We start from the raw sequence: 99470 nt of genomic DNA, 5'->3' as shown, positions 1-99470 counted from the left end.
GTGTTAAGCACGCCGCCAGCGTTCGTCCTGAGCCAGGATCAAACTCTCCAAACAATGTCTGGAAACAATCCCGGCAAACCACCCCAAGGAAAATCCGGGGTGTTCACCAAAGGAATCCCACCCGACCGCACGCACCCCCGAAGGGATGCCGGGCCAGGACAGGGGTTCAATACATCACAAATGCACTGGCTTTTAGCACACTGTTGAGTTCTCAAGGAACGCACGCACACCGCTCGGTCTCCACCGGAGTCTCGACCGCCCGGAGCGTCTTCCGTTCTGTTGTGACTTCAAGTTTACCATTTTCCCACCTGCCAGTCAAACCGGCTTCCGGTGGGCGAACGATCAACTTTACGCCTCTGCCCCTCTCGGGGCAACCCCTCTAAGGTACTCACTTCACTTCGGCGGGTCAAACCAGCCTCGGTTTGGGCGTGTCCATCGGGGGGTACGCGAACAGCCTAACAGTCCTGGAACCTTGCTGGCCCCAGGACCTCCCAACTCTCTGGAACGAGTTGGTTTAGCCGGACTGCGTAAAGCAACTGTAGCACCGGTTTTCACACGAGTTCTCCTTAACGTTCCAGCCGGACGGAAGCCCTGGACCCCGAGCTCCAGAGCGCCTCAAGTGGGTTGCAAGGCGTCTTCAGTCGATCCGTAACCGCTGTGCGCTATCAATGGGTTGAAGGAGATGGTGACCATGACCCGTTCCGAGCTCGACGACATCCGAGAGAGCATCCGTCACGCCACAGAGACCTCGACCGACACCCTGCTGGAGATCGCCCAGCTGCTCCTGATGGAGCTGGAGCGCGCCCGCATGCGCGAGGCCACCCTTCGTTCGCACTACGTCGGCCTGCTCTCGGCCGCCCGGGCGAGCGTCGCCGCCCAGCGGGGCGAGGCAGCCGACCCGCTCACCTTCCTCACCCACGAGCTCGCCCGGCACGGCCAGCTCCCGCCCGACGGCCCTCCGCACCGGATCCTCGCCGACGCCCGGGCCAACCTCGCGCTGGTCGACGGCACCTGCGTGTCAGCCGCCTGACCGGCCCAAGGGTCCCTTGCGCGTACCGGTTCCCTGCGGCACCCTTCATAGGGCGTAAGGCGATGTCAGCGACCGAGATAGGCGCCTGCCTTGGACGATGAGAGCCGCTACGGCTACCGGGTGAACCTGACCGAGTTCTCCGACACATGGACGTCGCGGTTCCACGAGATCTCCACGCGCATCGCCGAGGAGCTCGGTGACGCCGTCCACCGGATAGAACCGATGGGCAGCCGGCTTGTCCCGGCAATGGTGGCGAAGCCCATTTTGGACGTCATGGTGACGGTCTCCCCGGAGAACCGCCCCCGGGCGAAGGCCGTGTTCGAGGCGATGGGCCTGCGGGAGCTGACCCTCGACGAGGCGGACGGGCGGACCTTCTTCCGGCGCCGGGACGCGGACGGCAACCCCGATCTCCACATCCATCTGGTCGGCGAGGACGACTGGGAGCTCTGCCCGGAGCTGATCTTCTACCGGCGGCTGCGACGCCACGAGGATCTGGCCCGCTCCTACTCGCACTTCAAACTGCTGCTGGCCGAACTCACCCAGGGGGACGTCCGCCGGTACGGCGAGGCCAAGGATCGCTTCATCTCCTGTGTCACCGAGGTCCTCGACGAGCTGGAGGGCCCGCCCCCTCCCGGGTGAGGTCTACCCCCGGAGCTCCCAGAGCGCGACGACGCTCCTGTCGTCACGGTTGGCCTGGTCAGGCTGATTGATCTGCCAGAGGAACCGGGTGAGGTGCGGCGGTGCCTGCAGCCACTCCTCGGTCATGGACGCACGGGCCCGTTCCAGGAACAGCGCGGTACTCGCCGTACTCACGAAGACGACGCCTCCCGGTGCGACCGCGAAGCTCCCCCAGCGGGTCGTGGGGGATTCGGCGGGAAGTACCACGGCGTTGTCCGTACGCGGTGAGAAGACCGTCGTCCACTCCCCGTCCGGTTGAAGCACGGCAACCGGCCCCGAACCCACCCCGAACGCCAGGTGCCGGCGGCTCGGCCCGTCACCCAGACGGGTGAGTACGCAGGTCAGCTCGGTGGCGAGCGCGTCGCTGGGCAGGTCCCTGCGCCGGGCCGCCTCCGCCAGCGGGTCGTAGAGCGAGGCGCACGCGGACGCGAACAGCTCGGCCAGCCGCGCCTCGGCTCCCCGATCGCCCGACTCCAGGTCCTTCCACGCCGCGTCGATCTCATACGCCCGATCGGTGAGCTTGTGCTGGATGCTGCGGCAGGCCTGGGCCGCTCCGACCTGCGTATGACGCCCGGTGGGCCGTCCCGCGGCGACGGCGGAGAGCAGGACCGGAGGCTGGAACCGGTCGAGTACGGCCAGCGCGACGGTCTGCCGGCGTACCTTGGCGGCGACCCTGGCGGCGTGTCCGCGAACGGAGACGGCCCGGGCGGCCAGCGCGCCGAGCCGGGCCGCGTCGGCGACGCTGTCGGGAACCGAGTCCGGCACGTCGGGCAGGACCTGCGGGTCGAGGAGATGCTCGGCCTCACCTGGATGCCCGATCGGGATCTCCGGTTCCGCGGCCTCCTGGTAGACGACCCGGTCCTCCGTCTGGACGGGAATCTCCACGCGGACCGGCCGGTCGATGTAGACCGGCTCCTTGACCACCTGCGGGAGGCGTTTGAGCTGGGCGCGCATCTGCATCGACCACACGCCGAGCACGGAACTGATGATCGCCAGAATTACCACGAGAGCAATCTCCACCGGCACTCGGTCCTCTCCGTTCGGCGCCGTTCCCCACACCGTACGTCCGGTGCGGCGGATGCGTCGGTCCCGATATCGCGTCGTATGACGAAGTCGGTTGCGCGAAATCGCCGTACTTTCGCCAGTCTGGTGAGTAACGCTGGTGCGGTGGGAGGAAAAACGGTGGTCGACCAGAGTCCGGACAACACCCTGCAGGAGATCGCCGAGCTGCGGGAGCGGGCGGAGCGGGTGCTCGCCGCGCTGAACGCCGAGTCGTTCTCCGACGATCCCGGGGTGCGGAGCGTCCGGGAGCGGGTGGAGCAGCACGCTCTGGACCTGCTGCGGCTCGCCCGCGAACCCATCACCATCGGGGTGGTCGGCAAGTTCAGCGTGGGCAAGTCGCTGATGCTCGGCACACTCCTCGGACGCCCGGATCTCCTCCCCACCGAGCAGCGCCCGACCACGGGGAACGTGACCGCGATCTATCTCTCCCCCGGGGAGCCCGGCGAGCGGACCCGGGTCGACGGACCCGTCATCCTGCACTACCTGACCAGGCCCCAGCTCAGCGACTGCGTCCGGTACATGCTCGACGAGCTGGCCCGGGCGGCGGTGCTCATCCCGGCGATCGGCGACGTCGAGTCGCTCCGGGACTACGACCCGGTGGAGCAGGGCTGGAGCCGGCTGGAGACCTGGTGCCGGAAGCAGCTGTGGGAGGGGGCCGTCGAGAACCTGGAGCTCCGCAAGATCGGGACCGAGCTCCTGACCCTGCGCGACGCGCACCTGTCGGCGGGCGACATCCTCGGCGGCAACGTCCCGGTTTCGCAGGAACACATCGTCGGGGCGCTCGACCTCGGCAGCAGCACCGGAGTCCCCGATCGGTTCCCGGAACGGCGGCTCCGGCACGGCGTCACCGCCCGCGACGTCGCGGACGACGTGGACGCCCTCCGGGACACCTTCCCGCTGATCCGCCGGGCCGACTACCGGGTCAGCGTCGATCCGCGCGTCTGGTCCCTGACCGGCCTGCGCGACCGCAACGAGGTGGTTCTCCTGGACTTTCCCGGGCTCACCGCCCGGCGCTCGGCCAAACGCGACGAGTTCCTCAGCCAGAGCGAGCTGCGCGACATCCACACGATCATCACGGTCTTCGACGCGAACGAGCCGGAGACCAACGTCCCCGACACGTTCTACACGATGCTGGAACGGCACGGCCGGGACCGGGCCGAGCTGCGCGAGTCCATCCTCGCGGTCGGCAACCGGTTCGACCTGATCAAGCCGCCGTCGGTCCCGGAATCCGGGCCGCTCACCATGGCCGACCTCACCGGCGGCTCGCAAAAGCTCCTCGGGTTGTACAACGGCGCATGCGATCTGGTGCGCAAGCAGGAGGAGCGGGTCCGTTTCGTCTCCTCGATCGTCGCGATGAACAACTCCGACCTGCCCGCGGTGTTCCACGGGGAGGAGGGCGAGCAGATCCTGGCGGCCAAGGAGAAGGCCGGTGAGCGCGCCGACCTGTGGAAGCAGCTGGCCACCCGGCTGGTCCAGACCGAACCGGGCAGCCCGTGGGGGCACACCCTGGCGGCGTTCGCCGAGGACGGCGGCTTCGCCGCGCTCCGCCGGCTGATCGAGGACCACGCCCGGACCCACGGCCTGGCCAACAAGCTGCGCGGGATGCGCCGCCAGAACCAGCGGATGAGCGAGTCGCTGCCCAAGCTCGGCCGGTTGCTGCAGCCCGTCCGCATCGCCGCGGGTGAGAACGCCTCGGCGCGGCTCCGCCTGGGATCGCTCTTCGACGAGCTGCGGGTCCAGCACCAGCGGCTGATCAGCGCGAGCCGGGTCTTCCGCGATCCGGCGGGGCTGCGGGCCGCCGACGGGGAAGCGGTGCTGGGCAGGGTACGGGACGAGGCGGTCACCGAGGCGATGCGCTGGTCCCTCTGGCAGGAGATCCTGCAGCGCGCCGAGGACGGTCTGATCCGCAAGACCGAGGCCAAGCGCGGGCGGACCCGGGTGGAACGGATGATCGGCGGCGGGAGCACCCCCGGCGACGACACGACGGGCAAGTTCCTCGGGCCTTATGTGAGCACCTACCGGGAAGCGCTCAGGATGGGCCGCGAGGAGATCAACGCCGCCCTGGTGGACTGGACCGACGTACAGAACAGCCAGCTGACCTCGGTCCGGCGGCAGCTCTTCGACGACGACGTGCAGCGGCTGCTCCAGGTCGGTCTGCCACAGCTCCGGGCGAAGTTCGGCGACCGGGACGTGCTGGCCGCCCTGGATCTGCTCACCGACCTGTCGTGGCTGGCGGAGCCGGAGGAGGACGAGCCGGAAGGCTCCACGGACGCGGAGATCCAGCAGAGTTTTCCCGCCTATGTGGACCGGGCGATGCCGTGGCACTCCCGTTTCCCGCTGCCCGACGACGATGTGATGCAGCGGCTGGTACGGCATCAGAGCTACCTTTTCCGGCTCCGGCGGGAACTCGCCAACGGGGTGGCCGACGCCGTGTCGTCCGCGGTGAGCCGGGAGATCGAGAAGGTCTACGAGTCGCTCCGGGACGAGCTGCAGGAGCTCCACCAGTACATCCTGGGGCCCGCCGATCTCCGTCTGATGTTTCCGCCGGAGCCGCCTTCGGCGGAGGGCGGTGAGGACGAACCACCCGGTGACTCCCCACCCGACCAGTCCCCCCTCCGCGATCTGCTCCGGGAATGGAGTGCCACCTGATGCTCAGACTGATCTTCGAGTCCTCGGACGACCACGTTCGCGAGATCTCTCCGTACATGTTCCATCTCTACGAGCAGAACGGGTTCTACCGGCTGCCGGACGCGGTCCTGCAGACCGATCCCGGCATCCACACCGTGGAGCTTCAGGAGATCCGGGTGCTCCCGGCCGAGCACAGCCGCCTGGTCCACGAGCTGGCCGGCTCCTGGAACCACGCCGCAGGCCGTACCCGGACCTGGGTCGTGGCCCGCATGGTGCTCGCCAAGGAGCTGGAGCTGCCGACGGCCAAGGTCGGCTGGTCGTGGCCGTCGGGGGATTCGATCCAGACCGCGGTCATCTGGCATTACGTCTTCACCGACAGCTCCGGCGCCCCCGCCACCCGGGAGGCCCGAGTACGGCTGATCTTCGCACCGCCCGGCGCGAAGCCGGCGCCGCACCAGGGCGCGACCCCGACGGCGCAACCCGCCGCTCAGGAGACCCGGGCGCAGCCGTATCGCGAATTTACGGAAACGGTTCCCGGCGGACCCACGCAAGTGCCGGTTCAGCCCCGTACCCCTCCGCCCGCCGAGGAGCCGCGGGCCGGGGCGAACGTGTTCCACCGCCTGGTCGATAGGCTCGGAGAACCAGAGAGGGTACGGGCGCAGCCCTCTACCGCGCCGTCCGCTGAGACGCCCCCGATCGGCGCGGACGTTTCCCTCGGCGGAGCCGACAGGAACACGAAACCGGAGAAAGCCCGGGTACGGTCTCGGACCGGGTCGCTCTACAACGGATTCGCCTCCGTGGACTTCGGCACCTCCTCCTCGACCGTGGCGCTGCTGGACACGCGGTACTCCACCAAACTCGCCCTCGATCCCGCGCAGCTGACCCGGCTGCGAAGCGAGTTCGCGGAGCTGCTGCGGCGGCGCCCACCCGCCCATCTGGCCGCCGAGTGGCAGGATCACCTGGGCAAACTGGTCGACGCGGTCAAGCTGCGGGCCGTCGAGTTCACCGGAGGCGGCGCGGCCGAGCTCGCGGACCGGCTGGAGAAGACGGCCGCGATCGACCGGGACACCGAGTCGCCCCGGGATCCGCTGCTGGACGGGGTGTGCGTGGCGTTCGACGAGCGGGTCGCCGAGTGCGGCCCGGAGCTGGCCCGCTGGCTGGCGCCGCAGCTCCTGAACTGCTATGACAAGGCGTTCGCGGTCCCGAACCTCTTCGAGCTCTCCATCTTCCAGGTGATCCTCGACACCAACCGCAAGCAGTACGCGGTCCCCAGCACCGTCGAGATCGTCGAGGAGAACCCCATCGAGATCAGGCTGGGCAACGACGGCCCGGACATCCGCCGGGGTCTCAAGGCCGCGCTGCTCAAGCCGGAGCGGCTCCCGGGGATGACCTGGATCGACGGGCGGGAGGCCACCACCAACGATCTGATCGTCCACGTCTACAAGCAGCTGATCGACCGTACGGAACGGTTCGCCCGGCGCGATCCGGAGACGCCGCTCGAATCCATCGTCCAACTTGTCGTGACATATCCGACGACGACCCCGCCGCCGGCCCGGGCCGAACTGGAGCGGATGCTCGGGGAATCGCTGGACCTCGACCGGGTCGTGGTGGAGTACGACGAAGGGGTGGCCGCGGGGCTCTTCTTCCTGATGCGGGACTTCGGCAGCGACCGCGGCGAGTTCGGGGCGGAGGCGTTGATCGCCCGATCCCGCCGGGTCTCCGACAACCCGCCCAGCTGGCGGCAGAACATGCTCGTCATCGACATCGGCGCGGGCACCACGGACATCGCGCTGATCAGGCTCACCCTGACCGACGTCACCCCCGCGCCGCGCGACCCCGCGGGCGACCCGCTGGTCCGGGGCAGGTTCTACGTGATCAGGCCGGAGGTGCTCAACTCCACCGGCCACCCCCAGCTCGGCGGGGACTACCTGACCCTGCGGATCTTCTACTGGCTCAAGGCCGCCGTCCTCGACGCGATGGTGCGCGGGGAGGATCTCGGCGATCGGCGGAACACCCTGGCCCATCGGATCGATCAGTTGATGGGGGTGTCCGGGGCACACGAAGAGCCCCTCGCCCCGCAGGTCGCCGAGTCGGGGATGACCGAGCCCGTCCCGGCCAAGCTGGGGACGCTCATGCGCCTGCTGCTGCCGACGCATTGGGAGGACGACGCGTCGTCGGCCGACAAGCAGGCGTTCCACCTGCTCTGGAAGCTGGCCGAGGCCGCCAAGATCGAGCTCGGCAAGGCCGTGGACGACTACCACGTCATCCCGCTCGCCGATCTCCAGCCGGTGATCGCCGCGGTCGACCAGCACAACCGGGGCCGGGAGCCGTCCCTGCTCGACCTGCTGCCCAAGGAGGGCGTCCGGCTCAGCCGAGCCGAATTCGACACCCTCGCGTACAAGGTGCTCAACCGGGCGGTGGGGATCGGCGGCTGGCTGGTCAGAACCAGTTTCCGGGACGATCCGACCGAGCGCCTGGACCGGGTCATGCTGTCGGGGCAGACCAGCAAGATGGCGTTGATGCGGCAGGTGGTCGCCGACGAACTGGGCGGCGACGACGAGTCCGGGGCGAGTCTGCTGTGGAATCCGAGCGCGGTGACGATCGAGGCCGCCTACGCCAAGCAGGCCGCCTCCCTCGGCGCCTGCTGGGCGCAGTCGATCCGGGAACGCGGCATGGGGGTGGAGGACGCCGAGTCGGAGCTGGCCAAGGGGAAGACCCAGGTGCGGATCGCCGTGGACAACCTTTTCCACACGCTCCCCTGCGGTTTCGAGCTGAAGCAGCACGGCAGCAGCCAGAACATCCCGCTGCTGAAGGCGGGCACCCCCATGGTCGAGGTGGACGACGCGGGCACGATCGCCGTCCGGAGCTCGTGGCGGTCGCTCCTGCCCACCCACGAGGTGCACCGGCCGGCCGACAAGCTCCGGACCATCCAATGGGGCGTGTTCCGATATTTCACGAGAAAGGAGGAGGGCTTCGCCCCGGATCCGCAGATCTGGATGCCGAGCGCGGACGGATCGAGCGACTCCAAGATCAAGGCACAGCTGGAGGTCGATCCGGCGCTCGTCCCCTACCTCCGCCTCTGCCACGGCTCCCCGCACTACCACGTGAACCTCACCGAGGCCGAGGTCATCGATCTCAAGCAGGAGCTGGAACCGCAGCACTGGGATGAGAACTCCTCCCGGCTCAGAGACCTCCCCGCGCAGATCTGGGTCGCCACGCACGCCGACGACGGTTCGGAGATCGCCCGCGAGCAGGTCTTTCCCGCCTGGTCACCGGAGCGGGAGCGGGAGGGCCGGTACTTCCCCGAGTTCTTCCACGAGAGCGCGGCGCTGGACAGCGCCCACATCGTCGGCCGGATCTCCGGGGCGCTGCCCCATCCCGCCAAGAACGGCGAGTACACGTTCTTCCTGGCCTGGAAGGATCGCGAGCAGCGGATCGGCACCCTCCGCACCACCGGCCACAGCGGACCCCGAGCCCGATACACGGCCACCCTCGACTGCGCCGGGCGACTGCGGATCCACCGCGGCGAACCGCCGTACTGGGCGGCGAAATCGCTGCGCGACGTCGAACGGTACATCGGATCGGTACACAAGGTCCCGATGGACGAGGGTGTGCCCGACCTCAACCCCCACTGGAACCCTTTCACCGGAAAGCACTGACCATGTCGCGCGACGAACAGTCCCTGGGCAGCGCGATGGCGCGGGTGCTCATCGAACTCCCCGAACACCTGGCGCGAGCCGTACAGGCCGATCTGGAGGAGCTGGTCGGCAAGCTCACCACCACCGGGCTGCGGGTCGAGGACCCCACGGTGAAGGAGGTGTGCCGACAGGCCCGCCAGGCGCTGGAAACCGTGATCGACAACGCCGATCTGGCGCGCCGCCGACGCTCGCAACCCCCTCCTCCCCCACCGGAACCCGCGGTGGAGACCGCGGCCCTCCCGGAACCGGTGCCGGCTCCGGATCCCGTTCCGGAGCCGCCGGACCTCCGGGATCTGATCACGACCTCGCTGGGGCGGCTCTGGGAGGCGATGACCGCCGACGAGACGACCCGGCACTTCACCGCGGCCTATCCCGGGACCCACACCGGCGACCCGGCCCGGCTGTGGGAGCGAATCCACGTCCTGTGCCTGCGGCTCTCCGCGGACACCGCCCAGACGTGGCGGCGACACGCGTTCGCCGCGGTGTCGGCCGCGGCGGAGGAGTACGTGCGACGCGGGGGAACCGCGGCTCCGCCACCGGAGTTCCGGGCGGACGGCGACCCGCTGCCCGGGCTCGCGTCCGTCGGCTACCCCGGTGGTTTTCTCTCCGACGGGGTCCCGCTCCCGGGTGAGCTCGCGGAGTACGCCAAGACGCTGGAGCCGCGCGGCCAGGCAGACCTGCTGAGGATGGCCGCGCACTCCCTCTGGCTCGCACGCCACGACTCGGGCGTACGGCAGGGGCTTGAAGCCGTCTGCGCGACCGCGCTCGGCAGAAGCGACGATCCGGGCAACTTCCAGCTCTATCTCGGGGCGTTGAAGCGGGCCTTCGACGGCCTCGCCGCCACCCGGCCCGGCTCCAAGGACGAACTCGTCGCCCTGCACCAAGTCGACGAGACGCTCCGAGCCCTGGTCCCGCTCCCGTTACGGGAACCCGGAAGCTGGTGGGACGAGCGGACCAGGACCCTCAACGAGCGGCTCGGCAAAACCGGCGGAACCGCCTACTTCATCCCCGCGGAACGCGTCGACTGGTCGTCTCAGGACACCAAGGGGGACGACCCGAAGGTCACCCGGCGGGAGGCCGGCCCCGCCGCCAGGCCCTACGGCGGGAAGGTGATCTGGATCCTCCGGGTGGCCTACCCCGCCAAGTCGATCAAGGCCCGGGTCGTCTACGTGGACGGCGAATCCTGACATCACGCCGACGCGCCCGGCTCCTTGCGTGCGGAGCCGGGCGCGTCGGCAGGTGACGATCAGTAGGCGAGCGCGTAGGAGTTGAACCGCGGCGCCATGAAAGACTCCTTGAACTTGGGATACGCCACGCTGGTGGCGTCGCCGTCCGAGGTGAACCGCTTGTCGGGGTTGGCCTTGAGCCAGTCCAGCCAGGCGATCGAGCAGAACCGCTTACAGTCGCCCTTCTTCTCCCCCGAGCGGATGCGCGGGATGGCGAGCGGGTTGAAGTCCTTGGCGAACGGCGAGGCGGCCGGGGTGTAACCGGCGAGGAACACACCGCCGTAGTTGTAGGTCTGGCCGCCGACCGTGCCCTTGCGTGCCCATTCCGGCTGGTTCGGCTGGTTTCCGTACGGCAGGGCAAGAGTGACCGGCGGAGCCTCCTTCACCAGGTCGGTGATGAGCTTGTGGCCGGCCATGACCTCCGCGAAGACGGCCTTCTTGTCCCGGCCCCGGAGATTGAGGTGGTCACGGGTGTGGTTACCGATGTCGAACCCGTTGCCGTGCAGCCAGTTGAGCACCTGGGCGTGCTCCTCCGGGGTGGCCAGTCCGAACATGTCCTTGGTCACGTAGAAGGTGCCCACCGGCCGGAACCCGGGGTGGCGACGCGCCACGTCGAGCAGGATGGCGAGCGCGGTGCCGGCCTTGGGCGTGCCCGTACCATCCAAGGTCACCTGGGACGGGGACGAATCATCGAAGGTCAGCACGACCGGGTGCTTCCCGGCCGGGATCCCGATGCGTCCGGTGACGTACTCGGCCGCGGTGATCGGCACGTAGTTCTCCTTCGCGAGCAGCTCCAGCTCGGCGCGGAACTGCTGCGGAGTGAGGTCGTCGACGGTGGTCGGGCGGTCCACGATGCGGTGGTACATGAGCACCGGGATCTGGCCCAGCTCGTTGGCCCCCGCCTTCTTCGCCGCGGCGAGCCTGACCGCCTTCGTCGCCTCGGCGTCCGCGGCGACCCGTTTCGCGGGCGGGGCCGCCTTCTTCGCCTCATCGCCTGCCCATGGCATACATCCCGACACGGCCACGGCACAGACCGCCGCCAAACCAATGCGAACTAACCCAAAGTGCACCATGGCCCCCCCAGCCAATGACGGCAGACAACCCCCTCCTACCCCACTGACCTGCAAGTTTCACCCAGGTGCCGATAGCGCATCGGCATGGATTGCCCCAGGAGGCACGTCTCCCTCCGGCCGTCGCCGCCCGGCTCCCGCAGCCCGTCCACGCGCATCGACCGGGGTACATCCCCGGCCCTGAACGGGCTCGCGGGTCGGGGCCGCAATCTCCGCACGCTTTGCCGTACCTCAACGCGGCCGACCTGGTGATGCCCGAGGCCGGTCCCTCGTCCCAGAGCGGGTGATGTTCGCGGGCCGCCGCCCGCCAACTTGATCACCAGATTGGAGGGCTGACCATTTCCAGACTTATCCGTTTATTTGGGGTGGACCGGGTTGAATGAAAGCGTGGTCGGCCGGAAACGGCCACGGAGAACTGTCCGAGCCTGGCGATACGGTGCCGCCAATCGAGAGGAGCGGGCGTGGATCTGATGCAGGTGGAACGGGCAGCCTATGCGGCCTGGCGGCGGGACGACTGGCCGAACGCCGCCGCGCGCCTGGCGGAGCTGGTCACCGCCGAGCCCGACGGCCCCAAGAGCCCGGCGTGGTGGTTCGACCTCGCCCTCGCCCACAAATTCCTCGGCGACTGGCCCAAGGCGTACCAGATCGGTAAGCAAGCCGCCGCCCGCGCGAACCGCGGCGAAGAGGACCCCGCGTTCTGGAACCTCGGCATCGCCGCCACCGTGATGCGAGACTGGCCCACGGCCAGAGACGCCTGGACCGGCTACGGGATCACGCTCAAGCCGGGCGACGGGGAGATCGTCGAGAACTTCGGCCACGCCTGCGTCCGCCTCCAGCAGGACGACGGCTCGGAGGTCGTCTGGGTCGAACGGATCTGCCCCACCCGCGCCCGGGTGATCAGCGTCCCGGTCCTCTCCGGCCGCCGCTTCGGCGACATCGTCCTCCACGACGGGGAGCCCAAAGGCGAACGGGTCGTCGACGACACCCACTACCCGGTCTTCAACGAGCTCATGATCTGGGCGGCCTCATCCCTGCCGACGCTGGTGGTCACGATCGGCGCCGACGACTCCGGCGACCTGGTGAAGCTGCTCACCCTCTTCCACGACAACGGGCTGGGCGCCGAGCCGCACACGGGCCTGCAGCCGATCTGCACCTGCTGCGACGAGGGCGGCGTCGAGCAGAAGCGTCATATCGAGAGCGGAAGCCAGACCGTCCTGCTCGCCGGACCGATCGAACAGGCGGCGGCCCTGCTCCGGGAATGGAGCTCGGCCGACCCCGACCGGCGCCGATGGCAGGACCTCACCCTCGTCGAGGAGTTCTGAGCCGTCGCGAGGACCTGTTCCCACACCGCGGTGGGCTCCTGACCGGAAGCCTGTCCGATCAGCAGAAATCGAAAGATGCCGCCGACTCGCGCGGCCGGCCGGTGCCGGGGTCCAGGACGAGCACGCGGTTGTTTAGTCGCGGGCGCGCGGGATCGGTCCAGGTCACTTTGGGAATGTCGGACCAACGCTCCGCACTGCACCCCACGTCCCACTCGCGCGTCCACAATCCGGCGTCCTTGCGGACCACGAGAATCCACTCCGAGTACCAGTCCCAGTACCCAACCTCGATCCTCATCGTCAAACCTGAGCCGGCCGGGCCGCGAATCACCTCACTGACTTCGCGGGAGTTCAGTTCAGCGCCCACCCACACGAACACCCAGACCATCGCGAGCCCGACGGTGAGCGCGAGAGAATCCCTGCCGTATCGGAGCCACCCGGCCCGGGCGATCAGGAGCGCCCCCACCCCGATCACAACCGGCTGAGCGAGGAACACGTAGTTCTCAACGGCACCCACCAGGGCGAGCACAACGGCCATCACGCCCAAGCGGAAATGGACACCAGCCGGTGTCGCCCGCGAATTCGAGATCATGGCGGCACGCTAGGGGCCGCGACTTGGGGCCCACTGGGAGGAGACGCCGTACCCGGCGCTCCATCTGAAAGGCGACGGGTTCCGGCGTGGTGGAGACGTCACCACGGCTGCGCGTTCAAGCACAACCGATCCAGGCCGTGATCCTGCGCAAGCCGGTCCGGGGATCACGACCGATCCCCGGACCGGCGTTCTTCACGGTCGGACCCGAAGCCCCCGCGACTCGGGGCCGACGACCGGAACGGGCTCCGCGCTCTCCTCCGGAAGGCCGTACCGCCGCCACCAGCGGGCAAGCGGGGCAGGAGACCACCAGGCCCGGTGACCGAGCAACCGCATCGTGGCCGGGACCAGCAGACCGCGGACGATCGTGGCGTCGACCACCAGGGCCACCACGACGCCCACCCCGACCATCTTCAGCACGGTCACGTCGATGGTGACGAACGCCCCGACGACCACGCCCAGAAGGAGCGCCGCAGCGGTGACGATCCTGGCGGTGTGCTGGACGCCGACCGCCACCGACTCCACCGGGTCGCCGCTGCGCAGGTAGTGCTCCCGCATTCTGGCCAGCATGAACACCTCGTAGTCCATGGCGAGCCCGAACGTGATTGCCGCGATCATCAGCGGCATGTTGGCGTCCAGGAAACCCGGGGCGGTGAAGCCGAGCAGCCCGGAGAGGAAACCGTCCTGGAAGATCAACACCATCGCCCCGAAGGCGGCCGACAGCGACAGCAGGTTGGTGAGCACGGTCTTGATCGGCAGCATCACCGAGCCGAAGGCCAGGAAGAGCACCGCGAACGTCACCACCGCGATGATCAGCAACATCCACGGCAGCCCCGCGGCGAACATGTCGAGCATGTCCACGATCGCCGCCGGCCGGTTGGCGAACAGGGCCTCGGCCCCCGGCGGCGGAGGCTCGGCCCGGAGCTTCGCCACCACCTCCCTGATCTCGGCGCCGTACGGGCTGAGCGAGTAGCCCAGCGTGATCCGGGTCAGATCGTCCTTCGTCCCGGTCACCGCGGCGCGGTCCACCCCCTCGATCCGGTCGAGCCGCCGGGCGAAATCCTCCACGGCGGCCCGGTCCCGCTCGGCGGGGCCGGAGGTCCGGACCACCGCGGTGATCACCTTGGTGGGGTCGTACCGGAACTCCTCGGCAAGTGTCTCGGTCACCACCACGCTCTCGGTGTCCGACGGCAACGCCCACTCGGCGGGACGCGACCAGACGGCGCCCAGCAGCGGCAACCCCAGCGCGAGCAGCAGCGCACCGATCGTCAGGGTGACCGCGATCGGGCGGCGCATGACCGCGTGCGCGGTGCGGTACCAGCGGGTTCCGATTCCCCGCCGACCCCACGGCACCGGGATGGGCAGCGCGTCGATCCGATGTCCGACCTGGCGCAGCAGCGCGGGCAGCACGGTCAGCGAACTGAGTACCGCGAACAGCACGACACTGACCCCGGCGTAGGCCAGTGAGGTCAGGAACCTGGACGGGAACACCAGCAATCCGCCCAAGGTGACCGCGACGGTGATCCCGGAGACCACCACGGTGCGCCCCGCGGTGGCGGTGGAGCGGACCACGGCCTCCTCGACCAGGCGCCCGGAGGCGAGTTCCTCCCGGAATCGGCTCACGATCAGCAGTGCGTAGTCGGTGGCGAGACCCAGCCCGAGGATCACCACCACGTTGATCGCCGCGGTGGACAGATCGACCAGACCCCCGACCACCCGCAGCACCCCGAGCGAACCGACCGCCACCAGAATCGCGATGGCCAGCGGCACGGCCGCCGCGACGACGCTGCGGAACACCAGCAGCAACAGGATCAGCAGGAGCGGGAAGGAAATGATCTCCGCTCGGACGAGGTCCCGGTTGCTGATCTGGTTGAACTGGACCCCCACCGCGGTCAGCCCGCCGAACCGCTCGGTCAGGTTCGGCGCGTCCAGCAGCGGCACGATCTGCTGATAAATGCCGACCTGCTCTTCCTCGATCGCGCCGGGGAGCTGGATGGTGACGTAGGTCTTACGCCGGTCCTCGGACACGAAGTCGGCGGATCCGGTGGACCAGCGGGTCTCCAGCCAGGTGTAACTGTCCTTGGGCAGCTTGGCGACCACCTCTTCGACTTCCTGCCGGAATTCGGGGTCGTCCACCGTTTTGTCGGCGCTCTCATAGATGACGACCACATCGGCGACGTGCCGGCCGAGCGTGCCCGCCAGCAACCGGTTCGCCTCCGCGGACTCCCCGTGCGGGTTGTCCAGACCGGCGCCGCCCCCGAGAATCCCACCCGCCCCCGAACCCCACACCCCGCCGAGCACGACGAACAGCACCGCCCCGACGAACACCCAGATTCTGCGTCTCGCGCAGAACCGCCCAAGCGCAGCGAACATCCCCGTTCTCCCTCCGTTCAGGATTGATAGTAGAGATGTCCACTATCTATATTCAACCCATGCCGTACGGGCCTGCGGCCGACCCCGAGCGCTTAGGTCGCGGCGGGGCGCATGTCGAGAACGCACGATCGGCTCCGTCTAACCCGTGAGCACACCGCAGGGGTGTGCCAACCGACCAGGGGGATGGACATGGATGCCAGAGACGTCGCCGAGGTGCTGGCCCGGCCGATCTCGCGGAGGCTGCTGGGATCCTCGATCCCGGCGCGGCTGGCCTACGTCGGCCTCGACGGCGCGCCGCGGGTGGTCCCGATGGGGTTCCGGTGGTCCGGGGAGCACGTGCTGATGGCGACCGTGCCGGGGGCGGCGAAGGTGCAGGCGTTGCGGGTGCGCCCGCGGGTGGCGCTGACCGTGGACACCCAGGACGAGTGGCCGCCTCGGGTGCTGCAGATCCGGGGGGCGGCGCGGGTGGAGCAGGTCGAGGGGATACCGGACTCCTACGTCGAGGGGTCGCGGAAGGTGATCCCGCCCGCGTACTTCGAGGACTGGGAGCGGGGGGTGCGGGCCCTGTACGAGCGGATGGTCGTGATCACGGTGGAGCCGGACTGGGCAAAGCTGCTGGACTTCGATACCACCCTGCCCAAGGCCGTGGAGGACCTGCTGGCGGCACGCCGGTGAGCGGCCTTGCGGGCGGATGACCGGCGACCGCCGATCAGGACCGGCACGGCGGACAGCCCACGGCCGACGACCACAGCGGGCAGAGGAGAGAAAGGAGCGGGCGGCGGCCGAGTACATCCTGCTGACCAGGTACGGCGACGATGCCGGTGCGAGGCTGATGTCGGGATGAGACCCGGCGACGTGGCCGCAGGGCGACCTGTGACCGTGGCCGCACGGATCAGGGACCTGCTGCGTGAACCGGCGCCGCAGGTCCTCAGCACGGTCCACGCAGACACCGACCTGCGCTGTGCTGATCAGCCTTACAGTGCCGCACACGGCACCCGTACCGCCAATTGGCCAGGTGACGAGCATTCTTGGCGATAATGGATAGTAGAACTATCTGTTATCGCATTGTTAGACTGATCCGATCGCGAGGGAGGGTTCATGCGGATCGCAGAACTGAGTCGGCGCAGCGAGGTACCGGTGCCGACGATCAAGTTCTATCTGCGGACGGAACTCCTCTTCCCCGGCGAACGCACCAGCCACAACCAGGCGCAGTACACCGAGGCCCACGTCCGCCGGCTCAAGGTGATCAGAGCACTGATCGAGGTGGGCGGACTCAGCATCGCCGCCACCCGTGAAGTCCTGGAAAAGATGTACGCGCCCGGCATGAGCGCCGTCGACTCGGCGGGCAAAGCCCAGTTCGCCATGGTCACCCAGCGCCCCGTCATCGAAGACGAAACCTGGGAACGAGCCGTCAAAGAGACCGACGCCCTCCTCGACCGCCTCGGCTGGCAGGTCCGCGCCACCAACCCCGCCCGGCAGAGCCTCGCCTCCGCCATCGCCACCCTGTATCGCCTCGGCCAGACCCCCCAGCTCAAACTCCTCGACGACTACGCCAAAGTCGCCCGCCAAGCCGCCGAAGCCGAACTCGCCCACCTCGCCGGCGAAACCGACCCCGACGCCTTCGTAGAAAGCGCCGTCATCTGGACCGCCCTCGGCGACGTCATCTTCAGCGCCCTCCGCCGCGCCGCCCAAGAAGACATCGTCACCCGCTTCACCAGTCCCCAGGAGTGACTAACTCCCAGGGGACCGATTGGGCACTCATGATTCACCAGATGTGGTCCGGCGAAATGGAGCTGCTATCCCTCCAGGGATATCTGTGACCCCTCTTCGGAGGCGTGGTGTAGCACTACGGGCTGCAATCCCTCCAGGGATGATCTGTGACCGGACCCACATCAAACTATGTGGGATTTCCAGGCCAGTTGCGATCCCTCAAGGGCTGATCTGTGACTCTGCTGGCATCCTCGTAATGACAATCCCGATCATGTTTCTATCCCTCCAGGGATCTGCGACCCGAGGGTAAAGTCGCAGAACAGCGGGGAGTTCGCAGGTCAGGCCTTGATCAAATAAATCATCAGGGTGCTGCTGGGACTGGGTCAATGGTCTCAAGCTGCGTGGTAGATCGTGGGGAACTCAGTGGATTCCAGTGCTTCGTTTGCTAAGCACGAAACAGCGGGGTCAGGGTTTGCGGCGGTCTGGGGCGGGGGTGCCGGTGATTAGGCGGCGGGCGGTGTCCCAGAGGTGGTTCAGGGTGGCGGTGGCCTCGGGGGATTCGGGGGCGAGGAGGCGCGCCCAGGCGCCAACGTCGCCGGGGAGGGTGCTGGCTCCGGCTGGGAGGCCGCTGACCTGCGCGGTTTCGTGGAGTGCGTCGGCCAGGTCGGCTGCGGGGACAGCGGAGGTGAGCACATACAAGGTAGCCATGGCGCCGTAGTCGCTGAAGACGGCTGGGCCGGTGACTGGGGATTTGGCCGGGATGAGGCGGATCGGATCGGCCATGAGCAGGGTGCCGTCGGGGGCGTGGACCTCCAGGTCGGTGCAGTACGCGGTGTAGGCGTGCCGTTCGCCGCGGGCCAGTCGTCCGGCGAGGACGGTCTCGCCGAGGATCGCGGTGGCGGTGGGATCGAGGCTTACCCGGGTTCGCTGGTAGAAACGGGACTCCGCGAACGGGATGACCGGGTCGGGCAGATACTCGAGGTAGCCGCCGGGGCCGACGGTGATGGACACCAGCTGGGTGGCGTAGTCCTGTTCCATCCGATAGATCTTGGTTGCGGCCTGCGTGGTGAGATGGACGGAAGCGCCGGCGGCACAGGTGAAGTCAAGACGGTGGCGATCTCCCTGGAGGATGCCTCCGCCGGTGGACATGAGGATGACGTACGGCAGGTCGGGGCGTGCCGGGTCGTAGTAGAGCGGCCGCGTGATCTGCAGCGGCGTCTTCTGGTAGTGGCCGACCAACTCCGTACGATCACTGCGTCTCTCGAAGGTCAGGTCGAGGAGGCCGACCTTGCCGGGGCTGCCGACCGGGAGCATGTCCGGGATATGGGCGAACCGGGCCACATCCTCGGGAATGTCGTCGACCGTGTAGTGGCCCGGGGCCAGCCGGTCCCCTACGCAGGCGACCATGCGAGCGGCCTGCGGCTGTTGATGAAGTCGGCGACCTCGGACACGCCGTCACCGGTCAGGGAGTTGGTGAGGATCACCGGCCGCCCCTCCCGGACTCGGTGGGCGTCGCTCTCCATCACGCCGATGTCGGTACGGACGTACTTGGCGATGTCCACCTTGTTGATGACAAGCAGGTCGGAGTCGGTGACACCGGGGCCGCGCTTACGCGGCATCTTCTCCCCTTCCGCGGTGTCCAGCACGAAGATGTAGACGTCGGCGAGCAGCGGGCTGAAGGTGAGGGTGAGGTTGTCGCCGCCGCTTTCGTACAGCAGGGTGTCGATGTCGGCGAAGCGTTCCACCATTTCCGCCCCGGCCGCGAGGTTCATGCTGGGATCGTCCCGAACCGCGGTGTGCGGGCAGGAGCCGGTCTCGATGCCGACGATGCGCTCGGGGGCGATCACCCCTTTCAGGGTGCGTTTGATGTGGTCGGCGTCTTCCTTGGTGTAGATGTCGTTGGTGATGATGCCGAGGCTGTGACCCCGTTCGATCAGGATGGGGGCGAGGGCCTCGATGAGGGCGGTCTTGCCGGAGCCGACCGGACCGCCGATACCGATTTTGAGGATGTTCTCCATGGGTCCGCCTTTCAAGTGGTGAAGAGCCGGGCTTCCGCCCGTTCGTGGGCGGCGCTCATGGTGTCCGCGATCGGGGTCGAGGCGTGCAGGTCCCGCGGGGTCCGCGCGGCCAGAGCGCCGCCGGCCGCCTTCTTGATCGCCGCCGCAGCGCCGTACAGGACGATCTGTGCTTGTCGGAAGTCGAGCCTGCGCAGGCGTACGGCTGCGCCGACCCAGCTCGTGGCGTACGCGAACAGGTCGCTCGTGACCGCGGCGGACACCGGCACACCGAGTCCGGCGTAAGCGGTGCCGAGGACCACGGCGTGGTTGCCTGGCGTGGCCCGAGCTGCGACAAGGTCTGCCAGCGTGGACAGTTCGGGCGTGGCGAAGACCTGGCTCGCGGTCTGCAGGACCTGTCTGCCGGTCCTGACGGCGGCGGCGCGGATCTCGCGATTGAGTTTGACGGCGTGGAGCCTGCGGTCCACCTCCACCACGGTGTCCCAGTCGTCCGCCGCCACGGCCCGATGGGTGAGGGCCAGGGCGGCGGCGTCGCCCGGCCCGGCCGAGTTCAGCAGCGTGTCCTCCAGCAGCGCTGCCACGTCGACGGGCCCGGCCTGGGCATAGCCCTCCAAACCATGGGAGAGCGTGTACAGGCCGCTCGGGAAAGCCGAATCGGTCAGCTGAAGCTGCGCGAGCAGGTTCACGCGAGGAAGAACAGATGGTTCAGCGGCAGTTCCTCGGCCGGTTTGATGGTGGCGTGCTCGCCGTCCACGGTGACCTTGAACGTCTCCGGATCCACCGTGATCTTGGGTAGTGCGGAGTTGCGGATCATGTGGCGTTTGTCCACAGTACGGGCGTGGCGGGTCCTGGCGATCAGCCGCTGCAAACCGAGTTTCTCCGGCACCCCGGCCGCGATGGCCGCGTCCGGCAGGAACGTCACGTGCGTCTTGCGCTGGGCCATCCCCATCGACCCGTACATCGGCCGGTAGTAGACCGGCTGCGGGGTGGGCAGCGAGGCGTTCGGGTCACCCATCTGCGCCCAGTTGATCATTCCGCCTTTGACGACCACGGCCGGTTTGGCGGCGAACGAGGTGAACGGCCACAGCACGATGTCGGCCAGTTTGCCGTCCTCCAGCGAACCAACGGTCTCGGCGATGCCCGTGGTCCGCGCCGGGTTGATGGTGAGTTTGGCCAGGTAGCGCAGGACCCGCGCGTTGTCGTTGCGCGCGGAGTCCTCCGGTAGTTTGCCCCGCTGGTCCTTGCAGTGGTGCGCGGTCTGGAACGCCCGGGTGAAGGTCTCCCCGATCCGCCCCATGGCCTGGGAGTCGGAGGAGAACATGCTGATCACACCCATGTCCTGAAGCACGGTCTCGGCGGCGATGGTCTCCGCCCGGACCCGGCTGTCGGCGAACGAGACATCCTCTGGAATGTCATGGCTGAGGTGGTGGCAGACCATCACCATGTCCAGCAATTCGTCCACCGAGTTGATCGTGTACGGCAGGGTGGGGTTGGTGGACGAGGGCAGGGCGTTCGGCTCCCCGGCGATGCGGATCATGTCGGGCGCGTGCCCGCCGCCCGCGCCCTCGGTGTGGAAGGTGTGGATCGCGCGGCCGTTGATCGCGCTGATCGTGTCCTCCAGGTAGGAGGCCTCGTTGAGGCTGTCGGCGTGCAAGGCCACCTGGATGTCGTACTCGTCGGCCACCCGAAGTGCGCAGTCCACCACCGACGGGGTCGAACCCCAGTCCTCATGGACCTTCAGGACGCACGCCCCGGCTTCGATCTGCTCGGCTAGCGCGGCCGGCATGCTGCAGTTCCCCTTGGCCATGAGGCCGATGTTGACCGGCAGCGCTTCCACCGCCTGCAGCATCCTGCCGATGTTCCACGGGCCCGGGGTGCAGGTGGTGCCACGCGTGCCGTCCGTGGGGCCCGTTCCGCCGCCGATCAGCGTGGTGATTCCGTTGCTCAGCGCGTTCCTGGCCTGCTGCGGGGAGATCAGGTGGACGTGCGGGTCGATGGCGCCCGGGGTGGCGATCATGTTCTCACCGGCCAGCACCTCGGTCCCGACCCCGATGACCAACCGGCGGTCCACCCCGCTCTGGGTGTGCGGGTTCCCCGCCTTGCCGATCCCCACGATCCTGCCGTCCTTGATACCGATGTCGCCCTTGACGACACCGAGCACCGGGTCGAGCACAACCGCATTGGTGATGACCAGATCGAGGGCGATCGTGGCGTTCTGCGAGCCGGGGTCGGCCGCCATGCCGTCCCGGGCGGTCTTCCCGCCGCCGTAGACGGCCTCCTCGCCGTAATGACCTTCCGTGTGGTCCTTCTCGATCTCGATCACCAGGTTGGTGTCCGCCAGCCGGACCCGGTCCCCCACGGTGGGGCCGAACATGTCCACATACTGTTTGCGGGTCATGGTGCCCATCGGCGATCAGCCTTTCTTCTTCGCGGGAACGCGTTTGGCCGCGGCCTTCCGGGTGGCGGGTGCCGCGCCGGGCTGCTTGGCCTTCGCCGGGGCCTTCCGCGTGGCGGGTGCCGTGGTGGCCGGCCTGACCTTGGCCGTGTCCTTCTTCGGCGCGGCCTTCTTGGTCACTGTCGCGGCCTTCGCCGGCGCAGCCGCCGTGACCTTCCCCGGCGCAGTGGCGGCGGCCTTCTTCGGCGCAGCCGTTGCCTTCCTTGTGACGGTCGCGGCCTTCTTCGGCGCAACTGTGGCCTTCGCCTGGACGGTCTTCTTCGGCGCTGTCGTGGCCTTCGCCGCGGCAGCCGCCGTGACCTTCCTTGGTGCAGTGGCGGCGGCCTTCTTCGGTGCAGCCTTCTTCGGCGCTGTCGTGGCCTTCGCCGTGGCAGCCGCGACCTTCTTCGGAGCAGCCGGAGCGGCCTTCACCGGAGCCGCCGTCGCGACTTTCCTTGACGCAGCCGCAGCGACCTTCTTCGCCGCGGTCGCTGCTTTCTTCGGTGCGGCCTTCTTGGGCGCTGTCGCTGCCTTCGCCGGGGCGGCGGCGACTTTCCTTGGCGCGGCGGCGGCCTTCCTCGGGGCTGCCGCGGCCTTCTTCGCCGCGGGGGCCATACCGGGCTGGATCACCTTGGCCGCAGGTTCCGGTTTGTCGGCGTACCCCAGTTCGGCCAGCTTCCTGAGGGCGTGGGCTTTGGCGTCCCGGGCCCGGATTCCGCCGTTCAGCAGGCCTGCGAAGCCGACGACGCGCATGCCGCCGCCGTACTCGACGAGGGTGACTCTGCGCGTGTCACCCGGCTCGATGCGTACGGCGGTGCCCGCGGGGATGTCCAGGCGCATGCCGTACGCCTTGGCCCGGTCGAAGCGGAGCGCCCGGTTCGCTTCGAAGAAGTGGAAATGCGAGCCGACCTGGATGGCCCGGTCCCCGGTGTTGCGCACGGTCAAGGTGACCGTGGCCCGGCCGGCGTTGATCTCGATCGGTTGGCTGGCGTAGATGATCCTGTCGGTGTGCTTCATGACGGTCGACTCCTTTCGTGCCGGGCTTCAGACGCCGATCGGGTCATGGCAGGAGACCAGCTTGGAACCGTCCTTGAACGACGCCTCGACCTGCATCAGCTTGAGCATCTCCCGCACGCCGGGCATCACGTCGTCCCCGTTGAGGACCTGTTTGCCCAGTTCCATGCAGTCGGCCACGGTCTTGCCCTCCCGGGCGGCCTCCAGGATCGCGACACTGATCATCGCCACGGCTTCGCTGTAGTTGAGCTTGAGACCGCGATACATCCGTTTGGTCGCGATATCCGCGACCACATAGACCATCAGCTTGTCGATTTCCCGCGGTGCGAGATTCATGAGTTCTCCTTAGGGTCGCTCCGGCGAACACCGGAAAGCACCGGGACGGCCGCCAAGAAGATCCAGGTCACCAGGACGAACGGCCAGGTCAGGGTGTGGCCCCCGACCGGAGCGAAGAGGTTGCCGACGAAAGCGGTCAACACGGTCGCCGCGATCACCCCGAAGGCGGCGAACAGCACACCGAGCGGGGTCAACGCCACGAACGTGCCGCACAGCGCGATTCCGATCAGCACCGCGTTGTAGCCGTACAGGCCGGCGCCGATGTCCGCCGCGGCCGCGCCGAGGATCCACGCCACCGCGATGCCGATCGCGCTGGAGACCACGGCGGCCAGTGCGACGATCCGGTCGGCGAACAGCAGGCCGATCAGGAAGATCAGCCCGACGTACCAGCGGTTCTGGAAGAACACCTGGCCGATCCCGTTGAGCAGCCCCTGCCAGAGATCGGTGAAGGTCAGCGCGGTACCGGGACGCGCCGCCGACGGCGGTGTGGCCAGGGTCCGGCCTCGCCAGACCCGGCCGAACGTCGGCGCGCCGATCACGATGAACGTGGTGATCGCGCAGAACGGCGCGGTGAAGGTCGGTACCCGGTACGGCGTGAGCATGGCGTGCAGCGCCGAGGTCAGCACACTGCCCATGACCGCCCCGACGATCACCAACAGCACGGTGATCCAGTGAACGCCGAGGTACAGCACGAGCGCGACGCCGATCAGGGTGCCGTTGAACCCTTCGAGCCCGCCCAGGATGCGATCCCGGGAAGCACCGAGAATCCACGCGGTCAGCGTGGCCACAGCCGTCCCGAGCAGCCCGAAGACGCCGAACTGCCAACCCCCGACGAACAGCGCGACGACAAAGCACACCGCGGTGCCGAAACTGCTCTGGAAATCGACCTGACCGACCCCGCGCAGGATCGCGAGCGGTAGGTCGGGGGCGGTGGCACGCACGTGTGCCGACTCCTTCAGTCGATACGGCCGATCGGCGAGAACCTTCCCTGGGAGCTACCTATCCAGACGAAAACCGCCATTTACAGGAAAAGCCTTTAAACACGGCCTCCGAACGAGAACTTCAGCCCTATGTGTGAAATATCCGGCTAAAGCTCTGGCATCTCGGGTTTTGCCACCCGCCCGGACGACCAATCTGCAAGGAGCAGCGAAACGAGGTCGAATGATGCCGCCAGGGCTGAACACCGGAGACTCCGCCTGGGTTCTCGTCAGCACCGCCATGGTGCTGCTCATGACCCCCGGCCTGGCCTTCTTCTACGGCGGCATGGTCCGGGCGCAGAACGTGCTCAGCATGCTCTTCATGAGCTTCGTCTCAATCGCCCTGGTGACGATCCTCTGGTTCGCGTACGGCTACGGCCTGGTCTTCGGGCGCGACCTCGGCGGTGCCGGGCTGATCGGCTTCGGCGATTTCCGCTTCGCCGACATCCTGCCGAGCACGCTCCACGGCCAAGTCCCCGTCTACGCGTTCGCCCTGTTCCAGCTCACCTTCGCCATCATCACCGTGGCGCTCATCAGCGGATCGGTCGCCGGACGCACCCGGCTCGTCCCGTGGATCGTCTTCTCCGTCGTCTGGGTGACACTGGTGTACTTCCCGATCGCGCACTGGGTCTTCTCCCCCGGCGGCTGGATCCACAAATGGGGCGTCCTCGACTTCGCCGGCGGCCTCGTCGTCGAACTCAACTCCGGAATGGCCGGTCTCGCCCTCGCCATCGCGCTCGGGCCCGGCATCAGATACCGCAAGAAAGAGCCCCCTCAGCCCAGCAACATTCCCTTCGTCATGCTCGGCCTCGGCCTCCTCTGGTTCGGCTGGTTCGGGTTCAACGGCGGCTCCGCCTTGGCCGACGGCAGAATCGCCGTCAACGCCTTCCTCAGCACGATGATCGCCGGCGCCGCCGGAATGCTCACCTGGCTCGTCATCGAATGGCTCCGGTACCGGCATTTCACCAAACTGGGCTCCGCCACCGGCGCACTCGCCGGACTGGTCGCCATCACCCCGTCCTGCGCCTACGTCAACGCCGAAGGCGCCCTCATCGTCGGCATCGTCGCCGCGATCGTCGTCTCCTACGCCGTGACCTGGAAACTCGTCCTCGGCTACGACGACACCCTCGACGTCGTCGGCGTCCACGGCGCCGGCGGCATCGTCGGCGTGGTCCTCATCGGCCTGCTCTCCACCGGCATCACCGCGACCACGACCAAAGGACTCCTGTACGGCGGATCGCCGGCTCTCCTCGGCAAGCAGATAGCAGCCATCATCGTCGTCGGCGTCTATTCCTTCGTCGTCACCTACGTCATCGGCAAAATCATCGACCGGCTCCTCCAGATGAAAGAAACCGCCACCGAGCAAATCGCCGGCTCCGACCTCCAATTCGGCCCCGGGGAATGAAGCCCTCACCGGCGCCCGTAGGTGAGGGATCCGGTGAACGGGGCGGGATCGGGGTCGCAGGCTGTGCCCGTACGGCATCCGGGGTCAGGGTCGTGTCGAGGACCTGTGATCAAGGGGACGGCGTGGAGGTTGGGAAGAGGGCGCGGAGGAGGTCGCCGACGGTGGTGTGGTGTTCCAGGTGGTGGCGGAGGGGGCGGGAGTGGTCGAGGGTGTAGTGGTTGCGGCGGCCTTTCCGCTCCACTTGCAAGTAGCCCTCGGCGACAAGGTGGGCGACGATGGTCTGCACCGCACGGAGGGTGATGCCGACCTGGTCGGCGACCTCCTTCATGGTGACGTCCGGGTTGCGATCGAGGCAGACCAGGACGTGGGCATGGTTGCTGAGGAACGTCCACAGATGCCGCTCAGGTGTGGCGGTGCTCACAGATTCGCCCACTCTCCTCTATTTCCAGACATAGGGGGATGCCGTCTGGCTTGACATACGAAGTCTACTTCGTACATAGTGGAAGTGCGGAGGGGAGTACCCATCCTGATCAGGATCGACAGTACGGTGCGCTCAGCAGCCACCCGGTCCTGGCCCGCCTTCGGCCATGTATGAGGTCGACGGCGGCGGGGAGACCTCCGGTCACTTCACAGACCGGAGGAGACAACTCCCATGAACGTTCCCATGTGGGCATGGTTCGCCGTTCTCGGCGTGATCGTCGCCATGCTCGCCGTCGACTTGTTCAGTCACCGCAAGGCCCACGTGGTCACCATGCGCGAGGCCGCCCTGTGGTCCGGGATCTGGATCGCCCTTGGCGTCGCGTTCGGCGCGGTGATCTGGTGGACGTCCGGCGCCGAATTCGCCGGTCAGTACTTCGCCGGCTATGTGATCGAGAAGTCGCTCGCGGTCGACAACGTCTTCATCTTCGCGATCATTTTCAGCTACTTCGCGGTGCCTCCGCAGTACCAGCACCGGGTGCTGTTCTACGGCGTGCTCGGCGCCCTGGTCTTCCGCGGCGCGTTCATCGCCGCCGGATCGCTGCTGATCGCGAGCTTCGCCTGGATCCTGTACGTGTTCGGCGCGTTCCTGGTGCTCACCGGTATCCGGATGGCCATGCAGCGCAACGAGCACATGGACCCCGCCAAGAGTCGTTCCCTCCGGCTGCTCCGGAAAGTGATCCCGGTCACCGAGGAGTACCACGGGAACAAGTTCCTCATCCGGCAGGCCGGCCGCTGGGTCGCCACCCCGCTCCTGGCGGTGCTGGTCCTCGTCGAGGTCACCGACGTCATCTTCGCCGTCGACTCGATCCCGGCCATCTTCGCCGTCACCTCCGAGCCGTTCCTGGTCTTCACCTCCAACGCCTTCGCCATCCTGGGTCTGCGCGCGATGTACTTCATGCTCGCCGGGCTCATGCACCGCTTCGTCTACCTCAAGCTGGGCCTGGCACTGGTGCTGGTCTGGGTGGGTGTCAAGATGCTCCTGCTGGACGTCTACCACATCCCGACCGGGATCTCCCTGGCGGTCGTCGCCGCGATCCTCGCCGTCTCCATCGGCGCCAGCTGGTACAGCACCCGGAACTCCGGCGCCGCGACCGAGACGGAGAAGTCCGAGCCGGAGGCGGTGGACTCCGCCCGATAACCCCCGCCCCCACGAGGCCGCACGCACCCCGCGTGCGGCCTCGTCGTCTTTGAGCAACCGGGCCTTAACCGAGCCCGGCTACGTTCACGGCGATTTTCGGGATTGCCAAGCGGTGCGCCTTCTCGGAGACCGCGCGGCACACCCGATCGGCGTTCAAGAACGATTTCAGGGAGGCGGGCAGCCATGCTGACAAAGCCGGCCGCGCCGGAGTTGACCACCGAGGTTCCTCGTCAAGGCTTCAAAGCCACCGCTTCATCCGCGATCGGCTTCGCACTCGATTTCTACGACCTTTACGTCATCGTGTTCATCGCCCCGGTGATCGCCTCGGTGTTCTTCCCGTCCGCGGAGCGGACCCTTTCCCTCGCGGGCGCCTACGTCACCCTGGCGGCCACCCTGATCATGCGGCCGGTGGGGGCGGTTCTGCTCGGGGGCGTCGCTGACCGCCACGGACGTAAGCGCTCCATGGTCGTGGCGTTGGCCGGTGTCGGTACGGTGACGGCGTTGATGGGCCTTCTGCCCACCACACACCAGATCGGGGTGCTCGCGCCGATCCTCCTCCTGCTGCTCCGGCTCGTGCAGGGTCTCTTCGTGGGCGGGGTGTTCGCCTCGACACTCACGCTGGCGACCGAGTCGGTGTCCCCGCGCCGACGGGGCCTGGCGTCCGGCCTGGTCGGCGGAGGCGGTACGGCGGCGGGCAGCGTGCTCGCCTCCCTGGCGCTGTTCGCCGCGCTGCGCGTGTTCCCTGGCCCCGGCTTCGACGACTGGGGATGGCGGGCGATGTTCCTCGCCGGCGGGCTGCCCATCGTGCTGAGCTTCTTCGTGATGCGCTACGTCGAGGAGTCCCCCGTCTGGAAGGCTCCGGCGGCGGGCGCACGCCGTCCGCTGCGCGCGCTTCTCGCTCCGGGCCGTCGGCGGGTGCTGGCGGTAAACGTCGCCGTCGTGTTCGGCATCGGCACCAGCTTCCTGCTCACCCTGGGCTTCCTGCCCACCTACCTGCAGGTGGTGGTCGGCCTGCCGAGCGATGTGGTGAGCACGATCCTGATCTGGGTGAACCTCGCCGCCTTCGTCTTCGCCCCCCTCAGCGGCCACCTGAGCGAGCGGTACGGCCGGCGGCGGGTGATGTTCGCGCTCTCCTCGATCAACGTGTTCGCGCTGCCGCTCCTGTATCTGTGGCTGGCCGGGCTGCGGGGCGACGGTCCGTCCCCGTTGGTCATCGGGATCACCCTGCTGGCGTCCTGCCTGACCGTCGCCGCCTTCGGGCCGCTGCCGATCTTCTTGAACGAGCGCTTCGCGACGGGCGTCCGCGCGTCGGGCACCGCGCTGTCGGTCAACATCGGGTTCGCGCTCGCCGGTCTGGTGCCGACCCTGGTGAACGCGACCAGTGGCGGAACCGGGCGGTTGCCGGTGTTCGCCGCGGCCGGGCTGTTCCTCGCCGGTGCCGTCACCCTGGCCTGCCTCAGCCGGACCCCCGAACCCGGGCGCGGGCTCGACTGACCGGTGGCGGACGCCGCCGTCCGATGGCCGTACGGGCGGATCGCCCGCCGCCCGGTCACGGCGCGAGGGCGTCGAGGTCGGCCTTGGCTCGATCGATCGTGAAGCGAAGCTCGGCCGCCAGGGCGACGATGCGGTCCTTGGCGAACCGCGGAGTGGGCACCGCGATGGACAGCGCTCCGACGACCTGGCCCGACCGATCCGCCACGCACATGCCGACGGCGCAGATCCCCGCCTCGGTGGCCTCCAGGTTGAGCGCGTACCCACGCCGGCGCACCGCGCGCAGTGAGTCGCGGAACCGCTGGAAGTCGGCCGCCGGCATCTTGGGCGAGGCATCCGTTTTCGCGGAGGCCAACCTGCCGGCCGGCGGCTCGGCCTCGTCGGCCAGGTACAGCTCGGCCAGTTCCGCGTCGCTCAGCTCGGCCAGCAGCGCGAGCCCGCCGGAGGACAGGCTGGCGGGCAGGATGGTGCCCTGCCGATCCCCCACGTGGAGGACCTGGGGGGATTCCACCGTGGCCAGAAACCTGGTCTGAGTGCCGACGCGAACCATGAAGTTCACGGTTTCGCCCACCCGGTCGCACAGGGCGTCCATGTGCGGGAGCAGCGCCCGGCGCAACCGCCGCAGCGGTGGCGCGGCGGGGATGCGCGGCGCGGAGAGGGCGGGGCCCGGGAGGTAGCCGCGGCTCTCGTCCTGAACCGCGAAGCCGCGGTAGACCAGCATCGCCAGCAGCCGGTGGGCGGTCGACCGGGCGGTTCCGAGCTCCTCCGCGGCCTCACTCACCCGCAGGCTTTCCTGGTCTCGCAGCATCTGGAGGAGTCGCAGGGCGTTGTCGACGGAGTTGAGGGGGTAGGGAGGTCGATTCTCCATAGCAGAATAGTGTACGCCTATCTGGAATCCGCAGCTTACCGTGTTCCCATGTCACGTAAATCTCCACAAGCGGGCATCCCGTTGGACAATGTGGATGAAGAGTGGGAATCTCCGGAACGGCGCAGATTGCTGGCCGACTTCCACGCACGTCATATGGCGCCGTTGTGGACTCAGCGCGACGATCTGATGCCCATGCGGCCGAGCCCCAAGGCCGTACCGTACGTCTGGACGTGGGCGGAGCTGTATCCGCTGGCCCGGCGGGCCGGCGACCTGGTCGCAATCGGCAGGGGCGGCGAACGGCGCGCGATCGCGCTGGCGAATCCGGGGCTCGGCGGGCGGCCGTACGCCACCGCGACCCTGTGGGCGGCGATCCAGTACCTCGGCCCACGTGAGGACGCCCCCGAACACCGGCACACCCAGAACGCCTTCCGGTTCGTCCTGGAGGGCGAAGGCGTCTGGACCGTCGTCGACGGAGATCCGGTCGCCATGCGCCGCGGCGACTTCCTCCTCACCCCCGGCTGGCGCTTCCACGGCCACCACAACGCGTCGGACGCGCCGATGGTCTGGCTCGACGGCCTGGACATCCCCTTCGCCCACCACAACGACACCGGGTTCTTCGAATTCGGCCCGGATGAGATCACCCGCCGGGAGACCCCGCGGATCTCCCGGTCCGAACGGTTGTGGGCGCACCCGGGTCTGCGGCCGGTCTCCGCGCTCGGACGGCACCCGCACTCCCCCGTCGCCGCCTACCGCTGGGAGCACACCGACCGCGCCCTGTCCGAGCAGCTGGCGCTGGAGGACGAGGGACACCCGGCGACGGTCGCGCCCGGCCACGCCGCGGTGCGCTACATCAACCCCGCCACCGGGGGCGACGTCCTTCCGACGATCCGGGCGGAGTTCCACCGCGTTCGCGCCGGCGCCGGGACCGTACCGCGCCGCGAGGTCGGCTCCGCGGTCTGGCAGGTCTTCGACGGAGACGGACGGGTGACCCTCGACGGTGCCGAGCGGCGGGTGAGCCGCGGCGACGTGCTGGTCGTCCCCTCATGGACCGGCTTCTCGGTGTCGGCGGACACCGAGCTGGACCTGTTCCGGTTCAGCGACACACCGATCTTCGAGCGGCTGAGCCTCCATCGGGTCGAGGTGGACGCATGAGACTCGCGACGTTGCGCCTCGACGGCCGTACCGCCGCCGTCCGGGTGGACGGCGACAGCGGCGTGGATCTGGGTGTGCCCGATGTGGGAGCCCTGCTGGCCCGGCCCGGCTGGCGTGCACGGGCCGCCGCCGCGAGCGGCGATCGCCATCCGCTGGCCGGCGCCGTGTACGCGCCCGTGATCCCGTGGCCGGGCAAGATCCTTTGCATCGGGCTCAACTACCGGGCGCACATCGGGGAGATGGGCCGGGAGCCGCCGCGGTACCCCACCGTCTTCACCAAGTACCCCGAATCGCTGCTCGGCGCCGGCGACGACATCACGCTTCCCCCGCAATCCGCCGCCATGGACTGGGAAGCCGAGCTGGCCGTGGTGATCGGCGACCATGTGCGGCACGCCGACGCCGACGAGGCCGCCGCGGCGATCGCCGGATACTCGGTGCTCAACGACGTCACCGCCAGGGACTGGCAGTTCCGTACGACGCAGTGGCTCCAAGGCAAGACCTTCGAGGGCACCACGCCGTTCGGCCCGGTGCTGGTCACCCCGGACGAGCTCGACCTGGAGCAGGGCCTGGAGCTGGTGGCGGAGCTGGACGGCGAGATCGTTCAGCGGGCCAACACCGCCGATCTGCTTTTCGACCCCGTCGACCTGGTGCGCTACATCTCGGGAATTCTGACCTTGCGTCCCGGCGACGTCATCGCCACCGGCACTCCGGGCGGGGTGGGGCACGCCCGCACGCCTCCCCGCTACCTCGGCGACGGCGCTAGGCTGACGACGCGGATATCCGGTATCGGCGAGACGACCAACGTGGCACGGTCTTCGCCATGACATTCATGGATGACCGATACACCGGGTGGCTGGAATGGACGAACCAGGGCACCGCCGTCTTCGACGAGCACCTGACCTCGCTGGCCGACGAGGAGCTGGACGTCCCCAGCCTCCTGCCCGGGTGGACCCGGGCCCACGTGGCGGCCCATGTGGCCGGCAACGCGCAGGCCCTCGTGCGGCTCCTCTCCTGGGCGCGGACGGGGAGGGAACGGCGGATGTACCCGGATGCGGCCACCCGGGAGCGCGACATCGAGGACGGAGCGCGACTCGCACCGGCCGCGCTGCGGGACCTGGTGGCACGTACCGGGGCGGAGCTGGCGGATGCCGTACGGGCCCTGCCGCACGAGCGGTGGACCGCCGAGGTCGTCACGTCGGGGGGACGGACGGTACCGGCGGTGGAGGTTCTCTGGATGCGCGTACGGGAGGTGTGGATACACGCGGTCGATCTCGACAACGGGATGTCCTTCCACCGGTTCCCCGCGCCTCTGCTGGACGCCCTCCTGTCCGACATGGTGGAAAGCCGGCGTCGCGGCCGGCAGGAACCACCGCTCCTCCTGACGCCGACCGACCGGGCCGCCACCTGGGACGTTCCCCTCGACGGACGGCCGCCGACGCGTCTGATCGGTTCGACGGCGGGGATCGTGGCCGGGCTTTCCGGCCGGAACCTCGGCGAGATCACATTCGACGGCGATTCCCCGCCGGATCTGGGCCGGTGGCTTTGATGGCGACAAGGAGAGTGGCGCGATGAGCCACATGGAATCGAACGAGGTCCCGCACCACGAGGTGCTGGTCGTCGGAGGGGGTATCGGTGGGCTGACCACCGCCTTCGCGCTCGCCCGCAAAGGGCACCGGGTCCACGTCCTGGAACGGGCCCCCGAATTCGGTGAGGTGGGGGCGGGGTTGCAGCTCGCCCCGAACGCCACCCGGCTGCTGGACCGGTGGGGGCTGCTTGAGCATGTCGTCGCGGCAGGGGTTCTGCCCAGCCGCATCATCCTGAAGGACGCCCTCACCGGAGTCGAGCTGACCCGCCTGGAACTGGGCGAGGGGTTCCGCGAGCGCTACCGGGCCCCCTATGTCGTGGTGCACCGCAGCGACCTGCACCGCATCCTGGTCGAGGCCTGCCGGGCGGCCGGCGTTTCGCTGGAGACGGACCGCGAGGTCGAACGGGTGGACGCCGTCGGCGACACGGCGTTCACCTACTGTACGGACGGCGTCGTCTACGAAAGCTCGGTCGTGCTCGGCTTGGACGGGCTGATGTCCGGGCTGCGGGCCGAACTCGTCGGCGACGAGCCCGTGGACTCCGGCTACGTCGCCTACCGCGGCGTCGTGCCGGTGGGCTCCGCCACGTCGGTCGACTTGGACGCGGTCGTCGCCTGGATCGGTCCGGGCTGCCATATGGTGCAGTATCCGCTACGCCAGCGCGAACTGGTCAACCTGGTCGCGGTCGTTCAGACCGCTTCAGCCGAGGGCGACGGCCTTTCCGAACTGGAAAGAGGATTCGCGCAGTGCTGCGACCACGTTCGCGGGGCGCTGCCCCATCTGTGGCGCGACCGTCAATGGCTGATGTACGACCGGCCACCGGTCGGCCGCTGGGCGGACGGACGGCTCGGCCTGCTGGGCGACGCGGCGCATCCCATGCTCCAGTATCTGGCCCAGGGCGCGTGCCAGGCGATCGAGGACGCCCATGTCCTCGCCGAACTGGCCGACCGGCACCCCGGCACCGAGACCGGCGCCCGGCGGGTGGACTGGCCGGTGACGCTCCTGGCCGCCCAGCACGTCCGCGCCCCGCGTACCGCGCGCCTGCAGCGGGCGGCCCGGGTCTGGGGCGAGACCTGGCACGCCTCCGGGCTCACCCGGCTGCTCCGTAACGAACTCCTCATGACACGGTCCCCGGACGACTACCGGCACATCGACTGGATTTACGGCGAAGCTCTGGGGGCGGAATCGTGACCGGCATGGATCCATTCGCTTCCGCGACACAGCTCGCACACGCCATTCGCGCACGGGACGTGAGCCCCGTCGAGGTCGCCACCGTCTACCTGGCCCGGACGGACAGGTTCGACGGCGAGATCAACGCCATCGTCTGGCGTGACGACGACGCGGTCATGGCCGCGGCCAGGGCCGCCGAGCGGGCGGTGACGTCGGGCCGCCGACTCGGCCCCTTCCACGGGGTGCCGCTGCCGATCAAGGATCTGACCTCCGTCGCCGGGCAGCCCAACACGATGGGCTCGCTCGCCGTCTCCGACACGCCGAGGGCCGGGAACGATCCGGTCGTCGACCGGTTCCTCAACGCCGGCTTCATCCTCATGGGGAGGTCCAACACCCCGGAGATGGGCACGATGACCGTGACGGAGAACTCCCGGTACGGGCGGACCGCCAACCCGTGGGACCTCAGCCGTTCCCCCGGGGGCTCCAGCGGCGGGGCCGCCGCCGCGGTGGCCGCGGGGATGGCCCCCGTGGCGCACGGCAACGACGGCGGCGGTTCGCTGCGGATGCCCGCGTCCGCCTGCGGCCTGGTCGGCCTGAAGCCGAGTCGCGCGCGGGTTCCGCAGCCCGTCCAGTCGTGGTGGGAGCACTGCACCACCGAAGGTGTGATCACCCGGTACGTCGAGGACGCCGCCGCCATCCTGGACGTCATGTCGGAGCCCGACCCGCATGTCTGGTTCCAGGCGCCTTCCCCCGAACGGCCCTTCGCCGCGGAGCTCGGGCGGGAAACCGGCCGCCTGCGGGTCGGCCTCCTGCTCGAAACACCCATGGGCCTGCCGGTCGACCCGGAGTGCGCCGACGGCGCGCTGGCCGCGGCCGCTCTCCTGGAGGAGCTGGGGCACGACGTCTTCCCCGTGTCTCCGGTACTGCTGAGCCCGGAAGGCGCGCGGGCCTATGTGGACATCGTCATCCCCGCGTCCCTCTACACCTACCCGTTCGAGTTCCCGCACCTCGCCGAGCCGTACAACCGGCATCGGTGGGAGCGCGCCCAGCAGACCCATTCCGGTGAGTACGTGCAGGCGTCGGCGCTGCTGCAGACCGAATCGCGGCGGATCGTCGCGCAGTGGCGACGCGACTTCGACGTGCTGCTCACCCCCACGATGGCGTGCCGGCCACCCCTTCTCGGCACCGTCGTCGAAGACGCCAACCGGCATCCCGAGAGCGCTCAGCCGAGCGCGCTGCTGATGGTCGCCTTCACCTCGATCGCCAGCGTCACCGGCCTACCGGCCGTCAGCCTCCCCGTCCACACCTCTGAGACCGGCCTTCCCATCGGCGCGCAGCTCATCGGCGCCCCGTTCGGCGAGGCCACCCTGATCCGCCTGGCGAGTGCGATGGAGTCCCTGGCCGGCTGGCCCGGCGTCATCCCCGCCCGCTACCGCTCATAACCGGTTCCCACCGGTGCTCAACCGGCTCTCGCACGAGGGTATGACCAGATCAAGGAAATCATCGATGATGGTCGCCAAGCCCAGAACCTCCCCCATCTCATTCGTCGGCACACTCCTGATCGCCGCCTGCCTCGCGTTGACGGCGTGTACGTCCTCCGGACCGGCGAACGGCTCGAAACCGGCATCCGGTACGTCCGCCGAGGCACTGGCGGCGGCCGTGAAGGCCGTCGACGGCGGCTACGCCGGCGACTACTCCGATCCCCCGACGTCCGGCCCGGGGCCCGCCAAGGGCAAGAACATCTGGGTGATCACGGCTTGGCAGCAGGTCCGGGCCCTGGCCTACCAGGCCGAGCAGCTCTCCGAGGCGGCGGCCAAGCTCGGGTGGAAGGCACAGACGTGCGACGGCCTGAACAACGCGAACGGCGGCATGGCCAACTGCGTCCGCCAGGCGACCGCGGCCGGAGCCGACGGGATCGTGCTGGTCTCCGTCGACTGCGCGCCCGTACGGCAGGCGCTCGTGGAGGCCAGGAAGGCGAACGTGAAGATCGCCTCCTTCAGCGGCTTCGACTGCGACGACCCGACGCAGGACGGCAGCTCCCCCCTGTTCGACGCTCCGGCGAGCTACAGCGCGGACATGCCGAAGCTGGCCGACTTCTACACCCGGCTGGGCAGGCTGCGGGCGGATCTAGCCGTCGCGAAGGCGAACGGCAAGGCCAAGGTCCTGCACGTCGCGTTCCACGGCATCGCCTTCGGCGACTACGTCGCCAAGGGCTTCCAGGAGGGGATCGCCGCCTGCGGCGGCTGCGAGATCGTCGGCACGGTGAAGATCGCGCCGGCCGACGTCCCGAACGTCCGGCAGAAGTTTGAGACCGCCCTCGTGCAGGTGCCGCAGGCGAACGTCGTCGCGGTCGACGTCGACCACTTCTTCGTGGCGGGGATCCAGCCGGCGCTGGTGTCGGGTCCCCGCAAGGACCTGATCGTGATCGGCAACGAGTGCCAGATCGACAACCTGGACTACATCCGCAGCGGCAGGGGGCAGCAGTACTGCTTCGGCGCCTCCAACGCCTACCGCGCCTACACGACGATCGACGCGTTGAACCGCGTCTTCAACGGCGAGCGGCCGGTGCCGGCCGGCGTCGGTCTGCAGATCGTGGACAAGGACCACAACCTTCCCGCGCCCGGCGCCGAGTACGTCGGTCCCGTCGACTACACCGGCCTGTACGAGAAGCTGTGGAACGGGTAGCCGTGACGGAGGAGCCCCGCTCCGCGGAACCGCGATCGCCGGCGGCGGCCGTACAGCTGATGAACGTCGGCAAGACCTTCGACGGCGTGCGGGTGCTGCGGAATCTGGACTTCAGCGTGGCGCGGGGGTCGGTGCACGCCCTGCTCGGCGGCAACGGCTCCGGCAAGTCGACCACGCTGAAAATCCTCGCCGGTGTTTACGCCGCGGACCGGGGCGGGACGATCGCCGTGCACGGCAGGCTGCACGCGACGGACTCCTACACGGCGTCGACCGCCCGCAGATCCGGCCTGCGCTTCGTCCACCAGGACCTGGGATTGGTCCCGGACCTGACGGTCAGCGAGAACTTCGCCCTGGAGGGCGGCTACCCCCGGCTGGCCGGACCGGCCGTCTCGTGGCGCAGGCTGCACCGATCGACCCGGCAGCACCTTGACCGGGCGCACGTCGACGTGGATCCGCGGAGCCTGGTTCGCGACCTGCGGCCGAGCGACCGGACGCTGGTGGCCATCGCTAGGGCGCTGCGGGACAGCGACGGGGGCAGCCATATGACGCTTGTGCTGGACGAGCCCACCGCGAGCCTCCCCCGGCACGAGGCCGAGATTCTCCTGGAGGCGATCCGCGGTTGCCAGGCCCGAGGCCAGACCATCGTCTACGTCGGCCACCGCCTGTCGGAGGTGCTCAGCATCGCCGATCGGATCTCCGTGCTGCGCGACGGCGTCCTCGTCGCGGACTCGCCGGCCGCGGATCTGGACGAGGCCGGGATCGTCACGCTGATGGCGGGGCAGACGCCCGCGACCCGCGGCGGTGAAGCGCGCCGGACCGCCGTCGGCGAGACCGTCCTGAAGGTCGACCGGCTCACCGCCGGCCCCGTGCGCGACGTCAGCCTGCACGTACGGCAAGGCGAGATCGTCGGGGTCGCGGGACTGCTGGGGTCGGGCCGCTCCACACTGCTCCGCGCGATCTTCGGGCAGGCGGGCGTCGAAGGCGGCGGCATCCAGGTCGGCGGCGTCCCGGTGGCGCACCGGTCGGCCGCCGCCGCCATGCGATGCGGCATCGCCCTGGTGCCCGAGGACCGCGGCGCGGACGCGGCGTTCCCCGACCTCCCGCTGTGGGAGAACATCTCGGCGACGGTCATCGGGAGGTACTGGGCGGGCTGGCGGATGGCGCGCACGACCGAACGGCGGGACTCCGCGCGCCTCATGCGGACCTTCGACGTCCGCGCCGCCTCCCCCGACGTGCCCTTCGCCACCCTTTCCGGGGGCAACCAGCAGAAGGCCGTGCTGGCGAGGTGGCTACGGCTGGATCCACGCCTGCTTCTCCTGGACGAACCCACGCAGGGCGTCGACGCGATGGCCCGGGCGGACCTCCACGCGGCCATCCGGGAGCACGTGGCGAAGGGGAACGCCGCGCTGGTGGTGTCGTCGGACTTCGAGGAGCTCGAAGCCCTCTGCCACCGCGTGGTCGTCATCCGCGACGGCTCATGCGTCGCCGAACTCGCCGGCGCGGAGCTGACCGAGGCCGCCGTCGCGGGACTGACTCAGATCGATCGCTCGAAAGGACCTCTGACGTGACCGGCACCTCCGTGGACACCGACGTGGCGCCCGAGCGGCTCCCGGCTCCGCCCGGGGAGCGGCGGCGGGGATCGTCCCGCGCCCTTTCCCTCTCCGGAATCGCCGAACGCTACGGCCTCCTGCTCCTCCTGGTGGCCATGACCCTGGTCTTCGCGAGCCTGCCGGCCTCGGGTGAGGCGTTCCGCAGTACGGCGAACATCCAGGCCGTCCTGGCCAGCCAGGCGGTCGGACTCACGGTCGCCTTGGCGCTGCTCTTCCCCATGGCGGCCGGCTCCTTCGACTTCTCGGTGGGGGCCGTCACCGCGACGTCGTCGGTCGTGGCGGCGGCCTCGGTGTCCCACTTCGGCCTGCCGCTCCCGCTGGCCCTGGTGCTCGCCACGGCGTCCGGGGCCCTCGTCGGCTCCGTGCTCGGGATTCTGGTGGCCCGCTACGCGATGAACCCGTTCATCGCCACGCTCGGCATGGCCACCTTGCTGGGCGGCGCCGTCTTCGCGTACACGAACGGGCTGCAGATCAGCAAGGACATCCCCGCGACGCTCACCGACCTGGGGTCGCTCTCCTGGTTCGGCGTCCCGCTGATCGTGCTGGCGGCCGCGCTGATCGCCGTGGTGGTCTGGTTCGTCATGAGCCACACGCCGCTCGGCCGTCATCTGTTCGCGGTGGGCTCCAACGCGAGCGCGGCGCGCCTGGTCGGCCTGGACGTGGCCCGGGTCAGGTTCCTCTCCTTCGCGCTGTCGGGCCTGGTGTCGGGCGTCGCCGGGGTGCTGCTGCTCGCGCGGCAGGGCGCGGCCACGTCGGACAACGGCATGAACATGCTGTTCCCCGCGCTGACGGCGGTCTTCCTCAGCACGATCGTCATCGACGTGGGACGGCCGTCCGTCCTGGGAACCGTCATCGGCGTCCTGTTCGTCGCCGTCAGCATCAGCGGTCTCACCCTGGTCGGCGCGCCCGCCTGGGTGAGCCAGGTCTTCAACGGCGCCGCGCTCCTCGTAGCCGTGGGCGTCGCCGGGATCAGCCGGGCCCGCCGCGGCGCCGGTTCCGCCGGCCTCGCCAGGACGTAGCGTACGGCGGAGGCGCGATGGGAACCCCATCGCGCCTCCGCCGTACCGGCTCGAATTATCAGCCTCTGACCCCGTTGCTCTGCTCGCCGGCCGCCCTGAGGATCTCGGCGGCGTCGTCAAGCGGCGGGTGGATCACTTCCAGGATCTCGTTCTTCAGATCCTTCCCCTCCCTGCCGGTCAGCTCCACCGCACGGTCCCAGCCCGTCGTGAAGACGGCGCCGGCGGCGCCGAGGTCCAGGCAGGTGACGTACGGGTCGGGGGTGAAGTCCACCAGCGGGAGACCGAGCAGGTCGGCGGCGGCGTTGTGCCCGGCGGCCTTCCCCATGGGCGTGGCGAACTGGCAACTCTGCACGACATGGTGGTCCGGGTCGGCCAGGGCCGCGGCGACGTCACCCGCGGCGAACACGTCGCCGAAGACACGCAGGCGCCGATCGACCTTCAGCCGGCCGAGCCGGTCCCGCTCCGCCGGGATCTGCGCGGTGAGCGAACTGGCCTGCATCCCCGCGGTCCAGACGACGACGTCCGAGGTGATCTCGCCGCCGTCGCTGAGGACGACGCCCTTCTCGCCGACCGAGGCCACGGTCACCCCGAGACGTACCTCGACGCCCAGTTCGGCCAGGGCGGCCTCGATCACGGGACGGGGACCGGGCCCGAGGTCGGGCCCGACGACGTCGGCGCGCTCGATCAGGATCACCCGACCGCGCTCGGCCAGCTCGGTGGCGAGCTCCAGACCGGTGAAGCCGGACCCGATGACCACCGCGGTGAAGCCGGAACGATCGTGCAGACGACCGGCGAGCCGGGCCACACCCTCGACGCTGTCGATGTCGAACAGGTGGTCGGCGCCCGGAACGCTGGCGCGGACGAGGTGGCTGCCCGCGGCCAGCACGAGCCGGTCGTAGCCGATCGAACGGTCCCCCAGATCGACCCGTCGCGCGGTCGTGTCGATTCCGGTCACCGCCGCGCGCACATGGGTGACGCCGATCGGCTCCAATACCCGCTTCAACGGGACGCGAGTCCAATCGGGGTCGAGCTTATGCAGACGCGGACGCAGCACCATGTCCTCATTGGGCGAGACCAGCGTGACGCGCAGGTCGCTCTCGCCGCGAACCCGTGCCGCGGCGGCGGCGCTCCACACTCCGGCAAACCCGCCACCAACGATCAAAACGTCCGACATTGTCTTTCCTTTCTGGCGTTTTCGGGCACAGGACGACGACGCGACTCGATCCGGAGGCCGACGGTCACACCGACAAGCCACTGTCCTGTCTGGGAGGAAAAGCCCGTTCCCGCAGCATTTCGCGCTGGATCTTCCCGGATCCGGTTCTGGGGAGGCTGTCCATGAATCGGATTGATTTCGGGATCTTGTACCTCGCCACCTGGCCGTTCAGGAACGCGAGGAGCTCCCGCTCCTCGACGCCGGAACCGGGGCGCAGGCGGACGAAGGCCCGGCCCACCTCGCCCCACCGCTCGTCGGGCACGCCCACGACGGCGCACTCCGCGACGGCCGGATGCCGAAGCAGCGCCGACTCCACCTCGGCGGGATAGACGTTCTCACCGCCGGAGATGTACATGTCCTTCAGGCGGTCGACGATGGAGATGTAGCCGTCCTCGTCGGCTTCGCCCACATCGCCGGAGTGAAACCAGCCGTCCCGGATCGCCTTGGCCGTGGCATCGGGGCGGCCCCAGTAGCCCGCCATGACGTTCGGCCCCTGGATGACGATCTCACCGGGTTCGCCGGCCGCCGCGAGGCTCAGGTCGGGGCGCACGACGCGGACATCGGTGAAGAAGCACGCGACGCCGGCGGAGCCGACCTTGGCCGTGCTCATCTCCGCACTGACGATCAGCGCGCCGGGCGCCGTCTCGGTCAGCCCGTACCCCTGGAGGAACCGCAGCCCGCGCTGCTGACAGGTGTGGATCAACTGCGTCGGCGCGGGCGCCCCACCCGTCAGGAGGGAGCGCACGGAGCTCAGATCGGCGGTCTCCCAGCGTGCGGACCGGGTCAGGTCCGCGAACATCGTGGGGACGCCGAACATCCAGGTGACCTGGTGCCGCTCAACGAGGTCGAGGCACGTCTCGGCGTCCCACTCGGCCATGAGCACGGCGCAGCCGCCCTTGAGCAGCGTCGGCATGAGCGTCATGTTCAGCGCCGCGACATGAAACAGCGGGGCGCTGATCAGGGTGACCTCGTCCCTGGCCAGATCGAGCTCGACGAGGAGGTTCACGCAGTTCCAGATGACGTTCCCGTGCGTCAGGGTCGCCCCCTTGGGCCGCCCCGTGGTTCCGGAGGTGTAGAGGATCAGCGCGGGGTCGTCGTGCGCCACCGGTTCGTCGATCGGATCGGCCGCCGCGGCCCGGAGCAGTTCCTCGTAGTCGAGGGCCTTCCCCGCCGTGTCGCCCACCGCCACCGGGATCGGTTCCGCGCGTACCGCCAGGTCTTCCACCACAGGGGTGTGCGAGGCGGCGTAGACCAGGACGGACGCACCGCAGTCGTCGAGCTGGTACCCCACCTCGGCCGCCGTAAGCCGGGTGTTGAGCGGGACGAACACCGCGCCCAGCAGGTGCGTGGCGAACAGGGTCTCCACGAGCGAGGGCAGATTGGGGCCGAGGTAGGCGACACGGTCACCGCGTGCGACCCCGAGCGCCCGCAGCGCGTGCGCGAGCCGGGTGGTCCGCTCCAGGAGCTCGGCGTACGTGAGCTCGGCTTCGCCGGAAACGAGGGCGCGCCGGTGCGGATGGGTCCGCGCGCTCCGCGCGGGCCATGATCCCAGCCCCTGATTACGCATCCGCGCCTCCTTCCCCGTCCACGCGGTTCCCGCCGGCGTCGGCGAAGACGAGGCGCTGCAGCATGTCGAGCAGGAGTTCCCGCTCATGCGCGGCCAATCCCGACAGGAACACCTCGCGCGCCGCGACGATGTCCGCCTGCCCCTGATCCCGGACGGCGCGCCCTTGGGGCGTCGGTGCCACCTGGCGGGCCCGCCGGTCTCTGGGATCGGGCAACCGCTCCACCAGACCGTCGGCTTCCAGGGAGTCGACGATGGCCACCACCGGGCTGGGATCGAGTTTGAGAAAGTCGGCGATCTCACGCTGTGAGGCGCCTCCGGTGTCGCACACATACGACAGCGCCGAGAAGTGCCTGACTCGCAGACCGAGGTGGGCGAGGTGGGCATTGGTCATCCGCACGATCATCCCGCTGGCACAGGTCAACAGGAATCCGGTGTTGCCGGCAAGCTCCACGTCCTTGCTGTTCACCGCGATCTCTCTTCCGAGCCGACTAGTTGATGGATGCACTCAATAATTGACATTATCAATTATATCGACGTAGTGTCCAGCAACCGAAGCACCGGAAGGGGAAGCAGTGGATCTCAGCGGGAAGGTGGCCGTCGTCACCGGCGCCGGGCGCGGGCTCGGGCTGGCCTACGCCCGCGGTCTCGCCGCAGCGGGGGCACGTGTGGTGGTCAACGACATCGACGCGTCGGCCGCCGGTGACGCCGTGGCGGCGATCCGTGCGGCGGGCGGCAGCGCCGTCTCCGAGGTGGCGCCTGTGGGGAGCGGCGCGGCCGCGCAGGCGCTCGTCGACCGCGCCGTCTCCGAGTTCGGGCGGCTGGACGTCATGGTCGCCAACGCCGGGGTCCTGCGTGACACCGTGCTGTGGAAGATGAGCGACGACGACTTCGACACCGTCGTGCACGTCCACCTCCGCGGCACGTTCACCTGTGCCCGCGCGGCCGCCGTACGGATGCGGGAACAGGGCGAAGGCGGCCGGATCATCTGCGTCGGCTCGCCGACCGGCCAGCGCGGCACCTTCGGCCAGACCAACTACGCCGCCGCCAAGGCCGGCATCGTCGGGATGGTACGCACCTGGGCGATGGAACTCGCCCGGGCACGCGTGACGGTCAACGCCGTCATCCCGGTGGCCGCCACCGAGATGACCAAGACGGTGCCCTTCCTTCGTGATCACGTCGAGACGCTGGAGCGCGGCGGGGAACTGCCCCCGTTCGTACGGCGGTCACTGGCGCTGGGGTCCCCCGAGGACGCCGCCGGCCTGGTGACATTCCTCGCTTCAGACGCGGCCTCGGACATCACCGGCCAAGCCATCGGCATCGGCGGGGACCGGGTCAGCCTCTGGTCTCATCCCACCCAGATCGCCGCCGCGTACGCCGACGGCGGCTGGGGAGCCGACGAACTCGCCGAGACGTGGGCCACCGCTCTCCAGCCGCACGTGCAGACCGTCGGCGAGCCGCTTCCGGAATCCAAGGGGTGACGGCCGTGACACCGGCGATCGACACAGACTCCCTGACGGCCATCGACGTGCATGTGCACGTGGAGGTGGACGACAACGGCCATCCGTCCATGGGCGGCAAGCTGATGGAGGCCTCGGCCGCGTACTTCAAGGCCGGGCACCGCACGCCGACCGTGGACGAAATCGCCCAGACCTACCGCGAGCGGAACATGATGGCGGTCGTCTTCACGGTCGACCACCAGGCGGCGACCGGCCACCCCCCGATCGGCAACGAGTTCGTCGCCCAGGCCGCCGCCCGCCATCCCGATGTGCTCATCCCGTTCGCGAGCGTCGACCCCGCACGCGGCCGGTCCGCGGTCGACGCCGCGGTGCGGCTGGTGAACGAGCACGGGGTCCGCGGCTTCAAGTTCCACCCCAGCCTGCAGGGCTTCAACCCGACCGACCGGGCCGTCTACCCCCTGTACGCGACGATCGCCTCGCTCGGTGTCCCCGCCGTCTTCCACACCGGCCAGACGGGGATCGGCGCGGGGCTGGACGGTGGCGGCGGCATCCGGCTGGGGCTGTCCAACCCGATGCTGCTCGACGAGGTGGCCGCGGACTTCCCCTCCCTGACGATCGTGATGGCGCACCCGTCCTTCCCCTGGCAGGACGAGGCTCTCGCGGTCGCGACGCACAAGGCGAACGTCTGGATCGACCTGTCCGGATGGGCCCCCAAGTACTTCCCTCCCAACCTGGTCCGGTACGCGGGCACCCTCCTGCAGGACAAGGTGCTGTTCGGATCCGACTTCCCGCTGATCACGCCGGATCGGTGGATCGCCGAATTCGACAAGCTCGACATCAAGCCCGAAGTCCGCCCCAAGATCCTCAAGGACAACGCCGTCCGGCTCCTCGGCCTGTCGAAGTGATGGGAGAAACCTCATGACCAGAACGGTGACCCTCGACGACCTCCCCGGCCTCGTCGGTGTGGATTTGGGGAACAGCTCGGAACTCACCGTCGACCAGAAGCGCATCGACGGCTTCGCCGAGACCACCGGCGACCATCAGTGGATCCATGTGGATCCCGTGGCCGCGGCGGACGGACCGTTCGGTACGACCGTCGCGCACGGCTACCTGACCCTGGCGCTGGTCGTCCCGCTCTGGAGCGAGCTGCTCCGGGTCCGGGACGCCCGCGCCATCGTCAACTACGGGCTGAACAAGGTCCGCTTCCCCGCCCCCGTGCCCGTCGGGTCCCGGCTTCGCCTCCAGGCGACGATCGCCGAGGTGACCGGGATCGACGGCGGTTTCCAGCTCGTCATCGACGTGGCCATCCGGTCGGCCGGGTCCGGCAAGCCCGTGTGCGTGGCCCAGCCGGTCTTCCGGTACTACCGCTGACGGCCGGACATGAGCCACTACAAGAGTCATGTACGCGATATCGAGTTCAACCTCTTCGAGGTTCTCGGCACCGACAGCGTGATGGGCCCGGCCGGTCCCTTCACGGACCTGGACCCGGAGACGTGCCGCGACATTCTGTCCGAGGTCGCGCGGCTGGCCGAAGGTCCGCTGGCCGAGTCCTTCGCCGACGCCGACCGGAACCCGCCGGAGTTCGACCCGGAGACCGGCACGGTGACGCTGCCCGCCTCGCTCAAGAAGTCCTACGCCGCGCTGCGCGACGCCGAGTGGTGGCGCTTGGAGATTCCGCCGGAACTGGGCGGCGTGGCCGCGCCGCGCGCGCTGGTCTGGGCGGTGGCGGAGCTCATCCTCGGCGCCAACCCGGTGATGCTCATGTACGGCACCGGCGTGCCCTTCGCCGGCATCATCCATCGCGAAGGCACCGCGGAGCAGCGGAAGATCGCCCGCCACATCGTGCACCGAGGCTGGGGCGCCACCATGGCGCTCACCGAGGACGACGCCGGTTCCGACGTCGGCGCCGGACGGACCGGGGCCATGCGGCAGCAGGACGGCACCTGGCACATCGAGGGGGTCAAGCGCTTCATCACCTCCGGCGAGCACGACCTCACCGAGAACATCGTGCACCTGGTGCTGGCCCGCCCGGCCGGAGCGGCGCCGGGCACCAAGGGCCTGTCGCTGTTCCTCGTGCCGAAGTTCCTGTTCGACCTCGAGACCGGCGAGCCGGGCGGACGGAACGGCGTCCGGGCCACCAACGTCGAGCACAAGATGGGGATCAAGGCGTCCACCACCTGCGAGCTGCGATTCGGCGAGAAGAAGCCCGCGGTCGGCTACCTGCTCGGCGACACCCACAACGGCATCGCCCAGATGTTCCACGTCATCGAGCACGCGCGCATGCTGGTCGGGGTGAAGTCCATCTCGGCGCTGTCGTCGGGCTACCTCCACGCACTCGACTTCGCCCGGACCCGTGTCCAGTCCGCGGACCTCACGCGAACGGCCGCCAAGACCGCGCCACGGGTCACGATCATCAACCATCCCGACGTCCGCCGCAGTCTGATGCTGAACAAGGCCTACGCCGAAGGGCTGCGCTCGCTCGTCCTCTACACCGCGAGCCGGCAGGACCGGATCCTGCTCGGCGAACACCACGGCACCGACGTCTCCCTGGCCAGGGCCGTCAACGACCTGCTGCTCCCGATCGTCAAGGGGGTGGGATCCGAGCGAGCCTACGAACAGCTCGCCCAGGCTCTGCAGACCCTCGGCGGTTCCGGCTACCTGCAGGACTACCCGCTGGAGCAGTACCTCAGGGACACCAAGGTCGACAGCCTGTACGAGGGCACCACCGCGATCCAGGGCCAGGACCTGTTCTTCCGCAAGATCGTCAGGAACGACCGCGTCGCGCTCGACGCCCTGTCGGCGGAGATCGGCGGGTTCCTGGACTCTCTCGCGGGCGACGACCGATTGCGCCGGGAGCGATCCGCCGTACGGGAGGCCTTGGCATCGGTGCACGGCATGGTCGACGCGATGACGCGGCACTGCGCGGGGGACGACCCCCGCGAAATCTACAAGGCGGGTCAGAACACCACCCGCCTGCTGATGTCCGCGGGCGACCTGATGGTTGGCTACCTGCTCCTCCGTCAGGCGTCGGTGAGCAGGACGCGACTGGACACCGGAGGCCTTTCTTCCGCCGATCAGGCTTTCCACGCCGGGAAACTCGCGGTCGCACGGTTCTTCGCCACGACTGTGCTGCCCCGGCTCACCGCCCAACGCCTGATCGTCGAAACCACCGACAACGCACTGATGGACGTGCCCGAAGAGGCTTTCTAAACCTCGGTGTACCGATCCGTCCCGGAAAACACCCCAACCGGGGAAACCTGCATCGCCACGGCGCCGGTCACCCACATGTTCCAGCCATCCGCCCGGCCCCCAACCAAACCCCGGGCGCAGACGGCGTCAGGCCGCCGGAGGAGCCGTCGACCCTCGGACGACGAGGGAGACCGGCAGCAGGACCGACTTACACGGCAACGACGGATCCCGCAACCGATCGATCATCAGTCGTGCCGCCTCCGCGCCGGCGTCGTAGTGCCGGACATGGATCGTGGTCAAGGGTGGCCACACCTTGTCGACGAACGGCATGTCGTTGAAGCCGACCACGCTGATGTCGGCGGGACACGACAGCCCACGTCCGGCCAGTTCCTCGTAGCAGCCGATCGCGAGCAGGTCGTTGGCCGCCATCACCGCCGTGACTCCGGGATGCGCGTCGAGCAGGGTGGCCGTGCACTCGCTCCCGGCCTCCACCCGATAGGCCTCCGCCTCGACCACCGGGCACTGTGCGGGGTTCAAGCCGAACTCGCCGATTTCCAGCCGGAAGGTGCGGCGGCGTGTGACGCCCGTGGACGTGGACGACGGTCCGGCGATGTGGGCGATCCGCCGGTGCCCCAGGTCGTACAGGTGCCGAAAGCCCTGGCGGATGCCGCCGGCATCGTCTCCCGCGACGCTGGAGACCGGATGCTCGGGTTCGACTCGGTTGACGAGGACGGTGGGCACCTCAGCCGCCGACAACGCGGAAACGACAGGGTCGTCGAGTCTTGCCGAGGCGAGGATCAGACCGTCGACCTGGCGGGCGCGCAAGCTCGCGACCTGCTCCTGTTCACGCCGAGGCTCGTCGTCGGTGTTGGCGATGAGCACGTTGTACCCGGCCGCGGCGGCGACGTCCTCGATACCCCTGATGATCGGCGCGAACACCGGGTTGGTGATGTCGGGAACCACCGCGCCGAGGGTCAGGGTGCGGTTCGTCTTCAGACTCCGCGCGATCGGGTTGGGCACATAGCCCAGCCGGTCGGCCGCGTCCCGCACCCGTTTGGCGGTGACGGAGTTGACCATGCCGACCGTCTCGGGGTTCAGAGCACGCGAGGCGGTCCCGACGTGGACGCCCGCCGCCCGAGCGACGTCTCGTAGCGTGGCAGACACGTCTTCAACTCCAGTCGGGACCGTGGTGCGATCCTTGATCGACGTCCCGAGTGCCGGCGGATCCGAGCTCTTCATTCATCGTCGCGCTTGACCGGGACTGCCCGCGACTCGACCTCGATGATACGGCTTGCGACCCGCCACTTGCCGTCCGCGCACCGGGGGAAGGTGTCCGGATGGCTCCTGCCCCCTTGGTGTGATTGGTTCTGTTCTCCCGAAGGTTGCCACCTGGAACGGGCTGCCACGCCAAGGTCCGCTCAGATGAGCAACTGGATCGGATCCTCGATCACCCGCACGAAAGCCGAGAGCCATCTCGCCGCGTCCGCGCCGTCCACGGCACGATGGTCGGCCGAGAGCGTCACCGTCATCACCGAGGCGACCCGCACCGTGCCGTCCTGGGCCACGGGCTCATCCCGGATCGCGCCGACCGCCAGGATGCCGGCCTGCGGCGGATTGAGGATGGCGGCGAACTCCTCGGTGCCGAACATACCGAGGTTGGAGACGCTCATCGTGCCTCCCTCAAGCTCGTGTTGGCGCAGGGCACCCGAGTCGGCTCGCTTGCGCAGGTCCCGTACGGCGGCCGCCACCCCTGCGACGGAGAGACTTTCGACGGATCGGACGACGGGAGTCACCAGGCCTCGCGATGAGGCGATCGCGACGGCGATGTCGACACTCGAGAAGCGCCGGAGCGCGGCGTCGGTCCAGATCACATTCTGCTCCGGAACCAGGATGTGCGCCCGCGCCGCCGCCTTGATCACGAGGTCGTTGACCGACACCCGCGTGGAGGCGTGCCGATTGATGTCGGCGCGGAGCGCGAGGAGTCGGTCGACGCGGCATGAGGCACGCAGGTAGAAGTGGGGCACCTGCCGCTTGCTCTCGGTCAGCCGCCGTGCGATCACGCGCCGTACCCGCGTGTGGGGCTCGTCCACGTAGTCGCCGGCGTGGTCCTGCACACCGTTGCCCACCTCGTCGCCGGCGTCGCGGGCGTCGCCCTGGACCGGTGCCGACGCGGGCGGCCCGGCGGCGAGCGCCCTGGTCGCGATCGCCGCATCGACATCGCGGCGACGGATCCGACCCCGTGGACCCGTGCCGGAAATCTCCTCGATGCCAAGCCCGTGCTCGGCCGCGAGCCGGCGTGCGAGCGGACTCGCGAACACCCGTCGGGGCGGCTCCGGTGCGGTCCGCCCCGTGGTCATCTCCTGCGGCCCGGACACGGACTCGGTCGGCTCCGCCGGGAGCGCCCCGCCGTCCAGGCCGAGCGACGCCAGGTCCGGAACGTCCTCACCCGGTGAGCCGACGACCGCGATCGGGGCGCCGACGTCCACGGACGTGCCACCGGCGACCAGCAGCCTGAGCAGGCAGCCGCCCCGCTCCGCCTCCACGTCGACGACGGCCTTCTCCGTCTCGACCGTCGCGATGGCGTCACCGGCGTCGAAGGCCACCCCGACCTCCACCAACCAGGAGGCGAGAACCGCCTCGGTGGAGTTCGCGAACACCTCCGGCATCCGCATCAGCTCAGCCATCGGACGACTCCTCAGCGGTCAGTGCCTCAATCGCCGCGACGACCTCGGCGGTCTGGGCGATCGCGGCTCGCTCCAGCACCTTGCTGATGCTGGGCGAGGCCTCGCCCCCGGTGACTCGCTCGATCGGCGCGTCGAGGTGGTCGAAGAACCTGCGTTGGATCTCGTCGGCGAGCCAGCCGCCGTAAGAGGTTCCGCGGGGTCCCTGCTCGGCGATCAGCACGTGGTTCGTCTTCTCGACACTGCGGCCGATGGTGTCCCAGTCGATGCTGGCGCGGTCGAGCCAGCGCAGATCGATCACCTCCGCGTCCACCCCGGTCCGTTCAACGGCGTCGAGGACGAAGTTGGTCATCTGGAGGTAGGTGAGAATCGTCAGGTCCGATCCAGGACGCCGCACCGCCGCCTTTCCCACCGGCAGGCAGTAGTCGAGATCGTCGACCGGTGCCGGACCGATGCTGGTGTAAAGGTCGACGTGCTCAAGGACGACCACCGGGTCCTTGCAGCGCAGTGCCGCGTTCATGAGGCCGACGTAGTCGAACGGAGTCGACGGCGCCACGATCCGCCAGCCGGGATTGGTCGCGAAGACGCCGGCCGGGTCCATCGAGTGCTGGGAACCGTAGCCGGTACCCATGGCGACCTTGCTGCGCAGCACGAACGGCACGTCCGACCGGCCGCCGAACATGTGCCTGGCCTTGCCGATCTGGTTGAACAACTGATCTGCCGCGACCCACATGAAGTCGGCGTACATGAACTCCACGACGGGGCGGAACCGGCCGTCCAGGGCGATCCCGCCGCCGAGTCCGGCGAAGGCGTTCTCGCTGATGGGGGTGCCGAGCACGCGATCGGGAAAGTCCTCGGGGAGCCCCCGGGTGGCACCGTTCGTGCCGCCGTTGAGGCGGTGGACGTCCTCGCCCATCACCACGATGCCGGGATCGGTCGTCATCCGCCGATGCATCACCCGGGCTACCGCGGTGATGAACTTCTGGTCCTCGACCGGTCCGGCGAAGGTGTCGGTGTCTTCGATGCGGGCGTCGGCGAATTCGGACAGGTCACCGCGGATGCCGACCTCGGCGAAGGCGGCGTCAGGCCATTCAGATGGCTTGATCCGCTTCTGACCGGGCTTGCCCCCGGGGACCGGCTCGAGGAGCACGTCGCCCACCTCGGCCATCAGGACCTTGGCTGCCGCGGTCACGGACGAGACCTCTTCCTGCGACAGGATGCCGCGACGGATGAGGTGACGGGATACGGCGGCGATCGGGTCCCGGGCCCGCCAGGCCGCCTCCTCGTCCTTCGAGCGGTAGCCGAACGCGCTGCCGGGGAAGCCGCCGTTCTGGTGGAAGTAGCGGTAGACGTCGGCCTCGATGACCGTCGGACCCGCTCCGCCACGCATGTGCTCGACCGCTGCGCGGGTGGTCAGGTACACCGCCAGCGGGTCCATCCCGTCGACCTTCCAGCTGGCCACACCGAATCCGAGCCCCCGCGCCGACAGGCGTGGCTCCGCGGTGGCCTCGTCGACGTGGGTCGAGACGGCGTACCGGTTGTTCTCGATGAAGAAGCACAAGGGGAGGCGCCAGGCACCGGCCAGGTTCATCGTCTCCAGCGTGGAACCGATGTTGACGGCCCCGTCCCCGAAGTAGGTCACGGACACATCGGTCGTGGCGGCGAAGCGGTGCGCCCAGGCGTAGCCGCCGGCGATCGGCACACCGCCGCCGACGATCGCATTGGTGCCGGTGGCACCGGCCGGAAGCCACTGGAGGTGCATGGAGCCTCCGCGACCGCCGCTGAAGCCGCGGGCGAGTCCGCAGATCTCGGCCAGCGTCCGCAGCAGGGCCTCACGGAGGTCCTCGCCGATCGGCTGGAGCAGGTCGAGATCGGGCGAGAGGTGGTTGACGACCTTGGCCAGGAACTGGTGGTGGCCGCGGTGCGACCCGTTGACGGTGTCGGTGCTCCGCAGCGCGAGGACGCTGCCCACCGCTCCGGCCTCCTGGCCGATGCTGGAGTGCACCGGACCGTGGGTCAGGCCGACGGCGGAGAGGTCGAGGACGTACTCCTCGAACGTGCGGATCAGCACCATCTGGTCGAGCATCCGGCGGAGGAGTCCCGCATCGGCGGCGTCCCAGTCGGCCTGGGTCGTCGACAGCCGGACCCACTCCACCGCCGGAGTGAGCTGTTCCCGCGTGGTCATCGCCGCTCCTCGCGCTCGAACGCCTTGCCGTTGGGGTAGGACACGAGTTCCATCTGCAGCCCCCACGGCGCGCGGAAGTACACCCACCGCTGCCCCTCGCTCGGTCCGCTGCTCGCGGTCGGTTCCCCGAGGACCTCGACGCCGTGAGCGTGCAGGTGGGCGAGGGCCAGGTCGAGGTCCTCGACGTACAGTGCGATGTGGTGGCCACCCATGTCGCTGTTGCGGGGCACCTCGCGGCGCTGGTCCGGCGCGGCGTACCGGAACACCTCCAGGGTGACGTCGCCGCAGCGCAGCAACCGCAGCTGCTCCATCACCGCCCGGGGATGCACACCGAGATGGTCGTTCATCCAGTTCCCCGTGTCGTCCCGGTACGGGCCCAGCGTGTAGAGGTGTTCGCACCCGAGCACCTCGATCAGCCAACCGCACGCCGCGTCGAGGTCGGGCACCGTGATCCCGATGTGGTCGACGCCCCGCAGGCCGGGCAGACCGGACCCGCTCACCACTGCACCGCCACGTACTTGGACTCCAGGTAGTCGAGCATCCCCTCGTGGCCGCCCTCGCGCCCGATGCCGCTCTGCTTGACGCCGCCGAACGGCGCGGCCGGGTCGCTGACGATGCCTCGGTTGAGGCCGACCATTCCGGACTCCAATGCCTCGCCGACCCGCAGGCCGCGGGCGAGGTCGCCGGTGAAGACGTAGGAGACGAGTCCGTACTCGGTGTCGTTCGCCCAGGCGATCGCCTCCGCCTCGTCGGTGAAGGTGACGATGGGTGCGACCGGCCCGAAGATCTCCTCACGGAGGATGGGCGCATCGGCGCGGACGTCGGTCAGCACGGTCGGCTCGTAGTAGCAGCCCACCCGGTCCGGCCTGGCGCCGCCGGTGACCACCCTGGCGCCGCTGGCCACGGCGTCCCGCACCAGCTCCTCGACCTTGCGCACGGTCTCCTCGTTGACGAGCGGTCCCACCTCGGAGGCGTCATCGGTTCCGGGGCCGACCCGGAGCGCCTTCATCCGTGCGGCGAGCCGGGTGGCGAAGTCGTCGGCGACCGACTGCTCGACGTAGAACCGATTGGCCGCGGTGCACGCCGATCCGGCGTTGCGCATCTTGGCGACCATCGCCCCGTCGACGGCCGCCTCCAGATCGGCATCGGCGAAGACCAGGAAAGGCGCGTTGCCGCCGAGTTCCATCGAGGTGTTGAGGACGTTGTCGGCGGCCTCGTGGAGCAGGATCCGACCGACCTCGGTGGAACCGGTGAAGGACACCTTCCGCACCCGCGGATCATGGAGCATCGCCGAGACGATGCGACCTGAGCTCCGTGAGGGCAGCACGTTGACGACGCCGGCCGGAATCCCGGCCTCGGCCAGAATCTCGGCGATCGCCAGCGCGGTCAGGGGAGTGTCGCCGGCCGGCTTGAGCACCACCGTGCATCCCGCGGCCAGCGCGGGCCCGATCTTGCGGGTCGCCATCGCGGCCGGGAAGTTCCACGGTGTCACCAGGACGCAGATGCCGACAGGCCGGCGAAGAACCAGGATCTTGTTGCCACCGGAAGGAGCCGTGGACACCGTTCCGGAACCGCGGACGGCCTCCTCGCCGTACCACCGGAAGAACTCCGCCGCGTAGGCGACCTCGCCTCGCGCATCCGCCATCGCCTTCCCGTTCTCCAATGAGATCAGTCGGGCGATCTCCTCCGATCTCGCGGTCAACAGGTCGTAGGCGCGTAGGAGGATGCGGCTGCGCTCCCGTGGCGGCGCCGCCGCCCACGCTGCGGCCGCCGCCTCCGCGGCATCCACCGCGAGCATCGCGTCATCGACCGATGCGTCGGCGACCGAGGCGATGACATCGATCGTCGCGGGGTCGAGCACGTCGAACCGGCTCCCACTGCGGGCCGGTCGGAACATGCCGTTGATGAAGAGGTCAGTGGGCGGGTTCACGTCGAGCTCCCTGACTGAGACAGGTGTGGGTGGGTCAGTATGGATTGGCGATGAAGAGTTCCTGCGCCGGGAACAGGGTGAGGAGACGGCACCCGTCTTCGGTCACCACGACCTCCTCCTCGATGCGGGCCGCCGAGTGTCCGTCATCGGCCGGGCAGTACGTCTCCAGCGCGAACACCATGCCCGGCTGGAGCTCCACCGGCTCTCGAAGACTGTTCAGCCTGGAGATGATCGGGCGCTCGTGCAGGCCCAGGCCGAGCCCGTGGCCGAACTGCAGCCCGAAGGCGGCCATCTCGTCGGCGAACCCGAAGTCGGTCGCGGCCGGCCAGACGAGGGCGACCTCGTCGGTCCCCACACCCGGCCTGATCATCTCGATGGCCGCATCCATCCACTCCCGGGCCCGGGTGTAGGCGCCGCGCTGGGCGTCGGTGGCGCTCCCGACACTGAAGGTGCGGTAGTAGCAGGTCCGATAGCCGTTGAAAGCGTGGATGACGTCGAAGAACGCCTGGTCGCCTGGCCGGATGATCCGGTCCGTGAAGTTGTGCGGATGCGGATTGCACCGCTCGCCGGAGACGGCGTTGATCGCCTCAACCTGCTCCGACCCCATCTCGTAGAGCCGCTTGTTGGCGAGCGCGACGATCTCGTTCTCCCGCACACCTGGCTTGAGCGCCTCGACGATGTCCTGGTAGACACCGTCCACCATCGCGGCGGCCTGGGTCAGCAGCATGATCTCGTCGGTCGACTTGATCTGCCGCGCGTCCAGCATCAGCTGCTGGGCGTCGACCACATGCAGTCCCTGCCGCTGCATCTCGAAGAGGAACGGCGGTTCGACGATGTCGACGCCCACCGGGGCGTCGGCGAGGCCGACGTCGACCAGCAGGCCCTTGATCTGGCGGACCGCGTCCTCCATCAGACCGGCAGACGGAGCGATCGCCCCACGCAGGCCGAGCATCCCGGCATGGCAGTCCTCCGGCTTGAGCCAGGGCGCGAAGAGCCGGTGGTGTCGCGCGGCGGAGCCGAAGTCCCACAACATCGGGTCACCGCCCCGGGTCAGCAGCGCATAGCGGGTCATCTTGTCCGGCAGCGCACCGCCGATCCACGTCTGCGTCGTGTAGCGGATGTTGTAGGCGTCGAAGAGCAGGAAGGCACCGCACTCACCGGCCTCAAGCACCTGCCGGGCCCGGGCCAGCCGGTAGGACCGGAGCCGGTCGAAGTCGACCCGGGTCTCGAAGTCGACGCCCCGATGCCCGGGCGCGGGGAGCGATTGCATGGTCACCGGTTCACTCCCCAGCCGGACCGAGGCCGTCGGTGACGTCGGCGTTCTCCGACTCCAGGACCATCCCGGAGGCCGCGGCCTGCAGATCGAGCAAGATCGCGAAGTCCTCGTCGATCCGGCCGCTGCCCACCGAGGCCTGCACCAGCTGCGCGGTCTGGGCCGCGAGCGGCATCGGCACGTCAAGGCTCCGGGCAGCCGCGAGACCGAGATCGAAGTCCTTGCGCAGCAAGACGGGCGTGAACGTGGGGGTGTAGTCAAGATTGACGAATGCCGGCGTCTTGTAGCGGGTGAAGACCGAGCCCAGCACGCTCTCGTTGAGGAACTCCAAGAAAGCGGCGCGCGAGACTCCGCCCTTCTCCGCGAGAACCGTGATCTCGGCCAGCGACTGCGTCACGACACCGAGGAACAGATTGTGCGCGATCTTGACCAGTCGGGCGCACTCCCCCTCGCCGGCGTAGGTGACACCCTTGCCGATGGCCGCCAGCAGTGCCTCAACCCGGTCGTAGGTGGCCCGCGGGCCGGAGGCGACCAGGGTCAGTCCCCCCGTCTCGGCGACCTTTCCGTTGCCGCTGACCGGGGCGGCAAGAAACGCCACGCCCCGCTTCTCGCAAGCCGCTCGGACCTCCGCCGAGGCCTCGATCGACACCGTGGAACAGTCGACGACGACGGAGGGAACGTTCTCGCCGGCGACGAGCAATCCGTCCTCGCCCAGCAGCACCTGGGTGAGGTCCGCCGACGTGGAGACCATCGTGAACACGACGTCCTGGCCTCGCAGGTCGGCGATGGTGTCCGCGACGGCTGCGCCACGCGGCACCAGCGCCTCGGCCTTCGACCGCGTGCGGTTCCAAGCGGTGAGCGGGAACCCGGCCTCCAGTAGCCGTCCGGCCATCGCGGCGCCCATGCGACCGCATCCGATCCAGCCGACGTTCAGCGACATGTCGGTCACTGGTCCATTCCTTTGCAATCGTTTGCTCTCTTGTCTGAAAAAAATCCGGACCATCGAACGCCGGTCCGGACGGCGCGGATCAGCTCCGGCTGAGCCCCAGGAGGTCGACGGCGTTGACGTCGAGGATTCGATGATCGAATACGTCAGCGAGCCGAATCCTCAGGTACATCAGGCCTCCCGGATGTGCAAACCTTTGCAGTGTGCAAACTGTACGGTCTTGCAAATACCCACGTCAAGCACGTACTAATGGTGTCACAATCGTTTGCACCTTCCACCCCAGAGCAGAGAGATGGCATGCCACTCTCGCTCCGCTCGGACTCCTGCCCCTCACGGCACCGGGCCTGGTCAGACTCACCGAGCGTCCGTCGCAGCGGACACGGGACCTGGAAGCGGCAGCCGGGCGGCGGGACCGAGGCCGGCCGGGCTCTCTCCGTCCAGGAAGATCCGATTGCGCATGCGCTCCACCGCCGGGTCCGGTACGGCCCCCGAGACAGGTGCCTACGCATAGGGATGCGCCGGCCGGGACAGGACCTCGCCGACCATGCCGATCTTGACGATCCGTCCCAGGCACATCACCGCCGCCCGCTCCGCGATCTGACGTACGACCCCGGGGTCGTGGGTGACGAACACATCCGCCAAGTCGAGTCGCCGCCGGAGGCCGCGCAGGAGCTCCAAGATCCCAGCCTGTACCGTGACATCGTGGGCGGAGGGAGCCACAAGAAGCTGATAACCCCTAAGCCTCAGGCCCTCTGCGGCGAAACCGCCGCACCGGGGACTCCAGGAACCGCCCCCGAACCGAAACCACCTCCCCGGCGACGGCGAAACCGCCATACCGGGATCCCAGGAACCGCCCCCGAACCGAAACCACCTCCCCGGCGACGGCGAAACCGCCATACCGGGATCCCAGGGGTCGCCCCCGAACCGAAACCACCTCCCCGGCGACGGCGAAGCCGTCGCACCGGGGTTCCAGGGGTCGCCCCCTGGAAAAAAATTGCGAACAAGTAAGAAGCGAAAAAAGCCGCCCCGAAGGGCGGCTTTTGAGTAGCAAAACCAACTTGGTAGCGGGGGCAGGATTTGAACCTGCGACCTCTGGGTTATGAGCCCAGCGAGCTACCGAACTGCTCCACCCCGCGTCGCTTGTGTTCCCCAAGATTATCCCGCTCCATGCCCGGCTGGCAAATCAAATCGCGCACCGCCGTGTCCGGCGACCTCACCGCGGTAGGGATGGTCGGCCTATTACCTTTTGGTTACCCTGATCGTGTGGCGCGCTTCACACGATGGGTCATCCGCAACGCCGACGGTGCGCTCGCCTTGGTGGCCGCGGTCGCGGCGGCTCTCATCTCCCTTATCGACGTGTTCAGCAACGCCGTCGACCTCAAGATGGACTACATGGAGGAGGCGACGCTGCTGGTGCTCGCCCTCCTGGCGGTGGCGGTCCTGCGGGATCGGAACGCCACGGCGCGGGCGGTGAACGCCACGGCGGCGGTCCGGTTGTTGAACGGGTCCGAGGTGGGACGGGCTCTCGCCGAGGGGCGAAACGACACGCACTACTGGAATTTCAAGGGCGGAACCGGCACTTATCTCCGCGCGGTCACCTTCCCGGAGTGCATCAAAATCGCCCAGTCGGAGAAGCGTCCGCTCCGCATGCAGATCGAGATCATCGATCCGGCCAACGAGGTGCTGTGCAACGCGTACGCCCAGTTCCGGTCCTCGCTGGCACCGGGGCCGGACGGCACGGGCGAGCCGTGGACCTTCGACCGGACCCGCAAGGAGTCGTACGCCACGGTCCTGGCGGCGTGCTGGTATCGCCGACGTTTCACCTTTCTGGAGGTGGAGGTGGGTCTCTCCACGGTGATGACGACGTTCCGCTGGGACATGTCGGCCTCCCGGATCATCATGACCCAGGAGGACGGGACGAGCCCCTCGCTCATGTTCGAGGCGGGCAAACCACACTTCCGGGCGTACAGCCGGGAGCTGGTGGCCAGCTTCAAGCAGGCCCGCCGGATCCCGCTCGACCAGGCGGACGCCGTACCGCTCAGCGAGGAGCCGACGGTCGAGGAGACGCGCAAGCTCTTCGCCGCCGTCAACCTCGATCTCCCTGCGACCATGACGAACCGGGACATCACCGAGATCATCCGAAAGGCCCGGCATCCCAGAAACCCCTACCGATAATGGATCTCACCCGCGCCGAGGAGGCGATCCGCCGGGGCACCGCGTCGCAGTGGACGACGGCCGTGCTGGAGGAGATCGTGCTGGGCAAGCGCCTGGAGATCGCCGCGGTACGGCATCCGCTGGGCTTTCTCTGCCTGCCGATCGAACGTTCCGGCGAGGACGGGGTCTGTGTGCATCTGTGGAGCCCGTCGCTCCCCGAGATCGAGCCGACCACCTCCCCGGTGCACGCGCACAGCTGGGACCTGCTCAGTCACGTGCTGTACGGAGAGCTCCGCAACAACCTCTTCCACATCGTCGACGCCCCGGAGGGGCCGTACCGTCTCTTCGAGGTGATCAGTGGCGCCGACGAGGACGAAATCCGCCCCACCGAGCGCTTGGTGTCATGTCGGCTCGCCGGATCGGAGATCCATCGAGCGGGCGACACATATTCCCTCCCCACCGGGAGATTTCATACCACTGAGGTCGAGGGGACCGCGGTCACCCTCGCCTTGGGCCAGGGTCGGCCGGGCACGGTGGATCTGTCGCTCGGCGATCCCGACGTTTCACCGCATCGGGTACGGCGCCTGCGCGATCATCCCGAGGAAACCCTCGTCACCATAAAAATGATCATGAGATGGCTCCGGAAGCAGTGAACTAGGAGGCACGGGGATGCGGTTGGACACCGGACACGCACGACAGGTGGCGGTGGAGGCCGCCGAGGCGGCAGGGCACCTCCTCCTCGAAGGACGCCGCAAACACTTCGACATCCAGGCCAAGGGCACGGCGGGAGACCTCGTCACCGACCTGGACCGCAGGTCGGAAGACCTGATCATCTCGCGGATCCGCCGCGACTTCCCCGGCCATCGGATCGTCGCCGAGGAGTCGGGCGTCCTGGACGCCGCCGACGACCGGTGGACCTGGCTGGTCGACCCCCTGGACGGCACCAACAACTTCGCGGTGAAACTCCCGATCTACGTTGTGGGGATCTGCCTCTGCGAGGACGGCGTCCCGATCGTCGGGGTCGTGTACGACCCGGAGAACGGCGAGACCTGGTCGGCCGTCCGGGGCGAGGGGGCGCTCGGCCCGACGGGAACCGCCCGCCGTGCCCCCTACGTCCCGGCGCGGCACGGCCCCAACATCGCCTGGACCCAGGGGCACACCGTGCACAAGGACGACGGCACGGCCCGCGCCCTTAAAATGATCTTGATGCAGGGCTCCCGGCGGCTCTACCAGCTCTGGGCGCCGCTGATGTCCTGGGCCATGCTCGCCCGTGGCGACATCGACGGATTCATCGGATATCGGGCCGGCATCGTGGACCTGCCGGCCGGGATGCTCATCGCCCAGGAAGCCGGGATGGCCGTCCGCAACCTCGACGGCACCCCCTACGACGAGTGGCTCGACCCCACCTCGGCGGAGCGAAGCTTCGTCGCCGGTCACCCCGAGCTCATCGACGACCTCCTCACCCAGGTCAAGACCGCGCACGCCGTACAGGGCCGGCTTGAGGAACTTTTCAGCCCCTGACGTGTGCACGGCCTGGCGGCCCCGACTCCACGCCGTAGGCGAAACACCACAAACCCGGTCAAGGCCACGCCGACGCGCACGCGGTACGGTCCCGCGCCCCCGCCGGGTGATCGTCGCGCTGTCCGCACCCCCCACGGACCACACATCACAACGATCACCCGACGACACCAGGGCCGGAACGCCACCGCCCAAACCCGAAGAACACCACCACGACCAACCCGGCGCAGCCCGTACCCCCGACAGCTCATGATCGTCGCGCTGTCCGCACCCCCCACGGACCACACATCACAACGATCACCCGACGACACCAGGGCCGGAACGCCACCGCCCAAACCCGAAGAACACCACCACGACCGACCCGGCGCAGCCCGTACCCCCGACAGCTCATGATCGTCGCGCTGTCCGCACCCGCCACGGACCACACATCACAACGATCAGATGGACGAAACGATCAGATGGACGATGTGCGGGAGTGTCGCGGCCCGGTTCGAGGCTCACGGCGACGCTTGCGCCGTACGACGACTCGGGGCGAGACGATCACGCGGTGAGCGGGAGCACGGCCACGGTGAGGGCCAGGGCGCACAGGGCGAGGGCCGCGCCGGTGAGCATGAAGCGGCGGAGGGGGACCCGGACGCCGTAGATCGCGCAGGACTCGAACCAGAGCAGCGTGGCGAGCGAGGCCCACGGGGTGACGAGGGAGCCGACGTTCGTGCCGATCAGCAGCGCGACCAGCTGGTCTCCGTTGGCCGGAGGGATCGCCGCCTCACCGGCCGTGTACGCGGGCAGGTTGTTGATCAGATTCGCGAGCCCCGCCCCGGCCGCGGCCGCACGGTACTCCCCCGCGACGTTCCCCTCGGTGCCGATCAGCGCGATCATCGCCTCGGCCAGGCCGTGGCGGCTCAGCGTCGGCACGACCAGGAACAGCCCGGTCACGAAGATGAGCAGCTGCCAGGGGACGAGGTCGAGCCGGAGGCGCTCCCGTCCCCGCCAGGCGAAGAAGGCCACCACGATCAGCGCCGCCGCGGCCGACGCCCAATGGATCTCCACCCCGGCGAGGATCGCGACGATGAAGCCCAGGCAGGCCACGGCGGCCGGCCAGAGCAGCAGCGGATCCTTGACGGCGACGGGGGCCGGCGGCTCGTAACGGCTCACCCCGCGCCGCCCGCGCCGCCAGTAGCAGACCCAGAGGAAGACCATGGTCACCGCGATGGCGGCGATCTGCGCTGCCCACATCCGCGCGGCGAACGCGGTGGGGCCGAGGTCGATCCGGTCGGCGGCGAGGAGGTTGGTGAGGTTGGAGACGGGCAGGAGCAGGCTCGCGGTGTTGGCGAGCCAGACCGTGGTCATGGCCAGGGGCAGCGCGGCGATGCGCGCGGTCTGCGCGAGGGCGAGCATGACCGGGGTGAGCAGCACCGCCGTGGTATCTAAATTCAGAAATATCGTGACTAACGATGCGAATGCCACGCATAGGAGAAAAAGGGTGGCATAGTTACCGCGACCGAGGATCGCGACACGGGTGGCGATCAGGTCGAAGACCTGTGCCTCCTTGGTCAGTTTGGCCAGGACGATAATCGCGGCCAGGAAAAGCAGCAACGGCGCGATCCGGCCGAGGTTCTCCCCCGCCTCACGCGCCGGAAGCAAGCCGGTGACGACGCATCCGATCCCGGCGGCGAGCAGGCCGACGCGGATCCAGTCCAGGACGCCGAACGCCGGGAGCCTGAGCCGGGGTGAAACCCGGCCCGGGAGGTCGGCGCGTTCCGCCGCCTGCTCGCCGTCCACCGTTCCCCGCCCTCCTTCGGCACATCCGACATGATCGCATGTCACCGTGGGGCTCTCCACTCTCCCCACCACCCACAAAATCCTGAAATATCCGAACTACGTGGTTACTGCCACCAGCACAAAACCCGAGGAATCCCCTAAATCCCTCATTCGCCCGGCTGCCCGCAGCACTCAGTGGGATTGGAGAAATCTACGCAACGTCTACCGCAGCCGGGATACTGAAGGAATGACACGCCGAGGGGGGCTCCCGGAACTCGAAGGTGGAATCGACTTCTTCATCAGCTATTCGGTGGTCAACGAGCGGTGGGCCACCTGGATCGCCTGGCAACTGGAGAGTGCCGGATACCGCACGCTGATCCAGGCGTGGGACTTCGTCCCCGGCACCGACTGGGTGCACTTCATGGACCGAGGGGTCAGGGAGTCCACCCTGGTCCTCGCCCTCCTGTCCCCGAGCTACCTCGCCTCCCCCAACTGCGAACGCGAATGGCGCGCGGTCATGGGCACGGATCCGGGCAAGCTCCTGACCGTCCGGATCGAGGAGTGCCGGCTCGGCGGCCTCCTCTCCACGATCACCTACCTGGACCTGCTCCGCGCCGACGACGCCGAGCACGCCCGCGTGCTCCTGCTGGACCGGCTCACCCACGCGCTCCGCGGCCGGGCCAAGCCACCCGCCCAGCCCGGCTTCCCGGGTGATCCGCACCAGGGGACACCGGCGCCGGAATCGCCCCGCGGCCGGGTGACCCGCGCCCGCCGTACCCCCGCCATGGCCCCCGGCTACCCCCACGACCTGGACGACTCCGGCTCCCCGCGCGCCGAGGTGAGCATCCTGCACGTGGCGGGTCCGCGGTTCGGACGCGGCCTCGTCGACGAGGACGAGCCCCTGGACGCGGGTGGTCTGCAGGCCCGGATCTGGGCCAACCTCTCCCAGCTGGTCGACGTGGGCGCGCCGCGGCCGGATCTGCTCGTGGTGAGCGGCGACCTCACCGAGTCGGGCCGCCCGAGCGAGATCGACGAGGCGATCGCCTTCCTCACCGGGCTCCGCGCGCTGCTGGGGCTGGAGCCGCATCGGCTGGTCGTGGTGCCGGGCAGCCACGACGTGTCCAAGGCGGCCTGCCTGTCGTACTTCGCCGACTGCGAGGCCCGGGAGGTCGCGCCGCTGCCGCCGTACTATCGCAAGCTCGAACACTACGCGCGGCTCTTCCACGAGCTCTACGCCGGCCTGGACAATGTGATCTTTGACAGCGCGCAGCCGTGGAGCCTGTTCGCCATGCCGGACCTGCGGCTCGTCGTCGCCGGGCTCAACTCGACGATGGCGGTGACCCACCTCTCCAAAGACGACTACGGCTGGATCGGGGAGGCGCAGGCCACCTGGTTCGCCGAGCAGCTGCGCCCGTACGAGCAGGCGGGCTGGCTGCGGATCGGGGCGGTCCGGCACGATCCGGCCCCGGGCTCGGGGCCGGTCGGCTCCCATCCGGCGCTGCTGCGGGACGCGGGCACCCTCGACCGGCTGCTCGGCCGCCGGCTCAACCTGCTGCTGCACGGACCCGGACCGGGCACCACGGACGTCGACTACCTCGGTTCCGACCTGCCGGTGCTGCCCGGGGCCAAGGCGGGGCGGGACGAGATCATCCATCTCACCGCGGACGGGCTGACCCGGTGGTCGGTCTACGACGGGCGGCGGGAACACCTGGACCGCCCGTGGGCCGCCGCGGGCGGCACGTTCTCCGCGCCGCAGGACGAGGACTCCCCCGAGCTCGCCGATCCGGTGGAGCAGGCCGAGCCGATCCGGCTCTCCGATCCGACCAGCCTCCTGCTGGACCGGGTGGCCGAAGTGTGCCGGACCCGCCACGATCGGGTGAAGATCCGCCATGTCGCCACAGATCCCCCGCATCTGCTGGTCACCCGCCAGGACGACGGGTTCAACCCGCAGTGGCGGATCGGCGCGCACGTCGGCGACCCGACCCGGGAGGTGATCGAGGCGTTCGCCCGGCACGCCGAGGGCGAGGGCGAGCTGGTCTACCAGGCGGCGAGCCGGGCCTCCGAGGCGCTCCGGGAGGAAGCGGTGCGGCGTGGGGTACGGCTGCGCAGCTTCACCGAGTTCCAAGGCCTGCTCGACATGCGGGACTACGTGACGAAGCAGACGGTACGGCTGCGCACCGACCGCCGCTACCCGCCCGGCCTGTACGTGCCCCAGCGTTTCCGCCGGCTCGACGACCCCGGCGCCCCCGTCCGAGAGGACCTCGTCGCGGAGCTGGTTGACCTGGTCACCGCCGAGCACGGCAGGTTCGTCCTCGTGCTCGGGGACTTCGGCCGGGGCAAGACCTACTCGCTCCGCGAGGTGGCCCGGCGCCTCGGCGAGCAGCGGCACGACCTCATCCCGATCCTCATCGAGCTCCGCGCCCTGGACAAGGCGCATTCGGTGGAGGGGCTGGTCGCTGCGCATCTGGCCAACCACCACGAGGAGCTGATCGACCTCAAGGCGTTCCAGTACATGCTGGGGCAGGGGCGGATCGTCCTGCTCTTCGACGGCTTCGACGAGCTCGTCACCCGGGTGACCTACGATCGGGCGGCCGACCACCTGGACACGCTGCTCCAGGCCGCCCAGGGCCGGGCCAAGATCGTGGTGGCGAGCCGTACCCAGCATTTCCGTTCCGACGCCCAGGTCTTCACCGCGCTCGGCGAACGGGTCGGTCTCCTCCCCCATCGGCGGATCCTCAGCGTCGAGGAGTTCAGTCCGATACAGATCCGGAGCTACCTGGTCAACCTCTACGGCCGGGAGTCCCAGGCCGACGCCCGGCTCGATCTGATCAAGAGCGTGGAGGACCTGCTCGGGCTGGCCAGGAACCCCCGCATGCTCAGCTTCATCGCGCAACTGAGCGAATCCCGGCTCCGCTCCGCGGCCCAGGCCACCCACACGATCAGCGCGGCCCTGCTGTACGAGGAGATCCTCACCGCCTGGCTGCGGTTCGAGGAGCATCGGACCTCGGGGGTCCCCGGCGCCGCCGGTGGGCTGCGCCTCCCGGACCTGTGGCAGGCGGTCACCACGCTCGCGCTCCGCCTGTGGGACGGCGGTGAACCCTATCTCCGCGCCGCGGAGCTGAACGAGATCGCGGGCACCCTGCACGAGCTGGCCGACCGGCTCTCCCCGGAGCAGCGCGCGCACGCCATGGGCGCCGGGAGCCTGCTGGTCAGAACCGACGAGGGCCTGTTCGGCTTCATCCACAGCTCGGTGGCCGAATGGCTGGTGGCCAACGCGGTGGCGCAGCAGCTCCGCGAAGGGGTCGCCAGCCCGCCGCAGCTGATCCGCCGCCCCCTCACCCAGCTCACGATCGACTTCCTCTGCGACCTGGCCGACAGCCGGCTCTGCCAGGACTGGATCGACCGGGTGCTGGGCGACGCCGAGGCGGACGAGGTGGCGCGGGAGAACGCGATAAAGATCAGCACCCGGCTCCGCACCCCGCCCTCGGCCGCGCTGCGGGGCGCCTCCCTCCAGGGTCAGGACCTCTCGCATCGCCGGTGGCAGGCCGTCGACCTGACCGGGGCGGACCTCACCGGCGCCCGGCTGGTCGGGACCAACCTGACCGGCGCCACCCTGCGCAAGGCCAACCTGACCGGCGCCCGGCTGGACGAGGCGATCCTGGTCGGCGCGGACCTGACCGGCGCCGACTTCACCCGGGCCCAGCTCCCCCGCGCCGACCTCCGGGACGCGATCACCGCGGGGAGCCGGTGGACCAGAGCCGCGTTGATCAACGTCAAGGGCTCCCTGAACGGCCCGGAGTTCCGGGGTGCGTCGGTCGCCCCGGGGCGGCCGATCCACATGGAGTTCTCCCCCGCCGAGATCGGGGTGCCGCACGGCTTCGACGCCGAGCTGGGCCGGCTCCCCCTCCCGCTCTCCTACAGCCGGGACGGCGGCACACTGGCGATCGGGAGCCGCGACGGCGGGGTGATGATGTGCGACAGCTTCACCGGGCAGCCGCTGCGCACCTTGCAGGGACACCGGGGCCGGGTCTTCGCGGTCGTCTTCGGGCCCGCGGGTCTCCGGCTGGCCACCGGGTCCTCCGACGGCACGGTCCGGCTGTGGGACGCCGCCACCGGCGAACCGCTGCACGTGCTCGCCGGCCACGAGAGGTGGACCTGGCCGGTGCTGTTCAGCCCGGACGCGTCGTTGATCGCCACCGGGGACGCGGCGGGGGTGCTGCGCCTGTGGGACACCGCCACCGGCGACCTGGTCTCCGCGGAGCCCGGCGGCCACGGGCCCATCTTCACCGCCTCGTTCCACCCGGACGGCCGCTCGCTCGCCACCGGGCATCGGAGCGGGGCGATCCTGATCCGCGACCCGGTCACCGGCGAAGCCCAGGTCGGTCCCCCGGCCGAGCCGGGGACGATCTACCGGGTCGCCTTCCGGCCGGACGGCGAGCTCCTCGCGGTCGGCGGACAGGACGGAAGCGTACGGCTGTGGCAGGGCGACCGGCTCCGCCACACGTTGAGCGGCCGGACCGGGCACATCTACACCCTCAACCACCACCCGCGTGAACCGTTGATCGCCGTGGGGGACACCGGGGGAAGCATCCGCATCTGGGACACCGACACCGGGCAGGTACGGCATACGCTGGCCGTGCATGAGGCCGCCGTCTACTGGGTCGTCTTCGACCCCTCCGGCAAGCTCCTGGCCAGCGGGGACAACGCGGGAGGAGTCCACCTCTGGGACGTGCGGACCGGGGAGCCGCGGCACAGCCTGCGCGGCCACACCGGCTCCATCTGGCCGTTCGCCTTCCGGCCGGACGGCGCCCAGCTGGCGGTGAGCGACGACCAGTTCACCACCCGGCTCTGGGACACCGCGACCGGCCAGTGCCGTCATATCCTGCGCGGACACGGCCGCCAGGTCACCTCGGTCCGCTTCAGCGCCAGCGGCCGATCCCTCGCCACCAGCTGCAACGACGGGATAGTCCGGATCTGGGACCCCGCCTCCGGAAACCTGAAACGGTCGCTCCGCGGCACCGAGGACCGGCTGGTCGTCCTGCAGACCGCGGTGTTCAGCCCGACCGCCCCCCGGCTCGCCACCGTCAGCAACGACGGCCGGGTCAACCTGCTCAACGTGACCACCGGATACTACGAACGCTATCTGGAGCTCGGCACGCCGTCGGTCTGGGCGGTCGAGTTCAGCCCCGACGGGGAGGTCGTCGCCACCGCGAACGACGACGACACGGTCTGCCTGTGGACCCGGTCCACCGGACGTCTCCTGCGCACCCTCACCGAACACCGGGGACGGGTCAGGTCCATCGCCTACCACCCCTCGGGCACCGTCCTGGCGACCGGATGCGACGACCGCAGGCTCCGGCTGTTCGACGCCGAGTCCGGCCGGCTGCTGACCACCATGACCGGCCACACCGATCGGGTCTACTCCATCGCGTTCCACGGCGAGCGGCTCGCCAGCGGCTCGTGGGACGGCACCGTCAGGCTGTGGGACGCCAGATCCGGCCGCCCCGTCGCCGAGCCGATCACGCACGGCGGGCGGGTGTGGACGATCGCGTTCAACCCCGACGGCACCCTGCTCGCGACCGCCGGAGACGATCTGACCATCCGGATCTGGGACCCGGAGACCGGCCGGCTGGTCCACACCGTCGCCGGGCACACCCGGAGCATCTGGTCGGTGGCCTTCAGCCCCGACGGGAGCCTGCTGGCGAGCGGGAGCGACGACGGCACCACCCGCCTGTGGGACATGACCGGGGAACCCCGGCTGCGGCTCACCCTGCTCGGCCTCCCCGAAGGCTGGGCCGCCATCGCCCCCGACGGCAGGTACAAGACCGACGGCATGGTGAGCGGCCACTTCTGGCACGCCGTCGGCACCCGCCGCTTCGAGCCCGGCGAACTCGACGACCACCTCCCCGAGGTCCGCCGCCTCCCGATCGAAGCCTCCTTCACCGACGACCCGCCCCCGCCTCCCGGAGTCTGACGCCGCGTTCCGTCACGGGCTCTCCGACCGTGCCGGGTACGGCCGGCGGCTCGGCGAATCGGGTTGAGCCGGAAAACCGAACCGCCGCCCGCTCAGCTGAGCGGGCGGCGGTCGACGGGTTCGGCTAACCGGTGGTCGGGGACGGACTCGGGGTGCCCGCCGCCCCCGGGGTGGGACTCGGCGAACCGGTCGGGGTCGGTCCGGGTGAGCCGGTCGGGCTCGGCGCCGGGGTGCCCTGCGCCTTCAGCGCCTTGTCCAGCTCGTCCAGCGCCGCCTTCAGATCCGCCTGGGCCTTGCCGTAGGCGGTGAAGTCCCCCTTCTTCAGGGCTTCCTGACCCGCGGTGTAGGCGGCCTGGGCCTTCTGCAGCGCCGCCTGGACCGCAGGGGCCTGTCCGGTGGACGGCGGGGTGTTCGTCGTCGGCGGCTGATTCGGCTGGCCCGTGGTGGGCGGTTTCTCAACGTTCGTCCCGAAGACCTGGGCGAGCGCGTCCTGGAAGGTGGGCCCGAAACCGACCTTGCTCCCGAAGAGCACCAGGACCCGCTGGAGCGTCGGATAACGCCCCGAGGTCTCGGCCTTCGGCTGGACGTAGATCGGCTCCACGTAGAGCAGCCCCCCGCCGAACGGCAGGGTCAGCAGGTTGCCGTAGAGCACATCGGTGCCCGTGGCCGCTCCCTGCTGCCCACGCAGCAGGTTCAGCTCACTGGAGACCCGGGGGTCGGACAGGAACGTGTTCTGCGCCTGTTCCGGACCCTGGATCGTGGTGGCGCTCGGCAACTGCAGGATCTGCAGCTTGGCGTCCGGCGTCTGGGCGGTGGCGTCCACGGCCATGAAGGCGGCCATGTTCTGCCGGCCGTTCGGCACGAACGTCGACGTCAGCGAGAAGGTCGGGGTGGTGCTCCCCGGCATCCGCAGCGTGATGTAGTACGGCGGCTGCTTGCTCTTGTTGGAGGAGGGGTCGGCCGGGACCTTCCAGAAGTCCTGACCGATGTAGAAGGCGTTCGGGTCGGTCACGTGGTAGTTCGCCAGCATCTCGCGCTGCGCCTTGAACAGGTCCTCCGGGTAGCGAAGGTGCTGCTTGAGCTCGGCGGAGATCTCGTTGAAGGGCTTGACGACGCCCGGGAAGGCACTCATCCACGTCTTCAGGACGGCGTCCTTCTCATCCCACTGGTAGAGCGAGACGGTCCCGTCGTAGGCGTCCACGGTGGCTTTGACCGCGTTGCGGATGTAGTTGACGTTGTCGTTCGGCAGCTGGACCCCGGGCCGGCGGTCGGTGGTGACGTCCTCGATCAGCTCCCGCAGGCTCTTGCGCTGGGAGTACGGGTAGGCGTCGGAGGTGGTGTACGCGTCGACGATCCACACGATCCGCCCGCCGACGATGGCCGGGTAGGGATCGCTGTCCAGGGTCAGGAACGGCGCGACCTTCTTGATCCGCTCCCTGGGCTGGCGGGTGTACATGATCCGCGACTGCTCGTTGATGTCCGAGGAGAGCAGCATGTTCTTCTCGCCGAACTTGATCGCGTACAGCAGCTGGTTGAAGAACGACCCCATGGGCACGCCGCCCTTGCCGGTGTAGGTGTAGTTCACCTGACCGTTGGGCGCCGCGTCGTCGGGGTAGTCGAGCTCGATCGGCTTGGCGGACTTGGGCGCGCCCACGACGGAGTACACCGGGGAGTTCTCCCCGAAGTAGATCCGGGGCTCGAACTTGCCGAGCTGCCCGGCCGGCGGGATGTCCTTCTCCACGAAGTTGGGCCGCCCGTTGGCGTCGACCTGGTTGCCCGGCGCGGCCACGAACCCGAATCCGTGAGTGTAGACGAGGTGGCTGTTGATCCAGTTCTGCTGGGCGGTGGGCGGCGTCCCGATCTCCCGCACCGAGACCACGGTGTCCCGTACCTGACCGTCGATGTTGTACCGGTCGATGTCGAGCTGGTCGGGGAACCGGTAGTAGCCACGGATCTGCTGGAGCTGCTGGAAGGTCGGGGAGAGCCGGCTGGGGTCGAGGAGCCGGACGCCGGGGATGGTCGCGGCCTCGCTCTGCAGTTCGGACTCGCTCGCCTCGGTCTTGGCCGAGTAGTTGGTGACCTGGGCCTTGTCGATGCCGTACGCGGCCCGGGTGGCGTCGATGTTGCGTTTGATGAACGGCGCCTCCTTGCTCTGCTGGTTCGGCTTGACCTGGAACTGCTCGACGAGCGCGGGGTAGACCCCGCCGACCAGCACCGCGGACAGCACCAGAAGCCCGAACGAGACGCCGGGGATCATGCCGCCGCGCCGTACCACACCCGCGAAGAAGAGCGCGGCGCAGAGCAGGGCGATGAAGGCGAGGATGGTCTTGGCCGGAAGCACCGCGTTGACGTCGGTGTAGGAGGGGCCGTGCACCCGTCCTGCCTCGGAGAAGGCCAGTCCGTACCGGTCGACCCAGTAGGCGATCGCCTTGAGCAGGACGAAGGTGCCGAGCAGCACGGACAGGTGCACCCGGGCGGCCCGGCTGGCGGAGGCACCGGGGTTCTGCAGGCGGAATCCGCCGTAGACGTAGTGGATGATCGTCGCCATGATCGCCGAGACGATGACCGCGGCGAACAGGAAGCCCAGCACCATCCGGATGAACGGGTAGGTGAAGGTGAAGAACGAGATGTCCAGACCGAACTGCTGGTCCTTGACCCCGAACGGCGTCCTGTTCACGAACTGCAGCCAGGTCGTCCACTGCCCGGCGGCCGAGGTGCCCGCGAAGAAGGCGAGTGCGCCCATGACGGCGTAGAGGATCAGCTTGCGATGGGGGTCCAGCGCAAGCCGGTAGCGTTCGACACCCTGCTGGCCGAACATGGCTGTGCCGAACATGGGCCTCAGCCGGTAGGCCAGCAGCATGTTGCCGCCGACGACTCCAGCCATGAGCAACCCACCCAGGAGGAACAGGACGACCTGGGTCAGGAGCATGGTGGAGAAGACAGACTGATAGTCAACCGATCGGAACCAGAGCAAGTCTGTCCAGATGTTGGCGAATATCAGGAACAACCCAACAAGCACCGCAAGGGCGATCAATACCGGGATGAACAGCTTGGATCGCCGATTCAACCTGGGCCGACCGGCTCCGGAGGTCCGGAAGCTCACGCCTCCCCCTCATCTCAAACGACAACTACTTTGCCTGGAAACCTACACCCCTACACAGATCACTGGGCGGAGCACGACGGGACCTTGCCCGAACCGGTGCGGAGCGCGTCCATCGCCTGGATGGCTCCGTGCAGAGTCTCGACCTTCACCAGACGGAGGTTGTCCGGCACCGCCCGGAGCGCGTCCGCGCAATTGGCGGCGGGGGTGAGGAACACCGTGGCCCCGGCGTCGCGGGCCCCCACCATCTTCTGCTGGATGCCGCCGATCGGCCCGACCGCGCCCTCCGGGGTGATGGTCCCGGTGCCCGCGACGGACTTTCCACCGGTCAGATCGCCGGGGGTGAGCTTGTCGACGATACCGAGCGCGAACATCAGACCGGCGCTGGGCCCGCCGACCTCGCCGACGCTGATCCGGACGTCGAACGGGAATTTGAACATCGGGGACATGACGACGCCCACCACCGGCTGCTTGTCGGCGCCCGCCACCGTGGTCAATGTCACAGTGAGGGTGGTGGGGGTTCCCGAGGGCGCGCCCTTGCCCTGCTCGGTCCGCTTCACGGTGAACCTGACCTCGTCGCCGACCTTGTGCGCGCCCACCAGCTTCCTGACCTGCTCCAGGTCCTTCACCGGCTGACCGTCCACGTCGACGATCTCGTCGCCGGCCTTCAGCTTGCCCTCCGCGGGCTTGCCCTTCTGGGTGCCCGCCACCATGACGCCGGACCCGATCGGGATCTTCAGCTCGTTGAGCGCGGCGGCCGTGGCGAGCTGCTGGGAGTCGGTCATCTCCTGGGTGTTCTGCTCTTCGACCTCTTTCACGGTCGTCGCCTTGGGGAAGATGGTCTCCTCGGGAACGACGGCGACGGTGGGGTCGAGCCAGCCGCGGAGCGCCATGAACAGGTCGACCCGGGCGCCGGGCCCGCCTTGGTAGGCGACCGTCACCAGGCTGAGCTTGCCGTCGGTCGGGTAGGTCTGCCGGCCGCTGATGGCGATCAGCGGCTTGCCCTTCAGGGTGCCGAGGGTGTTCTCCGTCGGGCCCGGGCTGAGCACCACGTAGGGTACGGGCAGCCACGCGCCTGCGACGCCGAGTGCGAGCACGAGCAGGGTCGCGACAATCAGGGTCAGCGGTCGCCGGGACATGGTTGGCAGCCTATGTGGTGGTCGACGGGACGACGTCACTCACCGGCCCCGACCCATTCGGTCGTCCCGTCCGAGAAGACCTGGTGCTTCCAGATGGGCACCTCGCGCTTGAGGTCGTCGATAAGTCTGCGGCTCGCCGCGAACGCCTCGTCCCGATGGGCCGCCGCAACCGCCACGATCACTGCGATATCGCCGAGGCGCAGCTCACCGATGCGGTGTACGGCGGCGAGCGCGGTGACGGGGAAGTCCGCCGCCACCTTCTCCGCGACCCGCCTCAGCTCCCGCTCCGCGCTCGGATGGGCCGAATAGGCGAGCGCGCCGACGGGCTTGCCGTGGTCGTGGTCGCGCACGGTGCCCACGAACACGGTCGTGCCACCCGCGGCCTGGTCGGCGACGGCCGTCATGACCTCGTCGACGGAGAGCGGGGTGTCGCGAATGGCGAGAAGCCGGACTACATCCACGCCACGACACTACCTTTCCCCGCCGGGAGCCTCATGATGCGACTCGGGTTCTTCCCGGTCCGCGCCGCCGGCTACTTGTCGGGGATGTCGCGACGGGTGATCTTGGCGGGGCTGACCCCCGAATCGATCTCCACGTCGAGCGGCCGGGGCTCCTCCAGCGAGTCGGACTCGTTCGTCGACCACGTCGCCTTGCCCTCCGACTCGGCGCGGGTCGCGGTGAAGGTCCACCCCGGGGCGGCGCCCGCCACGACGATCTCCAGCAGGACGTCGTCCTCCTCGCTCACCAGGGCCTTGTCCAGCCCGTCGAAGGCCAGGTCGAGCCGGAACCTCCCCTGGGCGTCCGCCGTGGTCTTCACCACCGGCGTCCGGCGCTCACCGGCGTGCGCGATCAGCTCGACCTGGGCGCCGCCGAGCGGGGCGCCGCTCTTCACCACCGTGCCGAGGGCGACGGTGTCCTCCGTGGCGGTCAGGGCCGCGCTCTGCGGGGTGACCGGCACCGACGTGGGCGCCGCGGCGCCGCGCTCCTTCTCGGGTTCCCCCGCGCACGCCGTACCGGCCAGGAGCAGTGCCGCCAGAGCGAGTGCACCACCGAACCTGCTGAGGTGCATCGCATCCCCTAGACATCATCCGATCGCTGATCAACCTGGATGATCCTGGCGTATGCCCCGCGCGCCGCGCCACCGGAACACTCGATTCCACCCCGATAACCCGAAATATCGTGCGAACTCAGAATTTCCGCCTGCGCCGGGCACGCCGGACGATCGCCGCGGTGCCGATGACCGCGACCGTGGCGCCCGCCGCGGTGAGGGTCGCCTCCTTGCCGGTGAGCCGACGGCCGACCACCGCGTGCTTGCCTTCCCGCAGGCTCAGCAGCTCGGTCAGGGCCGCCTCGTTGGTCCAGGCCGGCTTCCACCCGGCCGCGCGCAGCACCGCGCAGTCGACCACCCAGGGATAGACCACGTAGTGCAGGTCGGTCGCCGGAGCCGGGGTGATGCCGAGGCGATGGAGCCGCTGCGCCGTACCGAACGTGAGGCCGGCGGGGAGCTCGAACCGGCGCAGCCCGGAGAGCTCCTCCACCGAGGACTGCTCCAGCCATCCCTCCGAGCCGACCGCCACCACCCCGCTCACCCGGTCCTGGGCGGCGAGCTCCAGCGCGGAGACCAGGTCGTCCACATGGCAGAACTGCCACCGGGGCAGGCAGCCCTTCACGGTGAGCAGGCGAGGCGCCTCGAAGTGCCTGGTCACGACGGTGTCGATCCCGGGCCCGACGAGCGCGGCGGGCCGCAGCACGGTGAGCGCGACCCCCGGGTGCGCCCGGAGCGACCTGCGGGCCAGCGCCTCGATCTCCAGGTGGTCGCCGACAACCCCGGAGTCGGGCTCCGCGGCCAGCGGGGCGTCCTCGGGGAGCGGCACCTCGTTGTCGGCCGCCGCGCCGTACACCATCGCGCTGGTCACCAGCACGACACGCCGGACCCTGGCCGCCGCGCACGCGGTCAGCACGGTCTGGGCGCTGCGCAGGTTGTAGGCGCGCCGCTCCTCGGGGTCGGCGTCCAGGGCGTAGTCCCCGGCGAGATGGACGAGGACGTCGATGTCGGAGATGCGGTTCGCCAAGAGCGGATCTCTGACGTCGATCACCCGCCAGGTGACGTCGGCGACGTCCCCGCGGTGATCGTCGATGGCCACCACCCTGCGGAAATCACCGGAAATCGCGACCCGCGCGAGAAACGCACGGCCCAACCCTGTGGCCGCGCCTGTGACGGCGACGACGGGCGCTCGGCGGCGTTTCGACGTAGGCACCTGCACTCACTTCGCTGTGGGACGGATAACGTGGCACTGTGGACTCCTCCATCCTGCACGAGGTCAACCAGTGAGTGACGACAGAGTGAACGATCCCGAGGGCCAAGGCCCCGAGGACAACCCTTTCGCGGTGTTTGGTGACCCCGCACAGATGGCGGCCGCCATGAGACAGTTTGCCGACATGCTCTCCGCTCCCGCGGGATCCGGCCCGGTCAACTGGGACATGGCGACGAACATCGCCCGGCAGGCCGTCGTCGCCGAGGGGGATCCGTCCCTGACCGACAACGAACGGCGCGCCGTCGTCGAGGCGCTCAACCTGGCGGATCTGTGGCTCGGCGAGGCCACCGTGCTCCCCAGCGGTCTGGTGCGCCCCGAGGCGTGGAGCAGATCCGAGTGGATCGAGAAGACCGTCCCGGTCTGGAAGCAGCTCTGCGACCCGATCGCCGCGCGCATGGTCGAGACCATGGGCGGGTCGCTGGGCGGCGGCGCCCTGCCGGCCGAGGCGCAGGCGATGGCCGGTCCGCTCTTCGGCGTCATGCGCCAGATGGGCGGGATGATGGTCGGCACGCAGATCGGGCAGGCGCTCGGTTCGCTCGCCCGCGAGGTGCTCGGCTCCGCCGACATCGGCCTCCCGCTCACCCCGAACGCCGCCCTGGTGCCCCCGGGGGTCGCCGCGTTCGGCGAGGGGCTGGAGGTGCCCGCGGAGGAGGTACGGCTGTACGCGGCGCTGCGCGAGGCGGCCCACCACCGGCTGTTCCAGCACGTGCCGTGGCTGCGGGCCCATCTGCTCGGCCTGGTGGAGGAGTACGCCAAGGGCATCGTGATCGACCTGTCCGGCCTGGAGCAGTCCATCACGCAGATGGATCTCACCAACCCGCAGCAGCTGCAGGAGGCCCTGGCCGGCGGCTCGCTGCTCAAGCCCGAGGAGACCGAGCGGCAGAAGGCCGCGCTGGCCCGGCTGGAGACCGCGCTCGCCCTGGTGGAGGGGTGGGTCGGGACGATCGTGAACGCCGCGGCCGGAAACAAGCTCCCCGCCTCGGCCGCGCTCGCCGAGACGGTACGGCGTCGCCGCGCCTCCGGCGGACCGGCCGAGCGCACCTTCGAAACCCTCGTCGGACTGGAACTCCGGCCGCGGCGACTCCGCGAGGCGGCCGTCCTGTGGGAGGCGCTCCGCGAGGCCAAGGGGGTCGAAGGGCGGGACGCGATCTGGTCGCACCCGGACCTCATGCCGCGCGCGGAGGATCTGGACGACCCGCACGGCTTCGTGCAGCGGAGCCAGCGCACCTTCGACATCTCCGAACTGACCGGGGAGAAGCCGGACGAGGACGATTGACGGTGGGCCTGCGTTCCGACGCGCTCGCCGTACTCACCGGGTGGACCGCCCCGGACCCCGCGCAGGAGCGGCTCCGGCTGGAGTTCCTGCGCCATCTGACCGAGAACGAGGACGGGATGTGGCGCTCCTGTGTGCCGGGCCACGTCACGGCCAGCGTCGCGGTCCTGTCCCACGACGGCGCCCGGGTGCTGCTCACCCTCCACAAGATCGCCCAGCTCTGGCTGCAGCTGGGCGGGCATTGTGAGGAGGACGACCGCACTCTGGCCGAGGCGGCGCTGCGGGAGGCCGGCGAAGAGTCGGGGATGCCCGGCTTGCGGCTGCTGCCCGGCGGCCCGGTCCGGCTGGACCGCCACCGGGTCCGGTGCCACCCTCCGGAGTGCTGGCACCTGGACGTGCAGTACGCGGCGGTCGCCCCGGAGGGTGGCCTGCCGGTCATGAGCGACGAGTCGAACGACCTCCGGTGGTTCCCGGTGACGGACCTTCCCCACCCGACCGACGACGCGGTCCGGGGACTCGTCGCCGACGCGAGCCTGACCCTGAACCGGTCGGCGGGCAGGTGACCCGCCGGGGTTCCCGGCTGATCCGCATCGGTTCCCCAGGCCCGGCACCCCGTCCTCCGGTTAGGGTCGAGGCGTGCTCACCGACGACGTCACGGCATCGGATCAGGCCCCCGGGCGACGGGCGCGCCGGGGCGTCCTCGTGTACTGGGCGATCCTGGCCCCCTTCGCCCTGTGGGCCGTCGTACGGACGTTCGGCGTCGATCTGGACGTCATCGCCTTCATCATGGCCTTCACCCCCTACGCGGGACTCGGCTCGCTGATCGTCCTGGCGATCGTGCTCAGGTCCCGCGGCAAGGCGCCGATCGCCGTCGCGCTCGCGACCGTGCTCGCGTTCGGCTTCGCGATCACGCCCCGCCTGCTGCCCGAGGGAAATCCGGGCACCGGTGAGCCGCTGCGGATCCTCACCGCGAACCTGAAGTTCGGCCAGGCCGACCCGGCGGGGGTCGTGGAGCTGGTACGGCGGCTGCGGCCCGATGTGCTGAGCGTGCAGGAGATCACCCCGGAGCTGGAGGAGAGACTCGACACCGCCGGGCTGAAGACGCTGCTGCCGTACCGGGTCATGGAGGCGACCTGGGGGGCGTCCGGAACCGGGGTCTACGCCACCCGGCAGCTCACCAAGCGCACCGGGCTGTTCACGCCCGTCGGCCACAACATGCCGGTCGCGCAGCTGCGGACGGAGGGCGGCCGAACCGTGGAGATCGTCGCGGTGCACCCCTACGCGCCGGTCCCCGGCACCGTGGACGTCTGGGCGGCCGGGCTGCGCGCGCTCCCCCCGGCGACCGGCGGGTACCGGATCCTCGCCGGGGACTTCAACGCCACGGAGGACCACCGCATCTTCCGCGACATCCTCGCCACCGGGTACACCGACGCCGCCGACGCGGTGGGGAGCGGGCTGACCCCCACCTGGCCGGTGGGCGGGCTCCCCGCGCTGTTCATGATCGACCACATCCTCGTCGACCGGCGCTTCTCGATCTCCGGAGCCGAAATCCACCCCATCCCCGGTTCAGATCACCGGGCCGTCTTCGCCGATCTGCGGGTGCGCTGAGCCCGGGGCGTCACCTGCTCAGCGGAGCCCCGCCGAGCAGGGCGCGGGTCTGCTCCCACCCCTCCAGACCGACGTCGAGACGGCGCAGGTCGGCCGGTTCGCGCAGCCGATGCCACCCCGGGCCCGCGTAGACGCGGCGCGGCCCGGGGGCGGCGGCGCGCAGCCGTACCAGCGCTTGATCGGTCTCGAAGCCGACCTCCACCCAGCCGGGCAGCGGAAGCCTGGCGGCGAGGGCGACGGGGGCACCTCGCTGGTCGGGGCAGATCGCCACCTCCCTGCCGCCCAGTCCGCGGAAGAGCTTGCCGATCAGCAGCGCCGGCAGGTCGGGGGCGTCCGCCGCGACGAGGACCGCCTGGGGGTCCGCGTCCGCCGCCCCGAGCCCGGCCATTCCGGCGAAGCCGGCCCGCACCGGATCCGGTTCGCCCGCCACGTCGATCACCGGGGTGCCCGGCCAGGTGATCTCCTCAAGCCCGGGGACCGCGGTGACCAGCACCGGGGTGACGGACTCCAGCCCGGCGAGGAGCTCGTAGACGTCTTCGGCGACCGCGGACAGGAATGCGGACCGATCCGTGCCGACGGGGGCGGCCGCCGCCATCCCGGGGGTGACGAGCACTCCGGCGAAGCGTGTCGTCACTGCTGGTCCACGTGTGCGGCGAGGGAGAAACCCTCCAGGAAGCCGCGGGCCCGCTCGGCCTTGGGGTAGCGCTCCACCAGCGCCCAGAACCGGGGGCCGTGGCTCGGCACGATCAGGTGGGCGAGCTCGTGGATCAGGACGTAGTCGACGACCCACGAGGGCATGCCCCGCAGCCTGGTGGAGAGCCGAATCGTCCCCTGGTCCGGGGTACAGGACCCCCAGCGATGGTTTTGGTTGTCCACCCAGCGCACGCTGTCGGGGTGAGCCCTGCCGTCGAGGTACCGGTGGGACAGGTCTTTCGCGCGGAGCACCAGATCGTCGTCGCTGGGCCTGCGGCGCTTCTCCTTGGCGGCCAGCCGGTCCAGCATTCGGCGCACCCACTGCTCTTCGTCGGACCGGCTCAGCCCAGCCGGAATCAAGACGACCGTCTTGTCGCCATCGCGATACGCGGAAACGGTTCGCCGCCTGCGTGAGCTACGACGGACCTCGACACTCTCGGGGGGCACATATGCACGGTATCCGAGACCACTCGAATTCCACAGGGGGTGAGCCGTGTTTTTGCTGGTCAGGCGCCATAATCTCATCCGTGGGCCACGGTGGTTTTCCGGGCCTGGGACCGGCGATCGGCGGAGACGCCGCCCATAGTCCACAAGGTTTTCCCCAGCGTTGTCCACAGACTTATCCACAGGCATCCGCCGTCGATCAGTGACGAAAGACACACGGTGACGAGCGCGCCATCTCCCGGTAACCACCCCAGGAGAGGGGGGATCCGACCGAGTTATCCACAGGCTGGGGAGAACCAGGCCCGCCCGGCGCCGATCCATGGCACCGTCGCTGCCCATGCCCCCGACCCCGCCATCGGAGACACCGGCGGCCCCCCGCCCCGACCTGCCGGTCCGCCCCCGACTCAAGCCGATCTTCCCGGTGCTGCGCCGTGACGGAGCGAGAATGCAGATCGGCGCGCACGCCCATCGTGCGATCATGCTCACCGAGCTGCACCCCTTGGTCCACCGGTTCGTGACGAGCCTGGACGGCTCCCGCGTCCTGGCCGAGCTCCGCACCCACGCCGCCCGACTCGGCCTCGGCGGAGCCGCCGCGGACCGCCTGCTCGGGCTCCTGGCCCGCCTCGGCCTGCTTGAGGACGTCGCCGCCGACCGGGCCGTGCTCCGTACCCTGACCATCCCCGAACGGGACCGGCTCGGGCCCGACCTGGACGCCCTCTCCGCCACCCCCACCACCACCGACGGCGGCCTCGCCACCCTGCGCAGACGCCGTGACGCGCAGATCCGGGTCTACGGGGCCGGGCGGATCGGGGCGCAGACCATCGTCCACCTCGCCGCCGCCGGGGTCGGGCACCTGTGCGTGGTGGACCCCGGCCGCACCCGCCCGCAGGACGTGGTCCCCGGCGGCCTGTCCTGGCCGGACCTCGGCACGCAGCGCCAGCACGGGGCGATCGCCGCCGCGGTACGGCTCATGCCCAGCCTCAACGCGTGGGCCGGGGACCAGGCGTCCAGCCCGCTCGACGGCGCGCCCTGCCCCGACCTGGTGATCCTCTGCCCGGTGGGCCCGCTCGACGGCGTCCTCATCGGAGACCTCATGGCACGTGAGATTCCCCACCTTCTCGCCTCGGCGGCCGAGGGTGTCGGCTCGTTCGGGCCGCTGGTGACACCGGGCCGGACCGCCTGCCTGCACTGCCTTGAGCTCACCCGCCGGGACCGCGACCCGGAGTGGCCGTTGATCGCCGCGCAGCTCGGCGGATTCCCCTACGGGGAGACTGCGTGCGATAGCGTGATGTCAACCCTGGTGGCGGCGCACACGGCCGCTCACGCCCTGACCTACATCGACGGAGGTCAATCGAGTGTGATGAACGGCACAGTGGATGTCATGCCTGATTACCAGCTGAGGCGTCGCTCCTGGTCGGTCAACCCGCAATGTCGTTGTAGTCGAAACGACTTCAAATGGCTCAGAATGGTCGCGTGAGCGACCTCCCTCGCCGCGCCGTGACGCGGTCCGCCAAGCTAGCGACCCTCCCGCTCGGCTATGCGGGGCGTACGGCCCTGGGCCTGGGAAAGCGTATCGGAGGCTCCTCGGCCGAGGCCGTCGCGGCCGACATCCGGCAACGGACCGCCGAACAGGTCTTCAAAGTCCTGGGTGAGCTCAAGGGCGGCGCGATGAAGCTCGGCCAAGCCCTGTCGATCTTCGAGGCCGCGCTGCCTCCTGAGGTCGTCGGACCTTACCGGGCAACCCTCACCAAACTCCAGGACTCCGCTCCCCCACTCCCCGCCTCGACGGTGCACCGGGTGCTCGCCGAGGAGCTGGGCGGCGACTGGCGGGAGAACTTCCTGGAGTTCGCCGACATGCCGGCCGCGGCCGCGTCGATCGGGCAGGTGCACAAGGCGATCTGGCACGACGGCCGCGAGGTCGCCGTGAAGATCCAGTATCCGGGCGCGGGTAAGGCGCTCCTCTCCGACTTCAACCAGCTCGCCCGGCTCGGCAAGCTCTTCGGCGGACTGCTCCCCGGCCTGGACGTCAAGGCCGTCCTCTCCGAGCTCAGAGAGCGGGTCGTCGAGGAGCTCGACTACTTCCGCGAAGCCGAGGCGCAGCAGGCCTTCGCCGCGGAGTTCTCCGGCGACCCCGACTTCCTGGTCCCCCGGGTCATCGCCTGCAACGAGCACGTGCTCGTCACCGAGTGGATCGACGGCAAACCGCTCTCCAAGATCATCGAGTCGGGGAGTCAGGAGGAGCGGAACCGGTCGGGGCTGCTCCTGGCCCGCCTCATCTACAGCTCGCCCGCCCGCGTCGGCATGCTCCACGCCGACCCCCACCCCGGCAACTTCCGGGTGCTCCCCGACGGCAGACTCGGCGTGCTCGACTTCGGCGCGGTCAGCCGCCTCCCCGAGGGCTACCCGGTGATGTTCGGCAGGCTCTCCCGCATCTTCAACAGCGGGGACATCGACACGGTGGTGGCCGGACTCCGCGCCGAGGGTTTCATCCGCTCGCACATCGAGGTGGACGTCGAGTCCCTCAGCCGATTCCTCGCCCCCTACCTGCAGCCCTCTCAGGTGGAGACCTTCAAGTTCAGCCGGGAGTGGCTGCAGGCCCAGGCCGCCACCGCGGCCGATCTGCGCCCCACCAACGTGATCAGGCAGCTCAACCTGCCGGCCTCCTACGTCCTCATCCACCGGGTGCACGCGGCGGCCGTCGGCGTCTTCTGCCAGCTGGAGACCGAGGCTCCCTTCCGCGGGGAGATCATCCGATGGATCCCCGGGTTCGCCCCCGAGCCGGAGCTCGAACTGGAGACGGGCTGACCGGCGGTCCTCAGGCCGAATCCCCGACCATCAGCACCGCCACCCCGGTGACCCGGTCCGCGGCCAGATCGGTCAAGGCCAGATCGGCCTGGTCGAAGTCGTAGCGGACCGTCGTGATCCGCGGCGGACGCCGCGCCACGTGTTCAAGGTAGGCGTGGCCGTCCGCCCGGGTGTTGGCGGTGACGCTGCGCAGCGTGCGCTCGTAGAACAGGTGCCGCTCATAACCGAGCACCGGGACGTCGGTGAGATGGATCCCGGCGACGGCGAGTGTGCCGCCCCGGTCCAGCGCCGCCAGCGCCGTCGGCACCAGATCCCCCACCGGGGCGAACAGGATCGCCGCGTCGAGCGGCTCCGGCGGTTCGGCGTAGGCGTCGTCCGCCGACGCCGCGCCCAGCTCCACGGCGAGCCGCCGCGCCTGCGCCGACCGGGTCAGCACATGCACCCGCGCCCCGTCCGCCAAGGCGACCTGCAAGGTCAGATGAGCCGAGGCGCCGAACCCGTACAGCCCCAACCGGCCACCCGGCGGAAGCTCCGCCCGCGAAAGCGCCCGAAAGCCGATGATCCCCGCGCACAGCAGCGGGGCGAGCTCCTGGGCCGGATACTCCTCGGGAAGGACGTAGACGAAATCCTCCGGTGCCACGACGTACTCGGCGTAGCCGCCGTCGGCGTCCCAGCCGGTGTAGGTGGAGTACGGGCAGAGGTTCTCCGCACCGCGCAGGCAGTAGGCGCACCGTCCGCAGGTGGAGCGGAGCCACGCCACCCCCACCCGGGTGCCCGTGGCGAGCCGCCCCGCCCCCGCGCCGTGACCGGCCACCCGGCCGACCGCCTCATGTCCGGGCACCGTCCCGGGCCGTCTCGGCGCCAGGTCGCCCTCCGCCAAATGCAGATCGGTACGGCAGACCGCGCACACCTCAACCTTGATCAGGACCTCGCCGGGCCCCGGCTCGGGCACCGGCAACCGCACGAACTCCAGCGGCCGCCCCTCGATCGGACCGGGCCGGGTCACCGTCCAGGCGTTCATCATGTACGCCATGTACCCAGGAAAAGGCCCGGGGAGGAGCCGTGTGCTCCTCCCCGGGCGGGGGCGTGACCGGGTCGGGTCCGGTTACGGAACCCGCTGGGCCGCGCGGTTTGGGTGTGATGCGGCCTTGGCGGCCTTGCGCTCGGCGCGCCTGGACGCCAGGGCCTCGGATATCCGTCGCCTGTCCTCGGCCTCCTGCAGGAGGCTCTGTATTCGGCTTCGGGCGAGTTCTTCATGAATAAACAACACTTCGTGGAATCCGTTCGCGGGGAAGTTGCTCATTGTGAGGTGTCCAATCTTCTGGTCGGGGTTCTGACCTGATCTAAGCTGCGACGTCGGTCTTCCGGGGACGTCCCCTGGGCCGCTTCCTCGGCACGATCACCCCGCGGAGGATGAGCTCGCCGCCCCAGACGCCCCAGGGCTCGGCCCGCTCAAGCGCGAGCGCGAGGCAGGTGCGCCGGATCGGGCAGCTCCCGCAGAGCGCCTTCGCGAACTCCACCTCTTCCGGGGACTCTGCGAACCAAAGGTCGGGGTCTCGACGACAGGGGATAATCTCGGCAACTTCGACCAGGTCGATCGCCGGGGCCGCCATCTGCGTCACCTCTCTGTTGGGTTTGACACTTCTGGTCTTGGGGGTAGCGGAGTGGATCGCGGCGAATGAAACAAGAAGGCCGCGGATCCTGGGAGGATCCGCGGCCTGAAGGCGGGCCGGTCAACGGCTGACCGGTAGCCTCCAGGGTTGCGGACCCCACGTGCCGCGCATGGCGGCGTGCATGGCCTGCTGGGCGTCGTTAATCGGCAGGACGGAGCCCAGCCGGACGGCACCGCTGATGCGGGCGGTCTCGGGCTCGGGGAGTTTGCCCAAGGGATAGGCCGGGGCGCTCGCCGAGACGACGAGATCGCCGATTCCCCGAGGACTGCCAAGATCGCCGGAAACGTGTGGCACGTCTCCGCCGCGCACAGGGAGCAGTCCCAGCATGAAATTCGCTTCTATCGTCTTCACGTGGAACTCACCTCCCTCTCCATGGCACACGGGCGCTCTATCACTGAGCTGAACAAGACCCTACGGACAGACTAAACTGCGCACAACCTATTTTCTACCTGCGATTTCTGTCACACGCGCGGTTCATCGCGAACCCGGATCATAGCCTCCTGGACCACCGAGACCGCGAGTTCGCCGGTCTCCGTGAACACCTGTCCCCGCGCGAGCCCGCGCGCCCCCGTCGAGATCGGGGACTCCTGGGCGTAGAGAAGCCACTCGTCGGCGCGGAACGGGCGGTGGAACCACATCGCGTGGTCCAGGGAGGCGCCGATCAGTTCCGACTCCCCCCAGGCCAGGCCGTGGGCGAGCAGGACGGTGTCCACCAGGGTGAAGTCGGAGGCGTAGGCCATGAGCACGACGTGGAGCACCGGATCGTCGGGGAGCCGGCCCTCGGTGCGGAGCCAGACCCGGGTCTCCGCGCCGCGCAGGGCCGGGTCTCTGCGCGCCTCCCAGGTGAGCGGGGTGACGTACCGGGAGTCGAACGGCCGGGGCTGGGTGAACCACTGCTCCCAGAGCGGGTTGTCGCCGATGATGCCGCGCGCCTGCTCGTGGAACTCCGGCAGGTTCTCGGGGCCGGGCACGACCGGCATGACGGCCGCCTGGTGCTCGATCCCCGCCTCGGCGTGGTGGAAGGAGGCCGACATCGTGAAGATGGCCTTGCCGTGCTGGACCCCGACGACGCGGCGGGTGGTGAAGGACCGGCCGTCCCGCACGCGGTCGACGTTGTAGACGATCGGTATCGAGGGGTCGCCGGGGCGGATGAAGTAGGCGTGCAGCGAGTGGACGAACCTGTCCGAGGGGACGGTACGGGCCGCGGCGACGAGGGCTTGCGCGGCCACCTGTCCGCCGAAGACCCGCTGGATCCGCTCCTTGGGGCTCCGGCCGCGGAAGATGTCGAGTTCGATCTGTTCGAGATCGAGGAGGTCGAGCAGGTTCTTCAGTGCTTCGTTCATCCGTCCTCATTCAACCCTTAGGGCACTTGTCGGGGGTGACCGCCGCCCATCCGGTTGGCCGTCCCGTGCTCGCGCAGGATCTGGAGCACCGCGGCGCCGTACCGCTCCAGTTTGACCCGTCCCACCCCGGCGATCGCCAGCAGGTCCCGTTCCGACGCCGGTACGCGCTCGGCGATCGCCTGGAGGGTGAGGTCGGTGAAAACCACGTAAGGCGGTATTTTGGCCTGCTCGGCGGCGACCCGCCGCCAGGCCCGCAGGCTCTCCAGGAGCTCCTCGTCGTAGTGGGACGGGCAGCCGGTGCACCGCCCGAGCTTCTGCTCGGCCGCCGCGGCCAGGGACCGTCCGCAGACGCGGCAGCGCACCGTCGCGGGCGCCGGGCGCGCCGCCTTGGCCGTACCGGCTCCGCGTTCCGCGCCGCGGTCGTCGTCCGCGCCGCCGGTGAGCCCGGTGAGGAAGCGGCAGGCGCGCCGGGACCGCCGACCGCCCGGGGCCCGGGAGAGAGCCCAGGAGAGGTGGAGGTGCTCCCTGGCCCGGGTGATGCCGACGTAGAGCAGCCGGCGCTCCTCCTCAAGCTGGTCGGGGGTCTCGGCGTAGACGATGGGGAGCGTCCCGTCGGCGAGGCCGACGAGGAAGACCGCGTCCCACTCCAGGCCCTTGGCGGCGTGCAGGCTGGCCAGGGTCACGCCCTCGATGGGCGGGGCGTGCTGCTCGGCGGCCCGCCGCTCCAGTTCGGCCACGAAGCCGGGCAGGGTCGTGCCGCCGCCCTCGAGGCTTTGGGCCAGCTCGGCCAGGGCGTTGAGCGACTCCCACCGCTCGCGGGCGACGCCGGGCCCGGGTGGCTCGGGGGTGAGGCCGACGCCGTGCAGGATGTGGCGGACGACCGGGACGAGCGGGTCGGCGGGGTCGGCGGCGCGGGCGGCCCCGCGGAGCAGGACCACGGCCTTGCGGACCTCGGGCCGCTCGAAGAACCGCTCCGCGCCCCGGACCAGGTAGGGGATGCCCTCGGCGGTGAACGCCTGCTCGTACGCCTCGGACTGGGCGTTGATCCGGTAGAGCACCGCGATCTCGCGGGCGGGGGTGCCCGCGGCGAGCAGTTCGCGGACCCGGCCGGCGACGCCCGCGGCCTCGGCCGGCTCGTCGGCGTACTCCTTCATGATCGGCTTCGGGCCGTCGGGGCGCTGCGCGACGAGCGCCGGGCGCCGGGCGCGGACGGGCCCGGCGGCCCGGCCGATGACCTGGTTGGCCAGCTCCACCACCTGCGGGGTGGAGCGGTAGGTCCGCACCAGGTTGACCACGACGGCACCGGGATGCTCGACCGGGAAGGCGGTCAGGTAGTGCGGGGTGGCGCCGGTGAACGAGTAGATCGTCTGATTGGGGTCCCCGACCACGCAGAGGTCGTCCCGCCCGCCCAGCCAGGTGTCCAGGAGCAGCTTCTGCAGCGGGTTGACGTCCTGGTACTCGTCCACCGTGAAGTAGCGGTACCGCTGCCTGACCTCGGCGGCCACCTCGCGGTGCTCGGTGAGGATCGCGGCGGTCAGCTCCAGGATCGTCTCGAAGTCGAGCAGGTGCCGTTCCCGGCGGAGCCGCTCGTAGGCGTCGTAGAGCCGGACCAGCTCGGTCACCTCGACCGACGGGGCACGGCGGTGTTTGGCGGCCTGGGCGGCGTACTCCTCCGGGCCGATCTGGGAGACCTTCGCCCACTCGATCTCGGCGGCGACGTCGCGGAGCTCGCCGCTGTCCGGGGCCCGTCTGACCAGGCGGCACGCGTCCACCAAGAGAGGGATCTTGGATTCGATGATCTTGGGTGTGTCGCCGCCGATCACCTTCGGCCAGAAGTAGGTGAGCTGACGGAGCGCCGCCGCGTGGAACGTCTTGGCCTGCACGCCGGGCGCGCCGAGGGTGCGAAGCCGCTGGCGCAACTCCCCCGCCGCCCGGGTCGTGAAGGTCACGGCGAGCACGCTCCCGGGCTCGACGACGCCGGTGCGCACCGCGTGCGCGATCCGATGGGTGATGGCGCGGGTCTTGCCGGTCCCCGCGCCGGCCAGCACGCAGACGGGTCCGCGGACTGATTCGGCGACCGCGCGCTGCTCCGGATCGAGACTGCCCAGGACGTCGTCGGCTTGCATCCGCCCATCCTCCCACCGCACGGCCCGCCACGGGGGTTGACAACGGGTCACATGATACGAGTGAGACACAGGTAGGCGCGTGGGGTGGGCTACGCTGCGTTTGTCCATCAGAATGGCTGCTTACTGTCTGTCCACTGAGAGGACCGTGTAATGCGGCGCGGCATTGGCCTGGCCACGGCATTGACAACCGGTTTGGTGCTGATCGGGGGGACGCAGGCGGCGGCGAGCCGGACCGTCGTCTCGGCTCCGCCCAAACCCAAGTCTTCCGCCCCGGCGCCGGTGACCACCGAGAAGAAGAGTTTCGGCTACGGATCCAACCCCGCTCAGCAGACGGATGTCTACTGGCGGAAGAGCACCGTCAAGCAGCCGGGCGTGGTCCTGGTGCACGGCGGCTGGTGGTCGGGCGGGGACAAGTCCTCGCTGGAGACCGCCGCCCGCTCCTTGGTCAAGAACGGCTGGGTCGTCTACAACGTCAACTACCGGCTGTCCGGCGAGGCCTCGTGGCCGGCCCAGCGCGACGACGTGCTGGCCGCGATCTCCTGGGCCCGGACCAACGCCGCCAAGTTCAACCTCAACCCCGACCAGATCGCCGTCCTCGGCGTCTCGGCCGGCGGCCACATCGCCGCGGCCGCGGGCACCTACGGCAACGGCGCCGCCAAGCTGCGCGGAGTGGCGTCGGTCTCCGGGATCATGTCCCCGATCACCGCCTACGACGACGGCGAGTCGCTCGTGGACGACGAGACGTTCAAGCTCCGCGTCTCCGCCGAGCTGCTCGCCGGGGGCTGTCCGCCGGACGCCTGCCCCGAGGTCTGGAACGACATGGAGATCCCCCAGCAGGTGAGCGCCGGGGACGCCGCCCACTACCTGGTCTACTCGGCGGAGGAGTTCGTCCCGCCCACCCACGGTGAGCAGCTCGCCCTCAAGCTCAAGGCGTTCGGCGTGCCGGTGACCCTGCGGGTCCTCCCCGGGGACAAGCACGCACCCCTGTACAGCTCCGGCGAGGTCGACAAGATCGCAGCCTGGCTGAAGACCCGGTTCCCGAGCCCGCCCGCCGGTGGAAAAGGTAAGTCCGACACGAAGAAATAGCGTCCGCTCGCTGTGTGTTGTCACAGGATGGCAGTCGTCGGAATCGGAGGAACACATGACGAAACCCGCTGAGCTCACGGTGTACTCCACCACGTGGTGTGGCCCCTGCAAGCGGCTGAAGAGCCAGCTGACCAGGGAGGGCATCGCCTACCGCGAGATCGACATCGAGCGCCACCCTGAAGCCGCGGCCTTCGTCATGAGCGTGAACAACGGCAACCAGGTGGTCCCCACCGTTCTCCTGTCCGATGGGACCGCGCTGACCAACCCGTCCGTGGCGCAGGTCAAGGCACATCTGGCGGCGCTGGCATAGCGCGACCCCACCCGCCTGACGGGTCACCGCCGTGAACCCCACTCCGCCAAGCGCCGGGTGGGGTTCGTCATGGGAGCCGCTCGCCGTACCACCTCTCGATGAGCCGGTGGGCGATGGAGAGTTCGCCGGGAAGGATGATCTCCCCGTTCCCCACCTGGGCTTTCAGGTCGGCCCGGCTTACCCAGCGGGCTTCGGCGATCTCGGCCGGGTCGCAGTTCAGCTCGGTGGAGACGGCTCGGGCGAAGAAGCCCAGCATCAGGCTCCGCGGGAAGGGCCAGGGCTGGCTGCCGAGGTACTGCGGGGCGGTGACGGCGACGCCGACCTCCTCGGCGACCTCCCTGATCACCGCCTGTTCGAGGGATTCGCCCGGCTCGACGAACCCGGCGAGGATGGAGAAGCGCCGCTCGGGCCAGCCCCGTCCCCGGGCGAGCAGGCAGCGGTCGTCGGCGTCGTGGATCAGCATGATCACCGCGGGGTCGATCCGGGGGAAGTGCTGACTGTCGTCCCGGGGGCAGATCCGGGTGTGCCCCTCCAGGCCGACCTCGGTACGGCTGCCGCAGCGCGGGCAGTACTCGTGGGTGGCGTGCCAGGCCTCCAGCGCCACGGCGTAGACGAGGAGTCCGGCGTCGCGGTCGCCGAGGAGCGCGCCGACCTGCCGCAGGTCGGCCGGTTCGGCGTCGTCCACAGGGCTGAGCGGTGCGCTGACCGCGTAGTAGGCGGTGCCGTCGTCGTCGACGCCGAGGAGGTAGCGCTCACCCTCGGGGGCCTGCTCGGGCGTGAGGAGCACCAGGGCGGTCGAGCCGGCGTTCCGCCGTACCAGCGTCCGCCCGTTCTCGATGGGGACGACGCGGGTGCGCGGGTCGCGCCACACTCTTTCCAGCCAGGTCGTGTCGGCGCGGAGCGCGCTTGAGCGGTTCACCGTCGATCGCGACAGGAGAAGCGGTCCCAGCAGGCTCTCCTCCAGATCGAACTCCACTTCCGCCCCTTCCCGTTTCCCCACCCAGGGCACCCTAGCGCGACATTCCCACCAGCCGATGCCACGGTCATTGTCCCGTCGTCCCGCACGGTGATCGTTAAGCGGCTAAGATGTCTAGGGTTAGGTTAGCCTTACCTCATCAGGAAGTTGACTCGCGTTGCGGCTGTACATCACCGCGCTCAACCCCACCGACTCGGTCACCGACGGCTTCATCCCCGCGGCCCGCGCACTGGGATGTCAGGTGACGGTCCTCACCGATCAGCCATGGGCGCATATGACAGCGTACGACCTCTTCGGCGACGTCGAGGTGCTGTCCTGCCGGCCCCGGGACTTTCGGGCGGTCATCGATGTGATCGCCCACCACCATCCGGCCGACGCCGTCTTCACCAACTCCGACCACCTCCAGGCGCCGACCGCGCTCGCCGCCGAGTACCTCGGGCTGCCCGGCAAGGACTGGCGGGCCGCGACAACCTGTAAGAACAAGGCGCTCACCCGGCGCCGGCTCGCGGCTGCCGGGGTCGAATCGGTGCATGCGGTACGGCTGGCGCCGGACGATCCGGTCACCTACCCCGGTCCCTACCCCGCGGTGGTCAAACCGCGCGAGGGGGTGGCGAGCGAGGACGTCCTGCTGGTCGGCGGGGACGACGAACTCCGGGCCGCCGTCACCGCGATCAGGGCCCGGCGGCCGGCGGACGCCCTCGTGGTGGAGGAGTACCTCCCCGGGGAGCTGCACACGCTGGAGACGCTGGGCGACGGCCGGACCATGTGGGCCCTCGGCGGGTTCCGGACCACCCTCAGCCCACCGCCCCACTTCATCGAGGAGCGGCTGGACTGGCGGAACGAGGAACCGCAGGAGCACGTGCTGGCGGCGCTCCGGGCGCTCGGCGTCGGCTTCGGCGCCTGCCACACCGAGTACGCGATGACCGGCGCCGGCCCCCGGATCGTCGAGGTGAACTACCGGATGATCGGCGACCACTGCGATTTCCTCCTCGGCGACCTGCTGGGCCTTTCGGTGTTCGAGCGGGACCTCCGGCTCTACCTGGGCGAGCCGCTCCCCGCCGAGGGGCCGCCCGCGCCCCGCGGGCACGCGGTGGTGGAGAGCGTCGTGGCAAGCCGGCCCGGGACGGTCGTCGCGGCGCCGCCGCCGGTCGCGGACGCGCGCTCACCGGCGGGGGACGTCCGGCTGTGGCATCGCCCCCTGCGCGCCCCTGGCGACCAGATCACGATAAATCGCACAAACCGTGACTATCTCGGGATCATTCGTGCGATCGGTCCCGATCAAGCGGCGACCGACGCAGCCGTCGCCGGATTCCGGGACGCCAACCCCTGGACCATCGAATGACCGCCCCCGGCGACCGGGACGGCCGGCTCGCCGCCCGGATCCTGGACACGCTGCTCCGCGAGGACTACGCGGGCTTCTCCCACCTGGTCCACCGGAGCAAGGAAGGCGTCGCACTCCACCTGCCCACCGGACGGCGGGTCCCCCTCACCCCCGGCGGCCTCTTCCAGGACTTCACCGTCGCCCGGGCCGCCCACGGCCTCACCGTGGCGGAGGTGCTCGGCGCCCTCGACCGTCTCGCCGACCCCGCCGACCGCGACGGGGTCGCGGCGTTCCGCCGGGAATGCGAGGAAACCCTGGCCACGATCGCCCTCCACGACGCCCACCACCGGCAAACCCTGGACCGCCTCCGCCCGGCCGACCGGCACGGCCCGGCCGGCGCGCTCTACTACGACACCCTCGCCGCCTACACCGACCACCCGGTCTACCCCACCGGACGGTGCAGGCTCGGGCTCAGCCAGGCCGAGCTGCTGGCGTACGCGCCGGAGTTCCACCCGGTCTTCCCGCTCCGCTGGATCGCCGTCCCCCAGCCGGCGCCCGCCGGCCTGCCGTCCTGGTGGCCGGGGCCGGGCGACGTCGGGCTGCCCCCCGCGTTCGAAACCGGCCACACCCTCTACCCGGTACACCCGCTGACCGTGCCCCACCTCCCGCTCACCGAACTCGGCGCCGTCCTCGGGCACACGCCGTACCTGCCGGTCGTCCCGACCCTGTCCATGCGGACCGTGGCCGTCCGGGACGACCCGGGCAGCCACCTCAAACTGCCGCTCGCCACCAGCACCCTCGGCCTGCGCAACCGGCGCTCCATCAAACCCGGCACCCTCGACGACGGCGCCCGCGCCGAAGGGCTGCTCCGGCGGATCCTCGCCCGCGAACCCGGGGCGCGGATCCTCGTCGCGGACGAGCAGACCCATCGGCACACCGGCCACGAGTACGCCGCCTGGATGCTCCGGCGGCTGCCCGAGGTCGGCCCGGCGGCGGAGATCGTCTCGGTCGCCTCGCTGCTCGCCCCCGCGCCGGGCGGCGCCACGGTCCTCGCCGAGACGGCCGGCCGGCACGGCGGGGGCGACCCGGTCGCGCTGCTCGACGAATACCTGGGCGTCCTGCTCCGCTGGAACGTCCGGCTCTTCGTGGCGTACGGCGTGGCCCTCGAAGCCCACCAGCAGAACCTCGCCATGATCCTCGGGGACGGGCCGCTCAAGCTGCTCGTCAAGGACAACGACGGACTGCTCGCCTCCCCCGAGACGCTCCGCGGCGCGGGCCTTCCCGCCCCGCGGTTCACCGACCGGCGGATGCTCACCGACGACCCGCACTCCCTCGCCGACGTGTTCGTGACGATCACGCTTCACCTCGCCTGCGCGGCGGTCGTCTTCGGCGCCGCGCAGACCGGTCTGCTCGCCGTGGACACGGCCGGGCACCTGCTCCGGCGGCGGCTCGCCGAAGCCCTCGACGAGCACGGATCCCATCCGCTGGCCCGGCTGCTGCGCGCCCGTACCCTCGACGCCGCCCGGCTGGTCGGCAAATCGATGGTGATCGCCGGGACGCTGGTCGACAAGACGCGTAGCGGCGCCCGGGACGTCAACAAGTTCTACGGGACCTCAGGACCCAACTACCTTCGCGCCTTCCGAGAAAGGAAGCCCGCTTAAGCATGCTCGCCTCCCTTCGCCAGAGCTCCCCCGCCGACACCGCCGAGCTCGCGGCCGTCCACGCGCTCCTGCGCTGCCTCATCCGTGAGGTCGCCGCGCCCCGCGAGGAGGTCTGGCCCGCCGAGCCGTACCTCTTCCTCCGCGTCGCCGACCACCTGCTCCGGGTCCGCTCCCACGGCGGGATCGCCCTGCGGTTCGACGGTGCGGCGCAGGAGCTGTGCGGAGGGACCTGGCGGCGGCTCACCGTAGACCGGCTCGCGGAGCTGACCGAGACCGAGATGACCCGGCGGACCGGGACGGCCAACGGGGAGTTCGCCCGGCAGGTGGCCGAAAGCCGGGACGCCGTCGCCGCGCTGCTGCACGCCCGGGAGCGGGCCGTCCCGCCCGAGGATCCGTGGCTCGCCTCCGAGCAGTCGCTCGTCCTCGGCCACCCCTGCCATCCGAGCCCGAAGGCGCCGGGCGGCCCCGGCTGGCTGCGGTACGCGCCGGAGAGCTTCGCCCGGTTCCCGCTGCGTTTCGTGGCGGTACGGCGGGAGCTGGCCGCCTCCGCGGGCGACGCCTCCGCCCTGGACCGGCTCGGACCGGCCGCCCCCGAGGGGTATCTGCCCCTCCCCGTCCACCCCTGGCAGCTGGAGCTCCTCCACGACGAGCTCGCGGAACCGCTGGCGGACGGACGTCTGATCGACCTCGGGTACGGCCACGGCCCCGTCCACCCCACCTCCTCGGTGCGGACCGTCTACGACCCCGGCGGCCGGGTCTGCCTGAAGTTCAGCCTCGACGTGCGGATCACCAACTGCGTCCGGAAGAACTCCTGGTACGAGCTGGCGGGCGCGGTCGAACTCAGCCGCAGACTCGGTCCGGTCTTGGAGTCCGTCGCCCGCGACCACCCCGGCACCCGGTGGCTCGCCGAGCCCGGCTACCGCTCCGCCGACCTCGGGCTCAGACTCCTGGAGGGTCTCGGGGTGATCGTCCGGCAGGATCCGTGGCAGGTCGTCGGCCCGGGGGTGACCCCGCTGCTCGCCGGGTCCGTCGCCGCCCCGGGGGACCGGAGCGCCGCCGCGCTGGCCGCCGCCTGCGGCGACCCGCTCGCCTGGTGGGCGGCCTACCTCGACCGGGTGGCCCCGCCGGTGTTCGACGCGTACCTCGTCCACGGCGTCGTCCTCGAACCCCACCTGCAGAACGTGCTCATCGGGATCGACCCCGAGGGGTTCCCCGTCGAAGCGGTCTTCCGCGACATGGAGGGCACCAAACTGGTCGCCGGCCGCCACGACCTCACCGGGCTCCCGGACGGCGTGGCCGGACCGCTCACCTACGACGCCGACCGGGGCTGGTCGCGGGTCGTCTACTGCCTGATCGTCAACCATCTGGCCGAGATCGCCGCGACCCTCGCGGGGCCGCAGGCGGCGGACGGCGCCGACCTCCACCGCCGGCTGTGGGCGATCGCCCGCGACCGGCTCGCCCGGTACGCCGACCGGCACGACCGGCACGACCGGCTGACCGCGCTGCTCACCGGCGAGCCGCTCCCCGCCAAGGCGAACCTCGTGGTCCGCTGGGCCCGCTCCGCCGACCGCGCCGCCGGGTACGTCCCCGTCGCCAACCCCTTCCACCTCGGCGACCACGACGCCACGGCCCTGCGGAGCGCCCGATGAAGCCGTTCAGCCGGGAACTGCGGTCGATCTCCCGGCTGCTCGCCTCCCCCCACCCGGCCCCGATCAGCCTGCCCGCCTACGTCTACGACCTGTACGGGCTCGCCGGGCACGCCGCCGCGATCCGGGCTGCCCTCCCCGGCGTCGAGCTGTTCTACGCGGCCAAGGCCAACCCCGACCCCGCCCTGCTCCGGGTGCTCGCCGACCATGTGGACGGCTTCGAGGTCGCCTCGGGCGGCGAACTCGCCCATGTGCACGAGGCGGTGCCCGGCGCCCGGCTCGCGTTCGGCGGGCCCGGCAAGACCGACGGCGAACTCGCCCTCGCCCTCCGCCTGGGGGTGGAGCGGATCCACGTGGAGAGCGTGCACGAGCTGCGCCGTCTCGCCGAACTGGCCCGGAACGGCCCCGGCGACCGTCCGGTGAACGTGCTGCTGCGCGCCAACCTGACCGTCCCGATCCCCGGGGCCGTCCTCGCGATGGGCGGCGGTGCGACCCCGTTCGGGATGGACCCGGTGGATCTGGAGGTCTGCGCCGGCCTCCTCCGCGAAGCGCCGGGGCTGCGGCTGCGGGGCATCCACGCCCATCTCGCCAGCGGCTTGGACGCCGACGCCCTGCTGTCGGTGGCGCGATCCGTCCTGGACTGGGCCCGGCCCTGGTGCGCGGCCCACGGCGTGCCCGAGCCGGAGATCAACCTCGGCGGCGGGATGGCGGTCGACTACACCCACGACCACGACGAGCCCGGCCGGCGCTTCGACTGGACGGCGTACGGCCAAGGGCTCGCCGCCTCCCGTCTTCCGGGGGAGACGCTCCGGGTCGAGCCCGGCCGGGCCGTCACCGCGTACTGCGGCTGGTACCTCGCCCGGGTCCTGGACGTCAAACGGGTCCACGGCGAACTCTTCGCGATCGTGTCCGGCGGCACCCACCACCTGCGGACCCCGGCCGCCAAGGGACACAGCCAGCCGTTCGTCGTCTTCCCCGGCGCCGAACCCCACCCGGGCGCCCCGGCCGCCCACGGCTCGACGGTGACCGTGGCCGGGCAGTTGTGCACGCCGAAGGACGTCCTCGCCCGCGACGTCCCCGTGGACCGGCTCGCCGTGGGGGACGTCGTCGCCTTCGCCATGGCGGGCGCCTACGCGTGGAACATCTCCCACCACGACTTCCTCATGCACCCCAAGCCCTCGGTCCACTACATGACAGAGGAGTCATGGTTGTAAGTGCGGCTGGATCTTAGGTGCCCAAGGCGCTACGTCCGCACTTCTCGCGCCGCGTTCTTGGCGGCGCGAGAATGCGCGCGGCGGTTCGCGCCGGACGTTCTCTGTCCGGCGCGAACCGACTGCGGTCTATGTTGAAAAATACTGTTCTTGTAAGCGTGAGTTCTCTTAACGGGGTATCGCACGTCCAAGGTCGTCACCCGGACGGCGCCTACCCGCCCGACCAGGTAGGCACAACGGTCTGGGGCCCAGGACGGTGGTCAGTTGACCTGGGGGACGGACTCCAGGAGGGCGATCAGGCCCTCCTCGTCGAGGAGGTCGACGGGTCGAATCGTCTCCCCGGTGCGGACATAGTGGAAGGCTGCGTGCACCCGGCTGGCCGGCACCCCGGCCAGTCCCGCCCAGGCGAGCCGGTAGGCGGCGAGCTGGACCGCGGCCGACTTCGCCTCCAGCTCCCGGGGACGGCGGCCGGTCTTCCAGTCGACCACGTCGAAGGAGCCGTCCGGCGAGCGGAACACCGCGTCCATCCGCCCGCGCACCACCCGGTCTCCGATCATGGTCTCGAAGGAGACCTCGACGTCGACCGGCTCCCGGTCCGCCCAGACGGAGAGCTCGAAGGCGGATCGCAGATCGTCCAGCGCCACGTCGTCCTCCGACGGGGAGTCGGAGGCGCCCGGCAGGTCCAGGTCGTCGATGAGCCGCTGCTGCCCCCAGCGGGACTCCAGCCAGCGGTGGAAGTCGGTGCCCCGGCGCGCGTACGGCTCGGGCGGGCGCGGCAGCGGACGCCTGATCTGCCGGGCCAGCGCCGCCGAGTCCTTGGCCAGCGCGACCAGCTCGGAGACCGACAGCTGCGCGGGGAGTTCGACCAGGGAACGGCCCCGGCGGCGAATCCGCCGCCGCTCGGCGAGGAGGAGCTCGGTGTCCCGCTCCCAGTCGTCCAGGTGCATGCGATCCACCGGCGTCAGCAGCGACAGCTCGGACTCCGGCGTGGCGTACCCGCTCTCGGTGATCGCCTGCTCCACCATGAGCCCGCCTTCGGCCACCCCGTCCGCGGCGGGCCCGCTCGACGGCCACATCGAGGTGGCCGGCTCGGCGTAGAGCGGGTTGGCCGCGTCCCCCTCGGGGGGGTCGACCCAGCGGGCCACCTCGTCGCAGTGGTCCTTGACCTCCTCCAGGAAGACCGACGGGGAGAGCGGCTTGGAGCCGGTCCCCCACCGGTATCCGGAGGCGATCAGCAGGAAGTGGGCCCGGGTCACCGCCACGTACGCGAGCCGACGCTCCTCCTGAAGGTCCCGCCGCCCGCATTCGGCGTCGAAGGCGGCGAGCAGGTCCTTGTCCAGACCGGGCAGCGCGGGAAGGTCGGCGTGGTCCCCGCGGAGCGGGTACGGCAGCTTGCGGAAGTTCTCGGTCCACCGCGTGTTCGCCATCGGCATGGCCGGGAAGACGCTCCCCTTGGCGATCTTGTCGTTCTTGGTCCGGACCTCGGCGAGGCCGGGCACGAACACCACCGGCCACTCCAGCCCCTTGGACGCGTGCACGGTCATCAGCTTCACCGCGTTGGTCCCGCTCACCTTGCCGGTCTTCAGGCCGAACTCCTCGTCCTCGGCGACCCGCAGGTAGGCGAGGAACGCACCCAGCCCCGGGGCGTCCAGATCCGTGGCGAACTGGGCGGCGGCGTCCTGGAACGCGTCCAGGTCGGCCCGGGCCGCGCCGTGGCCGATCAGCCCGCTCCGCGCCGCCACCTCGATGTCCAGCCCCAGCCGGTGCTCGACCTCGCCGATCAGGTCGGGCAGCGGCTGCCCGGTGTGCCGGCGCAGGGTACGGAGCTCGCGGGCGAGCGCGGCCAGCCGTACCGCGGCGACGGGTGAGAACCGCTCCAGCAGCTCGGGCCGGTCGTTGAGGTCGTCGAGGGCGTCGATCAGGCTGCCCCGCTCCTCGTGGATGTCGACGATCACCTGCTCCAGCGGATCCGCCCCGGGGGCGCGGTCGGGGGAGCGGGAGAGCTCCCGGGCGAGCTGCCCGAGGGTCATGAGATCGGCCGGGCCGATCCGCCACCTCGGACCGCCCAGCAGGCGGACCAGCGCGTCCCCCGCCGTCGGCTCGTAGAGCACCCGGAGCGTCGCCACCACGTCGGCGACCTCGGGCACGGCGAGCAGCCCGCCGAGCCCCACGATCTCCACCGGGATGCCGCGCTCCTCCAGCGCCCGGCGGATCAGCGGGAACTGGGCCCGTTTGCGGGCCAGGATCGCCACCTCGGCCGGCTGTACGGCGAGCGCGGGGTCGCGTCCCTTCTCCACCGCCTCCTTCTGGCGTTTCGTCCGTTCCTCGGCGGAGAGCGGCAGCCCGTCGGGGGCAAACCGGGGATCCCCCTTGATCAGGGCTTCGATCCGCTCGGCGATCCACTCCGCCTCGTCCAGGGCCGTCCGGTGGAGCGCGCAGACCACCCGGCCGCGGGCCGCCCGGTTCTCGCCAGGGCGGAGCACCGGCACCTCGCTCGCCTCGGCCCGGAGTTCGGCCTGCACCCGGGCCGCCGCGGTGAGGACGTGCTCACCGTTGCGGAAACTGATCGAGAGCCGCCGTACGGGCGCCGGGGCGCCGCCGCGTTCGCGGAAGTCGGTGACGAACCGCAACAGGTTGCCCGCCGAGGCGCCCCGCCAGCCGTAGATGGACTGGCAGGGGTCGCCGACCGCGGTCACCGGGTGGCCGTTCCCGAACAGGGCGCGGAGCAAAATGAGCTGGGCGTGGCTGGTGTCCTGGTACTCGTCGAGCAGCACGACGTGGTAGCGCGACCGCTCGATCTGACCGACCTCGGGGTGCCGGGAGGCGATCCGCGCCGCCAGCGCCATCTGGTCGCCAAAGTCGATCACCTCCCGATCGGCCTTCGCCTTGGCGTACGCCTCCACCATGGGCAGCAGCTGCTCCCGGGCCCGCTGGACCGCGCCGGGCTTCTGCTGCGCGAGGGTGGGCTTCTTGGGGAGTTCGCCGAGTCTCGTCGTGAGCCAATGGCCGATGGCCCGTACGTCCCGCGATGTACGGAGATGTTCGGATATGTCGCCTGCAAGTTCCAGGACAGCCGCCGTCACCGCCGGGGGGTTCAGGTCGATCGCGTCCATCTCGCCGTCGTAGGCACGGACCACCCGGTCGGCGATCTGCCAGGAGACCGCCGGGGTCACCAGCTGCATCGTCGGCTCCAGCGCCTCACGGAGCGCGTGATCGGTGACCAGGCGCGCGGCGTAGGCGTGATACGTCGACACCGTCGGCTCCCCGTCCAGGAGGGCGAGGTCGATCTGCCCCTTCTCCCCCAGCGTGGCGAGCCGCTCGTGCACCCGCTGGGCGAGCTCGCCCGCCGCCTTCCGGGTGAAGGTCAGGCCGAGGATCCGCTCCGGCCGTACCATCCCGTTCGCCACCAGGTAGACGACCCGGGCCGCCATGGTCTCGCTCTTCCCCGACCCGGCCCCGGCGATGACGACCATCGGCTTCATCTCGGCCTCGATCACCGCGGTCTGCTCCGCGGTCGGCGGCAGGGCGCCGAGGGCCTCCGCCAGCTCCCGCGCACCCCTCCTCAGCACACCTGTCCCCCCTGCTCGTTCACCGGGCAGCAACCCCGGACCGCGCACGACCGGCAGCCGTCGTTCACCATCGCCGAGAACTCCGGCCCCAGCATGCCCGAGGCGACGGTCTCCACCAGCTCACGTGCCCAAGCCGGCTCCGGATCGTCCCCGAGCGGGCGCTGGCCCTGCTCCACCGCGCCCTCCCGCGACGCCGCCTTGCCCACCTGGACCAGCGCCGCCCCGCCCGGAACGGTCAGCCCCCGCTTACGGAACGCCCCCAGCTCCGTCGCCAGCTGATACACCCCCAGCTGGGGATGGCGGGTGAGCTCGTCCTGGCCGGGCTTGCCCGCGCCGGTCTTGAGGTCGACGATGAACGCGCGGCCCTCCTCGTCCCGCTCCACCCGGTCCACCCGGCCCTTGATCAAGATCTGGGTGTCGTCCGCGCCGGGGAGCTCGGCGGTGAACCCCTTCTCCACATCCACCAGCTGCCGCGGATTCGCGGCCTGCCAGGCGAGGAAACGGCGGATCATCTGTTTGGCCACGTCCCGCTGCTTGCGGTTGAACCAGACCCCGCCGAAGTCCAGCGACTCCCAGATGTCGTCCAGCCGTTTGAACAGCCCCTCCTCGGTCGGCTCCTCCGTCGCGGCGAGTACGGCGATCGCGTGGATCACCGTGCCCAGATGCCGGACCACGTCCCCGCTGCCCGCGCCCACCGCCGTCTCCAGCAGCCATCGCAACCCGCACTTGGTGAAGCCCTCCACCGTGGACGGGGAGATCTGGATGACCCCGTCCGGCCAGGGAAGCGGGCTCTCGTCCGAAAGGGGGGTGAGGGCGTACCAGGTGTCCGGGTGCGCCCCCTGCACCCCCGACCTGGCCAGCCTGGCCAGGTGCGCGGCCGCGGCCCGGCGCATCGGCGCCGACCCCGACGGATCGGCGACCGTCGCGCGCAGATCCGCGACGAGCGAGTTCATGCTCAGCCAGCGGGACAGCCCCTCGGCCTGCTCCGGCTTGGTCCCCGGCGGCAGCAGCTCGGTCAGGAACCTGGACGGGCGGTCGTCGGTGTCCTCCCCGTCCACCGCCGTCACCAGGAGCCTGCTCCGCGCCCGGGTCACCGCCACGTAGAACAGCCTGCGCTCCTCGGCCAGCATCTTGGAGGCGAGCGTCGCCGAACTCACCGCCTCGCTCGGCAGATCGCCGTCACCCGGCGGCATCGTGCTCCGCTCGATCAGCTCGTCCACCCCGAGCAGCGACCCCCGCAGCCGCAGATCCGGCCAGACCCCCTCCTGCACCCCCGCCACGACCACCAGATCCCACTCCAGGCCCTTGGACTTGTGCGCGCTCAGAATCCGCACGGCCTCGCCGTCGGGCGCCTGCTTGGCGAGCGTGTCCCCCGAGATCTCCCGCGACACCAGGTCGTCGAGGAAGACACCCGCACCCGCCTTGGGAAGCCGGTCCACGAACCTGGCCACATGGTCGAAGAGGGCGACGACCGCGTCCAGGTCGCGGTCGGCCTGAGCGCCCCGGGCGCCCCCGGCCAGACTCACCTCGGTCCAGCGCTCGGCCAGCCCGCTCTCCTGCCACAGCGCCCACAGCAGCTCCTCCGCGCCCTTGCCCTGCCGGGCCAGGTCGCGCACCCCGGCGACGAGGTGGGCGATCCTCGCCGCGGGCGCGGCCACGACCTCCTCGATCCGCAGCAGCTCACGGGGGTCGGTCACCGCCGCCACGAGCAGTTCACCCCCCGCCCGGCGCGGAACGTACTCCCCGTCCGCCTCCGCCTCCGCTTCCCGCTCCGCGTTCCGCAGCGCGCGCCGCAGCCGCCGTACCCCGATCGCGTCGGTGCCGCCGAGCGGCCCGGTCAGCAGTTCCTCCGCCGTCGCCTCGTCCAGGGTCTCCGGCCGGACCGCGACCCGCAGGGTGGTGATCAGCGGGCGCACCCCGGGTTCGGCGGAGAGCGGCACCTCGTCGCCCGCCAGGACGACCGGCACCCCCGCGGAGGCCAGCGCCCGGCGCAGCAGCGGGATCTGCCGGGTGGCCGAGCGGACGAGCACCACCATCCGCGACCAGGGGACGCCGTCGAGCAGGTGGGCCCGGCGGAGCGCGTCCGCCACGACCTGCGCCTCCTGGCTCACGCTGTCCGCGACGACGATCCGGACCTCCCCCGGCTCCCCGTCGCCGAAGGGGGCGATGTCCCGATGCCTGCCCGGACCCTGCGGAAGCCGCCGGGCGACCCGCCGGGACGCCTCCAGCAGCGCCGGCCCGCTCCGCCGGCACACCCGGAGGGCGATGACCGCCGCCTCCGCGCCGTCACGCGTCCGGAACCGCTCCGGAAATCTCATGATCCCGTTGACGTCCGCCCCGCGGAAGCCGTAGATCGACTGATCCGGGTCGCCGACCACGATCAGGTCCCGGCCCTCCCCGGCGAGCTGCCGGAGCAGATACTCCTGCGCCGGGTCGGTGTCCTGGTACTCGTCGACCAGCACCACGTCGTACGCCGCGCGTTCCCGCCGCCGGACCTCGCCGTCGCTCAGCAGCCCCGCGGCCTCCCTGATCAGCTCCCCGTAGTCCACCGCGGGCACCAGGT

78 protein-coding genes and 1 tRNA gene (1 of these 79 only partly in view) are annotated in these 99470 nt (G+C 69.8%); 38 read left to right on the top strand and 41 right to left on the bottom strand.

Features of this window, described 5'->3' with window-relative positions:
* Positions 1-691: 691 nt before the first annotated feature.
* A complete protein-coding gene (locus RUR_RS15315; protein WP_283135692.1) occupies positions 692-1030 on the top strand; it encodes a hypothetical protein in 339 nt (112 codons plus the stop codon).
* A 90-nt stretch (positions 1031-1120) separates the two neighbouring features.
* A complete protein-coding gene (locus RUR_RS15310) occupies positions 1121-1669 on the top strand; it encodes a GrpB family protein (RefSeq protein WP_283135691.1) in 549 nt (182 codons plus the stop codon).
* Between the two features lie 3 nt (positions 1670-1672).
* Here the strand turns inward: RUR_RS15310 and RUR_RS15305 are convergent, their stop codons facing one another.
* Complete coding sequence (locus RUR_RS15305; protein ID WP_283135690.1) at positions 1673-2728, bottom strand: protein phosphatase 2C domain-containing protein; 1056 nt, start codon at positions 2726-2728, stop codon at positions 1673-1675.
* A 162-nt stretch (positions 2729-2890) separates the two neighbouring features.
* Here RUR_RS15305 and RUR_RS15300 point away from each other — a divergent pair, with 162 nt between their 5' ends.
* From RUR_RS15300 to RUR_RS15290, 3 genes are read left to right on the top strand one after another with little or no spacing between them, the layout of a single operon-like run.
* Positions 2891-5419: a P-loop NTPase family protein gene (locus tag RUR_RS15300; RefSeq protein WP_283135689.1), complete on the top strand. Its 2529-nt coding sequence runs from the start codon at positions 2891-2893 to the stop codon at positions 5417-5419.
* Entirely contained in the window at positions 5419-9057 is a 3639-nt protein-coding gene (locus tag RUR_RS15295) for a hypothetical protein (protein ID WP_283135688.1), read from the top strand. Before RUR_RS15300 ends, RUR_RS15295 begins: the two co-directional genes overlap by 1 nt.
* Positions 9058-9059: 2 nt before the next feature.
* Positions 9060-10283, top strand: coding sequence for a hypothetical protein (locus RUR_RS15290; RefSeq protein WP_283135687.1), 1224 nt, complete (start codon positions 9060-9062; stop codon positions 10281-10283).
* A gap of 59 nt (positions 10284-10342) precedes the next feature.
* On the opposite strand, the gene RUR_RS15285 is transcribed toward RUR_RS15290, so the two are convergent.
* Entirely contained in the window at positions 10343-11329 is a 987-nt protein-coding gene (locus tag RUR_RS15285; RefSeq protein WP_283135686.1) for a polysaccharide deacetylase family protein, read from the bottom strand.
* Positions 11330-11853: 524 nt separating this feature from the next.
* Between RUR_RS15285 and RUR_RS15280 the strand changes: the two genes are divergently transcribed.
* Complete coding sequence (locus tag RUR_RS15280) at positions 11854-12714, top strand: tetratricopeptide repeat protein (RefSeq protein ID WP_283135685.1); 861 nt, start codon at positions 11854-11856, stop codon at positions 12712-12714.
* Between the two features lie 58 nt (positions 12715-12772).
* Here RUR_RS15280 and RUR_RS15275 read toward each other — a convergent pair whose 3' ends face one another.
* Together RUR_RS15275 and RUR_RS15270 are read right to left on the bottom strand one after the other, a co-directional pair.
* Positions 12773-13303: a hypothetical protein gene (locus RUR_RS15275; protein WP_283135684.1), complete on the bottom strand. Its 531-nt coding sequence runs from the start codon at positions 13301-13303 to the stop codon at positions 12773-12775.
* Between the two features lie 192 nt (positions 13304-13495).
* A complete protein-coding gene (locus RUR_RS15270; RefSeq protein WP_283135683.1) occupies positions 13496-15673 on the bottom strand; it encodes an MMPL family transporter in 2178 nt (725 codons plus the stop codon).
* Positions 15674-15862: 189 nt separating this feature from the next.
* On the opposite strand from RUR_RS15270, the gene RUR_RS15265 reads away from it, so the two are divergent.
* Complete coding sequence (locus RUR_RS15265; RefSeq protein WP_283135682.1) at positions 15863-16348, top strand: pyridoxamine 5'-phosphate oxidase family protein; 486 nt, start codon at positions 15863-15865, stop codon at positions 16346-16348.
* A 423-nt stretch (positions 16349-16771) separates the two neighbouring features.
* Positions 16772-17404 carry a MerR family transcriptional regulator gene (locus RUR_RS15260; protein ID WP_283135681.1) on the top strand — a complete coding sequence of 211 codons (633 nt, stop codon included), beginning with the start codon at positions 16772-16774 and terminating at the stop codon, positions 17402-17404.
* 444 nt (positions 17405-17848) lie between these two features.
* On the opposite strand, the gene RUR_RS15255 is transcribed toward RUR_RS15260, so the two are convergent.
* From RUR_RS15255 to RUR_RS15225, 7 genes are read right to left on the bottom strand one after another with little or no spacing between them, the layout of a single operon-like run.
* A complete protein-coding gene (locus tag RUR_RS15255; RefSeq protein WP_283135680.1) occupies positions 17849-18790 on the bottom strand; it encodes an urease accessory protein UreD in 942 nt (313 codons plus the stop codon).
* Entirely contained in the window at positions 18775-19401 is a 627-nt protein-coding gene (gene ureG / locus RUR_RS15250; RefSeq protein WP_283135679.1) for an urease accessory protein UreG, read from the bottom strand. Before ureG ends, RUR_RS15255 begins: the two co-directional genes overlap by 16 nt.
* Positions 19402-19412: 11 nt before the next feature.
* The gene (locus tag RUR_RS15245) at positions 19413-20084 is read right to left on the bottom strand and encodes an urease accessory protein UreF (RefSeq protein ID WP_283135678.1); all 672 of its coding nucleotides are present in this window, start codon (positions 20082-20084) and stop codon (positions 19413-19415) included.
* The gene (ureC, locus tag RUR_RS15240; protein WP_283135677.1) at positions 20081-21805 is read right to left on the bottom strand and encodes an urease subunit alpha; all 1725 of its coding nucleotides are present in this window, start codon (positions 21803-21805) and stop codon (positions 20081-20083) included. Before ureC ends, RUR_RS15245 begins: the two co-directional genes overlap by 4 nt.
* A 6-nt stretch (positions 21806-21811) precedes the next feature.
* Positions 21812-22849, bottom strand: coding sequence for an urease subunit beta (locus RUR_RS36790; RefSeq protein ID WP_428846998.1), 1038 nt, complete (start codon positions 22847-22849; stop codon positions 21812-21814).
* A gap of 27 nt (positions 22850-22876) precedes the next feature.
* Positions 22877-23182: an urease subunit gamma gene (locus tag RUR_RS15230; protein WP_283135676.1), complete on the bottom strand. Its 306-nt coding sequence runs from the start codon at positions 23180-23182 to the stop codon at positions 22877-22879.
* Positions 23179-24123, bottom strand: a complete 945-nt coding sequence (locus RUR_RS15225; protein WP_283135675.1) for an urea transporter — start codon at positions 24121-24123, stop codon at positions 23179-23181. The genes RUR_RS15230 and RUR_RS15225 overlap by 4 nt, the downstream gene beginning before the upstream one ends.
* 223 nt (positions 24124-24346) lie before the next feature.
* On the opposite strand from RUR_RS15225, the gene RUR_RS15220 reads away from it, so the two are divergent.
* Positions 24347-25564, top strand: coding sequence for an ammonium transporter (locus RUR_RS15220; RefSeq protein ID WP_283135674.1), 1218 nt, complete (start codon positions 24347-24349; stop codon positions 25562-25564).
* Positions 25565-25673: 109 nt separating this feature from the next.
* On the opposite strand, the gene RUR_RS15215 is transcribed toward RUR_RS15220, so the two are convergent.
* Complete coding sequence (locus RUR_RS15215) at positions 25674-25985, bottom strand: MarR family transcriptional regulator (protein WP_283135673.1); 312 nt, start codon at positions 25983-25985, stop codon at positions 25674-25676.
* Between the two features lie 231 nt (positions 25986-26216).
* Here RUR_RS15215 and RUR_RS15210 point away from each other — a divergent pair, with 231 nt between their 5' ends.
* Both RUR_RS15210 and RUR_RS15205 read left to right on the top strand, forming a co-directional pair.
* Positions 26217-27182: a TerC family protein gene (locus RUR_RS15210; RefSeq protein ID WP_283135672.1), complete on the top strand. Its 966-nt coding sequence runs from the start codon at positions 26217-26219 to the stop codon at positions 27180-27182.
* A 183-nt stretch (positions 27183-27365) separates the two neighbouring features.
* A complete protein-coding gene (locus tag RUR_RS15205) occupies positions 27366-28676 on the top strand; it encodes an MFS transporter (RefSeq protein ID WP_283135671.1) in 1311 nt (436 codons plus the stop codon).
* A gap of 55 nt (positions 28677-28731) precedes the next feature.
* On the opposite strand, the gene RUR_RS15200 is transcribed toward RUR_RS15205, so the two are convergent.
* Positions 28732-29541, bottom strand: a complete 810-nt coding sequence (locus tag RUR_RS15200) for an IclR family transcriptional regulator (RefSeq protein WP_283135670.1) — start codon at positions 29539-29541, stop codon at positions 28732-28734.
* A 48-nt stretch (positions 29542-29589) separates the two neighbouring features.
* Between RUR_RS15200 and RUR_RS15195 the strand changes: the two genes are divergently transcribed.
* The 8 genes from RUR_RS15195 (at position 29590) to RUR_RS15160 (ending at position 38760) form a co-directional block, all read left to right on the top strand.
* Positions 29590-30693 (top strand): cupin domain-containing protein, encoded by a 1104-nt coding sequence (locus RUR_RS15195; RefSeq protein ID WP_283135669.1) that lies wholly within the window; start codon positions 29590-29592, stop codon positions 30691-30693.
* Complete coding sequence (locus tag RUR_RS15190; RefSeq protein ID WP_283135668.1) at positions 30690-31517, top strand: fumarylacetoacetate hydrolase family protein; 828 nt, start codon at positions 30690-30692, stop codon at positions 31515-31517. The genes RUR_RS15195 and RUR_RS15190 overlap by 4 nt, the downstream gene beginning before the upstream one ends.
* Positions 31514-32239, top strand: coding sequence for a maleylpyruvate isomerase family mycothiol-dependent enzyme (locus RUR_RS15185; RefSeq protein ID WP_283135667.1), 726 nt, complete (start codon positions 31514-31516; stop codon positions 32237-32239). Before RUR_RS15190 ends, RUR_RS15185 begins: the two co-directional genes overlap by 4 nt.
* A gap of 22 nt (positions 32240-32261) precedes the next feature.
* Positions 32262-33467, top strand: a complete 1206-nt coding sequence (locus RUR_RS15180) for an FAD-dependent oxidoreductase (RefSeq protein ID WP_283135666.1) — start codon at positions 32262-32264, stop codon at positions 33465-33467.
* 5 nt (positions 33468-33472) lie between these two features.
* Positions 33473-34888: an amidase gene (locus RUR_RS15175; RefSeq protein ID WP_283135665.1), complete on the top strand. Its 1416-nt coding sequence runs from the start codon at positions 33473-33475 to the stop codon at positions 34886-34888.
* Between the two features lie 64 nt (positions 34889-34952).
* Positions 34953-36131, top strand: coding sequence for a sugar ABC transporter substrate-binding protein (locus RUR_RS15170; RefSeq protein WP_283135664.1), 1179 nt, complete (start codon positions 34953-34955; stop codon positions 36129-36131).
* Positions 36119-37699, top strand: a complete 1581-nt coding sequence (locus RUR_RS15165; RefSeq protein ID WP_283135663.1) for a sugar ABC transporter ATP-binding protein — start codon at positions 36119-36121, stop codon at positions 37697-37699. The genes RUR_RS15170 and RUR_RS15165 overlap by 13 nt, the downstream gene beginning before the upstream one ends.
* Positions 37696-38760: an ABC transporter permease gene (locus tag RUR_RS15160; protein ID WP_283135662.1), complete on the top strand. Its 1065-nt coding sequence runs from the start codon at positions 37696-37698 to the stop codon at positions 38758-38760. Before RUR_RS15165 ends, RUR_RS15160 begins: the two co-directional genes overlap by 4 nt.
* 58 nt (positions 38761-38818) lie before the next feature.
* Here the strand turns inward: RUR_RS15160 and RUR_RS15155 are convergent, their stop codons facing one another.
* The 3 genes from RUR_RS15155 to RUR_RS15145 form a co-directional block, all read right to left on the bottom strand.
* Positions 38819-39934, bottom strand: coding sequence for an NAD(P)/FAD-dependent oxidoreductase (locus RUR_RS15155; protein WP_283135661.1), 1116 nt, complete (start codon positions 39932-39934; stop codon positions 38819-38821).
* A gap of 64 nt (positions 39935-39998) precedes the next feature.
* The gene (menE, locus tag RUR_RS15150; RefSeq protein WP_283135660.1) at positions 39999-41540 is read right to left on the bottom strand and encodes an o-succinylbenzoate--CoA ligase; all 1542 of its coding nucleotides are present in this window, start codon (positions 41538-41540) and stop codon (positions 39999-40001) included.
* Complete coding sequence (locus tag RUR_RS15145) at positions 41533-42006, bottom strand: MarR family winged helix-turn-helix transcriptional regulator (RefSeq protein WP_283135659.1); 474 nt, start codon at positions 42004-42006, stop codon at positions 41533-41535. Before RUR_RS15145 ends, menE begins: the two co-directional genes overlap by 8 nt.
* A 106-nt stretch (positions 42007-42112) precedes the next feature.
* Between RUR_RS15145 and RUR_RS15140 the strand changes: the two genes are divergently transcribed.
* From RUR_RS15140 to RUR_RS15125, 4 genes are read left to right on the top strand one after another with little or no spacing between them, the layout of a single operon-like run.
* Positions 42113-43018, top strand: a complete 906-nt coding sequence (locus RUR_RS15140; protein ID WP_283135658.1) for an SDR family oxidoreductase — start codon at positions 42113-42115, stop codon at positions 43016-43018.
* Positions 43019-43023: 5 nt separating this feature from the next.
* Positions 43024-43902 carry an amidohydrolase family protein gene (locus RUR_RS15135; protein WP_283135657.1) on the top strand — a complete coding sequence of 293 codons (879 nt, stop codon included), beginning with the start codon at positions 43024-43026 and terminating at the stop codon, positions 43900-43902.
* A 13-nt stretch (positions 43903-43915) separates the two neighbouring features.
* Positions 43916-44368, top strand: a complete 453-nt coding sequence (locus RUR_RS15130) for a MaoC family dehydratase (protein WP_283135656.1) — start codon at positions 43916-43918, stop codon at positions 44366-44368.
* A gap of 9 nt (positions 44369-44377) precedes the next feature.
* Positions 44378-46207, top strand: a complete 1830-nt coding sequence (locus RUR_RS15125) for an acyl-CoA dehydrogenase (RefSeq protein ID WP_283135655.1) — start codon at positions 44378-44380, stop codon at positions 46205-46207.
* 126 nt (positions 46208-46333) lie between these two features.
* Here RUR_RS15125 and RUR_RS15120 read toward each other — a convergent pair whose 3' ends face one another.
* The 9 genes from RUR_RS15120 to RUR_RS15080 all read right to left on the bottom strand — a co-directional run bounded on the left by RUR_RS15120 (position 46334) and on the right by RUR_RS15080 (position 56337).
* Entirely contained in the window at positions 46334-47350 is a 1017-nt protein-coding gene (locus RUR_RS15120; RefSeq protein ID WP_283135654.1) for a LacI family DNA-binding transcriptional regulator, read from the bottom strand.
* A gap of 254 nt (positions 47351-47604) precedes the next feature.
* The gene (locus RUR_RS15115) at positions 47605-48870 is read right to left on the bottom strand and encodes a 2-oxo acid dehydrogenase subunit E2 (RefSeq protein WP_283135653.1); all 1266 of its coding nucleotides are present in this window, start codon (positions 48868-48870) and stop codon (positions 47605-47607) included.
* On the bottom strand, positions 48863-51052 hold the full coding sequence (locus RUR_RS15110; protein WP_283135652.1) for an alpha-ketoacid dehydrogenase subunit alpha/beta: 2190 nt from the start codon (positions 51050-51052) through the stop codon (positions 48863-48865). Before RUR_RS15110 ends, RUR_RS15115 begins: the two co-directional genes overlap by 8 nt.
* Complete coding sequence (locus RUR_RS15105; protein ID WP_283135651.1) at positions 51049-51552, bottom strand: VOC family protein; 504 nt, start codon at positions 51550-51552, stop codon at positions 51049-51051. The genes RUR_RS15110 and RUR_RS15105 overlap by 4 nt, the downstream gene beginning before the upstream one ends.
* Positions 51549-52949, bottom strand: a complete 1401-nt coding sequence (locus RUR_RS15100) for an NAD-dependent succinate-semialdehyde dehydrogenase (RefSeq protein ID WP_283135721.1) — start codon at positions 52947-52949, stop codon at positions 51549-51551. The genes RUR_RS15105 and RUR_RS15100 overlap by 4 nt, the downstream gene beginning before the upstream one ends.
* 67 nt (positions 52950-53016) lie before the next feature.
* Positions 53017-54252 carry a M24 family metallopeptidase gene (locus RUR_RS15095; protein ID WP_283135720.1) on the bottom strand — a complete coding sequence of 412 codons (1236 nt, stop codon included), beginning with the start codon at positions 54250-54252 and terminating at the stop codon, positions 53017-53019.
* 10 nt (positions 54253-54262) lie between these two features.
* On the bottom strand, positions 54263-55195 hold the full coding sequence (locus RUR_RS15090; RefSeq protein WP_283135719.1) for an NAD(P)-dependent oxidoreductase: 933 nt from the start codon (positions 55193-55195) through the stop codon (positions 54263-54265).
* Between the two features lie 507 nt (positions 55196-55702).
* Positions 55703-55879, bottom strand: a complete 177-nt coding sequence (locus tag RUR_RS15085; RefSeq protein WP_283135650.1) for a hypothetical protein — start codon at positions 55877-55879, stop codon at positions 55703-55705.
* A 381-nt stretch (positions 55880-56260) separates the two neighbouring features.
* A tRNA-Met gene (locus RUR_RS15080) sits at positions 56261-56337 on the bottom strand.
* A gap of 127 nt (positions 56338-56464) precedes the next feature.
* On the opposite strand from RUR_RS15080, the gene RUR_RS15075 reads away from it, so the two are divergent.
* Genes RUR_RS15075 through RUR_RS15065 form a run of 3 tightly spaced genes read left to right on the top strand, consistent with a single transcriptional unit; the run spans position 56465 to position 58876 of the window.
* Positions 56465-57376 carry a hypothetical protein gene (locus RUR_RS15075; protein WP_283135649.1) on the top strand — a complete coding sequence of 304 codons (912 nt, stop codon included), beginning with the start codon at positions 56465-56467 and terminating at the stop codon, positions 57374-57376.
* Positions 57376-58008, top strand: coding sequence for a hypothetical protein (locus RUR_RS15070; RefSeq protein WP_283135648.1), 633 nt, complete (start codon positions 57376-57378; stop codon positions 58006-58008). The genes RUR_RS15075 and RUR_RS15070 overlap by 1 nt, the downstream gene beginning before the upstream one ends.
* 16 nt (positions 58009-58024) lie before the next feature.
* Complete coding sequence (locus tag RUR_RS15065; protein ID WP_283135647.1) at positions 58025-58876, top strand: inositol monophosphatase family protein; 852 nt, start codon at positions 58025-58027, stop codon at positions 58874-58876.
* 537 nt (positions 58877-59413) lie between these two features.
* On the opposite strand, the gene RUR_RS15060 is transcribed toward RUR_RS15065, so the two are convergent.
* The gene (locus tag RUR_RS15060) at positions 59414-60655 is read right to left on the bottom strand and encodes an ArsB/NhaD family transporter (protein ID WP_283135646.1); all 1242 of its coding nucleotides are present in this window, start codon (positions 60653-60655) and stop codon (positions 59414-59416) included.
* 226 nt (positions 60656-60881) lie between these two features.
* On the opposite strand from RUR_RS15060, the gene RUR_RS15055 reads away from it, so the two are divergent.
* A complete protein-coding gene (locus RUR_RS15055) occupies positions 60882-66608 on the top strand; it encodes a WD40 domain-containing protein (RefSeq protein ID WP_283135645.1) in 5727 nt (1908 codons plus the stop codon).
* Positions 66609-66732: 124 nt separating this feature from the next.
* Here the strand turns inward: RUR_RS15055 and RUR_RS15050 are convergent, their stop codons facing one another.
* From RUR_RS15050 to RUR_RS15030, 5 genes are all read right to left on the bottom strand, one after another.
* On the bottom strand, positions 66733-69711 hold the full coding sequence (locus RUR_RS15050) for a UPF0182 family protein (RefSeq protein ID WP_283135644.1): 2979 nt from the start codon (positions 69709-69711) through the stop codon (positions 66733-66735).
* Between the two features lie 59 nt (positions 69712-69770).
* Positions 69771-70847 carry a YlbL family protein gene (locus RUR_RS15045; RefSeq protein WP_283135643.1) on the bottom strand — a complete coding sequence of 359 codons (1077 nt, stop codon included), beginning with the start codon at positions 70845-70847 and terminating at the stop codon, positions 69771-69773.
* 35 nt (positions 70848-70882) lie between these two features.
* A complete protein-coding gene (locus RUR_RS15040) occupies positions 70883-71308 on the bottom strand; it encodes a molybdenum cofactor biosynthesis protein MoaE (protein WP_283135642.1) in 426 nt (141 codons plus the stop codon).
* 71 nt (positions 71309-71379) lie between these two features.
* The gene (locus RUR_RS15035) at positions 71380-71916 is read right to left on the bottom strand and encodes a transthyretin-like family protein (RefSeq protein ID WP_283135641.1); all 537 of its coding nucleotides are present in this window, start codon (positions 71914-71916) and stop codon (positions 71380-71382) included.
* Positions 71917-72034: 118 nt separating this feature from the next.
* Positions 72035-73105, bottom strand: a complete 1071-nt coding sequence (locus tag RUR_RS15030; protein ID WP_283135640.1) for an NAD-dependent epimerase/dehydratase family protein — start codon at positions 73103-73105, stop codon at positions 72035-72037.
* A 151-nt stretch (positions 73106-73256) separates the two neighbouring features.
* Here RUR_RS15030 and RUR_RS15025 point away from each other — a divergent pair, with 151 nt between their 5' ends.
* The 3 genes from RUR_RS15025 (at position 73257) to RUR_RS15015 (ending at position 76043) form a co-directional block, all read left to right on the top strand.
* Positions 73257-74438, top strand: coding sequence for a zinc-dependent metalloprotease (locus RUR_RS15025; RefSeq protein WP_283135718.1), 1182 nt, complete (start codon positions 73257-73259; stop codon positions 74436-74438).
* A 2-nt stretch (positions 74439-74440) separates the two neighbouring features.
* Positions 74441-74998, top strand: coding sequence for an NUDIX hydrolase (locus RUR_RS15020; protein WP_283135639.1), 558 nt, complete (start codon positions 74441-74443; stop codon positions 74996-74998).
* A gap of 73 nt (positions 74999-75071) precedes the next feature.
* Positions 75072-76043: an endonuclease/exonuclease/phosphatase family protein gene (locus tag RUR_RS15015; protein WP_283135638.1), complete on the top strand. Its 972-nt coding sequence runs from the start codon at positions 75072-75074 to the stop codon at positions 76041-76043.
* A 10-nt stretch (positions 76044-76053) separates the two neighbouring features.
* On the opposite strand, the gene RUR_RS15010 is transcribed toward RUR_RS15015, so the two are convergent.
* Positions 76054-76677, bottom strand: a complete 624-nt coding sequence (locus RUR_RS15010) for a hypothetical protein (RefSeq protein ID WP_283135637.1) — start codon at positions 76675-76677, stop codon at positions 76054-76056.
* Positions 76674-77183 carry a M48 metallopeptidase family protein gene (locus tag RUR_RS15005; protein ID WP_283135636.1) on the bottom strand — a complete coding sequence of 170 codons (510 nt, stop codon included), beginning with the start codon at positions 77181-77183 and terminating at the stop codon, positions 76674-76676. The genes RUR_RS15010 and RUR_RS15005 overlap by 4 nt, the downstream gene beginning before the upstream one ends.
* Before the next feature lie 334 nt (positions 77184-77517).
* On the opposite strand from RUR_RS15005, the gene RUR_RS15000 reads away from it, so the two are divergent.
* Together RUR_RS15000 and RUR_RS14995 are read left to right on the top strand one after the other, a co-directional pair.
* Positions 77518-78657, top strand: a complete 1140-nt coding sequence (locus RUR_RS15000) for a ThiF family adenylyltransferase (RefSeq protein WP_283135635.1) — start codon at positions 77518-77520, stop codon at positions 78655-78657.
* Positions 78654-79985, top strand: a complete 1332-nt coding sequence (locus RUR_RS14995) for an ABC1 kinase family protein (RefSeq protein WP_283135634.1) — start codon at positions 78654-78656, stop codon at positions 79983-79985. The genes RUR_RS15000 and RUR_RS14995 overlap by 4 nt, the downstream gene beginning before the upstream one ends.
* A gap of 10 nt (positions 79986-79995) precedes the next feature.
* Here the strand turns inward: RUR_RS14995 and RUR_RS14990 are convergent, their stop codons facing one another.
* From RUR_RS14990 to RUR_RS14970, 5 genes are all read right to left on the bottom strand, one after another.
* On the bottom strand, positions 79996-81018 hold the full coding sequence (locus tag RUR_RS14990) for a zinc-dependent alcohol dehydrogenase family protein (protein WP_283135633.1): 1023 nt from the start codon (positions 81016-81018) through the stop codon (positions 79996-79998).
* A 310-nt stretch (positions 81019-81328) separates the two neighbouring features.
* Complete coding sequence (locus RUR_RS14985) at positions 81329-81598, bottom strand: WhiB family transcriptional regulator (RefSeq protein WP_283135632.1); 270 nt, start codon at positions 81596-81598, stop codon at positions 81329-81331.
* A gap of 120 nt (positions 81599-81718) precedes the next feature.
* On the bottom strand, positions 81719-82009 hold the full coding sequence (locus RUR_RS14980) for a hypothetical protein (protein WP_283135631.1): 291 nt from the start codon (positions 82007-82009) through the stop codon (positions 81719-81721).
* 110 nt (positions 82010-82119) lie between these two features.
* A complete protein-coding gene (locus RUR_RS14975; protein ID WP_283135630.1) occupies positions 82120-83001 on the bottom strand; it encodes an acyl-CoA thioesterase in 882 nt (293 codons plus the stop codon).
* A gap of 17 nt (positions 83002-83018) precedes the next feature.
* On the bottom strand, positions 83019-85127 hold the full coding sequence (locus tag RUR_RS14970; RefSeq protein WP_283135629.1) for an ATP-dependent DNA helicase UvrD2: 2109 nt from the start codon (positions 85125-85127) through the stop codon (positions 83019-83021).
* Positions 85128-85277: 150 nt separating this feature from the next.
* Between RUR_RS14970 and RUR_RS14965 the strand changes: the two genes are divergently transcribed.
* Positions 85278-86213, top strand: a complete 936-nt coding sequence (locus tag RUR_RS14965; RefSeq protein ID WP_283135628.1) for an alpha/beta hydrolase — start codon at positions 85278-85280, stop codon at positions 86211-86213.
* A gap of 55 nt (positions 86214-86268) precedes the next feature.
* Positions 86269-86523 carry a mycoredoxin gene (locus RUR_RS14960; RefSeq protein WP_283135627.1) on the top strand — a complete coding sequence of 85 codons (255 nt, stop codon included), beginning with the start codon at positions 86269-86271 and terminating at the stop codon, positions 86521-86523.
* Between the two features lie 67 nt (positions 86524-86590).
* Here RUR_RS14960 and nudC read toward each other — a convergent pair whose 3' ends face one another.
* Positions 86591-87499 carry an NAD(+) diphosphatase gene (nudC, locus tag RUR_RS14955; protein ID WP_283135626.1) on the bottom strand — a complete coding sequence of 303 codons (909 nt, stop codon included), beginning with the start codon at positions 87497-87499 and terminating at the stop codon, positions 86591-86593.
* Between the two features lie 157 nt (positions 87500-87656).
* Here nudC and RUR_RS14950 point away from each other — a divergent pair, with 157 nt between their 5' ends.
* From RUR_RS14950 to RUR_RS14935, 4 genes are read left to right on the top strand one after another with little or no spacing between them, the layout of a single operon-like run.
* A complete protein-coding gene (locus RUR_RS14950) occupies positions 87657-88841 on the top strand; it encodes an ATP-grasp domain-containing protein (protein WP_283135625.1) in 1185 nt (394 codons plus the stop codon).
* Positions 88838-90481 carry an IucA/IucC family protein gene (locus RUR_RS14945; protein WP_283135624.1) on the top strand — a complete coding sequence of 548 codons (1644 nt, stop codon included), beginning with the start codon at positions 88838-88840 and terminating at the stop codon, positions 90479-90481. Before RUR_RS14950 ends, RUR_RS14945 begins: the two co-directional genes overlap by 4 nt.
* Positions 90482-90483: 2 nt before the next feature.
* On the top strand, positions 90484-92130 hold the full coding sequence (locus RUR_RS14940; protein ID WP_283135623.1) for an IucA/IucC family protein: 1647 nt from the start codon (positions 90484-90486) through the stop codon (positions 92128-92130).
* Positions 92127-93341 (top strand): type III PLP-dependent enzyme, encoded by a 1215-nt coding sequence (locus tag RUR_RS14935; protein WP_283135622.1) that lies wholly within the window; start codon positions 92127-92129, stop codon positions 93339-93341. The genes RUR_RS14940 and RUR_RS14935 overlap by 4 nt, the downstream gene beginning before the upstream one ends.
* A 257-nt stretch (positions 93342-93598) precedes the next feature.
* Here RUR_RS14935 and RUR_RS14930 read toward each other — a convergent pair whose 3' ends face one another.
* Together RUR_RS14930 and RUR_RS14925 are read right to left on the bottom strand one after the other, a co-directional pair.
* Positions 93599-96907, bottom strand: coding sequence for an ATP-dependent helicase (locus RUR_RS14930; protein ID WP_283135621.1), 3309 nt, complete (start codon positions 96905-96907; stop codon positions 93599-93601).
* Positions 96901-99470: the 3' portion of an ATP-dependent helicase gene (locus tag RUR_RS14925; protein WP_428846997.1), read on the bottom strand. The gene runs 634 nt beyond the window's last position; 2570 of the gene's 3204 nt are visible here — the last part of the coding sequence; its start codon lies beyond the right edge, outside the window; it ends in the stop codon at positions 96901-96903. Before RUR_RS14925 ends, RUR_RS14930 begins: the two co-directional genes overlap by 7 nt.

This window comes from Rhizohabitans arisaemae, assembly GCF_025996515.1.
Lineage (GTDB): Bacteria > Actinomycetota > Actinomycetes > Streptosporangiales > Streptosporangiaceae > Rhizohabitans > Rhizohabitans arisaemae.
Note: the sequence above shows the minus strand (reverse complement) of the source record. Positions and strands in the feature narration are given on the sequence as shown.

Coding starts and splice junctions, on each gene's coding strand:
- RUR_RS15270 (WP_283135683.1), bottom strand. CDS start 15,673: ATGTTCGCTGCGCTTGGGCGGTTCTGCGCGAGACGCAGAATCTGGGTG.
- RUR_RS15220 (WP_283135674.1), top strand. CDS start 24,347: ATGCCGCCAGGGCTGAACACCGGAGACTCCGCCTGGGTTCTCGTCAGC.
- RUR_RS15315 (WP_283135692.1), top strand. CDS start 692: ATGACCCGTTCCGAGCTCGACGACATCCGAGAGAGCATCCGTCACGCC.
- RUR_RS15290 (WP_283135687.1), top strand. CDS start 9,060: ATGTCGCGCGACGAACAGTCCCTGGGCAGCGCGATGGCGCGGGTGCTC.
- RUR_RS14985 (WP_283135632.1), bottom strand. CDS start 81,598: ATGGCGGCCCCGGCGATCGACCTGGTCGAAGTTGCCGAGATTATCCCC.
- RUR_RS15175 (WP_283135665.1), top strand. CDS start 33,473: ATGGATCCATTCGCTTCCGCGACACAGCTCGCACACGCCATTCGCGCA.
- RUR_RS15130 (WP_283135656.1), top strand. CDS start 43,916: ATGACCAGAACGGTGACCCTCGACGACCTCCCCGGCCTCGTCGGTGTG.
- RUR_RS15090 (WP_283135719.1), bottom strand. CDS start 55,195: ATGTCGCTGAACGTCGGCTGGATCGGATGCGGTCGCATGGGCGCCGCG.
- RUR_RS15185 (WP_283135667.1), top strand. CDS start 31,514: ATGACATTCATGGATGACCGATACACCGGGTGGCTGGAATGGACGAAC.
- RUR_RS15295 (WP_283135688.1), top strand. CDS start 5,419: ATGCTCAGACTGATCTTCGAGTCCTCGGACGACCACGTTCGCGAGATC.
- menE (WP_283135660.1), bottom strand. CDS start 41,540: ATGCGTAATCAGGGGCTGGGATCATGGCCCGCGCGGAGCGCGCGGACC.
- RUR_RS15195 (WP_283135669.1), top strand. CDS start 29,590: ATGTCACGTAAATCTCCACAAGCGGGCATCCCGTTGGACAATGTGGAT.
- RUR_RS15260 (WP_283135681.1), top strand. CDS start 16,772: ATGCGGATCGCAGAACTGAGTCGGCGCAGCGAGGTACCGGTGCCGACG.
- RUR_RS36790 (WP_428846998.1), bottom strand. CDS start 22,849: ATGAAGCACACCGACAGGATCATCTACGCCAGCCAACCGATCGAGATC.
- RUR_RS14935 (WP_283135622.1), top strand. CDS start 92,127: ATGAAGCCGTTCAGCCGGGAACTGCGGTCGATCTCCCGGCTGCTCGCC.
- RUR_RS15065 (WP_283135647.1), top strand. CDS start 58,025: ATGCGGTTGGACACCGGACACGCACGACAGGTGGCGGTGGAGGCCGCC.
- RUR_RS14960 (WP_283135627.1), top strand. CDS start 86,269: ATGACGAAACCCGCTGAGCTCACGGTGTACTCCACCACGTGGTGTGGC.
- RUR_RS15180 (WP_283135666.1), top strand. CDS start 32,262: ATGAGCCACATGGAATCGAACGAGGTCCCGCACCACGAGGTGCTGGTC.
- RUR_RS15095 (WP_283135720.1), bottom strand. CDS start 54,252: ATGCAATCGCTCCCCGCGCCCGGGCATCGGGGCGTCGACTTCGAGACC.
- RUR_RS15275 (WP_283135684.1), bottom strand. CDS start 13,303: ATGATCTCGAATTCGCGGGCGACACCGGCTGGTGTCCATTTCCGCTTG.
- RUR_RS15190 (WP_283135668.1), top strand. CDS start 30,690: ATGAGACTCGCGACGTTGCGCCTCGACGGCCGTACCGCCGCCGTCCGG.
- RUR_RS14940 (WP_283135623.1), top strand. CDS start 90,484: ATGCTCGCCTCCCTTCGCCAGAGCTCCCCCGCCGACACCGCCGAGCTC.
- RUR_RS15110 (WP_283135652.1), bottom strand. CDS start 51,052: ATGACCACGCGGGAACAGCTCACTCCGGCGGTGGAGTGGGTCCGGCTG.
- RUR_RS15255 (WP_283135680.1), bottom strand. CDS start 18,790: ATGGTCGCCTGCGTAGGGGACCGGCTGGCCCCGGGCCACTACACGGTC.
- RUR_RS15100 (WP_283135721.1), bottom strand. CDS start 52,949: ATGTTCCGACCGGCCCGCAGTGGGAGCCGGTTCGACGTGCTCGACCCC.
- RUR_RS14990 (WP_283135633.1), bottom strand. CDS start 81,018: ATGGCGTACATGATGAACGCCTGGACGGTGACCCGGCCCGGTCCGATC.
- RUR_RS14945 (WP_283135624.1), top strand. CDS start 88,838: ATGACCGCCCCCGGCGACCGGGACGGCCGGCTCGCCGCCCGGATCCTG.
- RUR_RS15265 (WP_283135682.1), top strand. CDS start 15,863: ATGGATGCCAGAGACGTCGCCGAGGTGCTGGCCCGGCCGATCTCGCGG.
- RUR_RS15045 (WP_283135643.1), bottom strand. CDS start 70,847: ATGTCCCGGCGACCGCTGACCCTGATTGTCGCGACCCTGCTCGTGCTC.
- RUR_RS15230 (WP_283135676.1), bottom strand. CDS start 23,182: ATGAATCTCGCACCGCGGGAAATCGACAAGCTGATGGTCTATGTGGTC.
- RUR_RS15115 (WP_283135653.1), bottom strand. CDS start 48,870: ATGGCTGAGCTGATGCGGATGCCGGAGGTGTTCGCGAACTCCACCGAG.
- RUR_RS15285 (WP_283135686.1), bottom strand. CDS start 11,329: ATGCCATGGGCAGGCGATGAGGCGAAGAAGGCGGCCCCGCCCGCGAAA.
- RUR_RS15125 (WP_283135655.1), top strand. CDS start 44,378: ATGAGCCACTACAAGAGTCATGTACGCGATATCGAGTTCAACCTCTTC.
- RUR_RS15025 (WP_283135718.1), top strand. CDS start 73,257: ATGGCGGCCGCCATGAGACAGTTTGCCGACATGCTCTCCGCTCCCGCG.
- RUR_RS15170 (WP_283135664.1), top strand. CDS start 34,953: ATGATGGTCGCCAAGCCCAGAACCTCCCCCATCTCATTCGTCGGCACA.
- RUR_RS15205 (WP_283135671.1), top strand. CDS start 27,366: ATGCTGACAAAGCCGGCCGCGCCGGAGTTGACCACCGAGGTTCCTCGT.
- RUR_RS15200 (WP_283135670.1), bottom strand. CDS start 29,541: ATGGAGAATCGACCTCCCTACCCCCTCAACTCCGTCGACAACGCCCTG.
- RUR_RS15070 (WP_283135648.1), top strand. CDS start 57,376: ATGGATCTCACCCGCGCCGAGGAGGCGATCCGCCGGGGCACCGCGTCG.
- RUR_RS15035 (WP_283135641.1), bottom strand. CDS start 71,916: ATGCACCTCAGCAGGTTCGGTGGTGCACTCGCTCTGGCGGCACTGCTC.
- RUR_RS14975 (WP_283135630.1), bottom strand. CDS start 83,001: ATGAACGAAGCACTGAAGAACCTGCTCGACCTCCTCGATCTCGAACAG.
- RUR_RS15055 (WP_283135645.1), top strand. CDS start 60,882: ATGACACGCCGAGGGGGGCTCCCGGAACTCGAAGGTGGAATCGACTTC.
- RUR_RS15210 (WP_283135672.1), top strand. CDS start 26,217: ATGAACGTTCCCATGTGGGCATGGTTCGCCGTTCTCGGCGTGATCGTC.
- RUR_RS15155 (WP_283135661.1), bottom strand. CDS start 39,934: ATGTCGGACGTTTTGATCGTTGGTGGCGGGTTTGCCGGAGTGTGGAGC.
- ureG (WP_283135679.1), bottom strand. CDS start 19,401: ATGGAGAACATCCTCAAAATCGGTATCGGCGGTCCGGTCGGCTCCGGC.
- RUR_RS15000 (WP_283135635.1), top strand. CDS start 77,518: ATGCCCCCGACCCCGCCATCGGAGACACCGGCGGCCCCCCGCCCCGAC.
- RUR_RS14970 (WP_283135629.1), bottom strand. CDS start 85,127: ATGCAAGCCGACGACGTCCTGGGCAGTCTCGATCCGGAGCAGCGCGCG.
- RUR_RS14965 (WP_283135628.1), top strand. CDS start 85,278: ATGCGGCGCGGCATTGGCCTGGCCACGGCATTGACAACCGGTTTGGTG.
- ureC (WP_283135677.1), bottom strand. CDS start 21,805: ATGGGCACCATGACCCGCAAACAGTATGTGGACATGTTCGGCCCCACC.